The sequence below is a fragment of the Haematobacter sp. genome, assembly GCF_032102465.1.
Taxonomy (GTDB): Bacteria; Pseudomonadota; Alphaproteobacteria; order Rhodobacterales; family Rhodobacteraceae; genus Haematobacter.
On record NZ_DAMDHB010000008.1, the window covers coordinates 1 to 113,096 of the forward strand.

Sequence of the window (113,096 nt, forward strand, 5' to 3'; positions counted from 1 at the left end):
AATGGTGGCCGGCTTCAAATCGGAATGCCTGGCCGGATAACCTCGGAATCTGCACGCGACACCGCCCCGCAATGGAGAGGAAACGCGACTCATCACGGCGAAGGGGCCGCTTGCCGTTCTGGTTCACGACCTGCCCTCCACGGGGGATCGCCGGGTCTTGCTGCTGCCCATGGAGGAGCCTGCCTGCAACGCCAGCGGTTCTGCCGAGGATCTGCCGGTCGCGTTGCTGGAGCTCGCGCCTGACGGAAGGGTGCTCTCTGCCAACCGCGCCGCTCGGGAAATCCTCTGCCCACCGGAGGGGGAGGCCCTGCTGCACGACCTCGTGGAAGGGCTTGGCCGCCCTGTGAGCGACTGGATTGCCGATGCGATGGCAGGGCGGACACTCAACAAGCCGGAGATCCTGCGTGCCTCCCGGGCCGGTCGCGAGTTCTACGTACAGATCGTCCTGCGCCGCGTGCGGAACGGCGGCCGCATGCGGCTTATCGCCGTGCTGAACGACGCCACCGAGCATCAGAACCTCCAGTCGCAGTTCATCCAGAGCCAGAAGATGCAGGCGATAGGCCAGCTCGCCGGTGGTGTGGCGCATGATTTCAACAACCTGCTGACCGCGATTTCCGGCCATTGCGATCTCCTCCTGCTCCGTCACCGGCCCGGTGACCCGGAGTTCGCCGATCTGGAGCAGATCAGGCAGAATGCCGATCGTGCGGCGGGGCTCGTACGGCAGCTGCTCGCCTATTCGCGCAAGCAGACGCTTCAGGCCGAGGTGCTGGATCTGCGCGCCGTGCTGGCCGACGCCATGCATCTGCTGAACCGGCTGGTGGGGGAGCGGGTGCGGGTGATCTTCCGCAATGACGATGCGCTCCGCCTTGTGCGTGCCGACAGGCGGCAGCTTGAGCAGGTGATGATGAACCTCGTCGTCAATGCCCGTGACGCGATCGGTGGTTCCGGCAACATCTGGGTGGAAACGGAAGCACTGCGGTTGAACGCGCCGCTGTCGCGGGACCGGGCGAGCGTTCCGGCTGGCGATTATTCCGTGATCCGCGTGCGCGATGAGGGAAGCGGTATCCCGCCCGACATGCTCACCAAGATCTTCGAGCCATTCTTTACCACGAAGCGGCCCGGAGAGGGGACGGGTCTCGGCCTTTCCACCGTTTACGGCATCGTGAAACAGTCGGGCGCCTTCATCTTCGTGGATTCGGTTCTGGGCGAAGGCACGACATTCACCCTCTATTTTCCCGTTCATATCGCCGCTCTGCGCGCGGAGCCAAAGCCGGCGCCTCCGAAACTCCCCCCGACCCAGGCAGGCGGCGTGGTGCTGCTGGTGGAGGATGAGGCGCCCGTACGCGCCTTCGCCGCCCGTGCGCTTCGGCTGAAGGGGTTTACCGTGCTCGAGGCGGACAGCGGGGACGCCGCCCTTGCCCTGACGTCGGAGCCCGATTTGCGCATCGACGTGATTGTGAGCGATGTCATCATGCCCGGCATCGACGGGCCCACCTGGGTCGCCAGGGCCATGCATCAGCGACCCGACATGCGGGTGATCTTCGTCTCCGGCTATGCGGAGGAGTCGTTTGGCGAAATCCGCGCCCGGATGCCGAATTCTACTTTCCTGCCGAAGCCGTTCTCCCTCGCCCAGCTGACCGAAGCGGTGAGCGCGGAGGTCGGTCGCCGGCCCGTGACGGAGGCAGAACTGGAACCGGTGGCCTGAGAGCTTCCGGCAGTCCGACTTCCGAGCGCTGCGCCATATCGGTGGCCGGTTTGCATCGACGGTGAAATCCGGCTAACTGCGCGCGGCGCCGGAGGATATGATGGTCGAGATTTCACTGCACAACACGCTGACCCGGCGGCGCGAGGTTTTCGCGCCGCTCGATCCCGAAGATGTGCGGATGTATGTCTGCGGACCGACCGTCTATGACCGCGCCCATCTGGGCAATGGCCGCCCCGTCGTGGTGTTCGACACGCTCTTCCGGCTGCTGCGGCATGTTTATGGGCCGGACCACGTGACCTACGTCCGCAACTTCACCGATGTGGATGACAAGATCAACGCGCGTGCTCAGGCGGAAGGTGTCCCGATCGGGCGCATCACCGAAGAGACGATCGCCTGGTATCATGCCGACATGGACGCACTCGGCGCGCTCCGCCCGACGGCGGAGCCGCGCGCAACGGAGCATATCGGCTCCATGATCGCCATGATCGCCTCGCTCATCGCACGTGGACACGCCTATGAAGCGGAGGGCCATGTGCTGTTCGACGTGCGGAGCTTTGCCGATTATGGGCGGCTTTCGGGCCGGTCGGTGGATGACATGATCGCCGGGGCGCGCGTGGAAGTGGCGCCCTACAAACGCGATCCGATGGATTTCGTGCTCTGGAAGCCCTCGACGCCGGATCTGCCCGGTTGGGACAGCCCCTGGGGCCGGGGCCGTCCCGGATGGCACATCGAATGCTCCGCGATGAGCTTTGAGCTGCTGGGGCCGAGTTTCGACATTCATGGCGGCGGGATCGACCTGCAGTTTCCGCATCATGAGAACGAGATCGCGCAGAGCTGCTGCGCCCATCCGGAGGGCAGTTTCGCGCGCTACTGGCTGCATAACGAGATGCTTCAGGTGGAAGGGAAGAAGATGTCGAAATCCCTCGGCAACTTCTTCACCGTGCGCGACCTTCTGGAACAGGGTTGGCCGGGCGAGGTGATCCGTTTCGTCTATCTCGGAACCCATTACGGTAAACCGATGGACTGGACCGCGGAGAAGGCGGAGCAGGCGCGGGCGACGCTGGCGCGTTGGCGTGCGCTGACACGGGGGGTGTCCCCTGCGGCGGAGCCGGCGCCGGACCTTCTGGCCGCGCTTGGCGACGATCTGAACACGGCGGGTGCGATCGCGGTTCTCCACGGATTGGCGAATTCCGGGGATGCGGCGGGGCTGAAGGCTTCGGCCGCGCTGCTGGGTCTGCTCGACGATGAGCACGACTGGACGCAGCGGGAGGTCGCTCCACAGGTCGCGGCGCGGATTGATGCGCTGCTTCTGGAGCGGGCTGCGGCGCGGAAGGCGCGGGATTTCGCCCGCGCCGATGCGCTGCGCGACGGGTTTCAGCGGGCCGGGCTCATCGTTCGCGACACGCCGCAGGGCGCGGAATGGGAGGCGGGGCCGAATTTCGACCCAGCCGAGATACTGCGCCTGGAATGACCGCTCAGCCTGGCGGCGTCTGATCGCCCGACCCCAGCGCCCGCTGCATCAGCACGGAGTCGAGCCAGCGACCGTGCTTGAACCCGATGGAGCGAAAGGTCCCCGTGAGGGTAAAGCCGAATCGCCGGTGCAGCGCGATGGACCCTGCGTTGCCGCTGTCGCCGATGACCGCGATCATCTGCCGCCACGGGCCCTTTGCGCAATCCGCGATGAGGCGGGAAAGCAGGGCGCTGCCAACGCCCCGCCCCGCCAGATCCGGCGCGACATAGATCGAATCCTCAACCGTGTAGCGATAGGCGGGGCGGGGCCGGTAAGTTCCGGCATAGGCGTAGCCCAGCACACCGTCTGCCCCTTCCGCCACCAGATGCGGCAGGCCGAGCGTCAGGACGCTCTCCCGCCGCCGGGCCATCTCAGGCAGGTCCGGGGGTGTTTCCTCAAAGCTCGCGACGCCATGCAGGACATGGTGGGCATAGATGCGCTGGATCGCGCAAAGGTCGTCTTCCACCGACGGGCGGATAAGCAGATCGTCTGTCATCGTTGTCAGCCATTCCGGCGGAAGGACGCCGGGGATTTTCCTGTGCGCTGGTGAAAGGCGCGGGTGAAGTAGGCGGGGGAACTGAAGCCGAGCGCCCGCGCGACTTCTACGACCGGCAAATGCTGTTCGGCAAGCAATCGGCGCGCCTCCACGATCAGCCTGTCCTGCAGCAGCGTATGCGCGGATCGCCCCGCCGCCGCGTAGCAGGCCCGCGACAGATGACCCGGCGTCACGCCGAGATCATGCGCAAAATCCACCACGTCGCGCGGGGCATAAGGCATGCGGTCCAGAAGTTGCACGTAGCGCGCCACGAGCTGCTTCTCCGGGTCGTCGCCGCTCTCCCCCCGGCGGAGCGCCTGTCGCTCCATCCAGACGCAGATCAGGCCGAGCCAGCACTGCGCCGCCTGCTCCCGGCCGGGGCGCAGACCATCCAGTTCGCGGGCGAGGTGATCGATGAGCTGGTTCAGCTCAAGCTGTACGGGTGTTTCGCGTGCGCGGATATGCAGCGGCTCGAAGGGCAGCGGGAGGCCGTGGCTGCGTCCGAAGAAGACCGCGGAGCCGAAAACCTGGGGGTGCGCTTCAAAACCGTGCATGGTCTCCGCAGGCAAAAAGATCGCGTTATGAGGCCCGTAGCCGCGAATCTCTCCGCCTGCCGACAAACGCCCCTGACCGCGGGTGAACCAGTAGAGCACCGGCTCTCCCCATGACCGTCGCGCCTCCGTATGCCACTTGCCCGCCTGCACGATGCGGGAGATGGGGGCGACGCGGAGAGTGGGAAGCACGGGCAGACTGTTCATCGGCGCTCCTTCTGTGCCACCGATCTTACTGAGCCCGCGCATCTTACAAAGCGGCTTCGCGCGCTACTGTCGTCAAGGTTGTCCTGCGTTGCGCCGCCGCTACGGTTGCGGGAGGCGGTGCCACCCGCCCATTCGACGTCGGAACCAGGTCCGCTGCCGCTTCGCATATTGGCGGGTCGCGGCCTTGGCCAGTTCCATCGCCGCGTCGAGGGACATTTCTCCATTGAGATGGGCCAGCAGTTCGGGCGCGCCGATCGCGCGGGAGGAGGGGCGCGCCGGATCCCAATGCGGAAGCTCCGCCCGCACCTCCTCCAGCGCGCCTGCGTCGATCATGCGGTCGAAGCGCCTGTCGATCCGCTCGGCCAGCCAGTCCCGCTCCGCATCGAGATGGAGCAGAGTTGCCGCCCCGCGCGGAAGGAGAGGCGGGCCGGTTTCCGCCTGCCATGCGGCGATGCCGCGCCCCGTGGCGCGCAGAACCTCCCAGGCCCGCTGCACCCTGGCCCGATTGCGCAGGTCGATCTTCGCCGCGGTTTCCGGGTCTAGCTGCCCGATCAGCCGCTCCAGCGACAGGCCGTCTGCCTCCTCCCGAACCGCGCCGGGGGTCGGGGGAATTTCGGCGAGCCCTTCCGTCAGCGCGGTGAGATACAATCCGGTGCCGCCGACGATGATCGGGCGGGCACTGCCCCGCAGCAGAGGCGCCACATCCCGCAGCCAGTGACCCACCGAATAGTCCGCCTCGCGAGCGACATGGCCGTATAGAAGGTGGGGAATCCCGGCCTTCTCCGCCTCGCTCGGACGCGCCGTGAGGACACGCCAGTTGGCATAAACCTGCAAGGCATCGGCATTGACGATGACGCCGCCGAAGCGCTGTACCAACTCAATCGCCAGCGCTGACTTGCCCGAGGCCGTGCACCCGGCAATAAGGATCGGCCTGTCGTCAATTAGATCAGAGTATTGTAGGTAACTATTCATCCGATTTGTCAGAAATGAGGGGTTTTTGCCTGCCGATGCGCTTCTGCGTTGAACCTTCCGGGTTTTTGAGACATTTTCCCCACTCGGGGAATAGTAGAAGTCGAAAGGAACCGCCGCATGAGCGATGCGCCGAACCCGTCGTCACAGGTCAAGTACAAGCGCGTCCTGCTCAAGATCTCCGGCGAGGCCCTGATGGGCGATCAGGGATATGGGCTTCACCCTCCGACGGTCGCGCGGATCGCCGCAGAGGTGAAGACCGTCCATGATCTCGGTGTCGAGATATGCATGGTCATCGGCGGGGGCAATATCTTCCGCGGCCTCCAGGGTTCCGCCCAGGGCATGGAGCGGACGACGGCGGATTACATGGGTATGCTCGCCACGGTGATGAACGCGCTCGCCATGCAGGCCGCGCTGGAGGCGCTCCACATCCACACCCGTGTCATCTCCGCCATTCCGATGGATCAGGTCTGCGAGCCCTATATCCGCCGCCGCGCCGTCCGACATCTGGAGAAGAAGCGCGTCTGCATCTTCGCCGCAGGCACCGGCAACCCGTTCTTCACGACGGATACGGCAGGCGCTCTCCGCGCCGTGGAGATGAGCTGCGAGGCGATCTTCAAGGGAACGAAGGTGGACGGTATCTACGACAAGGATCCGAAGAAGTTTGATGATGCAAAGCGTTATGATACAATTACCTACGACGAAGCGCTCATCAAGAATCTGAAGGTCATGGATGCCTCTGCGCTTGCTCTTGCCCGCGACAATGACCTGCCGATCATCGTGTTCTCGCTGGACGAGCCGGGCGGTTTCGTCGGCATTCTCCGGGGCGAGGGGCGGTCCACGCTGGTACACGGCTGACGACGCCGCCGATGGTGTGGTGGCGCGGTATTCCCGCCGCGTCCGCCGCGGCAATCTTCTCCGCGATCTTCTCTGTGCAATTCGCCTCGTTATCGCTATACCGGGCCAAAATGGCTGCGTCTTGAGCGGCGCGGCACGGAACTGGAGACCAACTTATCATGGCGGATGACATCACCGAAATCGATCTTGCGGATCTGGAGCGGCGCATGGATGGCGCCATGGCCTCGCTGCGCACCGAATTCGCCTCTCTTCGCACCGGGCGGGCCTCGGCCACCATCGTGGAACCGATCCAGGTCGATGCCTACGGATCGATGACGCCGGTCAACCAGCTTGGCACCGTCAACGTGCCGGAGCCGCGCATGATCACGATCAACGTCTGGGACAAGGGTCTCGTCTCCAAGGTGGAGCGGGCGATCCGCGATTCCGGTCTGGGTATCAATCCGGTTGTGGACGGCACGATCATCCGGCTGCCGATCCCCGAACTGAACGAAGAGCGCCGCCGCGATCTGACCCGCGTCGCCGCGCAATATGCCGAACATGCGCGCGTCGCGATCCGCAACGTTCGCCGGGACGGCATGGACCAGATCAAGAAGGCCAAGGGCATGTCCGAGGACGACCAGAAGATGTGGTCGGACGAGGTGCAGGACCTGACCGACAAGTCCATTGCCGCGGTGGACAAGGCTCTGGAGAGCAAGCAGCAAGAGATCATGCAGGTCTGATCGATCTGAGAAGGCCAATGCCGAGCCATTCCGGGGACAGGATCGTGGCGGAAAGACCCAGCACAGACGCGCTTCACGTGGCGATCATCATGGATGGCAACGGCCGATGGGCCGTGCGCAAGGGCTGGCCCCGGCTTATGGGGCACCGCCGCGGCGCAGAGCGAGTGAAGGAGATCGTGGCAGCCTGTCCCGATCTCGGCATCCGTTACCTCACCGTCTATGCCTTCTCCACGGAGAACTGGAAACGATCCACGGAGGAGGTGCTGGGCCTTATGTCCATCTTCTCCCGCTATATCGAGAACGAGGCCGAGCGCATGAACGCGGGCGGTGTGCGCCTGCGGTTCATCGGCGACCGCTCGCGGCTGGACAGGCGGCTTCAGCGGCTCATGGCCCGGATCGAGGAACATACCTCGACCAATGACCGGCTCCACCTGACCGTCGCGATCAACTACGGCGGCCGCAACGAGCTGGCCCGTGCCACGCGGAAGGTGGCGGAGAAGGTCGCCCGCGGCGAAATCCGGGCGGAGGATGTCACGGAAGCCACCCTTGAGGGGGAGCTGGACACGGCTTTCCTTCCCGAGCCGGACCTTGTCATCCGCACCAGCGGGGAGACGCGGGTTTCCAATTTCCTGCTCTGGCAGGCGGCCTATGCCGAATACGAGTTCACCCCCACGCTCTGGCCCGACTTCACACCGCAGGAGCTGGGCTGCATCCTTGACCGCTATTCGCTGCGTGAGCGGCGGTTCGGCGCGCAGGCGGTCTGATGGCGGCGCAGTTCCAGGATCTCGCGCCCCGGTTCATCTCGGGTGCGGTTCTCGCCCTCATCGGGCTGATCGCCATGTGGGTCGGCGGCTGGGTGTTCCTGATACTCGTGACGGTGCTGATCGGCCTGATGGTCTGGGAGCTGCAGCGCATCTGCACGCTTCCCGAAACCACGCCGGTCGGCGTTCTGCTGGCCCTGCTCGCCGCGCTCGCGGTGTTCCTGTGGGGGGTGCTGCCGATCGGTTTCGTACTGCCCTTTGCGCTGCTTCCCGCGATGCTCGGCATCGGGAACCTGCCGCGGAACCGGACGATCTTCGCGGTCTATTCCTCCTTCATGATCGTCGCCGGTTTCGGGCTTCTGCATCTCCGGCAGGATTACGGCTTCGTCTGGATGTCATGGCTCGTGCTGGTGGTCGTGGGAACGGATGTCTTCGGCTACTTTGCCGGTCGCATCATCGGTGGGCCGAAGTTCTGGCCGAAGGTCAGCCCGAAAAAGACATGGTCCGGTACGCTCGCGGGCTGGGCCGCCGCTGCGGGAATAGGTGCGATCTACGTGCTGGCAACCGGCGCGCGGTGGGAGCTGGTTGGCGTTTCCATTGCGATCTCAATGGCCTCCCAGCTTGGCGATGTCGCGGAAAGCGCGGTCAAGCGGCGGATGGGGGTGAAGGATGCCTCCAACATCATCCCCGGCCACGGCGGGGTCATGGACCGGTTCGACGCCATGCTCGGCGCCTCGGTATTCCTCATGCTGGTGGAGCGGCTGGCGGACTTCAACCTGATCGTCTGGGGCCTCTGAATGCGGCGCGTCACGGTCTTTGGCTCGACCGGGTCGATCGGGGAGAGCACGCTCGATCTGCTGTCGCGGGAACAGGATGTGCAGGTGGTGGCCCTGACCGGCGGGCGGAACGTCGCACGGCTGGCCGAACAGGCCCGCGCCCTGCGCGCCGAGCTTGCGGTGACTGCCTTCGAGGAGTGCCTTCCCGATCTCCGGGCCGCGCTGGACGGCTCGGGCATTGAGGCTGCGGCGGGAAGCGCTGCGCTGCTGGAGGCGGCGGATCGCCCCGCAGACTGGGTGATGTCGGCCATTGTCGGAGCCGCGGGGCTGGCGCCGGGGATGCGTGCCCTCGGGCAGGGCAGGGTGCTGGCGCTGGCGAACAAGGAGAGCCTCGTTTCCGCCGGTCCGCTGTTGCTGGGCAAAGCAGCGCGGCACGGAGCGACTGTCCTGCCGGTGGACAGCGAGCATTCCGCGATCTTTCAGGCGCTCCGCGGTGAGGACCCCGCGACGGTGGAGCGGGTCGTCATCACCGCCTCTGGCGGGCCATTCCGAACCTGGAGCCATGAGGCGCTCGCCCGCGCCACCCCTGCGGAGGCCGGCCGCCATCCCAACTGGGACATGGGACAACGCATAACGATCGACAGCGCATCGCTTTTCAACAAGGCGATGGAAATCATTGAAACCCGCGAGTTCTTTGGATTTTCTCCCGCGCAGATCGAGGTTCTGGTTCACCCGCAATCCGCCGTGCACGCATTGGTCGGTTTCATCGACGGTGCGCTTATGGCGCATCTCGGCGCGCCCGACATGCGCCATGCCATCGGCCATGCGCTGCACTGGCCGGAGCGGCGACCGCTGCCGGTGGAGCGGCTCGATCTGGCACGGCTCGGGCGGCTGGACTTCGAGGCGCCGGATGAGGTCCGCTTCCCCGCGCTCCGTCTCGCACGCGAAGTGATGGGGGCGGGCGGCCTTGCGGGCGCGGTGTTCACGGCGGCCAAGGAAACCGCTCTCGATCATTTCATCGCGGGGCGGATCGGTTTTCTCGACATGGCGGGCGTGGTGGAGGAAAGTCTGACGCGCCTCGCCGCTCGGCCGGACTTCGGGCGGCCCGCCGACGATCTGGACGCCGTTCTGGCGATGGACGATCTCGCGCGCCGCACGGCGGGAGAGATCGCGGCGATGCGCGGCCTGACCACGACGGGAGCTTGAGGCTTGGAGACTATCGGACTGATCCCCTCCTTCGGGAGCTTCGCGGCGACGATCATCGCCTTCGTCGTGGCGCTGTCGATCATCGTCGCCGTGCATGAATACGGCCATTACATCGTCGGTCGCTGGACGGGGATCAAGGCGGACGTGTTTTCGCTGGGATTCGGTCCTGTGCTGTTTTCCCGCGTGGACAGGCACGGCACACGCTGGCAAGTCGCGGCGCTGCCGCTCGGCGGCTACGTGAAGTTTCGCGGTGATGCCGACGCCGCTTCCGCCGGGGTGGATCAAGCCGCTCTCGCCGGGTTGAGTTCTCAGGAACGCCGGGCCACGATGCATGGTGCCCCGCTCTGGGCACGGGCGATGACGGTCGCTGCCGGGCCGGTGTTCAACTTCGTGCTCTCCATCGCGATCTTCGCCGGGTTCTTCATGATCCAGGGCATCGCGGCGGAGCAGCCGGTCGTGGGCCAGCTGCGCAACCTGCCGGGGCCAAGCCAGCAGATCCGCGAGGGCGACGTTATCCTCTCGGTGGGGGGCGTTCGGACGCCGGATACCTCGGCCTTCGTGCTGGCCGCGGACTTGCTGCAACCTGCGGAACGGGTGGCCTACCTCGTCCGTCGCGGGGGCGAGGAGACGACGGTGCAGGGGCCGTTTCCCTTTCCGCCCGTGGTGGACGGGGTGCAGCCGCAATCCGCCGCCGATGCTGCAGGATTGCAGCCGGGCGACGTGATCGTTTCGGTGAACGGCATGCAGATCAATGCCTTCCGGCAGCTTCGTGAAGCGGCCGGCGCCTCCGAAGGAAAGCCGATGACGCTGGGGGTCTGGCGCAACGGCGAGGTGTCGGACGTCACGCTTGCCCCGCGCAGCGCCGATCTTCCTGCGGCGGGCGGCGGGTTCGAGACGCGGTGGATGATCGGCCTGACCGGCGGCCCGGGATTCCTGCCCGACATGCGCCACCCCGGCCCGTTCGAGGCGATGAGTCTTGGTGCACAACAGACATGGTCGGTGGTCTCCACCAGCCTCTCCGAGCTCTGGCACATGCTGACCGGCGCGATCAGCTCCTGCAACCTGCGCGGCCCCATCGGAATCGCCGAGACGTCCGGCGCGGCGGCGAGCCAGGGCCTCGCCAGCTTCATCTGGTTCATCGCCGTCCTCTCTACCGCTGTCGGCATGATGAACCTCTTTCCTGTCCCGGTGCTGGACGGCGGGCATCTGGTCTTTCATGCTTGGGAGGCGGTGACGGGCCGTCCGCCTTCGGATCGGGCGCTCAGAATGCTCATGTCGGTGGGCCTCGCGATGCTGCTGACGCTCATGGTTTTCGCGCTCACCAACGACATCTTCTGTCCCTGACGGCAGGCGCCACGATCCATGGGCCTTTTCTGCCACGCGTGGCCTGCATTGGCGCGCGAGTGTTTTGACACGGACGCGCTTTCGGGCTAGTCAAAGTCAAACACAAAAAAGGGCAGAGCGGGGGCTTGCACATGGCGGAACGGAACGGGGCCCTCGGGGTGCGCCGCGATCGCTTGGGCGACCGGGCGCGAAGCGCCGCGATTTCGCTGTTTCTAGGGACGGCTGCGGCCTCGGCGCTGATGGTGCCGGTGGTCTACGCGCAGAGCTACAGCTTCTCCACCATCCGCGTGGTCGGCAACCAGTATGTCGACACGGCGACGATCTCCACCTATGCGGGGATTTCGCAGGGGCGGACGGTTTCCGCCGGGCAGCTGAACGATGCCTATCAGCGGATCATGAACTCCGGGTTGTTCGAATCCGTCGATCTGGAGCCGCAGGGTTCCACGCTGGTCGTACGGGTCACGGAATACCCGATGATCAACCGGATCGCCTTTGAGGGGAACCAGCGGATCAAGGATGAGCAGATCGCCGAAGCCGTGCAGTCCAAGGCGCGGCATGTGTACTCGCCCAGCCAGGCGGAGCAGGATGCCGCCGCGATCACCGACCTCTACCGTAACGCCGGCCGCGTCGCCGCGATTGTCGAGCCGAAGATCATCCGGCGGAGCGACAACCGCGTCGATCTCGTGTTCGAGGTTCGCGAAGGCGGCGTGGTGGAGATCGAGCGGATCAGCTTCAGCGGAAACCGTTCGTTCTCCGAAGGGCGGCTCCGGCAGGTTCTGGCCACGAAACAGGCTGGTCTGCTGCGGCGGCTCATCTCGTCCGACAGCTATGTCGAAGACCGGGTGGAGTTCGACAAGCAGCTTCTGACCGACTTCTACCGCTCGCGGGGCTTTGCCGATTTTCAGGTTCTCTCCGCGACATCCGAATTCTCCCGCGACCGGAACGCCTTCTTCCTGAACTTCAACTTGCGTGAGGGGCCGCGCTACACCGTGGGCCGCGTCTCCGTAGGCACCGATCTCCCCGATATCTCCGTGCCGGAGTTTCAGGAAGCGCTGCGCATGTCGTCGGGCGGCTACTACAACCCGACGGAGATCGACGCGAACATCACCCGGCTGGAACGGCTCGCGCTGCAGAAGGGCATGAACTTCGTCCGGGTGGAGCCGCGGCTGACCCGCGATCCGCAGAACGGCATCCTGAATGTCGAGTTCTTCGTGAACCGCGGCCCGCGCGTGTTCGTCGAGCGGATCGACATCGAGGGCAACCAGACCACGCTCGACCGGGTGGTCCGGCGGCAGTTCCGGGTGGTGGAAGGCGATCCCTACAACCCGCGCGAGATCCGCCAGACGGCGGAGCGTATCCGGGCGCTCGGGTATTTCTCCGACGTGCAGGCGAACGCACGGCCGGGCAGCACGCCCGAGCAGGTTATCGTCGATGTGGACGTGGTTGAGCAACCGACCGGCTCCCTCTCCTTCGGCGTGAGCTATGGGGTGGATTCCGGGGCGGGCTTCTCCGTCGGGCTTTCGGAGTCGAACTTCCTCGGCCGCGGGCAGACGGTCGCGCTGAACCTCAGCTCCGGAACGGAGGATACCAATACCTCCTTCACCTTCATCGAGCCGTTCTTCCTCGACCGCGATCTGCGGCTGCGGTTCAATCTCTATTACAACCGCGGCTCCACCTCGAACCGGATCCACTACAACACCCAGCGTGCCGGTATCGTGCCGTCGATCGAGTTCCCGATCAGCGAGCAGGGCCGGCTGGAACTGCGCTACCGTCTCTCGCGCGACAAGCTGACCAACGTGCCTTACGGCGATCCGGCGGCGAACGGCGATCCGACGATCAACAACACCGGCTCCTCCATGATCCTCCATCGGGAGGAGGATGAGGGCGCGCTTATCACCAGCGCGGTCGGCTATACCTACAAGTTCGACAACCGCACCACCGGCCTGACGCCGAACCGCGGCGTCTATTTCCAGTTCGGGCAGGATTTCCTCGGCGTCGGCGGCGATGTGAAGGCGATCACGACCACGGCGCTGCTCGGTGCGGAAATGAAGGTGATGAACGAGGATGTCACGCTCCGCGCAGAGGTGGAGGGCGGCAACATCCACATGCTCAGCGGGCAGGACAGCCGGGTGACGGATCGTTTCTTCCTGCGCGGCAAGATGCGTGGCTTCGAATCCTCCGGCCTTGGCCCCCGCGACCTCAGCGTATCGAACGAGGACGCGCTTGGCGGGAACATCTTCGCCGTCGCCCGTCTGGAGGCGGAATTCCCGCTTGGCCTGCCGCAGGAATACGGCATCTCGGGCGGGCTTTTCTGGGATGTCGGCTCGGTCTGGAGCCTCGACGATACGCAGGGCGGCCCTTATTACGGCTCCTGCCCGATCGCGAGTTGCGAGGTGGACGACAGCCTGCACTGGCGGTCCGCTGTCGGCTTCTCCGTGTTCTGGACGAGCCCGCTTGGCCCGCTGCGGTTCAACTTCTCCAAGGCGCTGGTCAAGGAGGATTACGACCGGGAGCAGAACTTCGACTTCACGGTTTCCACCCGGTTCTGACAGCAGATGCGCGCGCGACCGATCGCCTGCCTGATTTCCGCCGCTCTCTGGGGCGGCGGCGCGGCGGGGCAGGAGGCCGTGCCCGCTCCGCCGGTTCCGAATGTCTGGCCCGTGCCACATCCGGCTGCCGCCGTCACCCCGCTTCTGACCGTCGATCAGGAGCGGCTGTTTGCCGAAAGCGCCTTCGGGAAGGCTGCGCAACGGGCGCTGGAGGATGAGTCCCGCGCGCTCGCCGCCGAGAATCGCCGGATCGAAACCGAATTGGTGGAGGAGGAGCGCGCCCTGACCGACCTCCGCAAGACGCTTCCGGCGGATGATTTTCGCAAACGCGCCCAGGCGTTTGACGAGAAGGTCGTCCGCATCCGGCAGGAGCAGGATGCGAAGTCGCGCGATCTTGGCCGCCGGACGGATGAGGACAGGAAGCGCCTTCTGCAGGCGGCAGTGCCGATCCTCGCGCAGCTTGTCGCGGAGCGCGGGGCGGTCGCGGTTCTGGATGTGCGGGCAGTCCTCATCGCTTCAAGCCAGATCGATATTACCGATGACGCGATCACCCGGCTGGACACGGTGCTGGGGGAGGATTCCGGCGCGGAGGAGAAGTCGATACCTCCCGTCGAAGGTGCGCCTGGAACGCCCTGAGCGCGGCTTGTCAGCGCCGGGGGGAGTTGCTAGTCAGGCACCGACAGCCCGAGGAGGTTTCCGATGCCCGACACCGAGGCCGCCGAGGCCAAAACACCCGCGCCGAAGACCCGCCCCACCATACTGGAGGGGCCTGCTCCCGATGCGGATATCCAACTGGTTCAGCGGCTGATCCCGCACCGCTATCCTTTCCTGCTCATCGACAAGGTCGTGCAGATCGAGCTCAACCGCCGCGCCGTAGGCGTGCGGAACGTGTCGATCAGCGAGCCCGTGTTTCAAGGGCATTTCCCGGGCGTCCCGGTGTTTCCCGGCGTGATGATCGTGGAGGCGCTGGCCCAGACGTCCTGCGTGCTGGTCAGCCTGACGATGGACCTGCTGGACAAGAATGCTCTGGTTTACTTCATGTCCGTCGAGCAGGCCAAATTCCGGCGCAAGGTCATCCCGGGCGATGTGATGGAACTGGAAGTCGTCGTGAAGCGCGGCGGCGGGAAGGTCTGGAAGTTCGACGGCACCGCGCGCGTCGATGGGGAAATCGCCGCGCAGGCTGAATTCACCGCGATGATCGACCTCAGCCGGGCGCCCGCATGAGTATTGCCGCCTCCGCCATCATTCATCCGAGCGCCTTTGTGGAAGAGGGCGCCGTCATCGGCCCCGATTGCCACATCGGCCCGTTCTGCACCGTGGGTGCGGAGGTGACCCTGGGCCGGGGCGTCGTGCTGAAAAGCCATGCCGTTCTCACCGGCTGGACGGAAATCGGCGACGAGACCGTCGTTTTTCCCTTCGCCTGCATCGGAGAAATTCCGCAGGATCTGAAGTTCCGCGGGGAGCGGACGCGGCTGATCGTCGGTCGGCGCAATCGCATTCGCGAAGGTGTGACGATGAACACCGGGACCACTGGCGGCGGCGGCGTGACGCGTGTCGGCGACGACAACCTGTTCATGACGGGCGCGCATATCGGCCACGATTGCGAGATCGGCCATCGCACCGTGATGGCGAATCAGGTGGCCATCGCAGGGCACTGCCATATCGGCGACGATGTCATCATCGGCGGGCTGTCCGGCGTGCATCAATGGGTTCGGGTCGGGCAGGGCGCCATCATCGGCGCGGTGACGATGGTGACAAATGACGTCATCCCCTACGGTCTGGTTCAGGGCCCGCGGGGGGAGCTTGACGGGCTGAACCTCGTCGGGTTGAAGCGGCGCGGCGTGGAGCGGGCGGAGATTTCCGCGCTCCGGTCCGCCTATCAGGTGCTTGCCTCCGGCGAAGGCGCGTTCGTGGACCGGGCGCGGAAGCTCGCCGCGGAAACGGAAAGCGATCATGTGCGGCAGGTGGTGGATTTCATCCTCGGCCAGACCGACCGCTCCTTCCTGACGCCGCGATGAGCAGGGTCGCCATCATTGCGGGCACCGGTCGCCTGCCCGCGCTCCTCGCCGATACGCTTGAGACGCGGGAGGCGGGGTTCGTCCTTGCCGCCCTGCCGGGTGTCAGCGTCGAGGGGCGGGTTGTGGAGCCGTTCCGGTTCGAGCGTCTCGTGCCCTTCATGGACCGGCTGCATGAGCTCGACGTGGACCGGCTGATCTTTGCGGGCGGGCTTCGCCGTCCGAAGCTGGAACCCGATCAGTTCGACAGCCGCACGATGCAGCTCATACCCCGCGTGGCTGCCGCCATGCAGGGGGGGGACGATGCCATCCTGCGCGAGGTTCTGGCGATCTTTGAGGAGGATGGGTTTCGCGTCGTCGGCGCGGATGAGATCGCGCCCGAACTCGTGCCCGAGGCGGGTATCCTGACAGCCGCGCAACCTTCGTCTGCCGATGAACGGGACGTTGCCCGCGCGGCGGAGATCGTCCGTGCTATCGGAGCGGCGGATGTGGGGCAGGGTGCCGTTGTGGCGCAGGGCCTGTGTCTCGCGGCGGAATCGCTTCCCGGAACCGATGCGATGCTCGACTGGGTTGCCGGGATGCAGGGCCTGCGGCCCGATCCGGGCGGCGCGCGGGGCGTGCTCTACAAGGCGCCGAAACCCGGACAGGAGCGGCGCATGGATCTGCCCGCCATCGGCCCGCGCACGGTGGAACGGGCGGTCGCGGCAGGGCTTGCCGGCGTGGCCTTCGAGGCCGGCGGCGTCCTTCTGATCGACCGGGAGGAGATGGTGTCCATCGCCGATACCGCCGGCCTGTTCCTCTGGGCGCGGCAGCCGTGAAAGCCTATCTCGTCGCCGGTGAGCCGTCGGGAGACAGGCTCGGCGCGGCTCTGATGGCGGGGCTGAAGGCCCTTGTGCCCGAGATCGAATTCGTTGGGGTCGGTGGTCCCGGCATGGAGGCGGAAGGGTTGGCGAGCCTCTTTCCCATGGAGGAACTCTCCGTCATGGGGCTGATGGAGGTTCTGCCGAAGTATCGCCACCTTCTTCGCCGCAAGGATCAGGTCGTGGCCGACGTTCTCCGCCATCGGCCGGACGTTCTCATTACCATCGATGCGCCTGATTTCTGCCTCCGTGTCGCTGCGGGGGTGAAGGAGGTTCGTCCCGAACTGCGCACGGTGCATTACGTGGCGCCCTCCGTCTGGGCGTGGCGTCCCGGGCGGGCGAGGCGGATGGCGCGGATGATCGATCATGTCCTCGCCATCCTGCCCTTCGAGCCGCCCTACATGGAAGCCGCAGGCATGAGCTGCGATTTCGTCGGGCATCCCGTCGTGGCCGAACCGCAGGCCACGCCGGAGGAGGCATTGCGCTTCCGCCTCGCCCACGGCATCGCGCCGGAGGAGCCACTGCTCCTTGTCCTCCCCGGTTCGCGGAGGGGGGAGGTGGAGCGACTTGCCCCGGTTTTCGGCGAGACGATCGCCGCGTTGCCGGACCGCCCGCGCGTGGTGCTGCCCACCGTCCGCGGAGTCGCCGATCTTGTGGCCGAGGTAACCGCGCGCTGGCCCGTCAGGCCGTTGATCGTGCCCCCTGACGCGCCGGAAATGAAGCGGGCGGCGTTTGGTGCGGCGGACGCGGCCCTCGCCGCCTCCGGCACAGTGTCGCTGGAACTGGCGGCAGCGGATGTGCCCATGGTCATCGCGTATCGGTTCAACGCCCTCACATGGATGATGATCCGTAGGCTGGTAAAGATAGACACCGCGACTCTGGTCAATCTGGTGAGCGATACGCGCGCCGTGCCGGAGTTCATCGGCGAGAACTGCCGCCCGGAAAAAATAGCACCTGCGCTTGCAGAACTGCTTTCCGGCGGGCCGCTCCGCGCGGTGGAGGCAGAGGCGATGGCCACAACGATGGAGCGTCTTGGCCGGGGCGGGGAGCCGCCCGGGCTGCGCGCCGCGCGATCCGTGCTCCGCGTGACGCCCGCGTTGCTGGCAGGGGCCAAGCTGGCAGGGGCCAAGCTGACGGGGGCCTAAGCTGGCAGAAAGCCTAAGCTGACGGGGGCCTAACGACCCCGCCAGATCCAGCCGCCGCCCAGTACACGGCTGCCTTCGGGCGCATAGAACACACAGGCCTGCCCGGGGGAGACACCCTCTTCGGCGTTCAGCAGCTCCACTTCCGCTTCTGTCGCCGAAAGCGGGCGCAGAATCGCCTCGCGCGGCGGGCGGGTGGAGCGGACCTTTACCGCCACATGCCATTCGGCCTGCGAGGTAAAGGGCGCGTCGCCCAGCCAGTTGATCTCGCGGAGCGGCACCCGACGGGTCGCCAAAGCGGCGCGCGGTCCGACAATCACGCGACGGTTGTCCGGATCGAGCCTGATGACGTAAAGCGGCTCACCCGTCCCGCCGATGCCGAGCCCGCGCCGCTGCCCGACGGTGTAATGGATGACACCACGGTGCTCAGCCAGCACATTGCCGTCAACATCCACCACCTCGCCCGGATCGGCGGCACCGGGCCGCAGCTTTTCGATCACCGCGGCATAGTTTCCGTCAGGCACGAAGCAGATGTCCTGACTGTCGGGCTTGTCGGCCACCGGCAGGCCATAGCGCGCCGCAAGTGCCCGGGTCTCCGCCTTGGACGCCAGGTGGCCCAGCGGAAAGCGCAGGTAGTCGAGCTGCTCCGCCGTCGTGGAGAACAGAAAATAGGACTGATCGCGATTCGGATCCGCCGCGCGATGCAGTTCCGCACCCTGAAGACCCACCTTGCGTTGGATATAATGGCCGGTGGCCATGCAATCCGCGTCGAGATCCTTCGCGGTTTGCAGCAAGTCCTTGAACTTCACCCGCTCATTGCAGCGGATGCAGGGGACCGGCGTCGCACCACCCAGATAGGCATCGGCGAATTCGTCGATGACGGCCTCCCGGAAGGTGTTCTCGTAATCCAGAACGTAATGGGGGAACCCCATTTCCTCCGCCACGCGGCGCGCATCGTGAATGTCGCGGCCCGCACAGCAGGCCCCTTTCTTCGCAAGCGCCGCACCGTGGTCGTATAGCTGGAGCGTCACGCCCACCACGTCATACCCCTCGGTCTTGAGCTGTGCGGCCACCACGGAACTGTCAACGCCACCGGACATGGCGACGACGACGCGCGTTTCGGAAGGCGGCTTCGCAAAGCCGAGCGAGTTGACGGCAGTGTCTCTGGGCATGGCTGACCTCTGGGATTGCGCAGCAATATAGGAAAATTCGACAGACTCACAACCCATCGCTTCACCTGTCCTTAAGACCCCTACTTCTAAATGGTCAGGCCGGCAGCGACGTCGGTGGAGAGGAAGTCGAGCATGTATCTTAAAAAAGTGGGCGGACGGCGTACCGTGACCCTTCCCGATGGCACCATTCTCTCGCGCGCGGACCTGCCGCCGACCGATACCCGGCGCTGGGTTGCGAGCAGGAAGGCCCTGGTAGTGCGCGCAGTTACCTATGGGCTGCTGTCTCGGGAGGAGGCCATGGAACGCTACGCGCTTTCGGAGGAGGAGCTGGAGCTGTGGTCGAATGCGGTCGCCACCCATGGCGAAAGTGGCCTGAAAGTCACGACGATCCAGAGGTATAGACAACCTATGGTTGAATAATATCTATATTCATCCACGGTAACGTGTAATTAACCCTTCTACCGCAGGGTGAAAGCGTTAAGCCAACCGGAGGGATGATAATGCGAATTCTGCTGGTGGAGGATGATCCGACCACTGCGCGCAGCATCGAGCTGATGCTGAATCACGCGAACCTCAATGTCTATTGCACGGATATGGGGGAGGAGGGCATCGATCTCGCGAAGCTGTATGACTATGATCTGATTCTGCTGGATCTGAACCTGCCGGACATGAACGGTCATGAAGTGCTTCGCCAGCTGCGGATGGCACGGATCTCCACGCCGATCCTGATTCTCTCCGGTTCTGATGACACGGATTCGAAGATCAAGGGCTTCGGGTTCGGCGCGGATGACTACATGACCAAGCCATTTCACCGGGATGAGCTTATCGCGCGTATCCATGCGATCGTCCGCCGGTCCAAGGGGCATTCGCAACCGGTCATTCCGACCGGCAAGCTCAGCGTGAATCTGGATGCCAAAACCGTGGAAGTGGCTGGCCGCCCGGTGCACCTCACCGGCAAGGAATACCAGATGCTCGAACTGCTAAGCCTGCGTAAGGGCACGACGCTGACCAAGGAGATGTTTCTCAATCACCTCTATGGCGGCCTGGATGAACCGGAGCTGAAGATCATCGATGTCTTCATCTGCAAGTTGCGCAAGAAGCTGTCGGAAGCGACAGGGGGGCAGAATTACATCGAAACGGTATGGGGGCGGGGCTACGTGCTGCGCGATCCGCTGGAAGAAGCAATGCCGGTGAACGCCAAAGCGGCGCTCAGCGCCTGAACCACGGTTCCATTCCTCCCTTTCTCGCCCCACATAGGGAGGGAAAGGGGAAGACCATGCAATATTCACTCCTCGACCTCGCGCCGATCTGCGAGGGGCAGAGCATCTCCCAAGCCTTTGCGAACAGTCGGGATCTTGCCCGGCATGCCGAGAAATGGGGATACCACCGGTTCTGGCTTGCCGAACACCACGGCATGCCGGGTATCGCCTCTGCGGCGACGGCCGTTGTCATCGGCAACGTTGCCGGAGCGACGGAACGCATCCGTGTGGGGGCAGGCGGCATCATGCTGCCCAACCACTCGCCGCTTGTGATCGCCGAGCAGTTCGGGACGCTGGCGGAACTCTATCCCGGGCGTATTGACCTCGGTCTTGGCCGGGCGCCCGGCACCGACATGGCGACCGCGCATGCCCTTCGGCGCAGTCACGACAATGGCGACGGCTTTCCGCAGGATGTCGTTGATCTCATGCGCTTCATGGGGGAGGCCGATCCGTCTGCCCGTATTCGTGCGGTGCCGGGCGAAGGAACGCATGTTCCGGTGTGGATTCTCGGCTCAAGCCTCTTCGGCGCTCAACTGGCGGCCTATTTGGGGCTGCCATATGCCTTTGCCTCGCATTTCGCCCCTGCGATGCTGGCGCAGGCTGCGGAGACCTATCGGAGCAGCTTTCGCCCCTCCCCACACCTGGAAAAGCCGCATTTCATGATGGCGATAGGCATATTTGCCGCCGATACGGACGTGGAGGCGGATTATCTGCGCAGTTCGATGATCTTGTCATTCGCGCGCCTGCGCACCGGCCAACCGGGTAAATTTCCCCCGCCGGTCAGGGATATCGAACGCCAGATACCCGCTTCCGTTCGTGCTTCGGTGGGAGAGGCGCTGTCCTGCTCCGCTACTGGATCACCCGAAACCATCCGTCGGGAGTTGAGCGGGCTGATAGACCGGTATCGCCCTGATGAAGTCATGCTGACCGGGCAGATCTATGACCATGCTGCACGTTTGCATTCCTTCGACCTTGCAGCAAAGGCCATGCGGGAAATAGGCGCCGCCGCGATGGTCTAGTACCAAATGAAAAAGGGCCGGTCGTGATGACCGGCCCCTTTGTCTCGATAGCGACGCGCTTATTCGCGGTTGCCCATGAACTGCAGCAGGAACATGAACATGTTCAGGAAGTTCAGGTAGAGGCTCAGCGCACCCATGATGGCGGATTTGCCCAGCCATTCGGAGTCGCCGCCGGCCGCCATCTGCACATAGGTGGTCTTGATGTTCTGGGTGTCATAAGCCGTCAGTCCGGCAAAGATCAGCACACCGATTACCGAAATCGCGAACATCACCGCCGGCGAGCCGAGGAAGATGTTTACGATGGATGCAACGATTAGCCCGATCAGGCCCATAACAAGGAAAGTGCCCATGCCCGACAGGTTGCGCTTCGTCGTATAGCCGTAAAGGCTCAGACCGGCGAAGGCGATGGCGGTGACAAGGAACGTCTGCGCGATCGAGATGCCGGTGTAAGCGGCAAAGATATAGCTTATCGACAGGCCCATAAGCGCGGCGAAGAGGAAGAACACCCCTTGCGCGGCGGATTGGCTAAGCCGGTTGATCATGGCGCTGAAACCGAAAACCACGGCCAGCGGCGCAAACATCACCACCCATTTCAGCGGCGAGCCGAAAATCTGGGCCAGCAGCGCCGGGTTGGAGCCGACGAACCAGGCCACAATCGCCGTCACGCCGAGACCGGCGGACATAAGTCCGTAGACCTTGTTCATGTGAGCGCGAAGACCCTCATCGATCTGCGCGGTTCGGACACCCGCCTGACCCATGCGGACCGAATTGTAGTCTGCCATCAATTCCTCCATATATTCAGGGATCTCCCCGGTTCCGAACGGAGACCGGGCGATCTCCTTCAATATCGGTATGACGGCAATATGTTTCAAGCCGGTTAAGCCCCCGACTAAGCCCCCGGCCGCGAAGGCCGGGAACAGCCGTCTCAGCGCTGGCCGGTCAGCGCCGCCAGTGCCGCGGCGCATCCCAGGCGGGCCGTTTCACTTCGCCTTCCGCTTCGTGTCGCGTGAGCCCGATATCAGCGAGGAGCCTGTCGTCCAGAGCGGAAAGGTGCAGCCGCTGACGACGGAGGGATTGCGCGTCAAGCACGCGATCCGTGAGTGATTTCCGGGTGTTGCGGGCCGCTTCAGCATTCCTTGCGAAACGGCTGAAGGGAGCTGTGAATACACCGAACATGATCCGACCTCTTCTTTTGACCGGGGCCTTCCAACCGGTCTCCTACGATTTCTGTTGTCAGATATGATGCTTGGCGTGGTATAATGAAAACGAATGTTTGTGCTGTATGCCATCAAGGTGTGTGATGATCAGAAACCTCGATCTTGTCGCCCTGCGCTCATTTGTCACGGTGGCTGAATCCGGCGGCGTCACGCGCGCCGCCGGTCTGCTCAACCTGACCCAATCGGCGGTTTCCATGCAGATCCGGCGATTGGAGGACGCACTCGATCTTCAGCTCTTCTGCCGCAGCGCGCGGCGGATGTCGTTGTCGGCCGAAGGGGAGCAACTCCTTACATATGCGCGGAGAATGCTGGACCTGAATGACGAGGCGCTCGCCCGGCTGACTGCGGATGTCTATGAAGGCGAGCTGCGTATCGGTGTGCCGCATGACATCGTTTATCCGCAGATTCCGATGATCCTCCAACGGTTCGCCGCCCTTTACCCGCGAATGAGGATCAATCTCGTCTCCTCGTTCACGACCACGCTGAAAGCTTCCTTCGGACGCGGAGAGCTGGATTTCATCCTGACGACGGAGGAAAATGTGGGCGAGGACGGCGAAGTGCTGGCTGAGCGGGAGCTGGTGTGGATCGGTGCGCCGGGCGGAATGGCGGCGCAGAAGCGGCCGCTGCGGCTGGCGTTCGAGGAGCGCTGCAGGTTCCGGCCTCTGGCGATCGCGGCGCTCGATCGGGCCGACATACCGTGGGAAATGGCGTTCGACGGGCAATCGGAACATGTGATGGAGGCGACTGCGGCGGCCGACCTGGCCGTCACGGTGCGGATCGGCGGTGGGCTTCCGCAAGGTTGCGCTCCCGTCCCGTCGGAGGCCAATTTGCCGGATCTTGGCTGGACGCAGATCTGCCTCTATCGGGCCGGCGGCGGCAACAAGGAGATTCGCGACGCGCTCGCCCAAGCCTTCCGTCAGGCCTATGGAGGGCAGGGGTTGCGCGAGCCTCTCCGCCTGCATGTTGCAGAATAGGAAATAAGCAGCGACATTTTCGCTTTCTGCAAATGAAATGTGGAAAATGCCCTTGGTTTTTCTTCTAAAATTTTCCAAAAACCAGAGCGAACCCGCACAAACCTGTTCCCCCCTGAGTTGATAAAAGTTATAAAAGTAATTGCCGAGACTTTTTCTGTCTCCGGCATTCTGGTTGGCACGAAATTTGCTTATTTAGGTTATGGGCGCCGTTCGGTTTCCCGGTTAGTGAGGAGTGAGTGATGAAGCACCCCGTCGATGTGCATGTCGGCAAGCGCGTCCGCCATCGTCGTTGGATGGTCGGCATGACGCAGCAGCAGCTTGCGGACAAAGTCGGCATCAAGTTCCAGCAGATCCAGAAATATGAGACAGGGATGAACCGCATCAGCGCATCCCGTCTGTGGGATATCGCCGAGGCGCTCGCGGTACCGGTCAGCTTCTTCTTCGAAGGGCTGGAATCGGAAGCACCGGACAGGGTTGCCGAGGGCGACATCCTTGCCGACAAGGAAGCGCTTGAACTCGTCCGCTCCTACTACGCGATCCCCGAAAACCAGCGCCGCCGGCTGTTCGAACTTGCCCGTGTTCTCAGCGACGCGGCCTGAAAGCCGCCGGTTTGAAGGCTCCCCCCCATGTCCGGCCCGCTTGACGGGCCGGACATGGATCGCTACCGGCAATTTAACTGCCGGAGCATATCATGACGATTGACGCAGAAACCCGCGCCGCCCTCATCACAACGGCGGATGCCTTGGCCGATGCGGCCCGCGCAGCGACGCTGCGACATTTTCGCAGCTTCGACCTGTCCGCGGAGAGCAAGGAAACCGCCCGGTTCGATCCTGTCACCGTGGCGGACCGGCTGGCGGAGCAGGAGATGCGCGCCATCCTCTCTCGACAGCGCCCGCAGGATGCCATCCTCGGAGAGGAATTCGGCCGCACGGCGGGCAGCAGTGGCCTGACCTGGGTGCTCGACCCGATCGACGGTACGCGCGGCTATCTTTCCGGCACGCCGACCTGGGGCGTGTTGATCTCCGTTGCCGATGCTGATGGCCCTGTGTTCGGGCTGATTGACCAGCCCTATATCGGCGAGCGTTTCCGGGGCGGTCTCGGCGTGGCGGAGATGGACGGCCCGCAAGGGCGGCGGGCCCTGCAGACACGTGCGCCCCGCCCGCTTTCGCAGGCCATCCTGTTCTCGACCTTTCCCGAAGTCGGCACCCCCGAGGAAGGGGAGGCTTTCCGGCGAGTATCGGAAGCCGCGCGCCTCACGCGCTACGGGATGGATTGCTACGCCTATGCGTTGGTTGCTGCCGGGCAAATCGACCTCGTGATCGAAGCGGGCCTGCAACCCTATGATGTGCAGGCCCCCATCGCGGTGATCGAAGCGGCGGGCGGCATGGTGACCGACTGGCGCGGAGGGCCCGCGCATGAGGGCGGGCGCATCCTTGCCGCCGCCAATGCGGAAATCCATGCCGAAGCACTGGCGTTGTTGAACGGCGGCTGATCGCAGGGGCGCGACGCGCCGGTCAGGCGATAGGCGTCCAGACAACCATATCGATCCGGGGAGCACCGGTCGCGAGCATCACCAGCCGGTCGAACCCCAGCGCGATACCGCTCGCGGGAGGCATCTGCGGCAGGGCTGCGAGAAAATCCTCGTCCAGAGGGTAGCGCTCGCCATAGACGCGCTGTTTTTCGTCCATTTCGGCAATGAAACGGCGCCGTTGTTCGATGGCATCCGTCAGTTCGCCGAATCCGTTGGCCAGTTCGACCCCGCAGGCGTAAAGCTCGAACCGCTCCGCCACCCGCATGTCATCGGGCGCCCTGCGGGCCAGCGCCGCCTCCACCGCCGGATAGCGGTCGAGAACGGTGGGCCGGCCCAGCCCCAGATGCGGCTCCACCCGTTCCACAAGAATGCGGGAGAGGATGTCTGACCAGGTGTCATCTTCCGCAACACGCGTGCCGATCATGCGCGCGGCGCTGGCCAGAGACTCGCGATCCGGCTGGCCGTCGGGAGACAACGTCGCCAGCAGGTCGATCCCGGCATGGCGGTCAAAGGCGTCGGCCACGCTCAACCGCTCCGGGGGTGCAGAGGGATCGCAGGTCCTGTCGCGAAAGCGGAACAGCGTCGCGCCCGTCGCCGTCGCCGTCGCCGTCGCGGCGAGGCGCATGATCTCCGCACAATCCGCCATCAGCTGCTCATAGGGCGCGCCCGCGCGATACCATTCCAGCATGGTGAATTCCGGGCTGTGCAGCGCGCCGCGTTCCCGGTTGCGCCAGACATGGGCAAAGGCGGCGATGCGCGGTTCTCCCGCTGCCAGCAGCTTCTTCATCGCGAATTCGGGGGAGGTGTGCAGATACATCGGACGCGCCTCGCCCGCATTGCCGATGGCCTGCGTGGCAAAGGCGTGGAGATGTGCCTCGTTCCCGGGAGAGACCTGTAGCGCCGCGGGGTCGACTTCGACGAAATCCTGTGCCGCGAACCAGCCGCGCAGTGCGGCCTGAATGCGGTTCCGGGCCAGAAGCAGGGGGCGGCGGTCGGCGTGGCGGTCGGGTGTCCACCAGGGCGTATCGGTCATGGGCGGAGTGTCCTGCGGCTTTCGGCTGGAATTTCCGGGCAGGATGCGCTAGGGCCTCCGGCCAAGTGGCGGGGGCTTACGCGGCCCGCTGCCAAAGCTCAAGGACAAGATCAAGGGAAAACCCGTGAAAGTCATCGCCTCCTCGCTCCGCAAGGGCAATGTCGTCGAACTGGAGGGTCGGCTCTATGTCGTCCTCAAGGCCGAGAACTTCCATCCCGGCAAAGGCACGCCGACCACCTCCGTGGACATGCGCCGCATCTCCGACGGGGTGAAGGTTGCCGAACGCTGGCGCACCACCGAGATGGTGGAGAAGGCTACGGTGGATGAGCGTGAATACGACTTCCTCTACGAGGACGGCGAAGGGTTCCACTTCATGAACCCGGACAACTACGAGCAGCTTACCGTCTCCGCCGATGTGGTAGGCGACGACAAGGTGTTCCTGACCGACGGGATCAAGGTTTATCTGCGGACGTTTGAAGGCGTCGCCATCGCCATGGAACTGCCGCAGAAGCTGGTCGTGGAGATCGCGGAAACCGAGCCGGTGGTGAAGGGGCAGACCGCCTCCTCCTCCTACAAGCCCGCGCTGGCCACGAACGGCGTGCGTGTCATGGTCCCGCCGCATATCGGGGCGGGCACGCGCATCGTCATCTCCACCGCCGACAACAGCTATGTGGAGCGTGCGAAAGACTGATCTTTCGAGCGGCTTGAAGATCAAAGGCTGCCGGGGAGAACCGGCAGCCTTTTTCATGCGCGAGAGCGAAAACCGCGGGATGGTTTTCGCAGACCGCAGACCGCAGACCGCAGACCGCAGACCGCCAAACTTCATACTCCAGCAGGCTGCTGAAAAAGTCCTGAAGTGTAATGCCTATGTGCCGGAAATCGGAAGATCGGCCCGGAAATGCCCGGAAGTCTATAGTTTTCCGGCTGGATTTGGTCAAATTGCGAAGGATTTCCGCTCCAACACAGGCCAAAAGTCTTTTTCAGCAGCCTGCCAGGGGCGGACAAGCGGCTTAGGCCTTTTACGGCGCTTCCGGGGTGTAGCCTGCATCGCGGATGACCTCAGCCGCCCGGGCGGCATCGCCTCTCACCGACACCAGATGACGGGGAAGATCGATCTCCACCTCCGCCTCCGGCATGGCCTGCGCGAATGCCTTTTGGATCGTCGCGACGCAATGTCCGCAACTCATGTCATTGACGATGAAGTTCTGCATGGACGCCTCCTGTCTCTCCCTCAGATATGGTCCTTCCAGTTGGGGGAAGGTCAAGAGGCGCCCTGATCAGCCCTGCAGCGCGCTGATCAGGGGCGCCGCCAGATCACGGAGCCAGCTTCGCGCGGCGTTCACATTCTCCACATAGGTGGTGATGTAGGGCGCGAGACCCGGCATATCCTCCGCCAGACCCGGGCCGACGATATAAAGCGCGACGAGACAAGCGACGAGCAGGAGGCCACAGGCAAATCCGATGTGGAAGCGCCGCCGGCCGCGCTCGCTTTCCTCCTCGTTGACAAAATCCTCCAACGCCTGGTTCACCGGCATGTCAACCGGGCCGGGAGCCGGTTCCCAGTTGCGGGGACGGGTAGGGGAGGCCACGGGTTGCGCAGATTTCGCCGGTGACGGCACGGCGGCTTCGCGAGGCGCGGTATCCTGCGGCTGCCCCCGCTCTTGCGGCCGTTCCATGCCCTGCGACTGGCCCACATCCTGCGGCTGGCTCACGTCTTGCGGTCGGCCCACATCCTGCGCTTCGCCAATGGCGGGAGCACTCGGAGGGGCGGCGGGCGTCGGTTTCGGGGGCTGGAGCGTCGCCTGCGGGGCGGGGGTCTCGGCTTCGCTTTGGTGATTCGCGCTGCGACGCGCCTCCGCCTCGCGGGCGGCCTCTTCCCGCAGGACGTTCAGCACGCCCTCGTCCACCGGCCTCCGGGGCAAGGGAGCGGGAGTTGCGGATGTCGCATCCTCCCGCGTCTGGAACCAACTGTGGCCGCATGCGGCGCATTGCACCTCCCGCCCCTGGGGGGGGATCGCCGTATCGGAAATCTCGTACTGCGCACCGCAGTTCGCGCAAATCAGCCGCATCTGCCCTCGACCCGCGTCTCGCGGTGGATCCTAACTTTGCGCTGTTGTAACAAGGCGCCGACGTCAATCCAACCCCGGCTCTACCGGTGGATGAAACGTCCAGTGCGGTCGCAGAAACCGCGCCGGCGCGGGGCCGGGCAGCATCGGAGAAGTCGTTGATCGAATTTCAGAACGTCGCCTACAGCTATGGCGGAGGGGAGTTGCTGGCCGACATGTCACTGCGCCTTGCTCCCGGATCGTTCCACTTCCTGACCGGGCCTTCCGGCGCGGGCAAGACCACGTTCCTCAAGCTGTGTTACGGGGAGCTTGTGCCGACCAGCGGCGCGCTGCGCATCTTCGGAGAGGATGTGACCGGCCTTCCGCGCGACGCCGTCGCCGACATGCGCCAGCGGATCGGTGTCGTGCATCAGGACTGCCAGTTCCTTGACCACCTGCCGCTGGCAGAGAATATCGAACTGCCGCTCACCGTCGCCGGACGGGGGGAGGAGGCGGAAGCCTATCTTCAGGAACTGCTGGCCTGGGTCGGCCTGTCCCGTCATGCGGAGGCGCTGCCGCCCGAACTCTCCGGCGGGGAGCGGCAGCGCGCGGCGCTGGCGCGGGCGATCATCACCTCTCCCGACGTGATTCTGGCCGACGAGCCGACGGGCAACGTGGACTGGGACATGGCACAGCGTCTGATATCGTTGCTCATCGAACTCAACCGGATGGGCAAGGCCGTGGTGATCGCCACCCATGACATGAACCTGATCCGCTGGGCCAAGGGGCGGGTAGCGGCGCGCGTGCTCCGCATCCGGGGCCGCCGGGTGCAACTTGCGGGGGTGGACCTGTGAACGCGTTGACCGCCTATCTTTCCTCCCTCCTCGCCCTTCTCCAGCCGGACGGCGCGTCCGACCGGGTGGTGCCGCCCTCCGGCAATGCGGCGAAGCTCACGCTGTTCACCGCTGCGGCCATGGCTTTCCTCGCCGTCTTTGCACTGGCGCTGTCCACTGCGGCGGGGCGCATCGCCGCGGACTGGTCCTCCGCGCTTGACGGGTCGATCACGCTCCGTATCTCCGCCCCGGAGGAGGAGATGGCCCGCCAGACGGAGACCGCGCTTTCCGTTCTTGCCTCCACTCCGGCCGTGTCTGGCGCGCGCGCGCTTTCGGCGGATGAGGCGCGTGCCCTGCTGGAGCCGTGGTTCGGTCCCGATCTCCCCGTGGAGGAGCTGCCGATCCCTCAGCTCATCGAGGCCCGCACCGTCAGCGGTTTCGACATCGATGCGCTTCGCCTCCGGTTGAGTGCCGAAGTGCCGGGCGCGGTGGTGGACGACCACAGCCGCTGGCGCGCACCGCTTGTTTCGGCCGCGAACCGGCTGCGTCTTCTGGGTGTCGCCTCCGTGCTGGTGATCGGCGCGACGACGGCGGCGATGATCGCGCTGGCCGTGGGCGCTGCGCTTTCGGCCAATGCGCAGACGATCCGCGTGCTCCGGCTGGTGGGCGCGCGGGACAGCTATATCGCGCAAGCTTTCGTGCGGCGCTTTACCTTTCGGGCGCTCGGCGGCGCGGCGGTGGGCACCGTGATTGCACTGCTCGCGCTGGCGCTGCTGCCCTCGGGGGAAGATGCGGTGCTGAAAGGGCTGGGCTTCCATGGCGCTGGGTGGCTCTGGCCGGTGCTCGTTCCGCTGGCCGCAGCCGCGGTTGCGCTTGCCGCGACCCGGACGGCGGCCTTGAGGACATTGCGCGGCTTCCAATGATGCGGCGGTTCCTGCCTCTCCAGTATCTCCTCTCGGTCGTGTTCATCGCGCAGATGTACGTGATGATGGCGGTGATCGCGGTGGTGTTCGCGCCCGCGGTCCTGCTGCGGCGGGAGGTCGCCTATACCGCCTGCCGGACCTATTGTCGCTGGGTCCGGTGGTCGGCGCGCTGGATCGTCGGGCTGTCCTCCGAAATCCGGGGCGATGTGCCGGAGGATGAGGTTCTCATCGCCTCCAAGCATCAGTCGTTCTTCGATATCATCCTGATCGTCTCCGCCGTGCCGCGGCCGAAGTTCGTGATGAAGAAGGAACTGCTCCGGGCCCCCATCGTCGGCTTCTATGCCAAGCGCATCGGCTGTGTTGCAGTTGATCGCGCCAAGCGGGGCAAGGCGCTGCGCCAGATGGTCGCCCAGGTGGCGGCGGGGCGGTCCATGCCGGGGCAGCTCATCATCTTCCCGCAGGGCACCCGCGTCGCTCCCGGCGCGACAGAGCGCTACAAGGGGGGCGCCGCCGCGCTCTATCTGGAACTGGGAGAGGATTGCGTTCCCGCGGCGACGAATGTCGGCGTGTTCTGGCCGCGGCATGGGGTGCTCAGGCGTCCGGGTCACGCTGTGCTGGAATTTCTGCCGCGCATCGCGCCCGGCCTTGAACATCACGCCTTTCTGGAAACACTGGAGCGGAGGGTCGAAACCGCTTCCGATGCGCTGATGCGGGAGGCAGGTTTCCCGGTGCGGGAGACGCTGACATGAAAACCATCACCGATATCACGGCGCTGGAAGCGCTCTACGGCATGCCTGCGCCCGCCGCCGCCCGCAAGGTCACGCCAGGCCTGACGCCGGAGTATCGCCGCTGGGTGGAGGCATCGCGTTTCTGCCTGGTGGCGACGGTCGGGCCGGAGGGCACGGACTGCTCTCCGCGCGGCGACGACGGGTCGGTGGTCAGGATCGCCGATGACTGGACGCTCTTCCTGCCGGACTGGAAGGGCAATGACCGGATCGACACGCTGCGGAACGTCGTGCGCGATCCGCGCCTCTCCCTGCTGTTCATGGTGCCGGGTTCCAACAACGTCCTTCGCGTGAACGGGCTTGGCGCTGTCACGGCGGACGACGATCTTCGCGAGAGTTTCGCGCGAAAGGGCGTGCTGCCGCGCAGCGTCCTGATCATCGAGACGCAGGAAGTCTACTTCCAGTGCGCGCGGGCGATCATGCGGTCCCGCCTGTGGACGGCGGGGGATGAGGCGGCTGGCCTGCCCACGCCGGGAGAGATGCTCGTCGCCGCGACCGCCGGGCAGGTGGGCGGGCCGGAATATGACCGGACATGGCCGGAGCGCGCGGCGAAAACGATGTGGTGACCGGAGATCGGGCATGTCCGCGCATATGGACGCGTCGAACATGCCTGTGCCGTGCTTTTCTTTTCGTTTCAGACTGCGCGCCTGAACCCGTTCCGTTCAGGCAGCGAGGCTCTTTGAGCCCATGTCGAGGAACTTCCGCCGCCGCTCCCGGATCAGATCCTCGCGACCCATGCCGTCAAGCTCGCCCAGCATCGCCGCGATGGCCTTGCCCACACCGTCGATCGCCGCTGCCGGGTCACGTTGTGCGCCGCCGAGCGGCTCCTTCACGATGCGGTCGATGACGCCGAGCTTGTGGAGATCCTGTGCGGTCAGCCGCAGGGCCTCCGCCGCCTCGCGCATCTTCTCCGCATCCTTCCACAGGATGGAGGCGCAGCCCTCCGGCGAGATCACCGAATAGACGGAGTGTTCCAGCATGGCGAGCCGGTTCGCCGTGGCAAAGGCCACAGCGCCGCCCGAGCCACCCTCGCCGATCACCACGCAGACCAGCGGCACGCCGATCTTGAGACACCTTTCCGTGGACCGCGCGATGGCCTCCGCCTGTCCGCGTTCCTCCGCCCCCTTGCCGGGATAGGCGCCGGGCGTATCCACCAGCGCCACCACCGGCAGCCGGAACCGGTCGGCCAGATCCATCAGCCGGATCGCCTTGCGATACCCTTCGGGCCGCGCCATGCCGAAGTTGCGGTCGATCCGGGTGGAGGTGTCATGCCCCTTTTCCTGACCGATCACGACCACCGGGCGATCGTTGAACCGCGCGAGCCCGCCCATCACCGCGTGATCGTCCGCGAAGCCGCGGTCACCGGCGAGCGGCATCCAGTCGCTGAACAGGGCCTCAATGTAGTCCTTGCAATGCGGCCGGTCCGGGTGGCGTGCGACGAGACATTTCTGCCAAGGCGTCAGCCCCTTGTAGAGATCGCGCAGCAGCGTCTCGGCCTTCTTGTCGAGGGCGGCGGCCTCCTTCTCGACATTCGTCTCCGGGTTGGCGCGCGCCATGTTCCGAAGTTCCTCCGCCTTGCCCTCGATCTCGGCCAGAGGCTTTTCGAATTCGAGATAGGTCATCCTGTGCTCCGCTTGGGTTTGACGGCTATATGGACCGAGGTCGGGCCGAATGCAACTTTCCGCCCCTTCTCCTACCGGGGGCGGGCGGCCTTCTCGGCGATGCCGGAGGTGCCTTCGCGCCGCTCCAGTTCTGCCATGACGGCGGAGAAAGGCACATCGCGCGCGGTCAGCATGACGAGCATGTGATAGAGCACGTCCGCCGCCTCCGACGCGAGGCGCTCCCGGTCACCCCGCACGGCCTCGATGATGGCCTCCACCGCTTCCTCGCCGAATTTCTCGGCGCATTTCTCCGGCCCGCGGGAAAGCAGCTTTGCCGTCCACGAGCTTTCGGGATCCGCGCCTTTGCGGGCCTCCACCGTGGCGGCCAGACGTTCGAGCGCGGTCATGCGAGCCTCATCGGAATACCGGCGGCGGCCATGTGCTCCTTGGCCTCGCGGATCGTGTAGGTGCCGAAATGGAAGATGGAGGCGGCGAGCACGGCAGAGGCATGGCCCTCCGTCACGCCTTCCACCAGATGGTCCAGCGTGCCGACGCCGCCGGAGGCGATTACGGGGATGGAGACCGCATCCGCCACGGCACGGGTGAGCGGGAGGTTGAAGCCTGCGCGCGTGCCGTCCCGGTCCATCGAGGTGAGAAGGATCTCGCCCGCCCCGCGCTCGGCCACCGTGCAGGCAAACTCCACGGCGTCGATCCCCGTGGACTTGCGGCCGCCATGGGTGAAAATCTCCCAGCGACCCGGCTCGACCGTCTTGGCGTCGATGGCAACCACGATGCACTGGCTGCCGAAATGGTCTGCCGCGCGGGCCACGACATCCGGGTCGGCCACTGCGGCGGAGTTGAAGGACACCTTGTCCGCGCCCGCCAGCAACAGCGCGCGCACATCCGCAGGCGTCCGCACGCCGCCACCCACCGTCAGCGGCATGAAGCAGCGCTCCGCCGTGCGGGTTACGAGGTCATACATCGTGCCGCGGTTCTCATGCGTCGCGTGGATGTCGAGAAAGCACAGCTCATCCGCCCCGGCGGCGTCGTAGGCTTCCGCCGCGGCGACGGGATCGCCTGCATCCACCAGATCGACGAAGTTGACGCCTTTCACCACGCGACCGTCGGCCACGTCCAGACAGGGGATAATGCGGGTCTTGAGCATGCTGAAAATCCTTCCCCGCGCGTCTTAGCGCAAAGCGGCGTCCGGGCCAATGGGCTGTGCCGGGGCATGACCGTCAACATCGATAGGGCCGGTTGCGGAGGGCCTCGGACCTTGCGATGCTGCCCGCCAAAGGGAGCAGATGATGCACTGGCTTTTGATCTATGATTACGTGAACGATTATCTGGAGCGCAGGGAGGCGCTGCGGGCAGATCATCTGGCCCATGCGCGCGCGGCCGTGGCGCGGGGAGAGCTGGCTCTGGGCGGCGCCTTTGCCGATGAACCGCCGGGTGCGGTCATCATCTTCCGCGCGCCCTCACGGGAGGTCGTCGAGAGGTTCGCGCGGGCCGACCCCTATGTGACCGGCGGTCTGGTGAGGGGCTGGACCGTCCGCCAATGGACGACCGTCGTGGGAGAAGGGGCGATGACGCCCCTCTGATCAGCCCTTGAGGACCGCCAGCGCCTCACCAAGATCAATGGCGCCGTCGTAAAGCGCCCGGCCGGAGATTGCGCCATTCAGCGGCGCCCCGGATCCTTTCAGGGCGACGAGATCCGCGATGGAGGAAACCCCGCCCGAAGCGATCACCGGGATCGACACCGCCAGCGCCAGCGCGGCGGTGGCGGCGACGTTCGGCCCCTGCATCGCCCCGTCGCGGTCGATATCGGTGTAGATGATCGCAGCCACGCCCGCATCCTCAAACGAGCGGGCGAGGTCGGTGGCCTGCACCTCCGTCTCCTCCGCCCAGCCACGGGTTGCAACCCGGCCGCCGCGCGCGTCGATCCCCACGGCAACCTTGCCCGGAAAGGCGCGCGCCGCCTCCCGCACAAGCTCCGGTTTCTCCACGGCCACCGTCCCGAGGATCACCCGCGCCAGCCCGCGATCCAGCCAGCGCTCGATGGTGGCCATGTCGCGGATGCCTCCCCCGAGCTGCGCGGGAACGTCAACCGCCGCCAGAATCGCCTCCACCGCCTCGGCGTTGACCGGATGGCCCGCAAAGGCGCCGTTCAGATCGACCAGATGCAGCCATTCGCACCCTGCGGCCACGAAGGCGCGCGCCTGTGCGGCCGGATCGTCGGAAAAGACCGTCGCCTGCTCCATCGCACCCTTGTAAAGGCGCACACATTGCCCGTCCTTGAGGTCGATCGCCGGATAAAGGATCATCTGCGCCCCTTTCGAGAAACTTCGCCCGCCTGATAGCCGGAAGCCACCCCGACGGGAAGGGGCGAAGGCCGCGGCCCGGAAACGACCTCGCTCCCCTTGACCCCACGTCCAGACTTGCGCGGCTGTGGCGTCATGGCAGCATCCGCCGGAGGAGAGGGAGGATCATCATGGAAAAATCGCGTTGGAGCCGGAGGTCGGGGAAAACGGCCGACAGGAGGGGGGAGCCGGAGGCATCACCGGCCGGCAAAGCTTGTCGGGCTGGCTGGCGGGCCGGCTGGCGCACCGGCCTTGCCGTCATCGGCTTGTCCGTGATGACAGGCGGGGCGATGACGGGCGGCGCGGCCTTCGCCGCGGATCCCGTGCAGGGGGCTTGGCTCACCCAGCCGGACGATAACGGCCATTATGGACGGGTGGAAATCGCGCCCTGCGGCGACCGGCTCTGCGGCACGCTGACCGCCGCGTTCGGGGCGGATGGTAAATCGGTGCCCTCCGACCGGATCGGAAAGCGGATCGTCTGGGACATGCAGCCGGCGGGCGGCGGCCGCTATGAAAACGGTCAGATCTTTGCCCCGGATCGTGGCAAGACCTATGCGTCCAAGATGAGCATGGCGGGAGACAAGCTGACCGTTTCGGGCTGCGTGCTCATCCTCTGCCGCAGCCAGGTCTGGTCGCGGGCGAAGTGAACAGCCGGAGAGGCTGACGTACGGGAAGCCCGGTCCCGCTTTGTCTGTGACACGCGTTCGTCAGCCATCCATGCTGCGGAGGGCCAGCTCCCCCGATGAAATCAGGTCGCGGATGCGTGTGACCACGGCATTCTGAGCCTTTTCGGTTTGTTTCAGCGCGCTCTCCGGCAAGAGCGCGATCTCTTCCGTCAGCCCTGAAGCAAGGCGCTGGGATATGTTCTTGAGAATGAAGGCGGAACTGGCGCTTTCCGGCCCACGCGTTCCCGCGAGGGCGAGGAGAAGGTCGGTCTGATCCACGCCCCGGACAATACGGGCGACATCGCGCGGTTCGATGCGCTCGGGAATGTCGGCATAGGTGAAGATCGCGCGCCTGACCCGGCCGGCCAGTTCCGCATCCTCCTCCTCCAGCCCTTTCAGCACATCTTCCCGTGTCTCGTTCGCGGAGGAGTTCAGGATGGCTCCGATCCGCTCCACCGGACCTTCGTCGAAGGCGGCGCGGGCTTGCGCTTCGATCGGGGCGGCGAGGGTGGCGCCGATGCGGGCAACCATCTCCGGCGCGATGCCCCCTGTCAGTGACATGGAATAGGCCAGCCGCCGCGCGCGATCACCCGGCAGCTTGCCGAGCAGGGTGGCGGCCCGCCCGGTGGGCAGCTTGGAGATGAGCACCGCGCCGACCTCCGCGCTTTCGCGCTCCAGCAGTGCGAGCAGCGGCTCGTCCGCCTGCGCGAGCACGAGATCCCAAGGGTCGTTTACCTCTCCCGTACGCGCAAGGCGGCGGAGGCGGGTGATAGCGGGCGTGCTGAGTTGATCGGAAAGCAGGTTCAGGGCCCCCTCCAGCCCACCCGGAAAGGCGAGTCCCACCGCCTCCAGCTCCGCCACGAATTCCTCGATCACCGAAACCAGCGTCTCCCTGTCCACAAGCCGGAGCCGCGCAAGCTCCCTTGTGAGGGATTCCTGCATCCCGACGGGCAGGCTGGAAAGGGGCACCTCCGCCCCCTCGGCCAGCAGGAGGCGCACCATGATCGCGGCTTTCTGTGGGCCGGACAGGATCTTGCGCGCGGGGGCGGGTTGGACGGGAGAAATGGCGAGGGCGGCGGCGGACATCGATTCTCCTACAGTCTGGAAAGTCCACTCTGCCACCCGCGGGTTAACGCCCGATTAGCGGGCCGCGCGGATCGTCACGGTCCGGCCGGAACAGGTTTGTTGCGCAGTTCCGCCGCCAGTTTCCGCTTGAGCCTGTCGATTCCCGGTGCAGTCCAGCCGGGCGGCTCCGTCAGCGCGACCCAGCCATCCACGTAATGTTCCGGCGCGAAGACATGCCCGTAACCCATTGGCGTTGTGGTGGCCGTCATCATGTCCAGCACGAGTTGCAGGAACGTGACTATCGGGTACCACCGAAGTTGCGGCGATACATCGGGCCCCCGATCCCCCAGCCATTCGGGGGAGGTATAGGCATAGGAGGGGCTGAAGAAAGTGATCGGATCGGACGCGTATTGCAGATAGATGATGCGAATCAGCCCCCATGGCGCCGTCGCCTCGTTCAGATGGTTCTTCTGGTTGGTGAACCGCACGAGCGAGCCGTCCCGTACCTCGGGCAGCCAGGCGGGACTGCCGGGGTTGCGGTCGTTGGTCATCTGCCGCCATGTCGGGGTCGGGAAGGGCGGACCGGTCCAGAACGCGCCCTGAAACGGATCGTCGATCACCGTGAGCAGGTTGGCCGACAGGTCGGAGTTCAGTGCGCCGAGGCTCAGCCCGTGGAGATACAGCCGCGGCCGGGCGTCGCGGGGCAGGCGGTGCCAGTAGTCGTAGATCAGGTCGAACACGGCGCGCGCGGTTTCGTCGCCGATATCCGGGTCCACAAGCAGCGCGAGCCAGCTCGGGAGGTGCGAATACTGCACGGTGACCGTCGCGACATCGCCGTTTTCGAGATACTCCAGCGCCCGCTGGCTAGCCGGGTCCAGCCAGCCGGTGCCCGTCGGCGTTGCGATGACCAGCACGGAGCGCGTGAAGCCGCCGACGCGGATCAGCTCCTCCAGGGCGAGCTGCGCCCGCTCCCGCACCGTCTCGGCTGAGGCGACACCGACATAGACGCGAAGCGGTTCGAGCGCCGGACGGCCCGTGAACGCCGCGATATCGCTTTGCACGGGCGGCGATGTGACGACCTCGCGCCCCGCACGGCCCAGTGTCTTCCACTCGATGAGAGAGGCGGGGCTCCCGGTCTTGCCCGGTTCTTCCGGCGCGCGGATCCCGTCTTCCACCAGCGTGTCGAACTGCCGGTAGGAGGCGTCCAGCGCGCCGACCGCCTGACTGACCAGCACGCCATTGCCGATCATCCAGAACATCGCGGAGACCAGCACCAGCGCCAGGATGTTGGACACCCGCCTCGGCACATGGCTGCTGAGGTAACCCGCCACCCAGCGGATCATCAGCGCGAAAAGCCGCGCGATGAGCACGAGGATGAGAAAGATCGCCAGCGCGATGCAGCCCACCGTGTAGGGCCGCGATGTCTCCACCGGTGACAGCCCCATGAGCACGCGGATGGAGTTCTGCCATTCGGAAGCGTTCCACAGGAAGAACAGCGCGATACCGCCGCAGGCGACGCTTGCCGCGATCTTCAGTGCGAGCACGTCCCAGCCGGTCCGGTTCGTCGGAAGCTCCAGATAATCCCAGAGCCAGCGGAGGAACACGCCGATCCCGTATCCGAGCGCTGCCGACATGCCTGTCAGCACCCCCTGAAAGACAGGATTGCGGGGAATGAGGCTGGGAGCGAAGGAGGCCGCAAGAAACAACGTACCCAGCAGCACACCGAGACCGGAGAAACTGAGGGCGAACTGAGAGATATGCCTGCGCATGGACGCCCGCTGAGTGCTGTTCTGCACAGTGTAGCGGGTCAGGGGCGCTTCGGGCAAGCGGCGGAAAAGGTGCTTTCGCCGAACGCCGAACGCCGAGGGGAACGAACGCGGCCGTCGCTGCGTTGGACCGGATCGTTTCCCGCCGGGAAGAGGCCGATGGCACCGCGCGCGCTTTGGAAGGGCTTTCTCAAGATAGATGAGCTGGTGTGTCCCGTGGCGCTCCATGCCGCGGCCTCCACTGCGGAGCGCGTGTCCTTCCACATCATCAACCGCAAGACCGGTGACCGGGTGCGCCGGGAAATGGTGGATGAGGAAACCGGCAAGCCCGTCCCGCGGGAGGATCAGGTCAAGGGATATCGCACGGAGGAGAACCGCTACATCCTCCTCGACCCCGAGGAGGTCGCGAGCGCGGTTCCGAAGTCGGACAAGACGCTCGATGTCTCCGGGTTTCTGGCCTGTGACGAGATAGAGACGGAGTATTTCGACAAGCCGTATTACCTCACGCCGGCCGATAGCGGGGCGCGCGCAGCCTATGCGCTTATCCATGCCGGCCTTGTGCGGGAGTCGGCGGCGGCGATTGCCGACGCGGTGCTGTTCCGCAAGGAGCGGACCCTGCTGATCCGGGCGCATGATGGAGGCCTTGTCGCGCATACGCTCAAGTTCGACTATGAGGTGAGAAGTGCCTCTGATGCTTTTGATAAAATTGGAAATTATGATATCGGTGGCGAGATGCTCGACCTTGCCAAACACATCATCGACACCAAGCGCGGTGACTTCCAGCCAGAGGAGTTCGAGGACCATTACGACGCCGCTCTCGCGGAGCTGGTGCAGGCAAAGATCGCAGGCCGCGCCCTGCCCAAGCCCAAACCCCGGAAGGAGGAGAAGGTGGTCAACCTGATGGAAGCGCTCCGGCTCAGCGCGGGCGGGAAACCCGGGCCGAAAGCTTCTGCCAGGAAGGCAGCAAAGAAGCCTTCGCAGAAAAAGAGTGCCTGACCCATGGCGCTGGAGACCTACAACGCCAAACGGGATTTCACCCGCACCGCCGAACCGCAGGGGAAGACCGCAGCGGGCGAGGGCGGGCTTTACGTCATCCAGAAACACGATGCGCGGCGGCTGCATTACGACCTGCGGCTGGAGCTGGACGGCGTGCTGAAAAGCTGGGCCGTGACGCGCGGGCCGAGCCTCGATCCTGCGGAGAAGCGGTTGGCTGTCGAGGTGGAGGACCATCCGCTCGATTACGCGACGTTCGAAGGTACGATCCCGAAAGGGCAATACGGCGGTGGCAGCGTCATCGTCTGGGACAAGGGGCGCTGGCGGCCGGATTTCGACCCGCACGCCGGTTTGAAGAAGGGCCATCTGGAGTTCGAGCTGGAGGGCGAGAAGCTGCATGGCCGCTGGCATCTGATCCGCATGAAACCGCGCCGGGGGGAGAAGCGGATCAACTGGCTGCTCATCAAGGCGGAGGATGGCGACGCGCGGGAGGCGGGCGACATCCTGAAAGAGGCGCCACGTTCCGTCGCGAGCGGTCGGACGGTGGAGGAGGTGGGCAAGGGTCTCGGCAGCGCCGCGAAGGCTTCCAAGGGGACAGTTCAGGAGCGCACCAAGGTTGGCAAAACCGCGCCGCTCGTGTCCCGCGCGGCGCAGACGCGACAGAGAAAGCCGGAAAGCACGACCGATCGTCCGGGGCTCACCGAACGTAAGGGCGGGGGCAGCCGGGCCGGAAAGAAGCCGGGCCGGAAGGAAAAGTTGCCGGATTTCATCGAGCCGATGCTCGCCACGCTTGTGGCGCATCCCCCCGCGGGCGGCGACTGGCTGCACGAGATCAAGTTCGACGGCTACCGCCTGCTGGCCCGTCTGGAGAAGGGCAAGGTGCGCCTTCTGACTCGGAGTGGGCTGGACTGGACGGAGCGGTTCTCGGGGCCGCTGACCGGGGCGTTGGAGGGGCTGGCCGCGACCGCTGCGATGATCGACGGGGAACTGGTGGTGGAGAAGGCCTCTGGCGCCTCCGATTTCGGTGCGTTGCAGGCCGATCTGTCCGGCGGGCGCGCGGACAGGTTCGTCTATTACGCCTTCGATCTTCTGCATCTGGATGGGTATGGTCTGCGCGCCCTGCCGCTGGTGGACAGGAAGGCGGCGCTGGAGCGGCTGGTCCCCCGGGAAGGCCCGGTTCGGTTCAGCGCGCATTTCGACAACGACGGTGCCGATGTGCTCGAGCATGCCTGCGGGCTGAGGCTGGAGGGCATCGTCTCCAAGCGCGCGGCCTCGCCCTATGTGTCCGGGCGGGGGCGGGACTGGGTGAAGGCCAAATGCGCCTCCCGGCAGGAGTTCGTGATCGGCGGGTTCACGCAATCCTCCGCCACGCCGCAGGCCATCGGGTCGCTGGCACTGGGCGTGCAGGAGGCGGGGGCGCTGCGCCATGTCGGGCGGGTCGGGACAGGGTTCACGGCGGAGGTGGCGCATGATCTGTGGGTGCGTCTGACGGCTTTGGAAACGGACGACAGCCCGTTCAGCGCGCGGCTGGATGCCACCGCGCGGCGCGGGCTTCACTACGTCCGTCCCGAGCTGGTCGCGGAAGTCGAGTTCCGGGCATGGACATCTGACGGGCGCCTGCGCCACGCGGCCTTTCGCGGGTTGCGCGAAGACAAACCTGTAGGCGACATCGTGCGGGAGGAGGAAGCCGTGGAGCGTCCGGCAAGCGTGGAACTCACCCATCCCGACCGCGTGTACTGGCCGGCGGAGGGTGTGACGAAGGCGGATCTGGCCGACTACTACACGCGGGTCTGGCCGCGGATCGCCCCCTTCGTTACCGGCCGCGCGCTGGCGCTGCTGCGGTGCCCGGAGGGCATAGAGGGGCCGAGTTTCTTTCAGAAACACGCATGGCGCGGCATCCCGGAGCAGGTCCATCAGGTCAAGGATCCGAAGAACCCGGAGGAACCCTTTGTCGCGATTGACGATCTCGATGGGCTGATCGCGCTCGTCCAGTCTGCCGTGCTCGAGATCCACCCCTGGGGCTCCACCCTGCAGAGCTGGGAAAAGCCCGACATGATCGTGATGGACCTCGACCCGGGCGAGGGCGTCGCCTGGCCGGATATCGTCAGCGCGGCGGGCAAGGTGCGGGAGCGGCTGGAAGAGGCGGGGCTTGCAGCCTTCGTCAAGACCTCGGGTGGCAAGGGGCTGCACGTGGTCGCGCCGCTCACCCCGAAGGCGACGTGGCCCAGCGTGAAGTCCTTCACCAAATCGCTCGCGGAAGCGATGGCCGCGGACGAGCCGGAGCATTTCGTGGCGACGATCAGCAAGGCCCGGCGCAAGGGCCGGATCCTGATCGATTACCTGCGCAATCAGCGCGGGATGACGGCGGTGGCCCCCTATTCCACCCGGGCGCGCCCCGGCGCTGCGGTTTCAATGCCGGTCCCTTGGGAGGCGCTGCCCGGGATCGGCCCGCAGGATTTCACCGTCCTGAACATCGCGGATCAGCTCGCCAGCGACCCGTGGGAGACGTTCCGGGCCTCCGCGAAACCACTTCCGACACGGCGGAAATAGGGCCGGGCCGCGGGAAATGATGCAGCGCGGCCACGGTCTTGAGAGAGTGGCTCACCCGCTTTCCATAACGAAACCGCCCTCCTATAGTCGCTTCGCGCCGGGGTGAGCGCGACAGGACGGGAAGCGGGCGTGGCGCATTTCATCATTGTCGGGAACGAAAAAGGCGGATCCGGCAAGTCCACGACCTGTATGCATGTCGCCACCGCGCTGACCCGGATGGGCCATCGCGTAGGCGCGCTCGACCTCGACCTCCGGCAGCGGAGCTTTGGACGGTATGTCGAAAATCGCACGGCTTTCGTGCGGCGTTCGGGCATTGATCTGCCGACACCGACCTACCGGATGCTCCCTTCTGGCCAACCGCCCGAGGGGCAGGACCATGCCGATTGGGCCATCTCCAGCGCTTTGTCGGAGCTTGAGCCGATATCGGATTTCATCCTCATCGACTGCCCCGGCTCCCATACGCGGCTGAGCCAGCTCGCCCATTCCATGGCAGACACGCTCATCACGCCGCTCAATGACAGTTTCGTCGATTTCGACCTGCTGGCGCGGACCGATCCCGATACGGGAAAGGTCACCGGGCCGTCGATCTATGCGGAAATGGTCTGGGCCGCGCGGCAGGCGCGTTCCGCCGCCAGGCTGCGGCCAATAGACTGGCTTGTGGTGCGCAACCGGCTGGGCGCCCAGCAGATGCACAACAAGAAGAAGGTGGGCGAGGCGCTGGACCAGCTTTCGCGCCGTATCGGCTTTCGCGTGGCACCCGGCTTTTCCGAACGTGTGGTCTTCCGCGAACTCTTCCCGCGCGGGTTGACCCTTCTGGACCTGAAGGACGTGGGGGTTGAGAGCCTCAACATGTCCAACATCGCCGCGCGGCAGGAGCTGCGCGATCTGATGAAGGAACTGAACCTTCCGGGCGTGACGGTCGACTTCTGAAATGCCGCGTTATCAGGCATTTCCGCTGAACTTTTCCTGTCATTGCACTGTCACTCAACCTGCTTATTGCGTTGCGCGGCCTTTGCGGCTTACCTGAACCCGCACCGGGATCCGGGGCCAAGAAGGGATTGGCGCGGAGATGCGCCCCGATAGGGAGTTTATTCATGTTCCGACACGCTCTGATCGCCGCCACGGCGGTTGCTGCGATTCTTGGCCCCGTTGCGGCTTCGGCACAGTCGCTCGACGCGCTCATCGAGGGGGCGAAGAAGGAGGGCATGCTGACCACCATCGCCCTGCCGCATGACTGGTGCGGCTATGGGGAGGTGATCGCCGGGTTCAAGGCCAAGTATCCCTTCCTGACGATCAACGAGCTGAACCCGGACGCGGGTTCCGCCGATGAGCTCGAGGGCATCCGCGCCAACAAGGAAAACAAGGGCCCGCAGGCCCCCGACGTGATCGACGTGGGCTTTTCCTTCGGTCCGCAGGCGAAGGAAGAGGGGCTGATCATGCCCTACAAGGTCTCCACCTGGGACACGATCCCGGAGGCCGCGAAGGATGCGGACGGCTACTGGTACGGCGACTATTACGGCGTGCTTTCCTTCATGGTGAACAAGGATCTGATCGACGAGGTGCCGAAGGACTGGTCGGACCTGCTCAAGCCCGCATACGCCAATTCCGTGGCGCTGGCAGGGGATCCGCGCGCGTCCAACCAGGCGATTCTGGCGGTGCTCGCGGCCGGCATGGCCAAGGGCGCCGAAGCCGGAGAGGCGGCGGGCAAGGCCGGGCTCGACTACTTCGCCGAGATGAACAAGGCCGGCAATTTCGTACCGGTGATTGGCAAGGCGGGAACGCTGGCCCAGGGGGCGACGCCCATCGTCATCTACTGGGATTACAACGCGCTCTCCGCCCGCGACACGCTGAACGGAAACCCCCCGGTGGAGGTGGTCGTGCCCGCTTCCGGCGTTCTGGCGGGCGTCTATGTGCAGGCGATCTCAGCCTATGCGCCGCATCCGAACGCGGCGAAGCTGTGGATGGAATATCTCTATTCCGACGAGGGTCAGCTCGGCTGGCTCAAGGGCTACTGCCACCCGATCCGGTTCAACGATCTCGCTTCCCGTGGCGTCATCCCGCAGGAGATGATGGATGCGCTCCCGCCCGCATCGGCCTATGAAAAGGCGGTGTTCCCGTCGCTGGAGGAGCAGGAGGCGAACAAGGCGGCCGTTACCGCCGGCTGGGACAGCGTCGTCGGCGCGAACGTCCAGTAACAGGGCAGGCGGGACCGGCCTGTCCGGTCCCGCTCCGCAGACCCATGGCCTCCGCTCCCGACAGCCCCGCTCTGCCCGCAGAACGCGCGCGTCCCGCCCTTCTCTGGGTCGGTGTCGTGCCGTTCTTCCTGTTCGCCCTGCTGTTTCTGCTGCTGCCGACACTGAACATCGTGCTCGGGGCGTTTCGCGACAGTAACGGCGCCTTCACGCTCGACAACCTGAAGAACCTCTCGCAGCCGTCGATCGTCGCCTCCTACTGGATTTCCATTCGCGTGAGCCTTGCCTCCGCGTTGCTGGGCTGTTTGATCGGCTTCGGCATCGCCGCGGCGTTGACGATGGGGAACCTGCCCGGCTGGCTTCGCGGGCCGGTCCTGACATTCTCCGGCGTTGCCTCCAACTTCGCGGGTGTGCCGCTGGCTTTTGCCTTTCTGGCGACGCTGGGGCGGCTGGGGCTGGTCACCGTGTTCCTGCGGGAATGGTTCGGCGTGAACCTCTATGCGCTCGGCTTCAACCTGCTGAGCTTCTGGGGCCTGACACTCACTTACCTGTTCTTTCAGATCCCGCTGATGATCCTCATCATCACGCCCGCGCTCGACGGGCTGAAGAAGGAATGGCGGGAGGCGGCCTCCATCCTCGGCGCGACGGGCTGGCAATACTGGCGCATCGTGGCACTGCCGATCCTGTGGCCCTCGCTGCTCGGCACGTTTGCGCTGCTGTTCGCCAATGCGTTCGGCGCGGTGGCCACGGCCTATGCGCTGACGGGCTCCTCGCTCTCCATCGTGCCGATCCTGCTGTTCGCGCAGATCAGGGGGGATGTGCTTCAGGATCCGCATCTGGGATATGCTCTGGCCTTCGGGATGATCGTGATCACCGGCATCGCCAATCTCATCTACATGGTGCTGCGTGTGCGGGCCGAGAGGTGGCAGAAATGACGCGGCTGTGGTCCTGGCTCGCGCTCATCGTCGGGCTGCTCTATTTCTTCGTGCCGCTGATCGCGACCGTCGAGTTCTCGCTCAGGATGGAACGGGGGCGCTATTCGCTCCGGGCCTACGAAGTCGTGCTCTCCGACCCGCGTTTTCAGCAGACGTTCCTCTACTCCACGGTAATGGCGTTCTGCACCATTCTGATGGGGGTGCTGATCGTCGTGCCCACTGCCTATTGGGTGCGGCTGAAGCTGCCGCGGCTGCGCCCGGTGGTGGAATTCGTGACGCTTCTGCCGCTGGTCATTCCGCCCATCGTCGTCGTGTTCGGCTATATCCGGCTTTACAATACCTCGTCGCTCCTGCCGCTGACGGGATCGCTGACGGGGACGAATTTCCTGCTGCTCATGGGCTATACGGTCCTGGCACTCCCCTATATGTATCGCGCGGTGGATACCGGCCTGCGGTCCATCGACGTTGCCACTCTGACGGAGGCTGCCCAGTCGCTCGGCGCGGGCTGGGTCACGATCCTGTGGCGGGTCATCCTTCCCAATGTGCTGGTGGCCGTGCTGTCCGGCGCGTTCCTGACCTTTGCCATCGTCATCGGCGAGTTCGTACTGGCGGCCCTGCTGAACCGCCCGGCCTTCGGGCCCTACATGCAGCTTCTGGGCGCCAACCGCGCCTATGAGCCCGCGGCGCTCGCCGTCATCGCCTTTGGCATCACCTGGGCGTGCATGGGGCTTATCCAGCTCGTCACCCGCCTTTCACGACATACCCGGATCAAACGCTGACATGGCCTTTCTTGACCTCGTCCATATCGAAAAAGCCTTCGGCGCGACCCGCGTGGTGAAGGATTTCAACCTGACCGTGGAGAAGGGGGAGTTCGTATCCTTCCTCGGCCCTTCCGGCTGCGGCAAGACCACGACGCTACGGATGATCGCGGGGTTCGAGACGCCGACATCCGGCTCCATCCGCATCGACGGGCGCGAGGTGACCGGGCTGAAACCCAATCAGCGCAACATCGGCATGGTGTTCCAGAGCTACGCGCTGTTTCCCAACCTCACCGTCGATCAGAACGTTGACTTCGGGATGCGTGTCGCCGGGGTGGACCGCGCGACCCGGCGGACGCGGGTGAAGGAGATGCTGGGGATCGTCGGCCTCGGCGATTTCGGGGCGCGTTATCCGTTTCAGCTGTCCGGCGGGCAGCAGCAGCGCGTGGCGCTGGCCCGTGCGCTGGCCGTGCAGCCGCAGGTGCTGCTGCTGGACGAGCCGCTCTCCGCGCTGGACGCAAAGATCCGCATCTCGCTGCGCGAGGAAATCCGCGCGATTCAGCGCAGGCTCGGCATCACCACGATCTACGTCACCCACGATCAGGAGGAGGCGCTCTCCATGTCCGACCGCGTGGTGGTCATGAATCAGGGCCGCGCGGAGCAGGTCGCGCAACCTTTCGAGATCTACAACCGGCCGGCGACCCGTTTCGTCGCCTCCTTCGTCGGGACGCTCAACACGTTCGAGGTGGAGGTGGAGGATCCGGCGACCGGCACCGTGCGGCTGGGAGAGGAGCAGGTCTCACTGGGCCGCACGCTTCCCGCGGGCCGGGTCACGCTGGCGCTCCGCCCGGAAATGCTGAAGCTCGGCGGGGGCGAGGGGCGCGTCACCCTCCCAGCCACGGTGCGGGAGGTGCATTTCCTCGGCTCCGTCATCCGCATGCGGGCCGATGTGGCGGGGACGCCGGTCGCCTTCGACACGTTCAATATGTCGGACGCACCGCCGCCGGAAATCGGCGCGGTGGTGCAGCTGGGCATCCGTCCGACGGACATTCTGGTGCTTGGCGACTAACAGGCTGCTGGAAAAGTCCTGAAGCGCCATGCCTATGCGCCGAAACTCGGAGAATCGGCCCGGAAACGCCCGGACGTATATAGATTTCCGGCTGGATTTCGCCAGATTGCGAAGGATTTCCGCTCAAACACAGGCCAAAAAGCCTCTTTCAGCAGCCTGCTAAAGCGGCAGCCGCACCGAGAAACTGGTCGTTCCGGCCCGGCTGTCCACGGCAATGTCGCTGCCATGCGCGCGGGCGATCTCGCGCGCGATGTGCAGGCCAAGCCCGAAACCCTCCCGGCTGGAATTCCGGTGGCGCCGGAAGAAGGGCTCGAAGATCTGCGCCATGAGGATGTCGGATATCGGGTCGCCGCCGTTCGTGACCGAAATCCTGTAGGCCTCGCTCTCCCGGCTCCCGATAAGACCGATGGGCGCTGCCATGTTGCCATGCAGAATGGCGTTGGCGAGAAGGTTTGACAGCAGCTGCCCCATGCGGCGGGCGTCGCAGGTGACCGTCGCCTCATCCACCGCGACATCGAAGCTGCGCTCGGGATGGGCGAGCCGCAACTCCTCCAACGTCTGCATCATAACGACATCGATCCGGACGGGCTGCGGGTCGAGGATCATCCCCTCGCCAAGGCGCGACCGGGTGAAGTCCGTCACATCGTCCAGCATTCGCGACATGCGGACGACGCTTCCCTCCATGAGAGCCATGAGATCCGCGGTCTTGTCCGCCGGAAGATTGCGCCGGAGCATCCGCATGCCCGCCGAAAGCGAGGCGAGCGGATTGCGGAGGTCATGGCCGAGAATGGCGATGAACTGCTCCCGGAATGCGTTGATTTCCTGTTGCTGGCGGAGGCTGTCTTCTGCTGTCGTGAGCTTGTCGCGCTCCGAGAGGTGAAAGGCGATGAGTTCGGTGAAAAGGGAGAAGGCGCCTTGAATGGCCGTGGTCCGCAGGGTGCGGGCCTGACGGTCCATGGCGCAGAGCGTTCCAAAGAACCGGCCATCGGGCAGGATGATCGGGTAGGAGATGTAGCTTTCCGCCCCGCAAAACTCCGGGCGGTGACGGGTCTCTCCCTGTTCCATCCGCTCCATGATGATGGGGCGGCGGACATCCTCTGCGTCGGAGGAGAGAGGGTCGAGGCGCAGTTCCATGCCGTCAGCAATGCCGAAATCCGCATCATCCCGCGCCCGGCAGACGATCCAGCGCTCGCCCGACACGTAGGTCACGGCGGCAAACCCCATGCCCGTCACCTGGCAGACGACATCGAGGATCAGCGGCAATGCGTCGATTCCCATGACGAATTGCGTGACGGTATCTGGACGGAATGGCAAGTGACGGACCTCCCCCGCCGATCAGGGCTCCGGATTTCAGGAGTACGAAAGGTCATCCAGGCGGGAAACGCAACCATCCGCAAATGGAAACGGCGCGCCCAGGGGGGACCGGGGCGCGCCGATAGTTCAGGCAGAGGGCTGGCCTCAGAAACCGAGACCGGCGTATTTGTTCTTGAATTTGGACACACGGCCGCCGGTGTCCATCAGCTTCGCGGAGCCACCGGTCCAGGCCGGGTGAGCGAGCGGGTCGATGTCCAGCGCCATCTGATCGCCTTCCTTGCCCCAGGTGGAACGGGTCTGGAAGACGGTACCATCGGTCATCTTGACGTCGATGAGGTGATATTCGGGGTGGATGCCCTTTTTCATCGCGACGATCCTCAGGCTTTGGGTTTGTAGTTGGTGACTTCCGCAATACGCGCGGATTTGCCGCGACGGTCACGGAGGTAGTAGAGTTTCGCCCGGCGGACACGGCCGCGGCGCACCACTTCGATCGACTCGATGTTGGTCGAGTAGAGCGGGAAGACGCGCTCGACACCTTCGCCGAAGGAAATCTTGCGGACGGTGAACGAGGCCGAGATGCCGCCGCCCTTGCGGGAGATGACGACGCCCTCGTAGTTCTGGACGCGCGAGCGCGTGCCTTCCGTCACCTTGAAGCCGACGCGCACGGTGTCGCCAGCCTTGAAATCCGGAATGGTCTTTCCGAGGCTCTCGATATGTTCGGCCTCGATCTGCGCGAGAAGATTCATCGCGTATCTCCTGGTTCCGCGGTTTTTCCGCGTTGGTGAGTGCCGCCCGAGAGCTCTCGGTCTTCCATCGGGTCCCCGCCCCCGGCTTCCGGCCTGTCAGCCGTCTGCGTGAGGTGAGCCCGCCAGAGATCGGGTCTGCGTTCCTTGGTCAGCCTTTCGGCCATGTCCCTGCGCCAGGCGGCGATCTTCGCGTGATTGCCCGACAGGAGAATGTCGGGTATCTCGCGGCCTTCCCAGACAGGGGGCTTCGTATACTGCGGATGTTCAAGAAGTCCATCCGAAAAGGATTCCTCTTCGGTGGACTGCTGATTCCCGAGCACGCGGGGTATAAGCCGGACCGTCGCGTCGATCAAGGCCTGAGCAGCGATCTCACCGCCCGTGAGGACGAAATCGCCGAGGCTGACCTCCTCCACCCCGTAATGTTCGAGCACACGCTCATCCACCCCTTCGAAACGGCCGCAGAGGAGGGTGATGCCGTCGGCCTCCGAAAACCGCCGCGCTGTGGCCTGATCAAAAGGGCGGCCGCGGGGCGAGAGATAGACGACGGGCCAACGCGCCCGGTCCCCCGGCGCGCCGATGGCGGCCTGATCCAGCGCTTTGGACACCACATCCGCCCGGAGCACCATACCCGCGCCGCCGCCTGCGGGCGTGTCGTCGACGTTGCGGTGACGACCCTCGCCGAAGGGGCGCAGATCGATGGTCTCCAGCGCCCAGAGACCCATGTCCAGCGCCTTTCCGGTGAGGGAAAGGCCCAGCGTGCCGGGAAAGGCATTGGGAAAGAGGGTGATGATCCGCGCCGTCCACGCGCCTTTCAGGCGGGGATTGTGGCTCATCAGCTCCCGCGGCTGTACGGAGGCGGAGATGGCGAGGCGGCCATGGGATTTCGGGGGAGCGTCGCTCATCCGGCATCCTCCGGCGGGTCCACGACGACCCGGCCTGCGGCAAGGTCCACCGTGGGGACGACAGCACGGGTGAAGGGCAGGAGCAGCAGACGCGGCCCCGCGACCTCGATGATGTCGCCCGCGCCGTGGTTGTAGATCGCGCGCACCCGGCCAAGCTCCGTGCCGCCGGTATCGACGACAGTGAGGCCGATCAGGTCGGTATGGTAAAACTCGTCATCCGGCAGAGAGGGGAGCCGGTCCCGGTCGGTGAACAGTTCCACCCCCTTCAACGCATCCGCCTCCTCCTTGGTGGAGATGCCGGAGAGGCGCGCGGCGAGGCCGTTCGGGATCGTGCGCGTGACCGTGACGGAGAAGCTTCGCTTTCCGTCTTCGGTCCAGAGGGGGGTATAAAGGGCGATGTCGGTCGGGTCGGAGGTATAGCTTTTCAGCCGCACCTCACCCCGGACGCCGAAGGCGCCGGCGATCGCACCCACGCAAATCCTGTCGCTCATGCGTTCATCCCGGCCTGCTAGGAATGCGGAGTGTGCGCCCTTGCGGGCACACACGAGAGATGATCCGGTTTTCCCCGACGGGAAAAACCGGCTGCCGAATTACTCGGCCGCGGCTTCGGCTTTCGCGGCACGCTCTTTCGCGCGCTCGGTGGCCTTCTTGCCGGGTTGAGCGGCTTTCGGGTTGTTGCGGACGGCCTTCTCGCGGTGGCCGGCAGCTTCGAGGAAGCGGGCGACGCGGTCGGTCGGCTGCGCGCCCTGACCCAGCCAGTAGGTGACGCGCTCCATGTCCATCTTCACGCGGTCTTCGGAGTCTTTCGGCAGCATCGGGTGATAGGTGCCGAGTTTCTCGATGAAGCGGCCGTCGCGCGGCATGCGGCTGTCGGAAGCGACAATCGCGTAATACGGACGTTTCTTGGAGCCCCCACGGGCGAGGCGGATCTTCATAGCCATGTCATGTCTCCTGTATCTGGCTGTTCGGCGGGTTGCCCCGCCATCCGGTGTCTGTGCCTTGTGCGCAGGGCGTCACTTGGCGGTTTGCAGCTTCTCGTGGTGACGGATCACTTCCGAGATGATGAAATTGAGGAAGGAGCGTGCGAACTCCGGGTCGAGATCGGCTTCGCCGGCGAGCCATTCGAGCCGCTCGATCTGCCGGGATTCCCGTACGGGGTCGGAGGGGGGCAGGGCGTGTTCCGCCTTCAGCCGCCCGACCGCCTGGGTATGCTTGAACCGCTCCGCCAGAGTATAGACCAGGATCGCGTCCAGCCGGTCGATGGAGTCGCGATGATTGCGGAGGAGTTCGGCCGCACGGGCCGTCGCGTCGGTCATTGCAGGCGCTCCGGTGCTGGGTGGCGATAGGCGATGCAGGGGTCTGCGTCGCGCAGGATGACGCTCGGATCGGGCCGCGCGCCCAGCCGTTCGGCAAGGCGGAGCGAGCGGGGATTTTCCGGGCTGATGTAGCTGACCGCCGTCGTCCAGCCGAGCGTGCGGTAGGCCCAGTCGCGCGTCGCCTCGACGGCTTCGCGGGCATAGCCCTTTCCCTCAAGCGCCGGGTCCCACAGCATCCAGCCGATCTCCGCTTCCGGCCAGCCCTCCGGGAACCACGGGCCTGCCATGCCGACGGCGGTATCCTCCGTCCCTTTCAGGGTGATCGCGAAGCTGCCGTAGCCGCGGAGCGTCCAGTGGCCGATGACCCGCGCCAGCACTTTCCAGGCATCCTCGGCATCGAGGGGGCCGCCGACGAAGCGGGAGCGGTCGCTGGCGAAGAAGGCGGAGAAATTCTCCACGTCCCGCGCGTCGAGGCCGCGCAGCACCAGCCGCTCCGTCCGCAGGACGGGTGGTATCGCCATGCCTCTGTGACGCGCGAAGAGCTTCATTTCTTCTTGCCGATCCCCGAAAGGCCGGCGGGCAGCGTCAGCCCCCTGGGCATGCCCGGCGCCGCGGGCATCTGGTTCTGGAGCGCTTTCAGTGCGGCCGGGTCCATGCCCTTCGCCAGCGCTTCCGGGTCGCCCTTGCCGAACATCTTCATGGCCTGCTTGAGCATGCCGCCTTTGCCCATCTTGCCCATTTTCTTCATCATGTCGGCAGTCTGGCGATGCATCTTGAGAAGTTTGTTGAGGTCGGACACATCCATTCCCGCCCCCGCCGCGATCCGCTTCTTGCGGCTGGCCTGCAACAGGTCGGGGTTGGCGCGTTCCCGCTTCGTCATGGACTGGATGAGCGCGATCTGACGGCGGATCATCCGGTCATCGACACCGGCTTCCTCCATCTGTTTTGACATCTTTCCCATGCCCGGCATCATGGACATCATGCCCTGCATGCCGCCCATCTTCAGCATCTGGTCAAGCTGCATGCGCAGGTCGTTCATGTTGAACTGACCCTTCTGGAAGCGCTTGAGCATCCGTTCGGCCTGTTCGGCCTCAAACGTTTCCTGCGCCTTTTCGACAAGCGCGACGATATCGCCCATGCCGAGGATGCGGCCCGCGACGCGATCCGCGTCGAAAGTCTCCAGCGCATCCATCTTCTCGCCAAGGCCGACGAAGCGGATGGGCTTGCCCGTGACTGCGCGCATGGAAAGCGCAGCGCCCCCGCGCCCGTCGCCGTCCATCCGGGTGAGCACGACGCCGGAAATGCCGACCTTGCCGTCGAACTCCGTCGCGACGTTCACCGCGTCCTGGCCGGTCAGGCCATCGACCACCAGCAGCGTTTCGCGGGGCTGGGCCACATCGCGGACGGCCTGGACCTCATCCATCAGCACTTCGTCGATGTGCAGCCGGCCGGCGGTGTCAAGGATATAGACATCGTAGCCGCCGAGCGAGGCCTGCGTCTTCGCCCGCTTCGCGATCTGGACAGCGTTCTCCCCCTTGACGATCGGGAGCGTGTCCACGCCGACCTGCTGGCCGAGGATCGCAAGCTGCTCCATCGCCGCGGGCCGGTTGGTGTCCAGCGAGGCGAGCAGGACGCGCTTGCCGTTCCTGTCCTTCAGCCGCTTGGCGATCTTGGCGGTGGTGGTGGTCTTGCCAGAGCCCTGCAGACCGACCATCAGGATCGGGGCGGGCGGGTTGTCGATCTTCAGCGAACCGGGATCGCCGTCACCCTTGAGCACATGGACAAGTTCGTCATGGACGATCTTGACGACCTGCTGCCCCGGCGTGACCGATTTCGTGACATGCTGCCCCGCGGCCTTCTGCTGGACGGCCTTGACGAAATCCCGCGCGACGGGAAGCGAAACGTCCGCCTCCAGCAGCGCGACGCGGACCTCGCGGAGCGCGGTCGCCACGTCCTCCTCGGTCAGCGCGCCCTGACGGGTGAGCCGCTCGAAGACGCCGCCAAGGCGTTCGGACAGGTTCTCGAACATGCGCGATCCTCCTCGGACCAGTTTTCCGGCCGTGACCGGGTATTCCAAAACGACAACGGCACCCGTGGGCGCAACGCGCTGACGGATGGCGATCCCCGGCCTTTGCAGGGGACCGGAAGACACAATGCTCCCGGAATTGCGCGACCGATACGCCTTGGAGGCGTCCCTGTCAACACAAAGCCGGCTCATCCGTGGATGGCCGGCTTTGCTCAGTCTATGTCGCGGCGATCAGCCGTTCGCGTAGTTCAGTCGTTCGCGTAGTCCGGCACTGCAATGGCGGTCGGGTTCTGCGCACCGCGCGTCACGCTGGCGTCATGGTTGAGGATGAGTTCCATGCGCTCGGTGTCATTGTGGCGTTTCGCGTTGTCGAGCTGGATCAGCTCATTGGTGCTGAACCGGGTGGGATCGACGCCGAGTTCGGCAGCAAGCTGGGCTTTGCCCGCGTTGACGCCCTGGGCCATGACGGGAGCGGCGAGGCCGAGGAGGGCGATGGTCATGATGGTCTTGGCAAACATGTCTCTATTCCTTTTCTTCGCTGCAAATGCAGCCTTGTCGGGGGAGGTTGGGGCGCACTGCCCCGGTTGACTCTTTAATGACGCGTATCGGCGTAACCCGGCACCATCAGCGCCGTGGGAGTGTTCGCGTTACGTGTCACGCCAACCTCCCTGTCCATGATGCGGTTCCAGAGCTGACTGTCGTGGTTACGTTTGGCAGTATCGAGTTGAATGAGTTCGATCAGCGTGAAATCCGAGGGATTCACGCCGAGTTCCGCCGCCATCTGCGCCTTGCCGGGGTTGACGCTCTGTGCAGCGACAGGAGCGGCAAGGCCGAGCAGGGCAACGGTCATGATGGTTTTGGCGAGCATTTCTAATATCCTTTCGACACGGAGCCGCGTTGTGGCTCCTAATCTCCCGGTCTTTCCTGTTCCGGTGAGGGTGATATGGGGTATGTCTTTCCGGGGGTGAAGGGCAGATTCTGCAAAAGTCTGTGCATTTATGCACAGGCTCTGTGAGCAGATGAGAGACTTGAAAACGGGAACTATTTCCGTGTTGGCGCTGCGCCGGATTGCGTGAGCGACCGTGATCGTCCGGCATCACCCCTGTCCGCGGCCCCATCAGGCATATTGAGAAACGAAATGCCGCGTGCAACTGTCCGTTGTCACGCGTTCAAAGAGCTTCCATGGCCACCGACAACTGGAGCGAGATCAGGACCGCGTATTTCGTCGCGCGTCTGGGCACCGTCAGCGCTGCGGCGGAGGCGTTGGGCGTCCATCATGCGACGGTGATCCGCCATATCGAAGCGCTGGAGAAGCGGCTCGGAACCCGGCTCTTTCACCGCCATGCCCGCGGCTACACCCCCACGGAGGCGGGGGAGGACCTCTTGCAGGTGGGACAGGCGACGGATGAGCAGCTTACCCATCTGCTCAACCGTATCCGCGGCAGGGGGGAGGAGGTCTCGGGCGACCTTCTGATCTCCAGCGTCCCCGGTCTGGCCGATCTCGTGGTGCCTGCCATCGGCCGGTTTCAGGCGCTGCATCCGGCGATACGGGTTCACTACGCCTCGGAGTTGCGGAAGGTCCGGCTGGAATACGGGGAGGCGCATGTGGCGCTGCGCGCGGGATCCGCCCCGGAAGAGCCGGACAACGTGGTCTCTCCCCTGATGGACTATCGTTTCGCGCTCTACGCGACGCGGGAATTCATCGACATGAACGGCTGCCCCGAGACGCCGGAGGATCTGGCCTCCTTCCGCATCGTCGGCGCGTCGGGTGAGGCGTTGCGCGCCCCCTACAACCGTTGGCTGGCCGATTACGTGCCGGAGGACAAGTTCTGCTTCATCTCCCCGGTCGGGCCCGCGCTCAAGGCGGCTGTTCTGGCGGGAATCGGCATCGGCTTCATGCGTGCGGGCTCGCACGAGACGCGGGAGCAGCTGGTGGAGATCTTTCCGGGGCTGGATGAGCCGCGCTGGAACTCCAAGGCTTACATCGTCACCCATGTGGATACGCACCGCACGGCCAAGGTGCAGCAGTTCGTGACCTTCCTGCGTCGCGACGCGCGCAACTGGACCTGACGGACCCCGCAGGAGCGGCGTGGACAATTCCGGCCCTCCGCCTATAACGGCCCGTGAACGAGGAGCGAAGCGATGCGCAAGGCCACCATCACGCGCCGGACGGCGGAAACCGACATCACCGTCAGCGTCGATCTCGACGGCAGCGGGAGCTACGACAACCAGACCGGGGTCGGGTTCTTCGACCACATGCTGGACCAGCTCGCGCGCCATGCGCTGATCGACATGACCGTGCGGGCGAAGGGCGATCTGCATATCGACGACCATCACACGGTGGAGGATACCGGTATCGCCATCGGGCAGGCGCTGGCGCAGGCGCTCGGCGACAAGCGGGGCATCCGCCGCTACGGCTCCTGCCACCTGCCGATGGATGACGCGCAGGTGCGGGCGGCGCTGGACCTTTCGGGGCGGCCCTATCTCGTGTGGAACGTCGATCTGCCGACGCAGAAGATCGGCACATTCGATACGGAACTGGTGCGGGAGTTCTTTCAGGCGCTCTCCACCCACGGCGGGATCACCCTGCACGTGGACCGGCTGCACGGGATCAACAGTCACCATATCGCGGAGGCGGCGTTCAAGGCCGTTGCGCGCGCGCTTCGCGAGGCGGTGGAGATCGACCGGCGGAAGGCGGACGCTATCCCGTCCACCAAGGGGGCGCTCTGATGCTGGTGGCGCTGGTCGATTACGATTCCGGCAACCTCCATTCGGCAGAGAAGGCGTTTCAGCGCATGGCGGCGGAGGTCGGGCGGACCACCGTCACCGTGACGTCTGACCCCGACGTGGTCGCGCGGGCGGACCGGATCGTCCTGCCGGGCGACGGGGCATTCCCCGCCTGCCGGGAGGCGCTGGAAGCGCATGACGGCCTTTTCGACGCGATCTCGGAGGCCGTTCGCGGCGGGGGGCGGCCGTTCCTCGGCATCTGCGTGGGGATGCAGATGCTGGCGTCCCGCGGGCTGGAATACCAGCCGACCGCCGGTTTCGACTGGATCCCCGGCGAGGTGCGGCGGATTGCCCCCGCCGATCCCGCGCTGAAGGTGCCGCATATGGGCTGGAACGAGCTTCGGCTGGAGCAGTCCCATCCGGTGCTGGACGGGATCGCGAGCGGCGAGCATGTCTATTTCGTCCACTCCTATCAGCTTCATGTCGCCGACGCGGCGGATCGGCTGGCCTCGGCGGATTACGGCGGGCCGGTCACGGCGATCGTGGGGCGCGGCAATGTGATCGGCACCCAGTTCCACCCGGAGAAAAGCCAGGAGACGGGGCTGAGGCTCATCCACAACTTCCTCGACTGGACACCCTGAGAATGCCGCAGCGGCTGGCGGATACGCTCCACCGGATCGGCGTCGAGATGGCGCAGGTGCAGGAGCGCGGTCGCGTCGCCGACTATATCCCGGAGCTTGGCTGCATCGACCCGAAGCGCTTCGGCATGGCGGTGGTGACGGCGGAGGGGCGCGAGGTGCAGACCGGCGACGCCGACACCAGCTTCTCCATTCAGTCCGTGTCAAAGGTCTTCACGCTGGCGCTCGCGCTCGGCAAGCTGGGGGATCAGCTCTGGCAGCGGGTCGGGCGTGAACCTTCCGGGCAGGCCTTCAACTCCATCCTGCAACTTGAGCTGGAAAAGGGGCGCCCGCGCAACCCGTTCATCAATGCGGGTGCGCTGGTGACGACCGATGCGGTGTTGACGGGCGCGACGCCGCGTGAAGCGCTGGGGTCCGTCCTGCGTTTCATGCGTGCGGCGGCGGAGGATGAGGATATTCATATCGACGCCGATGTCGCCCGGTCGGAGCAGAAGACCGGACACGGCAACTATGCTCTCGCCCATTACATCGCCTCGCATGACAACCTGCTTCACCCGCCGGAGCTGGTCTGCGGCACGTATTTCCACCAATGCGCCATCGCGATGACCTGCCGTCAGCTTGCCCGCGCCGGGCGGTTCCTGATGAGCGCCGGGCAGGGGCCGCGGCTGGTTTCGGCGGGCCGCGTCCGCCGGATCAACGCGCTGATGATGACCTGCGGCCAGTATGACGGATCGGGGGACTTCGCCTACCGCGTCGGCCTGCCGGGCAAGAGCGGGGTGGGCGGTGGCCTGCTGGTGATCGCGCCCGGGCGGGCGTCCATCGCGGTCTGGTCTCCGGGGCTGGATGAACAGGGAAACACCCTGATCGGCACGCTCGCCGTGGAGCGTCTGGCGCGCGCGATGGGCTGGTCGGTCTTTGGATGATCTCCGGCAGAAAGCCGCTGTGCAAGAATCCGGTGCCTTCCGTTTCCCAAGCGGCTCGTGAAAGCTATCCTTCCCCGCAGGATCGGCTGCGGAGAGATGAGCGAATTGAAGATATGAGCGAGTTGACCGGCCCGCCTACAGGTGGCCTGCGGCGCCCCGCATGGCGGCGGTGGGGGGTGCCGCTTGGCCTTGCGGGGGGTGCGGCGGTGCTTGTGGCGGCGGGCGGGCTTGCGCTTCGCGACAGGCCGCTTCATGCGCCCCGCTGGGTGGCCGACCGGGTGGAGGCGGCGGTCAACAATGCCTTGGAGGGTCATGGGCGGCTTGCGCTCGGCGCGGTCGATCTGGTGCTCGATCACGGCTGGCGGCCCCGGTTCCGCCTGTCCGACATCACGCTCTTCGATCAGGCGGACCAGCGGATCGGGACGCTGGCCGACCTGCGGTTCCGTTTGCGGCGGGACGATCTTCTGGCGCTGCGGCTCCGGCCCGATGTGGTGGAGATGGGGCGCGCGACGATGTATCTCCGCCGGTTGCCGGACGGAAGGCTCGACCTCGACGTGGGGCAGACGGGCGCTGCTTTCGGCGCGGTCGGCTCCATGGCGGAGATCATGGCCGCGATCGACGATTTCTTTGAGGAGCCGCTGCTGTCGGGCGTCATTCGGGCCTCCGCCCGGGAGGTTGGCATCCGGCTGGAGGATCAGCGGGTCGGACAGGTCTGGGAGGTGAGCGATGGCCGCCTCACCGTCCGCCGAGACGGGGCGGGCGTTCGCGTGGCGCTGGATTTCGACCTCGGCGCGGCGGGGGAGCGGCCTGCCGCGGCCAATCTGCTGTTTGAAACCCGGCGCGGCACGCCCGAGGCGAGCTTCAGTGCAAGGCTGACCGACGTCCCGGCCCGCGATGTGGCCTTGCAGGCCCCCGCGCTCGCCTGGCTCTCCGTGCTGGACGCACCGCTTTCAGGAGAGGTTTCCGCGCGGATCGACGGCACCGGGGCGCTGCTTCCCGTCCGGGGCAAGCTCTCCATCGGGCCGGGCGCGGTGCAGCCGGAACCGGGGACGCCCCCCGTGCGCTTCCGGTCCGCCGTTCTGGCGCTTGCCTACGATGCCGCGGCGGAGCGGGTGAGTTTTGAGCAGATCAACGTCCAGAGCCGCACGCTCCGCTTCTCCGCCACAGGTCAGGCTTTCCTGCGGGAGATGGAGGGCGGCTTCCCTGCTGTCGTGGAGGCCCAGATCGCCGTGTCGGATATGCGCGTCGACCCCGATGGCGTGTTCGAGGCGCCCGTCGGGTTCAGCGACGGGCAGGCCGATCTGCAGCTTCGGCTGGATCCGCTGACGCTCGCCATCGGACAGGCGACGTTGAGCGAGGGTTCCCAGCGGCTTCGCGCCTTCGGGCGGATAGCGGCGCGGCCCGATGGCTGGGAGGTGGCGCTCGACACGACGGTGAACGAGGTGGACCGGCAGCGGCTCATCGCGCTGTGGCCCGTTTCCGTGGCCGGCAAGACGCGGGAGTGGCTGAGCGAGAATGTCTTTACCGCGAACCTGTCCGACGTGAAGGCCGCCGTGCGCCTTCGTCCGGGGGAGGAACCGCGTCTTGGCCTGACCTATGAGTTCCGCGATGGCGAGGTGGGGTTCATGCCGACGCTGCCGCCGATCCGCCACGGCTCCGGCTATGCCGCCATCGACCGGGGACGCTATGCGATGCGGGTCAACGCAGGACAGGTGGACGCGCCGAAGGGCGGGACGCTGGATGTCGCGGGCTCCACCTTCGTCGTGCCGGATATCGAGGAGAAACCTGCCCGCGCAGAGATCGACCTTCAGGCCCGGGGGAGCATCACCGCCGCGCTCTCCGTGCTCGATGAGCCGCCCTTCCGCTTTCTCAGCAAGGCCGAAAAACCCGTCGATCTGGCCGAGGGGCGGGCCGATGTGCGGGCCAGGATCGCGCTCCCGCTCCTCAAGGACGTGAAGTTGCCGCAGGTTGAGTATCACGTCGCGGGCGTGTTGAGCCAGGTGCGCTCCGACCGGATCGTGCCGGGCAGGGCGCTGGAGGCCGCGCAGCTCGACCTGACGGCGGATCGCGACATGCTGCGGATATCCGGCGCCGGGCGGCTGTCCGGTGTGCCGTTTCAGGGCGCCTGGGAACAGCCGCTGGACAAGGCGAAAAGCGACCTGTCCCGCGTGACCGGCTGGGTGGAGCTTTCGCCCGCGGCGCTGGCGGCCTTTGCGCCGGGGCTGCCGGAAACGCTGGTTTCGGGGCGGGGACGGGCGGATGTGCAGGTTGATCTGGCCAAGGGCGCCCCGCCCGCGATCCGGTTGGAGAGCGATCTGGCGGGCCTTGGGCTGCGTCTGCCGGAGATCGGCTGGCAGCTTTCTCCCGCGCAGAAGGGCAGGCTCGCCCTCGCCCTCACCGCCGGGAAGCCTGCGGAGGTGCGAAGCCTTTCCCTCACCGCTCCGGGGCTGATGCTGGAGGGTGGCAGGGCGACGCTGAAGGCTGACGATACGCTGGGGACCGCCCGTTTCTCCCGCGTCCGGGCGGGTGACTGGCTCGACGCGCCGGTGGTGTTGACCGGGCAGGGCCGGGGCCGGCCGCCGGCGGTATCGCTGCCCGGCGGGCATGTGAACCTTGCCGCATTGCCCGATGGCGGCGGCGGCGCGCGGCCGGTGCGGAGCGCGGCGCCCTCGCGGGGGAGCAGCGTGCCGATTACCTTCACGCTCGACCGGGTGGACGTGGGCAAGGAGCTGTTCCTGACCAATGCCAGCGGTGCGCTGGAGACGGGCGGCGGGATTCACGGCACGTTTCGCGGTCTGGTGAACGGTGTCGCCGGTCTGACGGGGGAGGCGATCGCCACGGGCGGGCGACCTGCGCTTCGATTCAGCGCCAAGGATGCAGGCGCGCTGATCGCCGCCATGGGGATCACGCCCCGGGCAGCGGGCGGTGCGCTTTCCCTCTCCCTCACACCGCGGGCGCAGGCCGGAGAGTATGACGGACAGCTCGCCATCGAGGACATGCGGCTGAGGGAAGCACCCGTGCTGGCGCAGCTTCTGTCGGCGGTGAGCGTGGTCGGCCTTGTGGAGCAATTGGCGGGCGGCGGCATCCTTTTCAGCGACATCCGCTCAGACTTCCGCTTGACGCCGGGCGCGGTGGAGGTGAAGAGCGGCTCGGCCACCGGCCCCTCGCTCGGCATCTCCGCCGCCGGGGTCTATCTTCTGGGGAGCAGGCGTATCGAGATGCAGGGTGTCGTTTCCCCCCTCTATCTGCTGAACGGCATCGGCGCCGGCCTGACCCGGCGGGGCGAGGGGCTGATCGGCATCAACTACACCGTCTCCGGCACGGCGGATGATCCCCGGATCGGGGTGAACCCGCTCTCGATCTTCACCCCCGGCATGTTCAGGGAACTGTTCCGCAGCGATCCGCCGCGGCTGGCACAATGACACTCAGGCTTTCCGACTTCGACTTCGACCTGCCCGACGATCTGATCGCGACGCGGCCCGTCCGCCCGCGCAGCGCGGCGCGCCTTCTGGTGGCAGAGGGCGATCGCATCAGCGACCGGCGGGTAAGCGATCTGGTAACGCTTCTCCGCCCTGGCGACCGGCTGGTGCTGAACGATACCAAGGTGATCCCGGCCCGGCTCTCCGGCCTTCGCATCCGGGGGGAGGTCAGCGCACGGGTGGAGGTGACGCTGCTGGAGGCGACGGCCTCGGGCGGCTGGCGCGTGTTGGCCCGCCCCCTTCGCAAGCTGAAACCCGGCGACATCCTCATCTTCTCCGACCGGCTTTCGGCGGAAGTGCAGGAGCGGAACGAGGCCGACGCGGTGATCGCCTTCAACCTGACGGGCGGAGATTTCGATACCGCGCTGGCAGAGGCGGGCTCCATGCCGTTGCCGCCCTATATCGCCGCCAAGCGCCCTGCGGATGAACAGGACAAGGAAGACTACCAGACGGTGTTCGCCCGCCGCTCCGGCGCCGTGGCGGCCCCGACCGCCTCGCTGCATTTCGATGAGCCGCTCCTTGCCGCTCTGGCGGAGCGGGGGGTCGCGTTCTCGCATGTGACGCTGCATGTAGGCGCGGGCACCTTCCTGCCGGTGAAGGTGGAGGATGTGACGACCCACCGGATGCATGCCGAATGGGGCGAGGTCACCGCCCGCGCGGCGGAGGAGATCGCGGCCACGCGCGCGCAGGGAGGGCGGGTGATCCCCGTCGGGACTACCGCGCTCCGCCTCATCGAAAGCGCTTCCCGGGGTGGTGAGATCGCGCCGTGGGAGGGGGAGACCGACATCTTCATCTATCCGGGTTTCCGCTTCCATGCGACGGACGGACTCATCACCAACTTCCACCTGCCGAAATCGACGCTGCTGATGCTCGTCTCCGCGCTGATGGGGATGGACCGGATGCGCCGCGTCTATGCCCATGCGGTGACCGAGAGGTATCGTTTCTTCAGCTACGGCGATGCCTCGCTCCTGCTGCCGCAATAGGATGCGCGGCCCTCGCCTCTGTCGCGGCGACGGGGGCTGCAACCAGAGCGCTGCCGCTGGATCCGTTGCGGGGGCGTTTGCGAGAAATCCCGCGCCTTCCGCCGTCCGAGGGCGGCTCCGGTTCTCTTGCGGGTCGGCCCTTATCCCGCCGCGCGGATGGCGTCACACCGGGATGTGTTGAGGTTGCGTTGATGCGACGCAAGGTAATCCCCCTTGTTCCGGCCCTCAGGTGAGATAGGGAAGGCAGATCGGAGGCGCGTCATGCTCGAAGTTCTCAGCCGTTCCTGGCCCCTTCTGTTCGGGGTCTTCCTCATGCTTGTCGGCAACGGCATGCAGGGTACGCTGCTGGGTATTCGCGGCGGCATCGAAGGGTTCTCCACTTCGCAGATGTCGTGGATCATGTCCACGTATTTCCTTGGGTTTCTCGGGGGGTCGCTTCTGGCGCCCCGCCTGATCCAGCGGGTCGGCCATGTGCGCGTGTTCGCGGCGCTGGGGTCGCTGATCTCCGCGCTGCTCATCCTCTATCCGGTGCTGCCGGAGTGGGTGGCCTGGGCGACGTTCCGGCTGCTGATCGGCTTCGGCTTCTCCGGTGTCTATGTGACGGCGGAAAGCTGGCTCAACAATTCCTCGACCAACGAAACCCGCGGCAAGGCGCTGTCGCTCTACATGATCATGCAGAGCGGGGGGATCATCGTCGGGCAGGCGCTGCTGAATGTCGCGGATCCGGCAGGCTTCCTGCTGTTCGTGATTCCCTCGGTGCTGGTGTCGCTCTCCTTCACGCCGGTTCTGTTGTCCGTGGCACCCGCTCCGGCCTTTGAATCCACGCGGCCCATGAGCATCCTGAAACTCATGCGCATGTCGCCGCTCGGGTGCTTCGGCACCTTCGCGATGGGGGGCGTGTTTTCCGCGCTGTTCGGCATGGCCTCCGTCTGGGGCGGGCTGGAGGGGCTGACGGTTGCGCAGATCTCGGGCTTCGTCGCGGCGATCTATTTCGGCGGGCTTGTCGTCCAATACCCGATCGGTCAGCTTTCGGACCGGATGGACAGGCGGCAGCTCATCCTCGTTATCGCGCTCGTGGGTGCTTTTGTGATGATGATCGCGGCGGCGCTGGACCTTCCCTACGCCCTGCTGCTCGGCGTGGCCACCGTCATCGGCGGCGTGGCGAACCCGCTCTACTCGCTCTTCATCTCGCATACCAACGATTATCTGGATTCGAGCGAAATGGCGGCGGCTTCGGGCGGTCTGCTGTTCCTGAACGGCTGCGGAGCCTTCATCGGGCCGTTGATCACCGGCTGGGCAATGACACGGCTCGGGCCGAATGGGTTCTTTCTCTATATCGGCGTGCTGCTCGTTGCGATCACCTTCTACACGGCATGGCGCATGATGCGCCGCGAGGCGCCGGTGGCGACAGGTGCGATGGCCGTGGTGCCGCCCTCCGCCGGGGTCGTCGCCATGGAGGCGGCGATGGAGGTCGCCTCGGAGGCCGTTCCCCCGCCCGAGGAGGAGATACCCGGGGAGGAGATACCCGGGGAGGAGGCGCCCGAGACCTCCGGGACAGCGGAAGAGACGGAACCACAACGGGAATCCACGGGTTCCTGAGGCGTTGCGCCCGGGCGGCTGACCTGTCAGCTTCGCCCGGCAGATGCCGAAGGAGATCCCATGACCCCGCACGACGTTCTCGATTTCTGGACCCGCCAGCATGGCCCGGAGGACTGGTACAAGTCCGATCCCGCGCTTGACGAGGCGATCCGCAGCCGCTTCCTCTCCGCCTGGGAGCAGCTCGATGAGGGCGGTCTGACCGACTGGATCGACGGGCCGGAAGGGGCACTGGCCTACATCATTCTCGCCGACCAGTTTCCGCGCAACATGTTCCGCGACGACCCCCGCAGCTTCGCCACCGACCCGGCTGCGAGAGCCGCGGCAAGGCGCGCCATCGATGAGGGCTGGGATCTCGCCATACAGGAACCGACGCGCCAGTTCTTCTACCTGCCGTTCATGCATTCAGAGGATATGGGCGACCAGAAGTTCTGCATCGCGGCCGTGCAGGAGCGGATGCCCGAAACGGGGGAGAGCACGCTGCTCCACGCCCGCGCCCATGCGGAGGTGATCGACACCTATGGCCGCTTTCCGCACCGCAACGAAGCTCTGGGCCGGCGGACGACCTCGGACGAAAAGGACTATTTTGACGAGGGCGCCTATGGCGGCGTCGTCCGCAAGCTGCAGGAACGGGATGCGGATTGAACGGTGTTGAAAGATAGTTTAACGTCAAACTAATTTCCGAACGAGGATGAATGATGGCTTCCAGCTATGATGTGATCGTGATCGGCTCCGGCCCCGGCGGCTATGTCTGCGCCATACGCGCGGCCCAATTGGGGATGAATGTCGCCATTGTGGAGCGGGAACATCTGGGAGGCATCTGCCTCAACTGGGGCTGCATCCCCACCAAGGCGCTGCTCCGTTCGGCGGAAGTGCTCCACCTGATGCACCGGGCAAAGGATTTCGGCCTGAAAGCCGGTGACATCGGCTATGATCTCGATGCCGTCGTCCAGCGGTCGCGGGGTGTGGCCAAGCAGCTTTCCGGCGGCGTGGCGCATCTGATGAAGAAGAACAAGATCACCGTGGTCATGGGCACTGCCAAGATCGCCAAGGGCGGCAAGGTTGTGGTGACGACGGAGAAGGGCACCGAGGAGTTGACCGGCAAGGCCGTCGTGCTCGCCACCGGGGCACGCGCGCGGGAGCTGCCGGGGCTGGAGGCGGACGGCGATCTGGTCTGGACCTACAAGCATGCGCTGCTGCCCAAACGGATGCCGAAGAAGCTGCTGGTCATCGGCTCCGGCGCCATCGGCATCGAATTCGCCAGCTTCTACAACACGCTGGGCGCAGAGACGACCGTGGTCGAGGTGATGGACCGAATTCTGCCCGTGGAGGATGCGGAGATCTCCGCCTTCGCCAGGAAGCAGTTCGAGAAGCAGGGGATGAAGATCCTCGAAAAGACCACGGTAAAGAAGCTGGATCGTGCGAAGGGCAAGGTCACCGCGCATCTGGAAGCCGGGGGCAAGACCACGACGGCGGAGTTCGACACCGTGATCTCCGCCGTGGGGATCGTCGGCAATGTCGAGGATCTCGGGCTGGAAGATGCCGGTGTGAAGATCGACCGCACCCACGTGGTGACGGACGAATTCTGCCGCACCGGGGTCGATGGGGTCTATGCGATAGGCGATATCGCCGGGGCGCCCTGGCTCGCGCACAAGGCCAGCCATGAGGGTATCATGGTGGCGGAACTGCTCGCGGGTGGACATCCGCATCCGATGAAGCCGGGTTCCGTCGCGGGCTGCACCTATTGCCACCCCCAGATCGCCAGCGTCGGCATGACGGAGGCGAAGGCGAAGGAGGCTGGTCATGAGGTGAAGGTGGGCAAGTTCCCCTTCATCGGTAACGGCAAGGCCATCGCTCTGGGAGAGACGGAGGGCATGGTCAAGACCGTGTTCGATGCCAAGACCGGGGAGCTTCTGGGAGCGCACATGGTCGGTGCCGAAGTGACCGAGATGATCCAGGGCTACGTGATCGGCAGGACGCTGGAAACCACGGAGGCGGAGTTGATCGAGACGATCTTCCCGCACCCGACGATATCGGAATCGATGCACGAAGCGGTGCTGGCCGCCTACGGGCGCGCGATCCACATCTGACTGCGGGAACCTGAAGGTGGGAGCCTGAAGGCGGGGCATCGAACCCGGCCCTCAGGCGCTGCCGCCCTCCGTTGACACGGGTGGGTTAGGAGGGGGTACCTTTGCTCTTCATGGGGCGGGGCGAAGGGTCTTTGCACCCTGATGGCGGACCACTCTTCGACGACCGCCCAGCCCAACCGCAACGCGCCTTGGAGGCTTTTGAGCCGGGCTGTGCGGTTGCGGGAAAGTTTTGGGGTGTGGCCAGCCCGGATCACCGATTTTCTGACATTTCGACGCGGATTTGCCGGAACCGAGGCCGATAGCCACCTGCGGGGCCTTTGGCAGTTGGCAATGGCGGCTTGGACCGAACGCCCCGGATAGCCCAGCAGCAGAAACGGATTGCGCGTCGAGGGAAGGCCTGTCGGGGATTTGCCATCCCGGACGGCTGGGGCAACAGGCGCCGGTGCACTGTCCGGCCCGAGGAATGACTCGCACGAAAGCCTGCAATGGAGCGAAGCTGTTGCGGCGTTCACTCATTGTTCACATTTTGCGGTTGGAGACTCGGCCGTGAATGCCTATCTTCTGTCCCTGTCCTGTCCCGGAGCCTCCCATGGAACAGAAGTTCATCTCCGTCCGCGGCGCACGCGAGCATAATCTCAAGAATGTCGATGTGGATATTCCGCGCGACAAGCTGGTGGTGCTGACGGGCCTCTCCGGGTCGGGGAAGTCGTCACTGGCCTTTGACACGATCTATGCGGAGGGGCAGCGGCGCTATGTGGAGAGCCTGTCGGCCTATGCACGGCAGTTTCTGGACATGATGCAGAAGCCGGACGTGGATCACATCTCCGGTCTCTCGCCCGCCATCTCCATCGAGCAGAAGACCACGTCGAAGAACCCGCGCTCCACCGTGGGCACCGTGACAGAGATCTACGACTACCTCCGTCTGCTCTTCGCGCGGGTGGGGGTGCCCTACAGCCCCGTGACCGGCCTGCCGATCGAGGCGCAGCAGGTGCAGGACATGGTGGACCGGACGCTGGCCCTGCCTGAAGGCACGCGGGCCTATCTGCTGGCGCCCATCGTGCGCGAGCGGAAGGGCGAGTACCGGAAGGAAATGTTGGAGCTGCGCAAACAGGGCTTCCAGCGCGTCAAGGTTGACGGGCAGTTCTACGAGCTGGACGAACCGCCGACGCTGGACAAGAAATTCCGCCATGACATCGACGTGGTGGTGGATCGGATCGTCGTGCGGCCGGGGTCGGAGACGCGGCTGGCCGACAGCTTCCGCACCGCGCTCGACCTGGCCGACGGCATCGCGATAGTGGAGACCGCGCCGACGGACGGCGAGCCGCAACGCATCACCTTCTCCGAGAAGTTCGCCTGCCCGGAATCCGGCTTCACCATCCCGGAAATCGAACCGCGCCTGTTTTCCTTCAACGCGCCGATGGGGGCCTGTCCGGTCTGCGACGGGTTGGGGGTGGAGCTGTTCTTTGACGAACGGCTGGTGGTCCCGGACGTGACGCTGAAGGTCGCGGATGCCATCGCGCCCTGGGCCAAGTCCAAAAGCCCCTATTACCGCCAGACCATCGAGGCGCTCGCCGATCACTACGGCTTCGATCCGAATACGCGCTGGAAGGATCTGCCGGAGAAGGCGCGCGATGTCTTCGTCAACGGCTCGCGCGGCGAGGAGGTCACCTTCCGCTACGATGAGGGGGGCCGCGTCTATCAGGTGAAGCGCGCGTTCGAGGGTGTCATCCCGAACATGGAGCGCCGCTACCGCGAAACCGATTCCGCCTGGAGCCGCGAGGATCTGGAGCGTTACCAGAACAACCGCCCCTGCGCGGCCTGCCACGGCTACCGGCTGAAGCCTGAGGCACTCGCAGTCAAGATCGCTGGCCTGCATGTCGGGCAGGTGGTGGAGAAATCCATCCGCGAGGCGCATGACTGGGTGCTCTCCGTCCCCGAAACGCTGACCGAGCAGCGGAACGAGATTGCGCGCGCGATCCTGAAGGAGATCAGGGAGCGGCTGGGCTTTCTGGTCAATGTCGGGCTGGATTACCTCACGCTGTCCCGCTCCGCCGGCACGCTGTCAGGCGGGGAAAGCCAGCGCATCCGGCTGGCGAGCCAGATCGGATCGGGGCTGACGGGGGTGCTTTATGTGCTGGACGAGCCGTCCATCGGCCTGCACCAGCGCGACAATGACAGGCTGCTGGAGACGCTGAAGAACCTGCGGGATGCCGGGAATACCGTGCTTGTGGTGGAGCATGACGAGGATGCCATCCGCACCGCGGATTACGTGCTCGACGTCGGGCCCGGCGCGGGCGTGCATGGCGGAGAGATCGTGGCGCAGGGAACGCCCGAGCAACTGGCGGCGGATCCTGCCTCGCTCACCGGGAAATACCTCTCCGGCGAGCGGGAGATCGCGGTGCCCAAGGAGCGGCGCAAGGGCAACGGCAAGAAGGTGACGGTGGTCAATGCGACCGGCAACAACCTCCGGAACGTGACGGCCGATTTTCCGCTGGGCAAGTTCGTCTGCGTGACGGGCGTGTCCGGCGGCGGCAAGTCCACCCTGACCATAGAGACGCTGTTCAAGACGGCTTCCATGCGGCTCAACGGCGCGCATCAGACGCCGGCCCCCTGTGACACGGTGAAGGGGCTGGACCATCTGGACAAGGTGATCGACATCGACCAGCGCCCCATCGGGCGCACGCCGCGCTCAAACCCCGCCACCTATACCGGCGCTTTCGGGCCGATTCGAGACTGGTTTGCCGGTCTGCCCGAGGCGCAGGCGCGGGGCTACAAGCCGGGACGCTTCTCCTTCAACGTGAAGGGAGGGCGGTGCGAAGCCTGTCAGGGCGATGGTGTCATCAAGATCGAAATGCACTTCCTGCCGGATGTCTATGTCACCTGCGAAACCTGCAAGGGCGCGCGTTACAACCGGGAAACGCTGGAAATAAAGTTCAAGGGCAAGAGCATATCGGACGTTCTTGATATGACGGTTGAAGACGCGCAGAGCTTCTTCAGCGCGGTCCCCTCCATCCGGGAGAAGATGGACGCGCTTGTTCAGGTGGGGCTTGGCTACGTGAAGGTGGGTCAGCAGGCGACCACGCTTTCCGGCGGTGAGGCGCAGCGGGTAAAACTGTCGAAGGAACTCGCGCGCCGGTCCACAGGCCGCACACTCTATATCCTCGACGAGCCGACGACGGGGCTGCATTTCGAGGATGTGCGCAAGCTGCTGGAGGTACTGCACCAGCTTGTCGATCAGGGGAATACGGTGGTGGTGATCGAGCACAATCTCGATGTCGTCAAGACTGCCGACTGGATCATCGACATCGGCCCCGAGGGCGGGGACGGAGGGGGGCGCATCGTCGCCACGGGCACACCCGAGGCTGTGGCGAAGGTGTCCGACTCCTATACGGGGCACTACCTTGGCCCGCTGCTGAAACCGCGCCGGATGGCCGCGGAATGAGCGTGCAGGCCTGCCTCAACGGCGCCCGCCGCGCGGGATCGCATCCGACGCTGCCGGTCACACCTGCCGAACTCGCCCGTGACGCGGCCCTCTGCCGCGCCGCGGGGGCGGAGACCGTGCATCTGCATGTGCGCGATCACGGCGGGGCGGAATCGCTGCGCCCGGAGCATGTGGCCGAAACCCTGACCGCCGTTCGGGAAGCGGTGCCCGGCATGCCGGTAGGCATTTCTACCGGGGCGTGGATCCCGCCCTATGGCCAGCGGCTTGCAGCGATGGCGGAATGGTCGGTTCGCCCGGATTTCGTCTCCGTCAACCTCTCCGAAGCCGACGCGCCGGAGGTGATCGCTCTCATGCAGCGGCAGCGGATCGGGGTGGAGGCCGGGTTGAGCTCGCTTGAGGATGTCCGCCGCCTGTTGCCGCTGGAGCCCGGCAACTGCCTGCGTTTTCTCGTAGAGATGGAAACCGCCGATTTCGCGGCGCAACGCAAGGAGGCGGAGGAAATGATCCGCCGCCTCGCAGATGCCGCCCCGCATGTCCCGGTGCTGTTGCACGGGATGAATGCGACCGCGTGGCGTTTCGTCGATATGGCGGCGGAGCAGGGTCTGGCCACGCGGATCGGGCTGGAGGACGTGCTCACCCTGCCGGACGGTTCCCCCGCTGATAATCCGCGGCTGGTGGCCGAAGCGGTCAGGAGGTATCCCGCGATCTAGCCGGGGGGTTGCAGGTTTGGACCGGCATCGACACCGGGAACGATGATCGTTCGCCTTCGGATCTGATCCTGCAATTGCTGTCGCTGCCGGATCTGATCCTGCAGCGCATTGTTCCGCTGCTGGTCCATCTGCTGCCTTTGGTTGTCGATCTGCTGATTGCGGCGGCGCAGTGCATCGGCACTGTCGGGGGTCTGGGCACACCGCATGCCGGGCGGGCAGGTGGTTTGGGCGAGGGCTGGCCCCGACATGCACGACATGCTCAACGTGATCGTCAGGGCCAGTGCCGACAGGAGAGCGCGCTTCCGCATCATCCCCCCATCAGCCGGTCATAGGACAGCATGATCTGTGCCACGCGTTGGCTGCTATCGTCCACCATCACTACCCAGCCTTTCAGCACACGGTAATGATAGCCGCGCGGCGGCGTCGGCAGACGGCTGCGCGCCGCCTGCTGGAAGGGCGGAGCCGCGCGCGCGCTGTCTCCCAGCTCGGGCGCGTTTCTCGGCAGTTCGCTTCCATCCCACGCATAGCCATAGCGCGGCGTGTAAGACGGTTGCGATGGCCACGGGTTGAAGGGAATTGTCATCAGCCCCGCCAGCAACCCCGTCCAGATCGGACTGGAATCCGAATATCTTCTCGGCCGGCGGTCATAGCCGGGGGGCCAGCGCCCGTTGTTCCACCCGGGCGGCGGCCGATCGGGACGGGGGCGGCTCCCCCATCCCTGCGGAGGCCGGTCCGGCGGCCAGCGACCGTTCCAACCGGGAGGCGGCCGATCAGGCGGAGGGCGATTGCCCCAACCGGGCGGCGGCCTGTCGGGCGAAGGGCGATTGCCCCACCCCGGCGGCGGTCTGTCGGGCCGGGGCCTGTCAGGTGGCGGTCTGTCAGGTGGAGGGCGGTTGCCCTGTCCCGGCGGTATTACGGCGGGCGGACGGCGATCCCGATCCCGCCGTGAGGGCTCGGGCGTGCGCCCCTGCCGCTCGATCAGGGAATTGCCGGACTCGCGCGAACGGTCCCGGTCCCTGCCACGGTCCCCCCTGTCGGAGCCACCGCAGAGCGCAGGGTTGTCCGCACACTGGGCCTGTGCAAACGCAGGCGGAAGCGGCATCACCAACAGCGCCGACAGCGAAATGAGCGCGACACTTCGCCAGAGTGAACCGACAACCCGAGTCATCATCTCCTCCCAGAGATCCCTCCGCGCCCGATCTGCCGGCCGCGCCCTATGCCAAGGATCTGTGTCGTTTTTCGAACCTTGGCAACATCGCGGAGAAATCTTTTCCGCTTCCATCCTCCTCATCAACAAAAGTTGCATAGAGGCGGGCGGCCAGCTCCCCCATGGGAGTGTCGGCATCGGCCGATTCCGCCGCTTGCTGGCTGAGGCGGAGGTCCTTCAGCATCAGGTCGGAAGCAAATCCCGGCTTGTAGCCGTTGTCGGCAGGGGACTTCGGTCCCACTCCGGGCGCGGGGCAGTAGGCGTTCATCGACCAGCTGTAGCCGGAGGAGGTGGAGACCACGTCGAACATCTTCGCGCGGTCCAGGCCCAGTTTGTCGGCCAGCGCGAAAGCCTCGCATGTGGCGATCATGGTCACGCCGAGGATCATGTTGTTGCAGATCTTCGCAGCCTGGCCGGCGCCCGACTCGCCGCAGAGCACCGCCTTCTGACCCATGACGTCGAACAGCGGCTTCACCTTGTCGAACGCCACCTGGGATCCCCCGGCCATGAAGGTCAGCGTGCCGGCGTCGGCCCCGCCGCTACCGCCGGAGACCGGCGCGTCAACCGCCAGAAGCCCGGCCTTGCCTGCCTCCTCGGCGACAGCGCGGGCGCTTTCGACATCCACCGTCGAGCAATCCAGGAACACCGCGCCCTGCTGCATGGCGGGCAGGATCTCCGCCGCGACCGCGCGGAGGATCTTCCCGTTCGGCAGCATCGTGATGACCACATCGGCACCGCGCGCGGCCTCCTCAGCGGAAGCGGCCATGGAGACGCCCGCAGGCGCCGGGGCGACAAGGTCGAACCCGGTCACCGTATGGCCCGCCGTGGCGAGGTTCCGTGCCATCGGGCCACCCATGTTGCCAAGGCCGATGAAACCGATCTTCATTTAAGCTCCTCCTCCATGTTCAATTCGTCGGCCCCGAGGGGGGCCGTGATCTCTGCCACACGCGCGGCCATGTCGCCCGGGGCGATGTCCTGCCATTTCGGCTGACGGTCCTTGTCGATGATCTGGGCGCGCACGCCTTCCAGAAAATCGCCTTCCTCCAGCAGCCGCCAGGTGGCGCGGTACTCGTGCGTCAGCGCGGCGCGGACACTTTCCTTTGCCGCCGTGCCGCGGATCAGCGCCAGCGTCACCGCCATCGACAGCGGTGAGTTCCGCTGCATCGTCTTCAGCGTCGCGGCGGCAAATTCGCCCGGCTCATCCGCCAGCGCCTTCATGATCGCGGCTACGGAGTCGTGCCGGAAGAGCCGGTCCACCGAGGCCTCATGCTCCGCCAGCGGCGGGGCAGGCGGTTGCTCCGCATGGCGGGCGATTAGGTCCACGCCGCCCCCGGCCGCAAGCTCCGCCTTCAGCAGATCCCAATGGGACTGCGGCACGTAGTGATCGGCGAAATTCGCATAGATCGCGTCCCCCGGTCCCATCCGGTGCCCCGTGAGGCCGAGATACTCGCCCATCCGCCCCGCCGCATGGGCAAGGCGGTAGGTGCCGCCCACGTCGGGTATCAGCCCGATACCGCATTCCGGCATGGCCATCTGTGTCGTCTCGCAGACGATCCTGTCGGAGCCGAGACAGCCGATACCCACACCGCCACCCATGACGAAACCGTGCAGGAAGCTGATGATCGGCTTGCGGTATTCGGCGATCTTGGCGTTCAGCCGGTATTCCTCCCGCCAGAACTCCCGGCCAAGCGCATAGTCGCCCTCGCGCCCCGCATGGTAGATCTCGGCGATGTCGCCACCGGCGCAGAAGGCACGGTCGCCCTCCGCATCCAGCAGGATGAGCTTGACCTCCGGGTCATGCGCCCAGTCGTCCAGCGCCTTCTCCATCGCCAGCGCCATCGGGTGGGTGAGGGCGTTCAGCGCCTTGGGCCGGGTCAGGGTGATGTGGCCCGCCTGGCCAATCTTGCGGGTAAGAATGTCGGACATCAGGCACGCTCCGTTAGCAGGCTGCGCGAGGTTATCAGGCGCATGATCTCGTTGGTTCCCTCGAGAATCTCGTGCACACGCAGGTCGCGCACGATCTTCTCGATGCCGTAGTCGGCCAGATAACCGTAGCCCCCGTGAAGCTGGAGGCAATCGTTCGCGGTCCGGGACGCGGCCTCCGTCACGAAAGCCTTTGCCATCGCACAGAATTTCGTGGCGTCGGATGCGCCGGTATCCAGCTTCCATGCCGCTTGCCGCAGGAATGTCCGGGCGGCCTGAAGAGCGATCTCGCAATCCGCGAGCCGGAATTGCAGCGCCTGGAAGCTGTCCAGCGTTTTGCCGAAGGCCTTGCGCTCCCCGATGTAGGTCAGCGTGCGGTCCAGCGCGGCCTGTGCCCCGCCGAGCGCGCAGGCGGAGATGTTGAGACGCCCGCCGTCCAGCCCGACCATGGCGTAGGTGAAGCCGCGGCCTTCTTCCCCCATGATGTTGTCGAGCGGGGTGAGGCAATCGTCGAACTGCACCTGCCGCGTCGGCTGTGCGCGCCAGCCCATCTTGTCCTCCAGCTTGCCGAAGGAGAGACCCGGCGCATCGCTTTCCACGACGACGGTGGAAATGCCCTTCGGCCCCTCTCCGCCCGTGCGGACCATGACGACGTAGGCATCCGAATAGCCGCCGCCGGAGATGAACGCCTTGGTGCCGTTGAGCTTCCAGCCCTCGTTCGTGCGTTCCGCGCGGGTGCGGAGCGCCGCCGCGTCGGAGCCGGAGCCGGGTTCGGTCAGACAGTAGGAGAGCACCTTCTCCATCGTCACCGCGGGCCGCAGGATGCGCTCCTTGACGTCGTCCGAGGCGAACTTCGCCAGCATTCCGCAGCACATGTTGTGGATGGAGAGAAACGCGGCGACGGAGGGGCAGGCGGTGGAGAGCGCCTCGAACACCAGCGTCGCATCCAGCCGCGACAGACCGGAGCCGCCCCAGTCTTCCCCGACATACAGCCCGCCGAAGCCCAGTTCCGCAAGTTTCGTCCACAGATCTCGCGGGATCGTGCCCTGCTGCTCCCACTCATGGGCAAAGGGCGCAATATGCTCGGCGGCGAATTCGCGGGCGATGTCGTAGATCGCCTGCTGCTCTTCCGTCAATGCGAAGTCCATGGTTCCTCCTCCGGTCTTCGGGTTCACAGAACCCCGCGCCGCGGGGGACTGCAAGTGGCTTCACAAGGGGGTGATTCGCTTTCAACGCGAAAAGGCACCCGGGTATTCCTCTTGAAATTTATTTAACCGTTGCGGAAGGGGACACAAAACCTCCGGTTGTTCAGGCATCATTCACCAGATACATACTAATATTAGTATTAATAAATAGTTTCCGGGAGGAAGATCAAAAAGTTTTTGATTTTAAACAATTTACGTCCTACCCGTTCTTCAGGGCCAAGGCGAACGGCCCGCTGCCATACAACCTTTAGAAGTTTGTCTTGTAACAGGTGTGAACATGACCGCATTTTTCAAAGCCGCTACTGTCGCCGCCTCTTTGCTGATCCCGTTTGCCGGGGCCGAGGCCGCGACCTTCGATTTTTCCGGGCCGACCGGCTCCGCCTCTTCCTACAGCTACAATGTGGACGGGATCGGCCTCACCATCACCGCGCAATCCTACCTTGTGGAGGCGCCGCTTACCGTCACCCGCGCGAGCGGTGGGCATGGCGTGAATTCCGGCCGTTTCGACAACAACGAACTGGACGGGTTCGGCGTCAATGAAGTGCTCATCTTCACTTTCGATCAGGAAGTGACGCTGGGCAATGTCGCCTTCTCGAACGTCGGCTGGCTCGACACTTTCTCCTTCTTCTCCGGCCCAAATACGCCTTGGGATTTCTCGGGCGCGGCCCTCGCCTCCAACTTCGACCTGTCGGGTTACACCGGGACCGTGTTCGGCATCGGGACGATCAACCCGCTGTCGTCCTTCCGCATCGCCTCGCTGGAGGCAACGGCGACCGACGCTCCGGCTCCGGTTCCGCTGCCGGCGGCAGCCTTTGTGCTGCTGGGCGGCGTCGCGGCACTGGCCGCCGTGCGCCGCCGCAAGTCCTGATCTCGCGGAAGGGGGAGGGTCTGCCTCCCCCTTTTTGCGTTCAGGTGGTCGGGAAGTTCAGCACGGCGCCTTCCTTGATACCGCTCGGCCAGCGTGCCGTCACGGTCTTGGTCCGCGTGTAGAAGCGGAACGCATCCGGCCCGTGCTGGTTCAGGTCGCCGAAACCGGATTTCTTCCAGCCGCCGAAGGTGAAATATCCCAGCGGCACCGGGATCGGCACGTTGACACCCACCATACCCACGTTCACGCGGCTGGCGAAGTCGCGTGCGGTATCGCCATCGCGGGTGAAGATCGCGGTGCCGTTGCCGTATTTGTTGTCCATGGTGAGCTTCAGCGCCTCCTCATAGGTTTCGCTGCGCACGGTGGACAGGACAGGCCCGAAGATCTCCTGCTTGTAGATCTCCATGTCGGGCGTCACGCGGTCGAACAGGGTCGGACCGACGTAGAAGCCGTTCTCATAGCCTTGCAGATTGAAGCCGCGCCCGTCCACGACCAGTTCCGCGCCCTGCTTCACGCCCGAGTCGATGAGGCCGAAGATCCGCTCCTGCGCAGCCTTCGTCACCACCGGGCCGTAGTCGATGTCGTTGCCCGCCGTATAGGGGCCGACCTTCAGCTTCTCGATACGCGGAACCAGCTTTTCCACCAGCCGGTCAGCGGTTTCCTCGCCCACGGGGATGGCGACGGAAATCGCCATGCAGCGTTCGCCCGCCGCGCCGAAACCGGCGCCGACCAGCGCATCCGCCGCCTGATCCAGATCGGCATCGGGCATGATGATCATGTGGTTCTTCGCGCCGCCGAAGCACTGCACGCGTTTGCCGTTCGCGCAGCCGCGGGAATAGATGTATTCCGCGATCGGGGTCGATCCGACAAAGCCGATGGCCTGGATCGTCGGGTTGTCGAGGATGCCATCAACCGCATCCTTGTCACCGTTGACGACCTGCAACACGCCCGGGGGAAGCCCCGCTTCGGTCAGGAGTTCGGCCAGCATCAGCGGCACGGAGGGGTCGCGCTCGGAAGGTTTCAGGATCATCGCGTTGCCGCAGGCGAGGGCGGGCGCGATCTTCCACAGCGGGATCATCGCGGGGAAGTTGAACGGCGTGATTCCGGCCACGACACCCAGCGGCTGGCGCATGGAGTAGAGGTCGATCCCCGTGCCCGCGCTGTCCATATACTCGCCCTTCAGCAGGTGCGGGGCGCCGATGGAGAATTCCACCACGTCCACGCCGCGCTGAATGTCGCCGCGCGCATCCGGCAGCGTCTTGCCATGTTCGGACGACAGGGCGGTGGCGAGCTTGTCCATGTCGCGGTTGATGAGACGCACGAATTCCATCAGCACGCGGGCGCGGCGCTGCGGGTTGGTCGCGGCCCAGCCCGGCTGGGCCTTGGCGGCGGCTGCGATGGCTTCGTCAAGCTCGGCCTTGGAGGCAAGCGCGACCTTCGCCTGCACCTCACCCGTTGCGGGGTTGTAAACGTCGGCGGTGCGGCCCGAAGTGCCGGGCACATACTTGCCGTTGATCCAGTGACCGAGTTCCTTCACGGTATTCTCCCTCTCCTCAGAGACCGCCGTCACCTTAGTCTTGCAATTTTATCGGCGGAAGGGGCAGTTTCCCAAAAGCGTTTTGCAGGGATGCCGGTATGGAAGTCGCTGATTGGGATGATCTTCGCATCTTCCTCGCCGTTGCGCGGGGGGAGAGCCTTTCGGCCGCCGGGCGCATCCTGCGGCTTGATCCCGCGACGGTGGGGCGGCGCGTCGCGCGGCTGGAGGAGGGGCTGGGTGCCACGCTCTTCGCCAAGTCACCCCAGGGTTACGCGCTGACGGAGGCGGGGCAGGGCCTCCTTGCCCATGCCATCCGGGCGGAGCAGGCGGTGAGCGGCGCGATGGAGGAGGCGCGCGGAACGCCGGGCAAGCTGGTGGGGGCCATCCGCATCGGCGCGCCCGATGGCTGTGCGAACTATCTTCTGCCGCAAGTGACCGCCGCGATCTGTGCCGAGCACCCGGATCTGGAGGTACAGATCGTGGCCCTACCGCGGGTGTTCAACCTCTCCAAGCGCGAGGCCGACCTTGCCGTGGGCGTCAGCCGGCCGGAGGCGGGCCGGCTCTCGGTGCAACGGATCGCGGATTACCAGCTCCACCTCGCCGCGTCGCGCGATTATCTGGACAATGCGCCGCCGATCCACACCCTTGCCGATCTGAAGGGCCATCGGATCATCGGTTATATCCCGGACATGATCTTCGACAAGGAGATCGACTATCTTGCGGAGATCGGGGCGGAGACCGTCTCCTTCGGCTCCAACTCCGTGGCGGTGCAGTTCAACTGGGTCCGGCAGGGGGCGGGGATCGGCGTGGTGCATGACTTCGCCATTCCTTCCGCGCCGAATGTGGTGCGGGTTCTGCCGGAGGCTTTCGGCCTCACCCGCAGCTTCTGGCTCATCCGTCATGCCGATGACCGGCGGGTGGAGCGTCTCAATCGTTTTGCCGACTTGCTTGCGACAGGACTTCGGAGGGAACTTTCAAGATTGGAGGCGATCGCTTGACAGACGGTCGGGACATCTCAGGCTGTTGAGGGGAGCGCCGTGACAGAGGAGGAATGTCCATGCTTGTGCGACAGGTTCTTTCAGCAAAGGGTTCGGGCAACGTCGCGACGATTGACCCGGACATGACGGTGGCGGAGGCCGCGCGGCAGTTGTCGTCGCGCAAGATCGGCTGCCTCGTGGTATCGGCGGATGGCAGGACGCTGGACGGCATCCTGTCGGAACGCGACATCGTGCGGGAGATCGGCCGTCAGGGCCCCGGTTGTCTTGAGGCGCCCGTCCGCTCGATGATGACGACGAAGGTCGTCATCTGTGCGCCGGGCGATGAGGGTGTCGTCATCCTCTCCCGCATGACGGAGGGCCGCTTCCGCCACATGCCGGTGCTGGAGGATGGCGCAATGGTCGGCCTCATCTCCATCGGCGACATGGTGAAGGCGCGGCTTTCGGAGCTGTCGATGGAGAAAGAGGCGCTCGAAGGCATGATCATGGGCTACTAGGCTGCGGTCTGGGCAGAAAACTTCGGCAAACTTTCGGCGTCCCTCTTGCGTCCGGGCCTGTGATATTGTTGCTTCTGCCCCGAAAGCGGAGGGGACAGCATGCGCATCGGCCTGTATCCGGGGACGTTCGACCCCGTCACCCATGGACATCTGGATATCATAAAGCGCGCGACCGCCCTTGTGGACAGGCTGGTGATCGGCGTTGCGATCAACCGAAACAAGGGGCCGCTCTTCACGTTGGAGGAGCGGGTGGAGATGATCGAATCCCAATGCGCCGACCTGTCGGAGCTGCATGGGGCCGAAATCGTCGTGCATCCTTTCGAAAACCTGCTGATCGACTGCGCGAGGGATGTGGGCGCTTCCATCATCGTGCGGGGTCTCCGTGCCGTTTCCGACTTCGAGTATGAATTCCAGATGGTCGGGATGAACCGGGTGCTCGATCCGTCGGTCGAAACGGTTTTCCTGATGGCGGAGGCGCGTCACCAGTCGATCGCCTCCAAACTGGTGAAAGAGATCGCAAAGCTCGGCGGCGACGTTTCCCGTTTCGTCCCGCCCGCTGTGTCGGACGCGCTGAAGCAACGTTTCGTCTGACAGGACTACATCTGGCGGGGAAGCCGTGTTGCAGCCTCAGGTGTTGCGCTGACTGCGCAGTTCTGCCGCATGGCTTCCCGCAAATGCCGCAGGATCACCTCCGGCCGTCATGGTGACCGCGAAGCGCCGCGAGAGTGGTGCCAGCCATCCCCCTCCTGTCAGGCTGGAGTATGAATATCGCATCCCCGGCTCCTGCCGGGATGCGGCGCTGACACACCGCATCATCCTGTCGCCTGCGCAAACAAGACGCCTTAGCTGGATGCTATAGGGCAGCGTCTCCTGCGTAACGGCTCACAGTTAAGCCGAGCGCGACATGGGGGGAGGCAGGATATCTGTTCCTAACCGCATAGAGACTTTCGCCGACATCCTGCCCTGCGCAGGCGGTTTCCGCCACGCCCTGACAGGGTGGGCGAAGACTTCAGCGACCTTCCCGGCAAAGATGTTATACAGAAAATCTGGCCTCCATACGTATCGCGCAACAGGTGCAAAAGGCGGGCGGTATCGCGGGCGATCAGTGATGGCCTCCGGTCCATATGTAGAACGGAGACAGAGCGTAATGGCGAAACGGCCAGATTGCAGCCCGTCGTCTCTGGAAAATATGAGGGTAAATCAATGGTGCCCAGAGCCGGAATCGAACCAGCGACACGCGGATTTTCAATCCGCTGCTCTACCAACTGAGCTATCTGGGCACCGTCCGGTGGGCTCGCCCGCCGGTGGAGCGGTGTTTAAGTGAGCCCGGGGAGACTGTCCAGAGGCAAATGCCGGTCAATGACGGATTTCTTTTGGTTCCGCCATCGACCGTGTTTCGAGGTCATCCTCGTCCGGCGCGTCCTCTTCTGCCGCCGGAATCGCATAGGCGCCGGTCAGCCATTTTCCAAGGTCGATGTCGGCGCAGCGGCGCGAACAGAAGGGGCGGTACTTCTCCACCGCCGGTTTTCCGCAGATCGGGCAGGGCATGGCAGCCTCCTCAGGCGAGGCCGGAAACCAGGGGCAGGCGCTCGCGTTTGCGTTGCAGTTCGAAATTGCCCAGCGGCGTCCATCCGGCAAGGCTGGTCTCTCCGCCCTCCGCCCGGAAGGCGGCGCGCAGAACCTGTTCGAGGGCGCTCCGGTCCTTCTTCGGCATGGGCGCGAAATCGACGATGATCTGCCCGCCAAGCCCCTTGAGCCGGAGCAGGCGCGGCAATTCCCGGGCGGCAGCGATATTGGCCTTCAGGCCCGCGGCGGGGCTGGTGTCGCCCCCGGTATTCACGTCCACGGCGACGAGGGCGCGCGTCGGCTCCACATGCAGGCTGCCGCTTCCCGAAAGAACGGCGGTCGGCAACAGAACGTCTTCGATCTGCTCCTCCACCCCGAAGCGGACAAAGGCACCGACCGCATCGTCCACCTCATCGGCGGGCGGGTCGGACCAGTCGCGCCACGCGATGTCCCAGGCGCCTGCGCCTTCCACCAGAAGCTCGGGGCCGCCGGTGGTATCGGCGATCACAGCTTCGGCGAGGCTACGCATCGCGGCGATATCCTCGACGATCTCCGTCTCCTCCGCGCGGGCGGCGGCGGTGCGGAGCACGAGACCGAAATCCTCCGGCGCTCCGCCCATTGCCGTTTCCGCCATGGCGGTCAGCGCCTCGCGCACATCGGCATCATGGATGGCACGGGAGACGTTGAGGCCCGGCGCGCCAGGAGTGACGATGGCAAGGCGGCTCTTGAACAGCAGGCGGGTGCCGACCGGCACGGCCTTGCCCGGCTCTGCCCAGCCGGTGACCTGAACGATCAGGCTCTGACCGGGGGAGAGACCGCCCGCCTGACGGAGAAAGCCCTTCTGCCCATCGGGCAGGCGCAGGAAGACACCACCCTGACCCTTCATCTGGCGATCGACGATACCACGGCAGATCGCGCCCGGTTGCAGGCCTGCATCTTCCGGTGGATCGACGAGGAAATCCTCAAGCCGTCCGTCGATGAGCAGGGCGGCGGCGGGCCGGCCCTGCCAGTGGTCGAGCAGGATCACGCGTCCCTTCATGCCGCCTCCCGTAGCGAACAGCCCGCGGCGGTCAGAAGCTGCGCCGTTTCCGCCACGGGAAGGCCGACGACGCCGGTAAAGGAACCCTGAATCCAGGGGATGAACGCGCCTGCACGGCCCTGGATCGCATAGGCTCCCGCCTTGCCCTCCCACTCGCCGCTGGCGAGGTAGCCGTTCAGTTCGATGTCCGAGAGCCGCTTCATCTGCACGGTCGTTTCCACGACCCGCTCCCACAGCCGTTCGCCACGACGGACGGCGACAGCGGTGATGACCTTGTGCCTGCGTCCGGCGAGGGCGACCAGAAAGGCCGCGGCCTCCGCAGCATCGGCCGGCTTGCCGAGAATCCGCCGCCCCAGCGCCACGGTGGTATCGGCGCAGAGCACGACATCCTCCGGCGCGGCGGTCACGGCAGCGGCCTTTTCCCGCGCCATCCGGGCGCAGTAGGGCCGCGGCAGTTCGCGGGCACGAGGGGTTTCGTCGATGTCGGGGGGCAGGATCGCATCGGGGCAAAGCCCGAGTTGCGCCAGAAGTTCCTTCCGGCGCGGGCTGGCCGATCCGAGGATCAGGCGCATTACTTGAAGCGGTAGTTGATCCGGCCCTTGGACAGATCGTAGGGCGTCATCTCAACCTGAACGCGGTCGCCGGCAAGGACGCGGATCCGGTTCTTGCGCATCTTACCTGCCGTATGAGCGATGATTTCATGGCCGTTTTCCAGCTCGACCCGAAACGTCGCATTCGGCAGGAGTTCCTTCACGACGCCGGGAAATTCGAGCAGTTCTTCCTTGGCCATGTTCACTCCAATGGGGATCGCCCGCACAAATCGCGGGCAGGGGATAGATGCGCCCATTCGCGACGGATTTCAAGCCGGGAGTTGCGGCAAGGCGAAAAGAAACCGGCTTCCTACGGAAGCGGTGCATTTCGGGGCAGGATGCCGGGAGGATGCCTGCCGGTCAACAGCCCCGTGGCGGCGCAGTGTCGCTTTCCCGCCGAGAAGCGTCGGGCCGACGGCATCGGCCCGCGCGGCGGCATCGCATGGTGCCAGCATCTTCCCGCACAGGACGCGCATCATGAAGACCCATGTCAGAGCCCTTGTCGTCGGTGGCGGCGCCGTCGGCACAGCCATTGCCTATCACCTCGCCCGTGCGGGATGGGACACCATGTTGCTGGAACGGGATGAGCTGACCTCCGGCTCCACCTGGCACGCGGCGGGGCTTCTGCCGCTTTTCAACATGGGCTACGCGACCAGCCATATCCACGACTACTCCGTCCGCTTCTACAAGACGCTGGAGGCGGAGACGGGCCTGAACCCCGGCTTCGCCATCGTCGGCAACCTCCGCATGGCGCAGACTGAGGCGCGGATGGATGAGTACCGGCTCTATTCCGCCACGGCGGAGGCGGTCGGCATCGAACACGTGTTCCTGACCCCGCAGCAGATTACGGAGCGCTGGCCGCTGGTCCGCGCGGAGGATCTGAAGGGCGCGCTCTTTCATCCGACGGACGGTTACATCAACCCTGCCGATGTCACGCAGGCCATGGCGCGGGGCGCGCGGCTGCACGGCGCGACGATCGAGCGGCGCTGGCAGGTGGACGGCTACCGCTGGACGGGGCGCGAATGGGTGGTCACCGCCACGAAGATGGTGGAGCGTGGCGGGAACCTCGTCCCCTCGGAGGAGCGGGTGGAGATCACCGCCGAACATGTGGTGACGGCGACCGGCAACCATGCGCAGCGGACGGCGCGGCTCCTCGGCATCAAGATCCCCGCGATTCCGGTTGAGCATCAGTATATCGTGACGGAGCCTGACCGTGCGCTGGTGGAGTGGCGGAAGGCGGGCAACCCGGAGCATCCCGTCCTGCGCGACGCGGATGCGAAATGGTATGTGCGGGAGGAACGCGGCGGCTGGATCCTCGGCCCCTATGAGCGGGGTGCGCCCGCGCGGTTCGCCTACGGTGTGCCGGAGAGCTTCCGGGCAGACCTGTTCCCGCTCGCCCTCGACCGGATCGAGGAGGAATACGCCGCCATGCTCCACCGGATTCCCTCGTCCGAGGCGGTGGGGCTGAAGGACGACTTCAACGGGCCCATCTGCTACACGCCCGACGGCAACCCGCTGGTCGGTCCCGCGCCGGGCCTGCGCAACATGTGGCTGGCGGAGGGCTTCTCCTTCGGGATCACGGCGGCGGGCGGCACGGGCCATTACCTCGCCCAGATGATGACGGCGGGGGAGGCGGAGATCGACATGGCGAGCCTTGATCCCCGGCGCTACGGCGACTGGATGACCACCGAATATGCCGTCCGCAAGAACGAGGAATGCTATGAGCATGTCTTCGTCCTCCATCATCCCGATGAGGAACGGGAGGCCGCCCGTCCGCTGCGCACCGCCCCGGCCTATGACCGGCAGAAGGCGGCGGGCGCGCAGTTCGGCCAGATCAACGGCTGGGAGCGGCCGAACTACTACGCGCCCCCCGGTTTCGACGATCACGCCGCGCGCAGTTTCCGCCGCGGCGGCTGGTGGCGCTATGCAAGGGCGGAGGCGGAGGCGATCCGCTCCGCCGCCGGGCTGATCGACGCCAGCGCCTTCGCCAAGCATCTCGTGCGCGGTCCCGGAGCGACGGCGTTTCTCGACTGGTTCACCACCAACCGACTGCCGAAGGTGGGGCGGATCGGGCTGACCTACGCGCTCACCCCCACGGGCACCGTCCGGTCGGAATACACCATCGTGCGGCTGGCGGAGGATGCCTATTACCTCGTCTCGGCCGGGGCATGGGCGGCGTATGACGGCGACTGGCTGCGCAAATGCGCCGAGGACAGGCGGGCGGAGTTCGGCTGGATCGACATTCACGACGTCACGACGCAGTGGGGTGTCTTCGCGCTGGCGGGGCCTGCGTCGCGCGACATTCTCAAGACGCTGATCCGCGATGCAGAGCCGGAAACCGCGCTGTCCAACAAAAGGTTCCCGTGGCTTTCCATGCGGGAGGTGGAGCTGGGCATGTGCCCCGTCCGCGCGATCCGGGTGGCCTATACCGGAGAGCTTGGCTGGGAGCTTCACCACCCGATCGAGATGCAGACCTACCTCTGGGACAGGCTGATCGAGGCGGGCGAGCCGCACGGGATGAAGCTGGTCGGCGCGCGGGCCCAGAACTGGCTCCGGCAGGAGAAGTCCTACCGCGCCTTCGGGACGGAACTCGGGCGCGACGCGACACCGCTGGAGGCGGGGGTGGAGCGTTTCGTCGATCTTTCCAAGCAGTTTCAGGGCAGGGAGGCGATGGAGGCAGCCCCTCTCCGCGCCACTTGTGTCACCCTCCTGATCGACGGACCGGAGGATGCGGACCCCTGGGGGCGCGAGGCGCTTTCGCTGGACGGCAGGGTCGTCGGGCGGCTCACCTCCGGCGGGTGGTCGGCGGCCTTCGGGAAATCCATCGGCATGGGCTATGTGGAGCCGGGTCTCGCCACGCCTGGCACGCGGCTGGAGGTACGGATGGGCGGCAGGCTCTGGCCCGCCGAAGTGACGCAGGACAGCCCCTACGACCCGACGAACGCCCGCATCCGGGCTGACGGCTGACGGTATGAGGCATCCCCGCTGGAGGTGACGGTTGCCGCCGGGAAGCGGGTGCACGACACCCGCTGGAGAGGGCGTGAAACCTGAAGGGCGGGCGGATCATGCCCGTCCCCGTGATCCCCGGGGGCCGATGCCCTTTTCCCTTGGAAACGGCACCGGGTGGTCACATTCCGCGCAAACGCGCCGCAATCGCCATGCTGGCATTTGCTTGTCCCTCCGCCCGCGCATAGAAGCCTGAGGAATCGGCCTTGGCCGAATGGGTGGGGCAATTCGGGGACAGGCATGCCGTCGCGCCTTCCGGTCATGGTAATCTGCGTGACCATCCTGATCGACGCGATCGGGATCGGCCTGATCCTTCCCGTCACCCCTGCGCTTCTGCGCGAGGTGACGCATGAGGGGCTTGCCAATGCCGCGATCTGGGGGGGTGTGCTTGCCGCGCTCTTTGCGGTGATGCAGTTCCTGTTCGGCCCGGTGCTCGGCTCCCTGTCGGATCGCTACGGGCGGCGGCCGGTGCTGCTCGTCTCGCTGCTGGTGGTGTCGCTCGATTACATGCTGATGGCGCTGGCCCATACGCTGACGCTGCTCATCATCGGGCGGGCGATCGGCGGGCTGGCTTCCGCCACCCATGCGACGGCGGCGGCCTATATGGCCGATGTCTCCGCGCCGGAGAACAAGGCCCGGAACTTCGGCCTCATCAACGCGGCCTTCGGTCTGGGTTTCGTGCTCGGCCCGCTGGCCGGAGCAGGGCTGGCGGAGTTCGGCACACGCGCGCCCTTCTGGGCCGCGGCGGGGCTTGCGGCGCTCAATGCGGTAATCGGATACTTCGTGCTGCCGGAGACGGTGACGGACCGCATCCGCCGCCCCTTCGACATCCGCCGCGCCAACCCGTTCGGGGCGTTCCGGGCCATCGGGCGGCTGCCGGGCCTGCCGCGTTTCCTGATCGTCTATCTGCTCTACTGCATCGCGCTCTTTTCCTATCCCGCCGTCTGGCCCTTCTTCGGCGAGGCGCAGTTCGGCTGGAACAGCCGGATGGTCGGCATCTCGCTCGCGGTCTTCGGTATCGGCATGGCGGTGGTGCAGGGCTTTCTGATCGCGCCGATGATCCGCCGTTTCGGGGACGGGCGGACCGTCGTCATCGGCATGTGCATCGACGTGATCTCCTTCGTGGCGCTCGGTTTCATCACCAGCGGCACGCTGGCGCTGGCGCTGACGCCGCTGACCGCGCTCGGCGGGGTGGTGGGACCGGCGCTGACCGCGGTGATGTCCCGCCGGGCGCGCGACGATCAGCAGGGGGAGCTTCAGGGCGTTCTGGCCAGTCTCAACGCGCTCAACATGGTGATTTCACCGCTGGTGATGACGCAGGTCTTTGCGCATTTCACCTCCGGGCGGACATCCATCCACCTGCCGGGCGCGCCCTTCCTGCTGGCGGCGGCATTGATGGTGGTATGCATCCTGTTGTTCGTCACGCGGACGCGCCTGTTGCCGTCCGGGGATCGGGCCCGGCACGGCGGGAGCGCTTCCTAGCCCCGCGCCGGACAGCGACGATCGCGCCGCAAACGGGTGCCGGTCCTCCGTCAGCCTTGCCTCAGCCGGCATCGGGACATGTCCCACCTTCCCGCGCCGATCCCTCCGGTCACTTGGAAGCCCGCCGGTTCGCGCGAGGGCCCCGGCAGCAAAAAGCCCCGCCGAGGCGGGGCTTTCCTGTCACTCGCTCCGCGACTGGCGCTTGCGCTCATGCGGGTCGAGATAGCGTTTCCGCAGGCGGATGATCTTCGGCGTGACCTCCACCAGCTCGTCATCGTCGATATAGGCGATGGACTGCTCAAGGCTCATGGTGACCGGCGTGGTCAGACGCACCGCCTCATCCGTGCCGGAGGCGCGGACGTTGGTGAGCTTCTTGCCCTTCAGCGGGTTGACTTCAAGGTCATTGTCCCGGCTGTGCTCGCCGATGATCATGCCCTCGTAAACCGCTTCCTGCGCGCCGATGAACAGCTTGCCGCGCTCCTCCAGGTTCCAGAGCGCATAGGCGACGGAGGTGCCGTTCTCCATGGAGATCAGCACGCCCTGACGGCGGCCCTGGATCGCACCCTTGTAGGGGGCCCAGCTGTGGAAGATGCGGTTGAGCACGCCCGTGCCGCGCGTGTCGGTCAGGAATTCGCCCTGATAGCCGATCAACCCGCGCGACGGCACATGGGCCACAATCCGCGTCTTGCCGGCCCCTGCGGGACGCATCTCCACCAGATCGCCCTTGCGGGTGCCGGTCAGCTTGTCGATCACCGCGCCGGTGTAGTCGTCATCCACGTCGATGATGACTTCCTCGATCGGCTCCAGCCGCTCGCCGCCTTCATCGCGCAGGATGACGCGGGGGCGGGAGATGGAAAGCTCGAAGCCCTCGCGGCGCATGTTCTCGATGAGCACGCCCATCTGAAGCTCGCCCCGGCCGGACACCACGAAGCTCTCGCCGCCCGGTGTGTCCTCGACCTTGATCGCGACGTTCTGCTCCGCTTCCTTCATCAGCCGCTCGCGGATGACGCGGGACTGCACCTTGCTGCCGTCGCGGCCCGCGAGCGGGCTGTCGTTGATGCCGAAGGTGACGGAGATCGTCGGCGGGTCGATGGGCTGGGCGGGGAGGGCGGTGTCCACCTCCGGCGCGCAGAGCGTGTCGGCCACCGTGGCCTTGGACATGCCCGCGATGGTGACGATGTCACCCGCTTCCGCAAGGTCGATCGGCTGTTGCGACAGGCCCCGGAAGGCGAGGATCTTGGAAACGCGGAACTGCTCGATCCGCTCGTTCGTGCGGGAGAGCGCCTTGATCGTGTCGCCCGCCTTCAGCGTGCCGGACTCGACCCGGCCCGTCAGGATGCGCCCGATGAACGGGTCGGAGCCCAGCGTGGTGGCGAGCATGGAGAAGGGCTCGTCCCGCCGCGCGACCTGTGCGGGCGCGGGCACATGTGCCACGATCAGGTCGAATAGCGCGGACAGATCCTTGCGCGGCCCGTTCAGCCCCATGTCCGCCCAGCCCGCGCGGCCGGAGGCATACATGGTGGGGAAGTCGAGCTGTTCATCGGTCGCGTCCAGCGCGGCGAAAAGGTCGAACACCTCGTTATGCGCCCGGTCGGGTTCGGCGTCGGGCTTGTCCACCTTGTTCAGCACGACGATGGGTTTCAGCCCCAGCGCCAGCGCCTTGGAGGTGACGAATTTCGTCTGCGGCATCGGCCCTTCGGCCGCGTCCACCAGCAGAACGACACCGTCCACCATGTTCAGGATCCGCTCCACCTCGCCGCCGAAGTCGGCGTGGCCGGGCGTGTCCACGATGTTGATGCGGATGCCTTTCCATTCGACGCTCGTCGCCTTGGCGAGAATGGTGATCCCCCGCTCGCGTTCGATGTCGTTCGAGTCCATCGCCCGTTCTGCGACGGCCTGGTTCTCTCGGAAGGCCCCGGATTGTTTGAGAAGCTCGTCCACCAGCGTCGTCTTGCCGTGGTCAACGTGCGCGATGATCGCGATGTTGCGAAGGTCCATGTACATTTCCCGGAAATATCGCGGCGGCATTACCGCTTCCCTGCGGAAAACGCCAGCGCAAAGGACAGTCGCGCGAAATAACGTTGCGCGGCGTAACGCTCAGGTCCGGGCGGATGGCGGAGGAGAATGGGAGTCGAACCCACCCGGGACAGGCTCGCTGCCCCAACCGGAGTTGAAGTCCGGCCGCCCCACCGGGGACGATGCTCCTCCGCGTTCCGGCGCCTGCGGCGGCGTGTCCGGCAGTCCGTCCGTAACTCTGTCGCTGACCCTGTCCGGCACTCTGTCGGGCAGGGGCCCGAAAAGATCGAGCCTGTGCGGATTGATACGTCGCAGATCTCCGCGCCGCAAGGTGACGCCGTGCCGGTCGAGGAAATCGAGGATCTGGATTGCGACCTTTCGGCCATTGTCCATCCGGTCGCGGAAGGCGGCGGCGGTGAAGCCTTCGGGCGACGCGGCGCCCACATCCCGCGCGATGGCGACCATTTCGGCCACCGTCTCCCGCGTGAAGAAATGATCATGCGCCACCTGATCGACACGGCCGGTCTTCTGGCCGAGCTTCAGGACGCGCCGCACCTCCCGCTCATCCAGTCCGAACTGCGCGGCGAGGTCACGGACGCGGGGCGGGCGGAAGCGGGCAGGCCCGGACAGTTCCGGCAGACACCGCTCCAGCAGGTCCGCATCCGCGGGGTCAAGCCGGATCTCATGGCCGGGAAGCCGCAGGAAAGCGCCGTCCTGCACGATGCGCCCTGCCTCCGCCTCCGCCCGCAGGAAGGCAAGGAACGGCTCCTTCGGCAGACGGACGGGCAGGGCGAGGCGCAGCCGTTCGCGCCCCAGGCCCTGTGCCTCCGGGTTATCTTCGTGCCATGCGTCGAGCGTCGCGATCAGCCCGGCAGCAAGCGCCTCCCGCCGCTCGGGGCGCATCAGGACGCGCGTCTCGCCGCTGCCGATGGTCACGGCCTCCGTCTCCGCCGGCAGCAGGGCACGGTCGCGAAAGAACGCCTCCGCCGCGACGAACCCCGGCTCGGTCAGCAGCATAGCCGCTAGCGGATCCGCCGCTTCTGCCGCCCGGATCAACGCCAGCCGCTCCGCCGTGCTCCGCCGCCGTTGCGGCGCGCGCAGGTCGAGAAGCCTGCCGCCGCCGATCGTGCGCCGCGCGGACACGTCGCGCAGGATGAAACTGTCGCCCACCGTCGCCGCCACCGGCCGGTCGAGCACGATCTGGCACAGGCCGGACTCTCCGGGCCGCAGCGGGCCATCGAGCGGGACGATACGCGCATCCGCCTCCGCCGCGCCGGAATGGAAGCGGGCGGGGAACCATGTGCCGAGCGGTTTCGGCTCCTCCCCCAGCACGTGGAGCCGGGCGTCGATCCGCTGGGTCGGCGCGTGCAGGGCGGGGGCGAGCAGCATGTCCCCCCGGTGGATCGCCTCGCGGGAGATGCCGTCGCCCGCGATGTTCACTGCGCACCGCTGGCCCGCGCGCCCCTCCGCCGCCGCGCGGTTCTGGGCATGGACGCCCCGCACCCGCCCGGACAGGCCGGCGGGGCTGATCGTGACGGTATCGCCCGGCGCCACGCGGCCCGACAGGACGGTTCCCGTCACCACCGTTCCCGCGCCGGTCAGGGTGAAACTCCGGTCCACCGTCATGCGGAACCGCCCCTCCGCCGCGCGCATCTGCGTTTCCGCTTCGGCAAGGATGAGCGCGTGGCGCAACTCCTCCAGCCCGCTGCCGGTCAGGGCGGAAACGGCGATTGTTTGCGCGCCCGCCAGCCCGGTAGGCGCGAGCAAGGCGGTGATCTCCTCCCGCCGCGCGGCAAGCAGCGGCTCCTCCGCCATATCGCATTTGCTGAGCGCCACGATGCCGCGCCGGATGCCCAGCAGGTCGAGGATCGCCAAATGCTCCCGCGTCTGCGGCATGATCCCGTCATCCGCCGCAATGACGAGCAGGGCCATGTCGATGCCCCCGGCGCCCGCCACCATCGTATGAACGAACCGCTCATGTCCTGGCACATCGACGAACCCCGTGACGCCCGCGCCCAGATCGGCATAGGCGAAACCGAGGTCGATGGTGATGCCTCGGGCCTTTTCCTCCTTCAGCCGGTCGGTATCGACGCCGGTCAGGGCGCGGACGAGCGCGGTTTTGCCATGGTCGATATGACCCGCGGTGCCGACGATCATCGCAGACCCGCCATGGCGCCGGTCAGCGCACCGTCCTCCTCCAGACAGCGCAGATCGAGGATCAGCGCCCCGTCCGCGATCCGCCCCAGCACGGGCCGGTCCTGCGCGCGGAGCGCCGTGGCCAGCCGTTCCGGCGCCTTGCCGTCCGGCCCGGTGAGCCGCAACCCGGCAGAGGCCAGCGTCTCGACGGGCAGGGCGCCGGAGCCGATCTGGCTCTCGCATCCCGTCACCGCCGCCTGAAACCCCTCGGGCAGAAGGGCGGCGACCTGCGGGCACAGCCGCTCTGCCTGCGCCCGGATCTCCGCCTCGCCCCGCCGCAGAAGGCGCAGGGTCGGCAACCGCTCCACCGCGCGCGCGCCGTCGCCATAAAGCCGGAGCGTCGCCGCCAGCGCAGCAATGCGTATCTTGTCAAGCCGGAGCGCGCGTTTCAGCGGGTTGCGATTGATCCGCGCGATCAGGTCTGCCCGCCCGACGATGAACCCCGCCTGCGGCCCGCCCAGCAGCTTGTCGCCCGAGAAGGTGACGATATCCGCGCCCTCCGCCACCGCCTCCCGCACCGTCGGTTCCGGCGGCAGGCCGAGCCGCGCCATGTCGATCAACGTGCCCGAGCCAAGGTCATTGACCAGCGGCACGCCCGACCGCAGGGCCAGCGGCGCAAGCTCTGCCGCGGTGACGGAGGCGGTGAACCCCTCGATCCGGTAGTTCGACGGATGCACCTTCAGCACCATGCCCGTCGCCTCGGTGAGAGCGCGCTCGTAATCCCGCAGATGCGTGCGGTTTGTCGTGCCCACCTCGCGCAGCCGGACGCCCGCGCTTTCCATGATGTCCGGCATGCGGAAGGCGCCACCGATCTCGATCAGCTCCCCGCGCGACACGATCGCCTCCCGCCCCGCGCCCAGCGTGTTGAGTGTGATGAGCACGGCGGCGGCATTGTTGTTGACGACGGTCGCATCCTCCGCCCCGGTCAGGTCGCAGAGCATCTGCCGCAGATGGGCGTCCCGCTCCCCCCGCCTGCCGGTGGACAGGTCGAGTTCCAGCGCGGCGGGCGCGCGCATCGCCTCTGCCGCCGCCTGAACCGCCTCCTCCGCCAGCAGGGCGCGGCCGAGATTGGTGTGCAGCACCGTCCCCGTCAGGTTCAGCACCGGGCGGAGCGCGCTCCGCCCCGCCGCATGGAGCCGGTCGGCAAGCGTGTTCAGCAGCGCTTCCGCCGCAGGCACCTCGGCCCCGCGCAGGGCGGCTTCCCGCGCCTCGCCCAGCAGGGCGCGCAGCGCATCCGTCACCGGCTGGCGCCCGTGCGCCTCCTGCAACGCGCGGCCGGTGTCGGTGGCCAGCAGACGATCGACGGAGGGCAGGGCCCGCAGCCCGCGCATCTCCATGGCTCAGAACCCGGACAGCAGCGGGTTGAACGCACCCCGCCGCCATTCGCTGTCCTGAAGGGCGATGTCGAGGCCAAGGCTCGCCACATCATCCGCCACCGGGTCGAGCGTCGGGTTCAGCGTCTGATAGAGGATCTTCACCCAACGGTGGCATTCGTCGCAGACCTCTGCCCGGACGGATGCCTTCTCCGCCTTGCCGCCCTCATCCAGCGTGCGGTAGCCGATGCCCTTGGTGGACCCGCAGCACAGGCACTTCACCCGCACCTCGTTCCACGCCGTCGCACAGCTTGCGCAGTGGGCATAGCGCGTGTTCTCTGCCCCCGGCGTGCCGACCACGGTGGAGATGTTGGGCCGTCCGCCGCAGGCAGGGCACACGCCTGTGCGGATGGGCACCAGCGCCGCACCGTCCAGCGTCGCGGCAAGCCTCGCCAGATGCACCTGCACCCCTATGGCCACCAGCAGAAGGGGCGCCGCCGCTTCCTCCGGTATCGTCTCCGCCATCACATTCGCGATGAGCCAGCGCCGCGCATCCGCATCGCCCTCGATCACTGCCTCCAGCGCCACGCGGGCCTGCTCGGGCATCTCCACCTCGCGGAGCGCGGTGAGCGTCGCCTCCAGCGTCTCCGCCAGATCCCGGCTGTCGATGAGGGCGAGCCGGTCGATCGGCGGCATCGCCGCCTGCCGGGCGCGGGCGACATCTTCGGCGGGCAGCGGTTCCGGCGCGGGCAGACGCCCGGCCACCTCCGCCTGAACACCCGTCAGACCGGCAAGGAAATCGAGAAACGGCCCCAGATCGCTGGTCTGTGCAAGGAAGGCAAAACGCTCCGCCCGCTTGCGGAACTCCGCCACCGGATCCAGCGGGCGGACGAACGGGGCGACGCTGATCCCGCCGATGACGGAGGGGTCGGGTTTCAGGCTGGAGTCGTGCTTCAGGCTGGGGTCGGACATTCTACCTCCCGGGCCGGACCGGCCACGGCTTCAAGATGGGGTTACTCTGCCGGATCGCTCTGCCTGCGTCGAGCCAGTTCCTTCAGCCATTTGCGGTGGTGCTTCCAGCTCCACCCGCCCGTCACCGTGCCCCGCGTCATGGCGGAGAGCGTGCCGCGCGTCCAGAAGCCCGCATAGACGTGCAGGATGAAGACGCAGATGATGAGAACGGCCGCCAGTGCATGAACCAGCGTCGCGATCCGCCGCACGGGGATGGAGACGAGATGCGCGGTATATTGCTCCCACATCATCAGGCCGGTGACGATCAGCACCACGATCAGGCCCGACATCGCCCAGAAGATGAATTTCTGCCCGGCATTGTATTTGCCAAGCTCCGGCAGCTTCTCCTCCTTGTCCTTCAGCAGGTCGTTGATATGGCTGACCCAGACCACGTCCTCCCGCCGGGGCAGGTTCAGCCGGACGAGCCGGAAGAACAGGATGAAGAAGCTCACGAACAGGATGATGCCGATGATCGGATGGATCCAGCGCGTCGTCTGCCCGCCGCCGAACAGCCCGGTCAGGAAGAACAGCGACGGGTGGAACAGCGCCAGCCCCGAAAGCAGCAGCAGGATCAGCGACAGCGCGGTGACCCAGTGGTTCGCGCGGGTGACGGGGCCATAACGGCGGACCTCCACCGGGGGGCCGACCTCCTCGATCCGGTCGCCGGATTGCGAATAGACGCGCCTTGACCTCCTCATCGCCGACCCTCCCCGGCCAACTGTTCCGAACCGTCCGCGATCTTGCCCGGGATGGGGTGGCGCGGCGCGGTCATCCCCGCTCCTCCGGTGCGGCGGGCGGGCTGCCGGTTCTCACCAGCCGTTCTGCCTCCGCCTCATCCTCGGGGTGGACCTTGTTCGCCTTGCCGAACAGGCCATGCAGCGCCGCACCCGCCGCCGCCAGCCCCATGACGGCCAGGCCCGCCGTCTTGGCCGGGCCCTTCCAGCCGCTCACCACCGGAGAGATCTGCGGATCCGCGGGCAGGTTGGAGTAGATGGAGGGCTGATCGGCATGGTGGAGCACATACATCACATGCGTTCCGCCCACGCCCTGCGGATCGTAGAGACCCGCATTGTCGTAGCCGCGGGATTTCAGATCCTCGATCCGCTCCTCCGCATGGGCGACCATGTCCTCCTTGGTGCCGAAGACGATGGCCTGCGTCGGGCAGGCCTTGGCGCAGGCCGGACCCTGTCCCACCGCCACCCGGTCCGAACACAGCGTGCATTTGTAGGAGCGGTGGTCGGTCTTGGAGATCCGGGGGATGTTGAACGGGCACCCGGTGACGCAGTAGCCGCAGCCGATGCAGTTGTCGTGGATGAAGTCCACGATACCGTTGGAATACTGCACGATCGCGCCGGGGGCCGGGCAGGCCTTCAGGCAGCCGGGGTCGGCGCAATGCATGCAGCCATCCTTGCGGATCAGCCATTCCAGCTCGTTCGTCGCGGGGTTCTCCCACTCCGTGAAGCGCATGAGCGTGAACATCTCGGGCGTCAGGTCATGCGGGTTTTCGTAGTGGCCGGTGTTCTCCTCGATCTCCGGTTGTGTATCGTTCCACTCCGCGCAGGCGGACTGGCAGGCCTTGCAGCCGATGCATTTCGACACGTCGATGAGCTTGGCCACCGGCGTAAGCTGGCGCGTCGGCGGTGGCAGGTCGGAGGCGCGCGTGGCCGAGCGGCGGATCACGTCGCCCGGGCCGAGGTTCGCTTCCATCGGTTGCACCGGCGGGTTGGAGACGGCGGTTCTCGGACTGTCGGTCATGCCACGGGTCTCCCATCCACCGGAGCGGTCGAGGGTTCGATATTGACGAGGAACGCCTTGAACTCCGGCGTCTCGACATTCGCATCCCCCACGAAGGGCGTCAGCGAGTTCGGGCCGAAGCCCTTGCGCGCCGCGCCGGTAAAGCCCCAGTGCAGTGGTATGCCGACCACATGCACCGTCTTGCCATCACAGATCAGGGGCTTGATCCGCTTGGTCACCAGCGCCTTGGCTTTCACCTCACCCCGCTTGGACCAGACCCGCACCCAGCCGCCCGCGCGGATCCCGCGTTCGTCGGCAAGCTGCTGGGAAATCTCCACGAAGAACTCGGGCTGCAACGCGGCGTTGATCCGGTTGTGCTTCGTCCAGTAGTGGAAATGCTCCGTCAGCCGGTAGGAGGTTGCGACGAAGGGGAACTCGTCCGACGTGCCGAAGCTCGCCACGTCGTTCTGGAACACCCGCGCCACCGGATTGCCCCGCATCCGCGCGTTGAACACGTTGGGGATCGGGGATTCGAACGGCTCCATATGCGTAGGGAAGGGTCCGTCCCGCATCATCCCGCGGGTAAACAGCCGCGCCGATCCCTCCGGGTTCATGATGAACGGCCCCACAACGGACGGATCGGCGGTGAGGCCGATATCCGGCACGTCATATCCCGACCATTTCGCCCCGTCCCATTCGATGATCTTGCGAGTGGGATCCCAGGGCTTGCCCTGCATGTCGGCTGAGGCGCGGTTGTAGAGCGTCCGGCGGTTCAGCGGCCAGGCAAAGGACCAGTTCAGATAGGTGCCCGTCGCATCCGGGTCGGAGTTGTCGCGCCGGGCCATGTTGTTGCCCTGCTCGTTCCAGCAGCCGGAATAGATCCAGCAGGCCGATGAGGTGGACCCGTCATCGCGAAGCTGGCTGAAGTTCAGCACCTGTTGCCCCGCCCGGACGAGAACCTTGCTCGGATCCGCCGGATCGGCGAGATCCGACAGCGCCCGCCCGTTCAGCTCCCGCGCCAGTTCCTCCGCCGTGGGTTCCCCCGGATCGGCATAGCGCCAGTCGAGGTTCAGGATCGGCTCCGGCAGGACGCCACCCTCCGCCCGGTACAGCTCACGGATGCGGGTGTAGAGCTGTGCCAGAATCCACGTATCGTGCTTGGCCTGTCCGGGCGGTTGCTGCGCCGGCCAGTGCCATTGCAGCCAGCGCCCGGAATTGGTGAGCGAGCCTTCATCCTCCGCAAAGCAGGAGGTCGGAAGCTGGATCACCTCCGTCTGGATCGCCGCGGTATCCACATCGTTGAAATCGCCGTGGTTTTCCCAGAACCGCGCGGTCTCCGTCTCCAGCGGATCCATGGTCACGAGCAGCTTGAGCTTCGAGAGCGCCGATGTCGTCTTGCCCCGGTTGGGGAAGGCGAGGATCGGGTTGAACCCTTGGCAGAAGTAGAGGTTCACCCGCCCGTCGTTCATCAGCTCGAACATCCGCAGTATGTCGTAGGAGGGCACGTCGAGCTTCGGCAGCCACTGATAACCCCATTCGTTCTCCGCCGTCGCCGCATCGCCATACATGGCTTTCATGAGACTGACGAAGAACTTCCGGTAGTTCTGCCAATAGCTGGTCTGTCCGGGGCGGAGCGGTTTGAAGCCCCGCGTGGACATGTAGGTGGTAAGGTCGGTCTCCTTCTCCGTCGGCATGTTGAGATAGCCCGGCAGCAGGTGGGACATCAGCCCCACATCCGTCAGGCCCTGGATGTTGGAATGCCCGCGCAACGCGTTCATCCCGCCACCGCGCACCCCGATATTGCCGAGCACCAGTTGCAGCATGGCCATGCCGCGGATGTTCTGCGACCCCTTGGCATGTTGCGTCCAGCCAAGCGCATACATCGATGTCATCGTCCGGGTGGGAGAGGAGCACTCGCCGATCATTTCTGCGATGTGAAGGAACCGCTCCTTCGGCGTGCCGCAGATCCGCTCCACCATTTCCGGGGTGTAAGGCTCCACATGCACCTTGAGCAGCTGCCAGACGGAGCGCGGATGCTGAAGCGTCGGATCGGTCAGCGCGAAGCCGTCCTCCCCGATCTGGTAATCCCAGCTCGCCCGGTCGTAATCCCGTTTCTCCTCGTCATAGCCGGTGAACAGACCGTCGGACCAGCCGAACTCCTCCTTCACCAGATAGGCGGAGTTGGTGAAGTTGCGGACATATTCCCACTGCACCTTGTCGTTCGCGATGCACCAGCGGATCAGCCCCATCAAGAAGGCAATGTCGCTGCCCGGCCGGATAGGCGCGTAATAGTCCGACACGGAGGCCGTGCGGGTATAGCGCGGATCGACGACGATCAGCTTGGCGCCGCGATGCGCCTTGGCTTCGGTGACCCATTTGAAGCCGCAGGGATGCGCTTCGGCGGCGTTGCCGCCCATGACGATCACGAGGTCGGTATTGCGGATGTCCGTCCAGGAGTTGGTCATCGCGCCACGGCCGAATGTTGGGCCCAAACTGGACACCGTGGGGCCGTGTCAGACGCGTGCCTGGTTGTCGAATCCTGCAATACCCAAGCCCTTGACGACCTTCAGCGTCGCCCAGGCGGTTTCGTTCGTGGTGGCGGAGGCTGCGAGGAAGCCGGTCGTCGTCCAGCGGTTGACCGGGGTGCCCACGTCATTGGTCAGGACCATGTTTGCGTCCCGGTCGTCCTTCATCGCGCGGGCGATGCGGTCGAGCGCCTCGTTCCAGCTGATCGGTTCGAACCGGTCGGAGCCGGGGCGGCGGATCTTCGGCTCGGTCAGGCGGGTCGGCGCCTTCACGATGTCCTTGAGCGCCGCGCCCTTCGGGCAGAGTGTGCCGCGATTGGTGGGATGGTCGGCGTCGCCCTCGATATGGATGACTTCCGATGCCTCGCCCTTGCGGACGTCGCCCTTCACATAGATCAGGATGCCGCAGGCCACCGAGCAATAGGTGCAGGTATTTCGCACCTCCGTCAGCGTGGCGAGCTTGAAGGGCCGCACATGCGCCCTTACCGCCGCCTCCGCTTCTCCGAAGCCCAATGCTCCGAGAGAGGTCGCCGCCACACCCGCGCCTGCCAGCTTGAGAAAGCCCCGGCGCGAGAGGTCGAGGTTCATGAGGTCCTCCTCCTCCGCCTGTCCGTAAAGATGGGTGAGGGGAGGATGGAGCGGCCCATGGGGGCTGTCAAGGAAAAGCCCGAAAGAGCGAGGGTTTGTGATGCGACACTGCGGCGCAGCCGCGAAGGCGCCGTTCGCCGGATCGCGCGCACAACGCGCCGGAGCGCGGCTGCAACGTGCCTTGACGGGAGGCTGAAGGCCCCGATCGAAAGGCCATGATCGCTGGCATCCGCTGTCGGAACCCGGGAAATCGGCCTCGAAACGCCGAAAGTTCCCCGAGCCGGGAACGGACGCGCGCCCTGTGAGGAACATGCTGCGCCGCGACGGCTGCCGAAACCTCTTCGCTGCCTTTCAGCCAAAGGCACACGCCTGCCCTGGCGTGGCCATCCCGGTCGTGAGCTCCACAGCCCGCGTCGCTCGCATGGCATCCCTGTGTGAGACTGCCTCTCGTGGCCCGTGCCCAAGCAGCCTGACAGTGCCGAAAGTGCATTGTCCCGCTTGAGGCGGCTCTCCGCTGGCGGGCAAGTTCTGGTCGAGCGGAAGAGTTCCGTCCGGCCCGCCACAGGGCCCCCAGCAGGCTGGCGTAGTTCGCGTGACGCCGACGATGTGGTGCAGGAAAGCGCCAGTTTCCCCGCAGGCGAAGGTAGTCCTGTCTTAAGGATATTGGTGTGACTGACGGACCGGCAGGTGGGAAGGCAAGCTGGGGGACCGGGTAACAGGGAGGGGGGAACCCGGACCGCCCGGCAGGGAGCATGCCTCCACGGCGCGGGCGACCCCGCGTGGAGGCGGGGAAACCATAACCAGCGTGCTGCCATGCAGGGCGTCGCCAGCGGTTCCGCGCGCAGGCGGGAAGCCCGAACTATGCCAAGCGGGCAGACGCAGCATGGGGAGGTCCGCACAAGGGGAAAGCCACGTGGAGCTTGGCTTGCCGGCCCGCTTCCGGCAGCAACTCCTTCTCCTCAGCCGTAGACCGGCACGCCCCTGTGCTGCGCTTCGGAATAGCGCGGGCCATGCGCGAAACCGGGCGGCATCAGCCGGGCGATCTCGCGCCGGTCCTCCTCGGTGAACGCGATTGCGGCGGCCCCGGCAAGCTCCCTAAGATGCGTGGCCGAGCGCGTGCCGGGGATGGAAAGCACATGCGGCGCGCGGTCCAGCGTCCAGGCCACTGCCGCCGCGGGAACAGACCAGCCGCGCGCGTGGCAAAAGCTGCGGAAGCCCTCCACCCAGCCGAGGTTCGCGCTCCAGTTCGGCTCCTGAAAGCGGGGGTTGCCGCGCCGGAAATCCGTTTCCGCAAAGCGGGCGGGGTCGGGGGGTGTTTCGGCGAATATGCCCCGCCCGAGCGGGGAGAAGGCGACGAAGGCCACGCCCAGTTCCTCCGTCGCCTGCACCATCCCGAGCTCCGGTTGCCGCGTCCAGAGCGAGTATTCGTTCTGGATCGCCGTCACCGGATGGGCGGCGTGGGCGCGGCGGAGCGTGGCGGGCGCGATCTCGGAAAAGCCGATCCCGCCGATCTTGCCCTCTTCCACGAAGCGGGAGAGGGTTCCCGCGACCTCCTCCACCGGCACCTCCGCATCGTGGCGATGCGCGTAGTATAGGGCGATCCGCTCCACCCCGAGACGTTTCAGCGATTTCTCAAGAGCATCGCGGAAGTAGCTGGGAGAATTATTGAAATGGCGCGTCGGCTTGGGAATGATCCCGCCCTTGGTGGCGATCTGGAAGGTGGCCTTGCGGTCCGCCATATAGGCGCCGATCACCTCTTCCGACAGGCCCATCCCGTAAAGCTCTGCCGTGTCGAGAAAGTCGATCCCCAGATCGCGTGCCGCGTCCAGACAGCGGAAGCTCTCCTCCCGGTCGGTGGCGCCATAGAAGCCCGCGAAGCTCATGCAGCCAAGCCCGATGGCGGAAACCTCTGGCCCGTTCCGGCCCAGTCTGCGGCGGATCATCGTGCGTCCTCCCCGGCGAAAGCGGCTGTGAGGGCGACCTCCACCATCTCGCCGAAGCTCTTCTCCCGGTCGGCGGCGGGCAGCGCCTCTTTGCGGAGGAGGTGGTCGGATATGGTCAGGATGGCCAGCGCCCGCACACCGTAGCGCGCGGCGAGAGTGTAGAGCTCCGCCGCCTCCATCTCCACGCAGAGGATGCCGTGACGGGTCATCTGCTCGTTGAGGTCGGGGCGTTCGTCATAGAACACATCCGCCGAATAGATGCCGCCCGCATGGGTGGGCAGCCCGCGCGCGCTTGCCGCCTGCCATGCCGCATGGAGAAGACCCCAGTCCGGCGTTGGCGCGTAGTTCAGCTCCCGGAAGATGCCGCGCGACGGAGTGGACAGGCTGGAGGCTGACAGGGCCAGCACCAGATCCCGCAGATTGACCCGCTCCTGCATCGAACCTGCAGAGCCGATGCGGATCAGCGTCCGCGCGCCATAGTCCCGGATCAGCTCGTTGGCATAGATGGAGAGCGAGGGCATCCCCATGCCCGATCCCTGAATGGTCACCGGATGCCCACGCCATGTGCCGGTGTAGCCCAGCATGCCGCGAACGTCGTTGACGAGCCGGGGGCTCTCCAGGAAGGTTTCGGCGGCCCAGCGGGCCCGGTAGGGGTCGCCGGGAAGCAGCACGGTTTCGGCGATGTCTCCGGGTGCGGCACCGATGTGGATGGTCATGTGGATTTCCGTTCGGGGGAGGCTGTCGTCCCTGTCTAGCATGGCAAAGGGGCCTCTCCGCAACCCGGTTGCTGCAACCGGCGGATGCGGCTCTGCGGAAGCCGGGTCTTGGGGGCACTGGTTTGGGGGCACCGGTCTTGGGTGCGCAGGTTTGCCGGTGCCGGGCCTTGTAGGTGCCGGGTCTGTAGAGGTGCCGGGTCTGCTGCAACGGTGCCGCCGGGGGTCGCGGGGGCGTCCCCCGCGCTGCCGGAGGCAGCCTAGGACAGTGCCATCCAGTCCGCGATGGCCGCTGCCGTGGCCTCCATCACCACGCGGCCCAGAACCTCGCCCACAGGCGTGTGCAGCCCCGCATGCCGTGCCTCGCCGGGATCGGCGGCGAGCGCGATGCAATCCGTCCCGGTCCCGGTGGCCGTTCCGGTGACGAGGGTCAGGCCCGCCTCAAGCACCGCGGCGGTCCTGGCTTCCGCCACGATGGAGAGCGCCTCCACCATCGCGCCGTCGCTCAGCCCCTCCGACACCGCGACGGCGATGTTGATCGTGCCATAACCGCCTGCCGCGACGCCGGATGCCGTGACACCCGCTGCCAAGATGCGCGCTGCCGTGACACCGCCCGCCACCCCGCCCGCCGCGACCGGTCGCCTGCGGCCCACGCGTTCCGCGTTGGAGAGGCCGGCGGTCACCACCGCCTATGCGCGGACCCCCTCTACCTCCGCCGCCGCCCCGCGCCAGGTGCCGACATCGCGGGAGGTGAGCAGGCCCACCGCCTCCGCGTCTCCGCACCGGGCGAGTTCCCCGGCGAACCAGCGCCCGGTATCCAGATCTTCTGTCAGGTCCGCGTCCCGCACTTCCCGCCACAGGATATGCCGCGCGCTGACGAAGCCCGGCCGGTTGAGCGACCAGCTCAGCACCCGGCGCGTCCGGCCAAGGTCGCAGCGCAGCCACGGCCGGTCGAGGGTCACGGTCATCAGCCGCGGGACCGAGTCGGGGCCGGGAAAGGGGCCAGGAAGGGGGCCGGGAAGGGGGATGGACATGGGAAACCCGCGAGGGAGGATGCTGGAGCCGGGGATAGCGGGGCCGCCGCCGCTGTCAAGCAGGCGCACAGGATGCTTGCGCCGCCGCGGCATCGACGCCACCTTCGGGCGGAACCGGCAGCGCAGGGGGCGGGATGTTCGCGGAATATGAGGATCACGACGCGGTTGGGCTGGCGGGCCTTGTCGCGCAGAAAGCCGTTTCGGCGGAGGAACTGCTGGACGCGGCGCTCGCGCGGGTGGGGGCGCTGAACCCGCTCCTGAACGCGGTGACGCTCGTGCAGGAGGAAACGGCGCGGCGGTCGATCCGCGCGGGCCTGCCTTCCGGGCCTTTCGCCGGCGTGCCGTTCCTGCTGAAGGATCTCGGGGCGGAGGCCGTGGATTTCCCGACCCATCTCGGCTCCCGGCTGCATCGCGACACACGCTACGACTACGATTCGGAGATTTACCTGCGTCTGAGGGACAGCGGCCTCGTCACCTTCGGACGGACGACCGTGCCGGAGGGGGCGATCGGGGCCGCGACCGAGGCGGTGGTCTATGGTGGGCCGACGCGGAACCCGTGGAGCCTCGACCATACGCCGGGGGGTTCCTCGGGCGGCGCGGCGGCGGCTGTCGCGGCGGGGATCGTGCCTGCCGCGCATGGCTCTGACGGCGGCGGCTCGGTGCGTATCCCCGCCTCCTCTTGCGGGCTGTTCGGCTTCAAGGCGACGCGGGCGCGGCTGCCGGATGGCCCGGCCTCCGGCGAGGCGTGGGGCGGCATGGCCATCGACGGTTTCCTGACGCGGAGCGTGCGGGACACGGCTGTCCTGCTCGACGCCTGCGAAGGGCCGGACCTCGGCGCACCCTATTTCCCGCCGCCGCTCGGGGCGGGGTATCGTGACGCCATCTCCCGCCCGCCCGATCGGCTCCGCATCGCGCTTTGCGATACCACGCTGACAGGCGCGCCCCTCCACCCGGAGGCCCGCGCCGCCGTGCAGGACGCCGCAAGGCTGCTCGCGGATCTCGGGCATCATGTCGAACCCGCGCTGCCGCGCGCCGATACGCCCGCGATGATGGAGGCCTGGACCCGCATCGTGGCCTGCGGCACCGCGCTCTCCATCCGCCAGACCGTCGCCGCGCGGGGCCATGCGCTGGAGCCGGAGGAGGTGGAGGGCGTGAGCAGGGGCGCAATGGCCTTCGCCGCCACCCTCACGGGGGAGGATTATCTGGAGGCGCTGGAAACCGTCCACGCCTATGGGCGGCAAATGGCGGGGTTTTTCCTCGACTGGGACATCCTGCTCACCCCCACGCTGGCGGAGCCGCCCGCGCGGATCGGGCGCTTCTCCCATGCGACGGAGGATTACGTGGACTACCGCACCGGGCCGGACGGGATCTTTGCCTATTCGCCCTTCACCGTCTCCTTCAACGCCTCCGGCCAGCCCGCGGCCTCCGTCCCGCTCTACTGGACGCCGGAGGGGCTTCCGGTCGGGGTGCAGCTCGCGGCGGCCTTCGGGGAGGATGAGCGGCTCATCTCCCTCTGCGCAGAACTGGAAACCGCGCGCCCGTGGTTCAACCGCCGCCCGCCCGTCACGCTCGCCGGGATCGCAAGGAGATGACCGCCGGGGCCGGGCGCCCCGCCAGCGAAATGCGCCGGTAAAGCGGGAGAGGCCCCCCCCGCTCTCGTGCCCTGCGCTCCCACGCTATCCCTACGGGTGCAGAATGTCGGGCCATGAGACCCGATCTTGCCGCTGAGCACCGAAGGCGAAAGCGGCTCGGGCTACTTCGAAAGCCCTTCCGGCCCCCATGCCGCGTCCCGTCCTGCCCGACGCGGAGGGAGGTCGAATGCGTAATCACGCCGCTCCTCGGAAACATGTCCGGCCCGGTCGGGCGCGCGGGGAGCATGGCATCGCGCATGGCGGTTCGGAGGGACGGGACGGCCAGCCCCCCTCGGGCGGGACGGAGTACACCTTGTGGTTGTTCCGGGGCATCGACCTGCGGCCAGCCCCGCGCGCGGGACGGAGGGTAGGCGGCCCATTCCAGCACGGAAAGCCCGCAGCCAGCCCCCGCGCGCGGATGGAGGCCAAAAAGCCCGGCACCGGGCCAATCCGGCGCGGATGGAGGCCCGGGCATGTTGGGTTACCCCGTGAGGCCAGCCCCCTTCGCGCGCGGACGGAGGCGCAGGGGGCGGCGTCCATCTTTTTCCATTGCCCGCCCCCTCTCGCGCGGACGGAGGTTGATCATGCCGAGCCCGCCCGCGCAGAGCGCGGCCAGCCCCCCTCGCGCGCGGATGGAGGCAAGCGGAGCTGACGCTTGTCGCCCCCGTCCGGGTTGGCAGAGCCCTTCGCGCGCGCGGAAGCAGGAGGCAGGCGGTGCCCGTGCCGGAGACAGCCGTGGCCTCCGGCCCCCCTCGTGCGGGGACGGAGGCCCGAACCAGCGCCGCGCCCTCCGCCTGGTCAGCCCAGCCCTCCTCTGGCGCGCGGACGGAGGCGGTGGTCACGGGTGGTCTCGCAGTCGGGCAGGGCCCGTTTCCCGGCGCGCCGGCGGCGGGTGATCGAGGTGATCTGCACGGGCGACGTTCCCCGAGCCAGCGCCCGGAACGCGGACTGAAGCCGGAACGCGCCGGATTTGGCCCGGTGCCGTGCGGCCAGCCCTCCTGGCGCGCGGACGGAGGCTATGGCGACGATCTCGACGTGGACGCTATCTAGCCAGTCCCCCCGCGCCGCGCGGACACAGAGATTCCGCCCGCAAAAAATGCGGGACACTTACGCCAACTAGCCAGTCCCCCGCGCGCGGGGACAGAGGTGACGGCCCAGAAAACCGCCTCCTACACCTTCGGCCAGTCCCCCGCGCCCCCGCGCGCGCGGACGGAGGTAGTCCACGCGCATGATCGTGGTGCAGCGGCAGCCCGCGCCCCCGCGCGCGCGGACGGAGGAATTCGGAACTCCATTCCTTCCCGCTGGCCTGGGCCAGTCTCCCGCGCGCGAACAGAGGCGTCGCGCGGTTGTGGATGCCGCCCTTGACAGTGCCAGTCCTCCGCTCGCGCGGACGAAGGGGTTCGGGGGGCGAGTCGCGGCATCCAGACTTAACAGTCTCTCGCGCGGACCGAGAGGCTGCACACCTCGATGCAGCCGTGCGGCCAGCCCTCTGGGGCGAGGACGGAGGCTTTTGCCAGGCCATGGACACTCCCGAAAAGCGCGGCCAACCCCGGATGGAGTATAGTTGGAAGATGCAGCGGCCCGGACGCGGGGACCTCAACCCCTGCGGGAAGGAGGGTCGTGGGCTGTCTCCACCTTCCCAGACCATTCCTCAGGAGGAAGGCGAACGCTCTGCGCATCCGATGGCCGATACCTTGGTGCTACCCATCCCCCACGCGGGGAGGGAGGGCCGGGCACCTGTGCCCGTCAGCGGCTTCCAGAGGCGCCATCCCCCACGCGCCGAGGAAGGGCCGCCCCTCGGAGCTTGGACTTGGGGCGCCTGCTCTGGGGCATTTGACGCCGGGCCGACGGTTTTTGAGGCAACCTGCCTTGGGCCGCCTGAATTGGGCCGCCTGAATTGGGCCGCCTGACTTGGGGCGGGCGAGTTTGGGACCGACGGTCTTGGGATCAACGATTTTGGACCTGACGGTTCTGGAGCCGGCGGGCGTCCCCGGTCCCGGTCACGAGCCGGGACTGTTCAAGCCGCTCCCTTGCCGCTGCCCTTCAAGTCATGCCGCAGTTTGGGGCAGGACGAAGGGCACGCCCGGCGCGGGCGTCTCTCCCACCCGGAGGCGGCAGCCATAGGCTGCGGAGAGCGTCTCGCTGGTCAGCACGTCCCGCGGTGTGTCCGCCGCGACGATCCGCCCCTCGTGCAGCAGGACGACCTTGTCGGCGAAAAGCGCGGTGAGGTTCAGATCGTGCATCACCGCCACCACGCCGCCGCCACGGCGCGCGTAATCGCGCGCGAGCCGCATGACGGTCAGCTGATGGCCGATGTCGAGGCTCGCCACCGGCTCATCGAGGAACAGCCAGCGGGGCCGCCCGTTCAGCACCGGTTCCCACACCTGCGCCAGAACGCGGGCAAGCTGCACCCGCTGCTGCTCCCCGCCCGACAGCTCCTGATAGAACCGCCCCTCGAACCCCGGCAGGCCGACGGAGGCAAGCGCCGTCTCCACCGAAGGCGGTCGGGTCAGGGCGGCGTCGCAGCCCAGCCGCACCACCTCGCGCACCGTGAAGGGGAAGGACAGCAGGCTCGCCTGCGGCAGCACCCCCCGCAACCCCGCCAGCACGGCAGGCGAAAGGCCCGCGATGTCCTGCCCGTCAAGCGTCACCCGCCCGTCATGACGGACCTCTCCCGTCAGCGCGCGGATGAGCGTGGTCTTGCCGGAGCCGTTCGGACCGACGATGGCCGTCAGCGCGCCTGCGGGGGCGGAAAGGCTCACCCGGTCGAGTATGACGCGCCGCCCGGCGCGGAGCGTGATATCGGTCGCAGTCAGGGTTGCTGTCACGGTCACAGGTCTATCACTCCCCGCTGGCGGAGCAGGATCCACAGGAAGAACGGCGCGCCCATCGCGGCGGTAACGATGCCGATGGGCAGTTCCGCGGGCGCGATGACCGTCCGGCTCACCACGTCGGCCAGCACCAGCAGCGCCGCGCCCAGAAGGGCGGAGCAGGGCAGGAGCCAGCGGTGATCCGGCCCGATGGCCAGCCGGAGGAGATGCGGCACCACGATGCCGACGAAACCGATCCCGCCCGACACCGCCACCGATGCGCCGGTCGCCGCCGCGACAGACAGGATCGCCGCCCGCTTCACCCGCTGCACCGGCGTCCCCATGTGCAGCGCCGCCGCCTCGCCCAGCGTCAGCCGGTTCAGCCCGCGCGCCAGAAACGGCGCCGCGGCGAGCGCGAGGAGGATGATCGGCCCCGCCGCCAGCACCTTGGACCATGTCGCCCCGGACAGGGAGCCGAGACCCCAGAACGTCAGGTCACGAAGCTGCTGGTCGTTCGCGCGAAACACGATCAGCCCCGAGACCGCGCCCGCCATCGCACCAAGGGCGATCCCGGCAAGCAGCATGGTGGCAACCGATGTCCGCCCTTGCCGCGTGGCGATGGCATAGAGCGCGACGGTCATCGCCCAGCCGCCGCAGAAGGCCGCGAGCGGCACGAGATAGAAGCCCAGCACCGCCGGCAGGGCAATCCCCAGCGCGCCCGGCAGCACGATGGCCGCGATCGCGCCAAGCCCCGCGCCGGAGGAGACGCCGACCAGCCCCGGATCGGCCAGCGGATTGCGGAACAGCCCCTGCATCACCGCGCCGGACACGGCGAGCGAGGCCCCCACCAGCATCCCCAGCATCAGGCGCGGCAGGCGGATGTCGCGCAGGATCGTCATGTCGCGGAGCGGCGCGGCCTCTCCCCCCAGCCAGTCGCGCAGCACGGCGGGCAGCGAGGCCTCCGTCGCGCCCTGCGTCAGCCCCAGCGTTGCCGCCGCGGCGAGCGCCAGAAGGAGCAGCAGGAACACCCGCCGCGCCCGCAGGCCCCGGTCCCCCTCGGCGCGCATCGGGCGCGTCTCGCTCACCACGACCACCTCAGCCGTCCGTCGCTGCGTGAAGCGCGCGGGACAATTCCTCCACCGCCGCGCCGGTCCGTGGACCGAAGCCCAGCAGATAGAGCCCGTCCATCCGCACCAGCGCCCGCGTCTTGCCGGCGGGGGTCAGCGCCATGGCGGGCAGGGCGAAGAGCGTCTCCGCCGTTGCGCCGTGGTCGCCCCCCCGGTCCATCATCACGATGACATCGGGGGCGGCGGCGATCACCGCCTCGTCGGTCAGCGGCTTGTAGCCCGGAAATTCCGTAACGGCATTCTCCGCTCCCGCCAGCGCCAGAATCCCCGCCGCCTGCGTCCCGGTGCCGGAGGCCATGATGCGCCCGCCCTGCGTGGACAGAACGAACAGCGCGCGGGGCTTCGGACCGGGGCGGGCGGCGGCGGCGTCCGATGCGGCGGCAATCTGCCGCGTGACATCGGCAGCCAGCGTCTCCGCCCGGCTCTCCAGACCCAGCGCCGCCCCCACGGCCCGGATCTTCGCCCCCACGGCTTCGGCCGTCCAGCCGTTCGGAACGGTGACGAAGGGCACGGCGGCGGCCTTCAGCTGGGCGACGGTCTCCGGCGGGCCGGCCCCTTCCTCGGCAAGGATCAGGTCGGGGTTCACGGCCAGCAGCCCTTCGGGCGACAGGGAGCGGACATAGCCCACATCGGGCAGGTCCGTCACCTCCGGCGGGAAGGTGGAGGTCGAATCGCGCGCGATCACCCGGTCCTGCGCACCGAGCGCGTAGATCACCTCCGTCACCGAACCGCCGACGGAAACGATACGCTGCGCCGTCTCCGCCGCGCTCGCCGGAGGCGCCGTCACCACCGTGAGCGCCAGAGGCGCCGCCACCATCATGAGAGCCAGAACCGCGATCCGCCGTAGGGCTGCGGGCCGCGGGGTCAAGGCTCCCGACTGCTGGGCGGCGGGCGGGGCGCCCCGGTTCAACCCTCCGGGCCGCACCGGGATTGCGCCTCGGCGGAGCAGGATGTCCCGCTCCGGGCTGCCGCGCCCGGTGGGCGGGTCCAAAGACCACACCGGCGTATTGCCCGCCCCCGCGCGGTCATCTCCCCGGGCAGGATGGGGATCAGTCACCCAGGCAGTTCCCCCGCCAGTCGTCGGGTCTGTCGCCCCGCCAGCCACCGGGCCAGCCACCCCGCCAGTCACGGGGTCCGTCACGGGGTCAGTCACGGGGTCCGTCACCCGGCCAGCCACGGGGCCTGTCACTCGGACAGTCACGGGGTCCGTCACCCGGCCAGTCGTGGATCCGGTCACGGGGCCGGTCGTGGGGTCAATCACCCGGTCAATCACCCAGTCAATCGTGGATCCAGTTACCGGGCCAATCGCTGGGTTAGTTACCGGTCCAGTTACTTGACCAATCACGGCTCCAGTCACGGTTCCAATCGCGGGGCCAGACGCGCCCCGCGGTGCCGGAGGACACGTCGTGCCTTCGGAACCGCGCGCATATCTGTTTCCGTCCGAATGGAAAGGCGCGCGGGGCGGGGTCAGGGACGCGGCCTGACTGCGATCCCGGGCCTGCTTCCGATCCCGCGCCTCCGGCCGGTTTCGCCCTTTGCTCATGCTGTCACCGTTTCGGCGCGCGGCAGGGAGGTGACCAGCATCTCCCAAGCGCGGGCGTTCTCCTCTCCCCTCCGTCCGAAGATCTGGAGGATCAGGTAGCCCTCCCTGTCGAACGCCTCGACGGAAACCGCCTTGCCGTGGCGGGTGGGCTTCTCCACCAGCCAGACCTCGGCCACGTGGTCGGTGCGCAGGTGGAGGTCGAACAGCGGGTCCAGCACGTTGATCCACGGCCCCATGGCGACGATATTGTCCACCGGCCCGGAGTGGATCTGGATGCAGCCCTCATTGCCGACGAACACCATCACGCCCGTCTTGCTGGCCGAGGCCGCCTTTAGCGTGACCGTGACCGCATCATCGGCCAGCCGCACCGCCTGAGGCGCGCCCACGGTGCGATAGGCGCCGAGCCGGTTCATCTTGAGCTTCCGCGTCAGCGACAGGAACTGATGCGTGTCGGTCATGCGCAGCCATTCCTCCCGCAGCCGGTCCGCCTTGGAGGGGTCGGTCTTCGGCCCCTCCACCGGGGGGCGGGGCGTGACGGAGAGCGTGTCGGCCTGCTCCTCCTCCCGCAGTTCGGCAACCAGCCGGTCGAAGGCCGCGACATCGGAAGCGGGCCGCAGGTGAACCTTGTGCACCGCGTCACCATGGGCATCGAACACCTGAACGGAGCGGCGGATCCCCTCCGCGGTCGGCTTTTCTACCGCGAATCCATGCACCCAGCGGGAGGGGAAGATGCGCAGGTCGATATCCGGCCCGGTGAGCATCGCCGCATGCGGCCCGTCGGTGAAGTCGGTGTAACGGCCCACGCGCTCATGCACCGCGCTTTCGTTCCGGGTCAGGGCGAGAACCTCTCCCAGTGAGTCGACCAGCGGGATCAGCCGCCCGGGCACCGGGGATATCCGGGTGACGCCATGGCCCACATGCGCGGCGACCAGCGCGGCCTCGCTGATGCCAAGGGAGGCTGCGAGATCACGCTCCCGCATCTTGGGATTGTCTGCGCGTGCCGTGCGGATGGTTTCGGCGGAGGGAAGGGTCATGGCAACCTCTTGTGCTGTCGTCATTTCTGCTGGGGCATCACAGCGTCGTGAATACTTGACAGAAATTGTTCGTCTCTCTAGAGGCAACATGCCTGACCGATCAAGTCAAGAATTGCCGAATGCGAGCCGCCAGCAGAAGCCAGCCTTTCGCCCGATCTCCGAGAGGACAAAGATGCGAGTTCTGCCCCGGCGCCTGAGGCGCGACCTGATGATGAGCGTGGCCGCCGCCGCGCTTCTGGCGCTGCCCGCCGCCGCGCAGGATGCGGCGGAAGTGACCCGGACGGGAGAGCCGGCAACCGTGCTCAACCGAATCGTTCTCGGCGCAGGTCAGCCCAGAGTGGCGACAGACACGCCGCAGGCCGTCACCGTCATCGACCAGCAGGATCTGGACAGCGAGCAGGCCAGCTCCATCGACCAAATCTTTGCCAATGTGCCGGGCGTTCAGGGCGCGGGGGCGGACAACCCGCTGGGCTTCGCCTTCAACATCCGCGGGATCGGCGGCACCGAAACGACGGCCAGCGAATCGCGAATCATCGTCAATGTGGACGGTGTGCCGAAGTTCTACGAACAGTACCGCATGGGATCGTTCTTCTCGGACGTGGAGCTTTACAAGCAGGTGGAAGTCCTGCGCGGCCCGGCAAGCTCCACGCTCTACGGCTCCGGCGCGATCGGCGGGGTGGTGAACTTCACCACCAAGGATGCGTCCGACTTCCTGACGGATGGCAACACCCATGCGCTGCGGTTCAAGGGATCCTACGATTCGAACGGCTCGGGCTGGCTTGGCTCGGTCATCTACGCGCAGAAATACGATGAGCGGTTCGAGGTGATCGGCAACCTCAACTACCGCACGATGGATGAATACAAGGACGGCAACGGCGACAGGGTGAAGGGCTCGGACGCCGAGGCATGGTCGGGGCTGGTGAAGGGCACCTATCACTTCGGCCAGGATCTGGACCAGTCCGTCCGCCTCTCCTACCAGCGGACGCAGAGCGACATGAACGAATCGCCCCTGGTGCGCACCGGCGGCGGGGCACCGATCATCGACACCTTCGGCTATATCAACCGCGACGTGACCGACGACACGATCGTGGCCGAATATGCCAACCCCTTCGTGGACAATGCCTGGCTCGACCTCAGGGTGCAGCTTTCCTATTCCAAGACGCAGGTGAAGCAGTCCGACCACGTCGATACGTCCGGCGGCTTCGTGATGTGCATGCCCGGCACGCTGGCCGTGGTCTGCGACAGCGAATACGCCTATGAAACGACGCTGGCGAAGGTGGAGAACGTCAGCGAATTCGCCTTTGGCGACTGGCAGAACTACCTGACGACCGGGCTTCAGTTCACCCATCAGAACCGCGTGGCGACCAGCGCGGTCGGGGCGCTGAACTTCCACCCGGAGGGCACGGACGACAAGATCGGCGTCTATGCACAGGCGGAGTTCAACTGGCGGGAGCGTCTGTCCATCATTCCGGGGATCCGCGTCGATTTCGGCGAGCGTTCGCCCGGTTCCGGCATTCCGGGGGCGGAAGATGTCTCCGACACCGCCGTCTCGCCGAAGATCGCCGCGCTCTACAAGCTGACGGACGCCTGGGGGATCTTCGCCTCCTACGCGCGCACGGAGCGGATGCCGACGCTGGACGAGCTTTACGCCCATGACGCGCGCCGGGTGCCGAGCCTCGACCTTGCGAAGGAAAAGGCCGACACGGTGGAGGTGGGCGTGAGCTATTCTGCCCACGGCCTGCTGGATGCGGATGACAGCCTCGCGCTCAAGGGCACGCTCTTCCACAACGATATCGAGAACCTCATCGCTTCAAATACCGGTTACCAGCCCGTGAACGGCGCGGTTCCCCGGTATCTCAACATCGACAACGCGGAAATCTGGGGCGGAGAGCTGGAAGGCGCCTATTCCGCGGACCGGTGGTTCGGAAGGCTGGCCTATTCGCAGGTCAAGGGCGTGAACAAGGACACGCGGGAGACGCTCTCCACCGTTCCGGCGGAGCAGGTGTCGCTCACGCTCGGCGGGCGGCTGCCGGAGCGCAATCTTGAATACGGCTGGCGCGCGACCTACGTCGATTCCATCAGGACGACCCTGGGGCATTTCTCCGCCTACGATGTCCACCGCCTCTTCGTGAGCTGGAAGCCGGATACCGGCGCGCTCGCCGGATTCACCGTCGATTTCGCCGTGGATAACGTCTTTGACGAGGATTATCGAAACAATCTCTACCAGGACAACGGGCGCGGGCGGACATTCAAGCTGTCCATGACCAAGCAGTTCGACTGGTAGGCACGAACCCGGCCGCCGGTGAGGTGCCTGGCGGACAGGCGGAAGGCCCCGGGGTTCCCTCGCCGGGGCCTTTCGAATTACTCGCAGCCGCGTCATTCGCAGTGCGGCCCTTGCGGGGGTCCGAACGCATGACTAAGACTCTAGAAAGAGATCCGTGATCTATTACTCCTCCAGACCAAGGCAGGGCGGAAAATGAGAGACCCCATCGACACGTGGACCAACTTCATCATCCCGACCGTGGAGGAAACCAACTCCCGCGGGTCCATCCGCTACGACATCTTCTCCCGTCTGCTGAAGGAGCGGATCATCTTCGTCGCCGGTCCTGTGCAGGATGACATGGCGACGGTGATCGTGGCGCAGCTTCTGTTCCTTGAGGCGGACAACCCGAACAAGGAAATCTCGATGTATATCAACAGCCCCGGCGGTGTCGTGACCTCCGGTCTGTCGATCTACGACACGATGCAGTACATCAAGCCGAAAGTATCCACCGTCTGCATCGGGCAGGCGGCCTCCATGGGGTCGCTCCTGCTCGCGGCCGGGGAGCACGGGATGCGTTTCAGCCTGCCGAACAGCCGCATCATGGTTCACCAGCCCTCCGGCGGGTTCCAGGGTCAGGCGACGGACATCATGATCCACGCCCAGGAAACCCAGAAGTTGAAGGAGCGGCTGAACGGCATCTACGTCAGGCATACCGGGCGCAGCCTCAAGGAAGTGGAGGATGCGCTGGAGCGTGACCGCTTCATGTCGGCCGAAGACGCGAAGGAATGGGGCCTGATCGACGAGATCGTGGCGGATCGCGGCAAGATGGAAAGCGCCAAGTGAGGCGAAGCGGCGCGCATTGCTGCACCGCAGCCATTTTGGCGTTGTGAAGAAAACAGGGCTGTCCTAGACTTTTGGGGCAACCCTCGTCCAGCCGGGACGTTACTCCGGGTCTTGGCATAGGAGCCGCAGAGGTATCACATGGCGAACAACTCCTCCAGCGACAGCAAGAACACGCTCTACTGCTCCTTCTGCGGAAAGAGCCAGCATGAGGTGCGCAAGCTGATCGCCGGCCCGACCGTGTTCATCTGCGATGAATGCGTCGAGTTGTGCATGGACATCATCCGGGAGGAGACGAAAACCTCCGGCCTGAAATCCGCCGACGGCGTGCCGACCCCGCGCGAGATCTGCAAGGTTCTTGACGATTACGTCATCGGCCAGATCCACGCGAAGCGCGTTTTGTCGGTGGCCGTGCACAACCACTACAAACGGCTCAACCACGGCGCCAAGTCGTCCGAGATCGAGCTGTCGAAGTCGAACATCCTGCTGATCGGCCCCACGGGGACGGGCAAGACCCTGCTTGCGCAGACGCTGGCCCGCATTCTCGACGTGCCGTTCACCATGGCGGACGCGACCACGCTGACCGAAGCGGGCTATGTCGGGGAGGATGTGGAAAACATCATCCTCAAGCTCCTTCAGGCGTCGGAATACAACGTGGAACGGGCGCAGCGCGGCATCGTCTATATCGACGAGGTCGACAAGATCACCCGGAAATCGGACAATCCCTCCATCACCCGCGACGTGAGCGGGGAGGGGGTGCAGCAGGCGCTGCTGAAGATCATGGAGGGCACCGTCGCCTCCGTGCCGCCGCAGGGCGGGCGCAAGCATCCGCAGCAGGAATTCCTGCAGGTGGACACGACGAACATCCTGTTCATCTGCGGCGGCGCCTTCGCCGGGCTGGACCGGATCATCGCCCACCGGAACAAGGGGTCCGGCATCGGCTTCGGCGCCGAGGTCAAGGCGAGGGACGAACGGGGCGTGGGAGAGCTGTTCCGCGAGCTGGAGCCGGAAGACCTGCTGAAATTCGGTCTGATCCCGGAATTCGTCGGACGTCTTCCGGTGATCGCCACGCTGTCCGACCTTGATGAGGAAGCGCTGGTCACCATCCTGACGGAGCCGAAGAACGCGCTCGTCAAGCAGTACCAACGGCTTTTCGACATCGAAGGGGTGAAACTCACCTTCACCGAAGACGCTCTGAAAGCCATCGCCTCGCGCGCGATCAAGCGCAAGACAGGCGCGCGCGGTCTCCGCTCGATCATGGAGGATATCCTGCTCGACACCATGTTCGAACTTCCGGGCATGAATGGCGTGGAGGAGGTCGTGGTGAATGAAGAGGCCGTGACCGCGGGCGCGAAACCGCTGCTCATCTATACCGAGGCGAAGAAGGAACCGGCCACCGCCGGGTGATTTTCGCAAGGAATGGAAAAAAAGGGCGGGTCCAATGATCCGCCCTTTTTGATTCCCGGAGTGGGTATCGTGTTGCAAAATCTCCGCGAACCGGGCCTTGCTCGCGATA

The 113,096-nt window shown here is 66.0% G+C and carries 107 protein-coding genes, 2 tRNA genes and 1 pseudogene; 57 read left to right on the forward strand and 53 right to left on the reverse strand.

From position 1 onward, the window contains the following. Positions 1-169: 169 nt before the first annotated feature. Both RT513_RS07290 and cysS read left to right on the forward strand, forming a co-directional pair. Positions 170-1,705 carry an ATP-binding protein gene (locus RT513_RS07290; protein WP_409518404.1) on the forward strand — a complete coding sequence of 512 codons (1,536 nt, stop codon included), beginning with the start codon at positions 170-172 and terminating at the stop codon, positions 1,703-1,705. 100 nt (positions 1,706-1,805) lie between these two features. Then, positions 1,806-3,176, forward strand: coding sequence for a cysteine--tRNA ligase (cysS, locus tag RT513_RS07295; protein WP_290691131.1), 1,371 nt, complete (start codon positions 1,806-1,808; stop codon positions 3,174-3,176). A gap of 4 nt (positions 3,177-3,180) precedes the next feature. Here the strand turns inward: cysS and RT513_RS07300 are convergent, their stop codons facing one another. The 3 genes from RT513_RS07300 to miaA all read right to left on the reverse strand — a co-directional run bounded on the left by RT513_RS07300 (position 3,181) and on the right by miaA (position 5,480). Next, positions 3,181-3,711, reverse strand: coding sequence for a GNAT family N-acetyltransferase (locus RT513_RS07300; RefSeq protein ID WP_290691128.1), 531 nt, complete (start codon positions 3,709-3,711; stop codon positions 3,181-3,183). A 5-nt stretch (positions 3,712-3,716) separates the two neighbouring features. Beyond that, complete coding sequence (locus tag RT513_RS07305) at positions 3,717-4,508, reverse strand: helix-turn-helix transcriptional regulator (RefSeq protein ID WP_290691125.1); 792 nt, start codon at positions 4,506-4,508, stop codon at positions 3,717-3,719. Positions 4,509-4,607: 99 nt separating this feature from the next. Further along, positions 4,608-5,480 carry a tRNA (adenosine(37)-N6)-dimethylallyltransferase MiaA gene (gene miaA / locus RT513_RS07310; protein WP_290691123.1) on the reverse strand — a complete coding sequence of 291 codons (873 nt, stop codon included), beginning with the start codon at positions 5,478-5,480 and terminating at the stop codon, positions 4,608-4,610. A gap of 117 nt (positions 5,481-5,597) precedes the next feature. Between miaA and pyrH the strand changes: the two genes are divergently transcribed. The 12 genes from pyrH to lpxB all read left to right on the forward strand — a co-directional run bounded on the left by pyrH (position 5,598) and on the right by lpxB (position 17,710). Then, the gene (gene pyrH / locus RT513_RS07315) at positions 5,598-6,335 is read left to right on the forward strand and encodes a UMP kinase (protein WP_088214845.1); all 738 of its coding nucleotides are present in this window, start codon (positions 5,598-5,600) and stop codon (positions 6,333-6,335) included. A gap of 158 nt (positions 6,336-6,493) precedes the next feature. Then, positions 6,494-7,054, forward strand: coding sequence for a ribosome recycling factor (gene frr, locus RT513_RS07320; RefSeq protein ID WP_035712864.1), 561 nt, complete (start codon positions 6,494-6,496; stop codon positions 7,052-7,054). Between the two features lie 17 nt (positions 7,055-7,071). Continuing rightward, entirely contained in the window at positions 7,072-7,818 is a 747-nt protein-coding gene (uppS, locus tag RT513_RS07325; RefSeq protein ID WP_088214846.1) for a polyprenyl diphosphate synthase, read from the forward strand. Beyond that, positions 7,818-8,612 (forward strand): phosphatidate cytidylyltransferase, encoded by a 795-nt coding sequence (locus tag RT513_RS07330; RefSeq protein ID WP_290691118.1) that lies wholly within the window; start codon positions 7,818-7,820, stop codon positions 8,610-8,612. The genes uppS and RT513_RS07330 overlap by 1 nt, the downstream gene beginning before the upstream one ends. Further along, the gene (gene dxr, locus RT513_RS07335; protein ID WP_290691115.1) at positions 8,613-9,797 is read left to right on the forward strand and encodes a 1-deoxy-D-xylulose-5-phosphate reductoisomerase; all 1,185 of its coding nucleotides are present in this window, start codon (positions 8,613-8,615) and stop codon (positions 9,795-9,797) included. Positions 9,798-9,800: 3 nt separating this feature from the next. After that, the gene (gene rseP, locus RT513_RS07340; protein WP_290691113.1) at positions 9,801-11,141 is read left to right on the forward strand and encodes an RIP metalloprotease RseP; all 1,341 of its coding nucleotides are present in this window, start codon (positions 9,801-9,803) and stop codon (positions 11,139-11,141) included. A gap of 131 nt (positions 11,142-11,272) precedes the next feature. Then, the gene (gene bamA / locus RT513_RS07345) at positions 11,273-13,690 is read left to right on the forward strand and encodes an outer membrane protein assembly factor BamA (protein WP_290691110.1); all 2,418 of its coding nucleotides are present in this window, start codon (positions 11,273-11,275) and stop codon (positions 13,688-13,690) included. A gap of 6 nt (positions 13,691-13,696) precedes the next feature. Further along, positions 13,697-14,326 carry an OmpH family outer membrane protein gene (locus RT513_RS07350; RefSeq protein ID WP_290691107.1) on the forward strand — a complete coding sequence of 210 codons (630 nt, stop codon included), beginning with the start codon at positions 13,697-13,699 and terminating at the stop codon, positions 14,324-14,326. A gap of 63 nt (positions 14,327-14,389) precedes the next feature. Then, entirely contained in the window at positions 14,390-14,914 is a 525-nt protein-coding gene (fabZ, locus tag RT513_RS07355) for a 3-hydroxyacyl-ACP dehydratase FabZ (protein ID WP_084695201.1), read from the forward strand. After that, complete coding sequence (lpxA, locus tag RT513_RS07360) at positions 14,911-15,708, forward strand: acyl-ACP--UDP-N-acetylglucosamine O-acyltransferase (RefSeq protein WP_088214852.1); 798 nt, start codon at positions 14,911-14,913, stop codon at positions 15,706-15,708. The genes fabZ and lpxA overlap by 4 nt, the downstream gene beginning before the upstream one ends. After that, positions 15,705-16,523, forward strand: coding sequence for an LpxI family protein (locus tag RT513_RS07365; protein ID WP_290691098.1), 819 nt, complete (start codon positions 15,705-15,707; stop codon positions 16,521-16,523). The genes lpxA and RT513_RS07365 overlap by 4 nt, the downstream gene beginning before the upstream one ends. Continuing rightward, positions 16,520-17,710, forward strand: coding sequence for a lipid-A-disaccharide synthase (lpxB, locus tag RT513_RS07370; protein WP_290691096.1), 1,191 nt, complete (start codon positions 16,520-16,522; stop codon positions 17,708-17,710). The genes RT513_RS07365 and lpxB overlap by 4 nt, the downstream gene beginning before the upstream one ends. Positions 17,711-17,739: 29 nt before the next feature. Here lpxB and mnmA read toward each other — a convergent pair whose 3' ends face one another. After that, positions 17,740-18,879, reverse strand: coding sequence for a tRNA 2-thiouridine(34) synthase MnmA (mnmA, locus tag RT513_RS07375; RefSeq protein ID WP_290691094.1), 1,140 nt, complete (start codon positions 18,877-18,879; stop codon positions 17,740-17,742). A gap of 132 nt (positions 18,880-19,011) precedes the next feature. On the opposite strand from mnmA, the gene RT513_RS07380 reads away from it, so the two are divergent. The 3 genes from RT513_RS07380 (at position 19,012) to RT513_RS07390 (ending at position 21,157) form a co-directional block, all read left to right on the forward strand. Continuing rightward, positions 19,012-19,299 (forward strand): DUF1153 domain-containing protein, encoded by a 288-nt coding sequence (locus RT513_RS07380; protein WP_088214856.1) that lies wholly within the window; start codon positions 19,012-19,014, stop codon positions 19,297-19,299. Between the two features lie 80 nt (positions 19,300-19,379). Continuing rightward, positions 19,380-20,099: a response regulator transcription factor CtrA gene (gene ctrA, locus RT513_RS07385; protein WP_290691090.1), complete on the forward strand. Its 720-nt coding sequence runs from the start codon at positions 19,380-19,382 to the stop codon at positions 20,097-20,099. A 56-nt stretch (positions 20,100-20,155) separates the two neighbouring features. Beyond that, positions 20,156-21,157 (forward strand): LLM class flavin-dependent oxidoreductase, encoded by a 1,002-nt coding sequence (locus RT513_RS07390; RefSeq protein WP_290691088.1) that lies wholly within the window; start codon positions 20,156-20,158, stop codon positions 21,155-21,157. 59 nt (positions 21,158-21,216) lie between these two features. Here RT513_RS07390 and RT513_RS07395 read toward each other — a convergent pair whose 3' ends face one another. Both RT513_RS07395 and RT513_RS07400 read right to left on the reverse strand, forming a co-directional pair. Continuing rightward, positions 21,217-21,939: a Bax inhibitor-1/YccA family protein gene (locus tag RT513_RS07395; protein WP_088215032.1), complete on the reverse strand. Its 723-nt coding sequence runs from the start codon at positions 21,937-21,939 to the stop codon at positions 21,217-21,219. Between the two features lie 157 nt (positions 21,940-22,096). Then, on the reverse strand, positions 22,097-22,333 hold the full coding sequence (locus RT513_RS07400; protein ID WP_088214859.1) for a DUF1127 domain-containing protein: 237 nt from the start codon (positions 22,331-22,333) through the stop codon (positions 22,097-22,099). Positions 22,334-22,457: 124 nt separating this feature from the next. Between RT513_RS07400 and RT513_RS07405 the strand changes: the two genes are divergently transcribed. The 4 genes from RT513_RS07405 to hisN all read left to right on the forward strand — a co-directional run bounded on the left by RT513_RS07405 (position 22,458) and on the right by hisN (position 24,840). Then, positions 22,458-23,348: a LysR family transcriptional regulator gene (locus tag RT513_RS07405; protein WP_290691087.1), complete on the forward strand. Its 891-nt coding sequence runs from the start codon at positions 22,458-22,460 to the stop codon at positions 23,346-23,348. 39 nt (positions 23,349-23,387) lie between these two features. Next, a complete protein-coding gene (locus RT513_RS07410) occupies positions 23,388-23,588 on the forward strand; it encodes a hypothetical protein (protein WP_313533834.1) in 201 nt (66 codons plus the stop codon). Beyond that, on the forward strand, positions 23,588-23,947 hold the full coding sequence (locus RT513_RS07415; protein ID WP_088214861.1) for a helix-turn-helix domain-containing protein: 360 nt from the start codon (positions 23,588-23,590) through the stop codon (positions 23,945-23,947). Before RT513_RS07410 ends, RT513_RS07415 begins: the two co-directional genes overlap by 1 nt. A 92-nt stretch (positions 23,948-24,039) precedes the next feature. Then, positions 24,040-24,840 carry a histidinol-phosphatase gene (gene hisN / locus RT513_RS07420; protein ID WP_290691082.1) on the forward strand — a complete coding sequence of 267 codons (801 nt, stop codon included), beginning with the start codon at positions 24,040-24,042 and terminating at the stop codon, positions 24,838-24,840. A gap of 22 nt (positions 24,841-24,862) precedes the next feature. Here the strand turns inward: hisN and epmA are convergent, their stop codons facing one another. Continuing rightward, positions 24,863-25,912 (reverse strand): EF-P lysine aminoacylase EpmA, encoded by a 1,050-nt coding sequence (gene epmA, locus RT513_RS07425; protein WP_290691079.1) that lies wholly within the window; start codon positions 25,910-25,912, stop codon positions 24,863-24,865. Positions 25,913-26,036: 124 nt separating this feature from the next. Between epmA and efp the strand changes: the two genes are divergently transcribed. Then, on the forward strand, positions 26,037-26,603 hold the full coding sequence (efp, locus tag RT513_RS07430; RefSeq protein ID WP_088214864.1) for an elongation factor P: 567 nt from the start codon (positions 26,037-26,039) through the stop codon (positions 26,601-26,603). Positions 26,604-26,931: 328 nt separating this feature from the next. Here efp and RT513_RS07435 read toward each other — a convergent pair whose 3' ends face one another. Then, the gene (locus RT513_RS07435) at positions 26,932-27,123 is read right to left on the reverse strand and encodes a heavy-metal-associated domain-containing protein (protein WP_290691075.1); all 192 of its coding nucleotides are present in this window, start codon (positions 27,121-27,123) and stop codon (positions 26,932-26,934) included. Positions 27,124-27,189: 66 nt separating this feature from the next. After that, positions 27,190-27,981 (reverse strand): zinc-ribbon domain-containing protein, encoded by a 792-nt coding sequence (locus RT513_RS07440; protein WP_290691073.1) that lies wholly within the window; start codon positions 27,979-27,981, stop codon positions 27,190-27,192. Between the two features lie 155 nt (positions 27,982-28,136). Here RT513_RS07440 and RT513_RS07445 point away from each other — a divergent pair, with 155 nt between their 5' ends. Genes RT513_RS07445 through RT513_RS07460 form a run of 4 tightly spaced genes read left to right on the forward strand, consistent with a single transcriptional unit; the run spans position 28,137 to position 31,064 of the window. Next, complete coding sequence (locus RT513_RS07445) at positions 28,137-28,811, forward strand: cell division ATP-binding protein FtsE (protein WP_035746035.1); 675 nt, start codon at positions 28,137-28,139, stop codon at positions 28,809-28,811. Between the two features lie 5 nt (positions 28,812-28,816). Next, a complete protein-coding gene (locus tag RT513_RS07450; protein WP_088215033.1) occupies positions 28,817-29,713 on the forward strand; it encodes a cell division protein FtsX in 897 nt (298 codons plus the stop codon). Then, complete coding sequence (locus RT513_RS07455) at positions 29,710-30,462, forward strand: lysophospholipid acyltransferase family protein (RefSeq protein ID WP_290691068.1); 753 nt, start codon at positions 29,710-29,712, stop codon at positions 30,460-30,462. The genes RT513_RS07450 and RT513_RS07455 overlap by 4 nt, the downstream gene beginning before the upstream one ends. Then, positions 30,459-31,064, forward strand: coding sequence for a pyridoxamine 5'-phosphate oxidase family protein (locus RT513_RS07460; RefSeq protein WP_290691066.1), 606 nt, complete (start codon positions 30,459-30,461; stop codon positions 31,062-31,064). Before RT513_RS07455 ends, RT513_RS07460 begins: the two co-directional genes overlap by 4 nt. A 96-nt stretch (positions 31,065-31,160) precedes the next feature. Here RT513_RS07460 and RT513_RS07465 read toward each other — a convergent pair whose 3' ends face one another. The 3 genes from RT513_RS07465 to hisF form a co-directional block, all read right to left on the reverse strand. Continuing rightward, the gene (locus RT513_RS07465; RefSeq protein WP_088214868.1) at positions 31,161-32,120 is read right to left on the reverse strand and encodes an acetyl-CoA carboxylase carboxyltransferase subunit alpha; all 960 of its coding nucleotides are present in this window, start codon (positions 32,118-32,120) and stop codon (positions 31,161-31,163) included. A gap of 71 nt (positions 32,121-32,191) precedes the next feature. Then, positions 32,192-32,506 (reverse strand): phosphoribosyl-ATP diphosphatase, encoded by a 315-nt coding sequence (locus tag RT513_RS07470; RefSeq protein WP_290691061.1) that lies wholly within the window; start codon positions 32,504-32,506, stop codon positions 32,192-32,194. Continuing rightward, positions 32,503-33,264 carry an imidazole glycerol phosphate synthase subunit HisF gene (hisF, locus tag RT513_RS07475; protein ID WP_088214869.1) on the reverse strand — a complete coding sequence of 254 codons (762 nt, stop codon included), beginning with the start codon at positions 33,262-33,264 and terminating at the stop codon, positions 32,503-32,505. Before hisF ends, RT513_RS07470 begins: the two co-directional genes overlap by 4 nt. 142 nt (positions 33,265-33,406) lie before the next feature. On the opposite strand from hisF, the gene RT513_RS07480 reads away from it, so the two are divergent. Further along, positions 33,407-33,700 carry a YciI-like protein gene (locus RT513_RS07480; protein ID WP_088215035.1) on the forward strand — a complete coding sequence of 98 codons (294 nt, stop codon included), beginning with the start codon at positions 33,407-33,409 and terminating at the stop codon, positions 33,698-33,700. Here RT513_RS07480 and hisA read toward each other — a convergent pair whose 3' ends face one another. Continuing rightward, positions 33,701-34,423: a 1-(5-phosphoribosyl)-5-[(5-phosphoribosylamino)methylideneamino]imidazole-4-carboxamide isomerase gene (gene hisA, locus RT513_RS07485; protein ID WP_290691058.1), complete on the reverse strand. Its 723-nt coding sequence runs from the start codon at positions 34,421-34,423 to the stop codon at positions 33,701-33,703. A 311-nt stretch (positions 34,424-34,734) separates the two neighbouring features. Here hisA and RT513_RS07490 point away from each other — a divergent pair, with 311 nt between their 5' ends. Further along, positions 34,735-35,106: a DUF2147 domain-containing protein gene (locus RT513_RS07490; protein WP_290691146.1), complete on the forward strand. Its 372-nt coding sequence runs from the start codon at positions 34,735-34,737 to the stop codon at positions 35,104-35,106. A 60-nt stretch (positions 35,107-35,166) separates the two neighbouring features. Here the strand turns inward: RT513_RS07490 and RT513_RS07495 are convergent, their stop codons facing one another. Together RT513_RS07495 and RT513_RS07500 are read right to left on the reverse strand one after the other, a co-directional pair. After that, positions 35,167-36,210 carry a FliG C-terminal domain-containing protein gene (locus RT513_RS07495; RefSeq protein WP_088214871.1) on the reverse strand — a complete coding sequence of 348 codons (1,044 nt, stop codon included), beginning with the start codon at positions 36,208-36,210 and terminating at the stop codon, positions 35,167-35,169. Positions 36,211-36,284: 74 nt separating this feature from the next. Beyond that, on the reverse strand, positions 36,285-37,958 hold the full coding sequence (locus RT513_RS07500) for an alpha/beta hydrolase (RefSeq protein ID WP_290691054.1): 1,674 nt from the start codon (positions 37,956-37,958) through the stop codon (positions 36,285-36,287). A gap of 156 nt (positions 37,959-38,114) precedes the next feature. On the opposite strand from RT513_RS07500, the gene RT513_RS07505 reads away from it, so the two are divergent. From RT513_RS07505 to RT513_RS07535, 7 genes are all read left to right on the forward strand, one after another. Then, positions 38,115-38,951 carry a Ku protein gene (locus RT513_RS07505; protein ID WP_290691052.1) on the forward strand — a complete coding sequence of 279 codons (837 nt, stop codon included), beginning with the start codon at positions 38,115-38,117 and terminating at the stop codon, positions 38,949-38,951. Between the two features lie 3 nt (positions 38,952-38,954). Further along, on the forward strand, positions 38,955-41,498 hold the full coding sequence (gene ligD / locus RT513_RS07510) for a DNA ligase D (protein WP_290691049.1): 2,544 nt from the start codon (positions 38,955-38,957) through the stop codon (positions 41,496-41,498). A 129-nt stretch (positions 41,499-41,627) separates the two neighbouring features. Then, the gene (locus RT513_RS07515; protein WP_088214875.1) at positions 41,628-42,428 is read left to right on the forward strand and encodes a division plane positioning ATPase MipZ; all 801 of its coding nucleotides are present in this window, start codon (positions 41,628-41,630) and stop codon (positions 42,426-42,428) included. 164 nt (positions 42,429-42,592) lie between these two features. Further along, the gene (locus RT513_RS07520) at positions 42,593-43,693 is read left to right on the forward strand and encodes an ABC transporter substrate-binding protein (RefSeq protein ID WP_290691045.1); all 1,101 of its coding nucleotides are present in this window, start codon (positions 42,593-42,595) and stop codon (positions 43,691-43,693) included. Between the two features lie 44 nt (positions 43,694-43,737). Then, positions 43,738-44,625 (forward strand): ABC transporter permease, encoded by an 888-nt coding sequence (locus RT513_RS07525; RefSeq protein ID WP_088214877.1) that lies wholly within the window; start codon positions 43,738-43,740, stop codon positions 44,623-44,625. Continuing rightward, on the forward strand, positions 44,622-45,404 hold the full coding sequence (locus tag RT513_RS07530) for an ABC transporter permease (protein ID WP_088214878.1): 783 nt from the start codon (positions 44,622-44,624) through the stop codon (positions 45,402-45,404). The genes RT513_RS07525 and RT513_RS07530 overlap by 4 nt, the downstream gene beginning before the upstream one ends. Before the next feature lies 1 nt (position 45,405). Then, a complete protein-coding gene (locus RT513_RS07535; RefSeq protein WP_290691042.1) occupies positions 45,406-46,452 on the forward strand; it encodes an ABC transporter ATP-binding protein in 1,047 nt (348 codons plus the stop codon). A gap of 159 nt (positions 46,453-46,611) precedes the next feature. Here RT513_RS07535 and RT513_RS07540 read toward each other — a convergent pair whose 3' ends face one another. From RT513_RS07540 to RT513_RS07590, 11 genes are all read right to left on the reverse strand, one after another. After that, positions 46,612-47,766, reverse strand: coding sequence for a sensor histidine kinase (locus RT513_RS07540; RefSeq protein WP_290691039.1), 1,155 nt, complete (start codon positions 47,764-47,766; stop codon positions 46,612-46,614). A 144-nt stretch (positions 47,767-47,910) separates the two neighbouring features. Beyond that, entirely contained in the window at positions 47,911-48,132 is a 222-nt protein-coding gene (gene rpmE, locus RT513_RS07545; protein WP_035712819.1) for a 50S ribosomal protein L31, read from the reverse strand. An 11-nt stretch (positions 48,133-48,143) separates the two neighbouring features. Then, on the reverse strand, positions 48,144-48,512 hold the full coding sequence (rplS, locus tag RT513_RS07550) for a 50S ribosomal protein L19 (protein ID WP_088214881.1): 369 nt from the start codon (positions 48,510-48,512) through the stop codon (positions 48,144-48,146). Further along, positions 48,509-49,414, reverse strand: a complete 906-nt coding sequence (gene trmD / locus RT513_RS07555; RefSeq protein WP_290691033.1) for a tRNA (guanosine(37)-N1)-methyltransferase TrmD — start codon at positions 49,412-49,414, stop codon at positions 48,509-48,511. Before trmD ends, rplS begins: the two co-directional genes overlap by 4 nt. Then, positions 49,411-49,905, reverse strand: a complete 495-nt coding sequence (gene rimM, locus RT513_RS07560; RefSeq protein ID WP_290691030.1) for a ribosome maturation factor RimM — start codon at positions 49,903-49,905, stop codon at positions 49,411-49,413. Before rimM ends, trmD begins: the two co-directional genes overlap by 4 nt. 99 nt (positions 49,906-50,004) lie before the next feature. Further along, positions 50,005-50,355: a 30S ribosomal protein S16 gene (rpsP, locus tag RT513_RS07565; protein ID WP_088214884.1), complete on the reverse strand. Its 351-nt coding sequence runs from the start codon at positions 50,353-50,355 to the stop codon at positions 50,005-50,007. A gap of 72 nt (positions 50,356-50,427) precedes the next feature. Continuing rightward, positions 50,428-50,730, reverse strand: coding sequence for a chorismate mutase (locus RT513_RS07570; protein WP_035712810.1), 303 nt, complete (start codon positions 50,728-50,730; stop codon positions 50,428-50,430). Continuing rightward, positions 50,727-51,278, reverse strand: a complete 552-nt coding sequence (locus RT513_RS07575; protein ID WP_290691027.1) for a GNAT family N-acetyltransferase — start codon at positions 51,276-51,278, stop codon at positions 50,727-50,729. Before RT513_RS07575 ends, RT513_RS07570 begins: the two co-directional genes overlap by 4 nt. Continuing rightward, positions 51,275-52,759 (reverse strand): signal recognition particle protein, encoded by a 1,485-nt coding sequence (gene ffh / locus RT513_RS07580; protein WP_088214886.1) that lies wholly within the window; start codon positions 52,757-52,759, stop codon positions 51,275-51,277. The genes RT513_RS07575 and ffh overlap by 4 nt, the downstream gene beginning before the upstream one ends. 245 nt (positions 52,760-53,004) lie before the next feature. After that, positions 53,005-53,274 carry a hypothetical protein gene (locus tag RT513_RS07585; RefSeq protein ID WP_290691023.1) on the reverse strand — a complete coding sequence of 90 codons (270 nt, stop codon included), beginning with the start codon at positions 53,272-53,274 and terminating at the stop codon, positions 53,005-53,007. A gap of 74 nt (positions 53,275-53,348) precedes the next feature. After that, a complete protein-coding gene (locus RT513_RS07590; protein WP_290691021.1) occupies positions 53,349-53,624 on the reverse strand; it encodes a hypothetical protein in 276 nt (91 codons plus the stop codon). 314 nt (positions 53,625-53,938) lie between these two features. Here RT513_RS07590 and RT513_RS07595 point away from each other — a divergent pair, with 314 nt between their 5' ends. The 11 genes from RT513_RS07595 (at position 53,939) to RT513_RS07645 (ending at position 69,344) form a co-directional block, all read left to right on the forward strand. Further along, entirely contained in the window at positions 53,939-54,826 is an 888-nt protein-coding gene (locus RT513_RS07595; protein WP_088214889.1) for a LysR family transcriptional regulator, read from the forward strand. Positions 54,827-54,898: 72 nt separating this feature from the next. Next, positions 54,899-55,486 carry an imidazoleglycerol-phosphate dehydratase HisB gene (hisB, locus tag RT513_RS07600; RefSeq protein ID WP_290691017.1) on the forward strand — a complete coding sequence of 196 codons (588 nt, stop codon included), beginning with the start codon at positions 54,899-54,901 and terminating at the stop codon, positions 55,484-55,486. Continuing rightward, positions 55,486-56,124 (forward strand): imidazole glycerol phosphate synthase subunit HisH, encoded by a 639-nt coding sequence (gene hisH / locus RT513_RS07605; RefSeq protein WP_088214891.1) that lies wholly within the window; start codon positions 55,486-55,488, stop codon positions 56,122-56,124. Before hisB ends, hisH begins: the two co-directional genes overlap by 1 nt. A 2-nt stretch (positions 56,125-56,126) precedes the next feature. Continuing rightward, a complete protein-coding gene (locus RT513_RS07610) occupies positions 56,127-57,044 on the forward strand; it encodes a glutaminase (RefSeq protein ID WP_290691013.1) in 918 nt (305 codons plus the stop codon). Positions 57,045-57,157: 113 nt separating this feature from the next. Next, positions 57,158-60,466 (forward strand): AsmA-like C-terminal region-containing protein, encoded by a 3,309-nt coding sequence (locus RT513_RS07615; RefSeq protein WP_290691011.1) that lies wholly within the window; start codon positions 57,158-57,160, stop codon positions 60,464-60,466. After that, entirely contained in the window at positions 60,463-61,506 is a 1,044-nt protein-coding gene (gene queA, locus RT513_RS07620) for a tRNA preQ1(34) S-adenosylmethionine ribosyltransferase-isomerase QueA (protein ID WP_290691008.1), read from the forward strand. The genes RT513_RS07615 and queA overlap by 4 nt, the downstream gene beginning before the upstream one ends. Before the next feature lie 261 nt (positions 61,507-61,767). Next, positions 61,768-63,105 carry an MFS transporter gene (locus tag RT513_RS07625; RefSeq protein ID WP_290691006.1) on the forward strand — a complete coding sequence of 446 codons (1,338 nt, stop codon included), beginning with the start codon at positions 61,768-61,770 and terminating at the stop codon, positions 63,103-63,105. A gap of 60 nt (positions 63,106-63,165) precedes the next feature. After that, positions 63,166-63,747 (forward strand): DUF924 family protein, encoded by a 582-nt coding sequence (locus RT513_RS07630; protein ID WP_088214896.1) that lies wholly within the window; start codon positions 63,166-63,168, stop codon positions 63,745-63,747. 50 nt (positions 63,748-63,797) lie between these two features. Next, positions 63,798-65,192 carry a dihydrolipoyl dehydrogenase gene (gene lpdA, locus RT513_RS07635; protein ID WP_290691002.1) on the forward strand — a complete coding sequence of 465 codons (1,395 nt, stop codon included), beginning with the start codon at positions 63,798-63,800 and terminating at the stop codon, positions 65,190-65,192. Positions 65,193-65,781: 589 nt separating this feature from the next. Next, positions 65,782-68,634 (forward strand): excinuclease ABC subunit UvrA, encoded by a 2,853-nt coding sequence (uvrA, locus tag RT513_RS07640; protein ID WP_290690999.1) that lies wholly within the window; start codon positions 65,782-65,784, stop codon positions 68,632-68,634. Then, positions 68,631-69,344 (forward strand): 3-keto-5-aminohexanoate cleavage protein, encoded by a 714-nt coding sequence (locus tag RT513_RS07645; RefSeq protein WP_290690997.1) that lies wholly within the window; start codon positions 68,631-68,633, stop codon positions 69,342-69,344. Before uvrA ends, RT513_RS07645 begins: the two co-directional genes overlap by 4 nt. Here the strand turns inward: RT513_RS07645 and RT513_RS07650 are convergent. From RT513_RS07650 to RT513_RS07670, 5 genes are all read right to left on the reverse strand, one after another. Further along, positions 69,341-69,652: a hypothetical protein gene (locus tag RT513_RS07650; protein WP_313533838.1), complete on the reverse strand. Its 312-nt coding sequence runs from the start codon at positions 69,650-69,652 to the stop codon at positions 69,341-69,343. The genes RT513_RS07645 and RT513_RS07650 overlap by 4 nt on opposite strands. After that, a complete protein-coding gene (locus RT513_RS07655) occupies positions 69,652-69,927 on the reverse strand; it encodes a hypothetical protein (protein ID WP_143413134.1) in 276 nt (91 codons plus the stop codon). The genes RT513_RS07650 and RT513_RS07655 overlap by 1 nt, the downstream gene beginning before the upstream one ends. A gap of 631 nt (positions 69,928-70,558) precedes the next feature. After that, positions 70,559-71,437, reverse strand: coding sequence for a 3-hydroxyisobutyrate dehydrogenase (gene mmsB, locus RT513_RS07660; RefSeq protein ID WP_290690992.1), 879 nt, complete (start codon positions 71,435-71,437; stop codon positions 70,559-70,561). Then, a complete protein-coding gene (locus tag RT513_RS07665; RefSeq protein WP_290690990.1) occupies positions 71,434-72,477 on the reverse strand; it encodes an enoyl-CoA hydratase/isomerase family protein in 1,044 nt (347 codons plus the stop codon). Before RT513_RS07665 ends, mmsB begins: the two co-directional genes overlap by 4 nt. Then, on the reverse strand, positions 72,477-73,622 hold the full coding sequence (locus RT513_RS07670; protein WP_290690988.1) for an acyl-CoA dehydrogenase family protein: 1,146 nt from the start codon (positions 73,620-73,622) through the stop codon (positions 72,477-72,479). Before RT513_RS07670 ends, RT513_RS07665 begins: the two co-directional genes overlap by 1 nt. 334 nt (positions 73,623-73,956) lie before the next feature. On the opposite strand from RT513_RS07670, the gene RT513_RS07675 reads away from it, so the two are divergent. Then, positions 73,957-74,547, forward strand: coding sequence for a VPLPA-CTERM sorting domain-containing protein (locus tag RT513_RS07675; RefSeq protein WP_290690986.1), 591 nt, complete (start codon positions 73,957-73,959; stop codon positions 74,545-74,547). A gap of 40 nt (positions 74,548-74,587) precedes the next feature. On the opposite strand, the gene RT513_RS07680 is transcribed toward RT513_RS07675, so the two are convergent. Then, on the reverse strand, positions 74,588-76,084 hold the full coding sequence (locus RT513_RS07680; RefSeq protein ID WP_290690984.1) for a CoA-acylating methylmalonate-semialdehyde dehydrogenase: 1,497 nt from the start codon (positions 76,082-76,084) through the stop codon (positions 74,588-74,590). 98 nt (positions 76,085-76,182) lie between these two features. Between RT513_RS07680 and RT513_RS07685 the strand changes: the two genes are divergently transcribed. From RT513_RS07685 to coaD, 3 genes are all read left to right on the forward strand, one after another. Then, positions 76,183-77,082, forward strand: coding sequence for a LysR family transcriptional regulator (locus RT513_RS07685; protein WP_088214906.1), 900 nt, complete (start codon positions 76,183-76,185; stop codon positions 77,080-77,082). A gap of 59 nt (positions 77,083-77,141) precedes the next feature. After that, on the forward strand, positions 77,142-77,576 hold the full coding sequence (locus tag RT513_RS07690) for a CBS domain-containing protein (protein ID WP_290690981.1): 435 nt from the start codon (positions 77,142-77,144) through the stop codon (positions 77,574-77,576). A 99-nt stretch (positions 77,577-77,675) separates the two neighbouring features. Then, the gene (gene coaD / locus RT513_RS07695) at positions 77,676-78,167 is read left to right on the forward strand and encodes a pantetheine-phosphate adenylyltransferase (protein WP_088214908.1); all 492 of its coding nucleotides are present in this window, start codon (positions 77,676-77,678) and stop codon (positions 78,165-78,167) included. A gap of 613 nt (positions 78,168-78,780) precedes the next feature. Here the strand turns inward: coaD and RT513_RS07700 are convergent. The 5 genes from RT513_RS07700 to infA form a co-directional block, all read right to left on the reverse strand. Continuing rightward, a tRNA-Phe gene (locus tag RT513_RS07700) sits at positions 78,781-78,856 on the reverse strand. 76 nt (positions 78,857-78,932) lie between these two features. Further along, entirely contained in the window at positions 78,933-79,124 is a 192-nt protein-coding gene (locus tag RT513_RS07705) for a DNA gyrase inhibitor YacG (RefSeq protein WP_290690978.1), read from the reverse strand. A gap of 10 nt (positions 79,125-79,134) precedes the next feature. Continuing rightward, on the reverse strand, positions 79,135-80,181 hold the full coding sequence (locus RT513_RS07710) for a ribonuclease E/G (protein WP_290690976.1): 1,047 nt from the start codon (positions 80,179-80,181) through the stop codon (positions 79,135-79,137). Continuing rightward, the gene (locus tag RT513_RS07715) at positions 80,178-80,753 is read right to left on the reverse strand and encodes a Maf family protein (RefSeq protein ID WP_088214911.1); all 576 of its coding nucleotides are present in this window, start codon (positions 80,751-80,753) and stop codon (positions 80,178-80,180) included. The genes RT513_RS07710 and RT513_RS07715 overlap by 4 nt, the downstream gene beginning before the upstream one ends. Further along, positions 80,753-80,971, reverse strand: a complete 219-nt coding sequence (gene infA / locus RT513_RS07720) for a translation initiation factor IF-1 (RefSeq protein WP_035712727.1) — start codon at positions 80,969-80,971, stop codon at positions 80,753-80,755. Before infA ends, RT513_RS07715 begins: the two co-directional genes overlap by 1 nt. Before the next feature lie 277 nt (positions 80,972-81,248). Between infA and RT513_RS07725 the strand changes: the two genes are divergently transcribed. After that, positions 81,249-83,738: an FAD-dependent oxidoreductase gene (locus RT513_RS07725; protein WP_290690971.1), complete on the forward strand. Its 2,490-nt coding sequence runs from the start codon at positions 81,249-81,251 to the stop codon at positions 83,736-83,738. Between the two features lie 279 nt (positions 83,739-84,017). Beyond that, a complete protein-coding gene (locus RT513_RS07730; protein ID WP_290690968.1) occupies positions 84,018-85,259 on the forward strand; it encodes a TCR/Tet family MFS transporter in 1,242 nt (413 codons plus the stop codon). Positions 85,260-85,439: 180 nt separating this feature from the next. On the opposite strand, the gene typA is transcribed toward RT513_RS07730, so the two are convergent. The 12 genes and pseudogenes from typA to RT513_RS07790 all read right to left on the reverse strand — a co-directional run bounded on the left by typA (position 85,440) and on the right by RT513_RS07790 (position 100,266). Next, positions 85,440-87,257, reverse strand: coding sequence for a translational GTPase TypA (gene typA, locus RT513_RS07735; protein WP_290690965.1), 1,818 nt, complete (start codon positions 87,255-87,257; stop codon positions 85,440-85,442). A gap of 114 nt (positions 87,258-87,371) precedes the next feature. Then, positions 87,372-87,467, reverse strand: a tRNA-Sec gene (locus RT513_RS07740). Positions 87,468-87,638: 171 nt separating this feature from the next. Next, positions 87,639-89,432, reverse strand: a pseudogene (gene selB / locus RT513_RS07745) (selenocysteine-specific translation elongation factor); the annotation flags it as partial. Beyond that, the gene (gene selA, locus RT513_RS07750) at positions 89,429-90,802 is read right to left on the reverse strand and encodes an L-seryl-tRNA(Sec) selenium transferase (RefSeq protein WP_290690962.1); all 1,374 of its coding nucleotides are present in this window, start codon (positions 90,800-90,802) and stop codon (positions 89,429-89,431) included. The pseudogene selB and the gene selA, both read right to left, overlap by 4 nt. Before the next feature lie 9 nt (positions 90,803-90,811). Further along, positions 90,812-91,756, reverse strand: a complete 945-nt coding sequence (fdhE, locus tag RT513_RS07755) for a formate dehydrogenase accessory protein FdhE (RefSeq protein ID WP_290690960.1) — start codon at positions 91,754-91,756, stop codon at positions 90,812-90,814. Positions 91,757-91,797: 41 nt separating this feature from the next. Next, positions 91,798-92,493: a formate dehydrogenase subunit gamma gene (locus RT513_RS07760; RefSeq protein ID WP_290690957.1), complete on the reverse strand. Its 696-nt coding sequence runs from the start codon at positions 92,491-92,493 to the stop codon at positions 91,798-91,800. A 70-nt stretch (positions 92,494-92,563) separates the two neighbouring features. Further along, positions 92,564-93,550, reverse strand: a complete 987-nt coding sequence (fdxH, locus tag RT513_RS07765; protein WP_088214916.1) for a formate dehydrogenase subunit beta — start codon at positions 93,548-93,550, stop codon at positions 92,564-92,566. Then, entirely contained in the window at positions 93,547-96,642 is a 3,096-nt protein-coding gene (fdnG, locus tag RT513_RS07770; protein WP_290690952.1) for a formate dehydrogenase-N subunit alpha, read from the reverse strand. The genes fdxH and fdnG overlap by 4 nt, the downstream gene beginning before the upstream one ends. A 959-nt stretch (positions 96,643-97,601) precedes the next feature. Next, on the reverse strand, positions 97,602-98,585 hold the full coding sequence (locus RT513_RS07775; RefSeq protein WP_290690950.1) for an aldo/keto reductase: 984 nt from the start codon (positions 98,583-98,585) through the stop codon (positions 97,602-97,604). Next, entirely contained in the window at positions 98,582-99,301 is a 720-nt protein-coding gene (gene deoD / locus RT513_RS07780) for a purine-nucleoside phosphorylase (protein WP_290690947.1), read from the reverse strand. Before deoD ends, RT513_RS07775 begins: the two co-directional genes overlap by 4 nt. A gap of 257 nt (positions 99,302-99,558) precedes the next feature. Beyond that, the gene (locus RT513_RS07785) at positions 99,559-99,981 is read right to left on the reverse strand and encodes an adenosylcobinamide amidohydrolase (RefSeq protein WP_313533839.1); all 423 of its coding nucleotides are present in this window, start codon (positions 99,979-99,981) and stop codon (positions 99,559-99,561) included. Positions 99,982-99,987: 6 nt separating this feature from the next. Next, entirely contained in the window at positions 99,988-100,266 is a 279-nt protein-coding gene (locus RT513_RS07790; protein ID WP_313533840.1) for an adenosylcobinamide amidohydrolase, read from the reverse strand. A 200-nt stretch (positions 100,267-100,466) separates the two neighbouring features. Between RT513_RS07790 and RT513_RS07795 the strand changes: the two genes are divergently transcribed. Together RT513_RS07795 and RT513_RS07800 are read left to right on the forward strand one after the other, a co-directional pair. Beyond that, entirely contained in the window at positions 100,467-101,924 is a 1,458-nt protein-coding gene (locus tag RT513_RS07795; RefSeq protein ID WP_290690945.1) for an amidase, read from the forward strand. Between the two features lie 753 nt (positions 101,925-102,677). Further along, positions 102,678-103,013, forward strand: coding sequence for a hypothetical protein (locus tag RT513_RS07800; protein ID WP_290690942.1), 336 nt, complete (start codon positions 102,678-102,680; stop codon positions 103,011-103,013). Between the two features lie 998 nt (positions 103,014-104,011). On the opposite strand, the gene RT513_RS07805 is transcribed toward RT513_RS07800, so the two are convergent. The 4 genes from RT513_RS07805 to RT513_RS07820 all read right to left on the reverse strand — a co-directional run bounded on the left by RT513_RS07805 (position 104,012) and on the right by RT513_RS07820 (position 108,477). Beyond that, a complete protein-coding gene (locus RT513_RS07805) occupies positions 104,012-104,797 on the reverse strand; it encodes a heme ABC transporter ATP-binding protein (RefSeq protein WP_409518403.1) in 786 nt (261 codons plus the stop codon). After that, positions 104,794-105,840, reverse strand: coding sequence for a FecCD family ABC transporter permease (locus RT513_RS07810; RefSeq protein ID WP_290691142.1), 1,047 nt, complete (start codon positions 105,838-105,840; stop codon positions 104,794-104,796). Before RT513_RS07810 ends, RT513_RS07805 begins: the two co-directional genes overlap by 4 nt. A gap of 28 nt (positions 105,841-105,868) precedes the next feature. After that, positions 105,869-107,053: an ABC transporter substrate-binding protein gene (locus RT513_RS07815; RefSeq protein WP_313533841.1), complete on the reverse strand. Its 1,185-nt coding sequence runs from the start codon at positions 107,051-107,053 to the stop codon at positions 105,869-105,871. Positions 107,054-107,439: 386 nt separating this feature from the next. Next, entirely contained in the window at positions 107,440-108,477 is a 1,038-nt protein-coding gene (locus RT513_RS07820; RefSeq protein WP_290690939.1) for a hemin-degrading factor, read from the reverse strand. Positions 108,478-108,649: 172 nt separating this feature from the next. On the opposite strand from RT513_RS07820, the gene RT513_RS07825 reads away from it, so the two are divergent. From RT513_RS07825 to clpX, 3 genes are all read left to right on the forward strand, one after another. Next, complete coding sequence (locus RT513_RS07825) at positions 108,650-110,761, forward strand: TonB-dependent receptor domain-containing protein (protein WP_290690937.1); 2,112 nt, start codon at positions 108,650-108,652, stop codon at positions 110,759-110,761. Between the two features lie 192 nt (positions 110,762-110,953). Beyond that, positions 110,954-111,583 (forward strand): ATP-dependent Clp protease proteolytic subunit, encoded by a 630-nt coding sequence (locus RT513_RS07830; RefSeq protein ID WP_088214922.1) that lies wholly within the window; start codon positions 110,954-110,956, stop codon positions 111,581-111,583. 138 nt (positions 111,584-111,721) lie between these two features. Further along, the gene (gene clpX, locus RT513_RS07835; protein ID WP_088214923.1) at positions 111,722-112,987 is read left to right on the forward strand and encodes an ATP-dependent Clp protease ATP-binding subunit ClpX; all 1,266 of its coding nucleotides are present in this window, start codon (positions 111,722-111,724) and stop codon (positions 112,985-112,987) included. Positions 112,988-113,096: the final 109 nt, after the last annotated feature.

Bases quoted from the DNA above. Each gene is read 5' to 3' on its own strand.
- RT513_RS07290 (WP_409518404.1), top strand. From the start codon at position 170: ATGGAGGAGCCTGCCTGCAACGCCAGCGGTTCTGCCGAGGATCTGCCG.
- cysS (WP_290691131.1), top strand. From the start codon at position 1,806: ATGGTCGAGATTTCACTGCACAACACGCTGACCCGGCGGCGCGAGGTT.
- RT513_RS07300 (WP_290691128.1), bottom strand. From the start codon at position 3,711: ATGACAGACGATCTGCTTATCCGCCCGTCGGTGGAAGACGACCTTTGC.
- RT513_RS07305 (WP_290691125.1), bottom strand. From the start codon at position 4,508: ATGAACAGTCTGCCCGTGCTTCCCACTCTCCGCGTCGCCCCCATCTCC.
- miaA (WP_290691123.1), bottom strand. From the start codon at position 5,480: ATGAATAGTTACCTACAATACTCTGATCTAATTGACGACAGGCCGATC.
- pyrH (WP_088214845.1), top strand. From the start codon at position 5,598: ATGAGCGATGCGCCGAACCCGTCGTCACAGGTCAAGTACAAGCGCGTC.
- frr (WP_035712864.1), top strand. From the start codon at position 6,494: ATGGCGGATGACATCACCGAAATCGATCTTGCGGATCTGGAGCGGCGC.
- uppS (WP_088214846.1), top strand. From the start codon at position 7,072: ATGCCGAGCCATTCCGGGGACAGGATCGTGGCGGAAAGACCCAGCACA.
- RT513_RS07330 (WP_290691118.1), top strand. From the start codon at position 7,818: ATGGCGGCGCAGTTCCAGGATCTCGCGCCCCGGTTCATCTCGGGTGCG.
- dxr (WP_290691115.1), top strand. From the start codon at position 8,613: ATGCGGCGCGTCACGGTCTTTGGCTCGACCGGGTCGATCGGGGAGAGC.
- bamA (WP_290691110.1), top strand. From the start codon at position 11,273: ATGGCGGAACGGAACGGGGCCCTCGGGGTGCGCCGCGATCGCTTGGGC.
- RT513_RS07350 (WP_290691107.1), top strand. From the start codon at position 13,697: ATGCGCGCGCGACCGATCGCCTGCCTGATTTCCGCCGCTCTCTGGGGC.
- fabZ (WP_084695201.1), top strand. From the start codon at position 14,390: ATGCCCGACACCGAGGCCGCCGAGGCCAAAACACCCGCGCCGAAGACC.
- lpxA (WP_088214852.1), top strand. From the start codon at position 14,911: ATGAGTATTGCCGCCTCCGCCATCATTCATCCGAGCGCCTTTGTGGAA.
- RT513_RS07365 (WP_290691098.1), top strand. From the start codon at position 15,705: ATGAGCAGGGTCGCCATCATTGCGGGCACCGGTCGCCTGCCCGCGCTC.
- mnmA (WP_290691094.1), bottom strand. From the start codon at position 18,879: ATGCCCAGAGACACTGCCGTCAACTCGCTCGGCTTTGCGAAGCCGCCT.
- RT513_RS07380 (WP_088214856.1), top strand. From the start codon at position 19,012: ATGTATCTTAAAAAAGTGGGCGGACGGCGTACCGTGACCCTTCCCGAT.
- ctrA (WP_290691090.1), top strand. From the start codon at position 19,380: ATGCGAATTCTGCTGGTGGAGGATGATCCGACCACTGCGCGCAGCATC.
- RT513_RS07390 (WP_290691088.1), top strand. From the start codon at position 20,156: ATGCAATATTCACTCCTCGACCTCGCGCCGATCTGCGAGGGGCAGAGC.
- RT513_RS07395 (WP_088215032.1), bottom strand. From the start codon at position 21,939: ATGGCAGACTACAATTCGGTCCGCATGGGTCAGGCGGGTGTCCGAACC.
- RT513_RS07400 (WP_088214859.1), bottom strand. From the start codon at position 22,333: ATGTTCGGTGTATTCACAGCTCCCTTCAGCCGTTTCGCAAGGAATGCT.
- RT513_RS07405 (WP_290691087.1), top strand. From the start codon at position 22,458: ATGATCAGAAACCTCGATCTTGTCGCCCTGCGCTCATTTGTCACGGTG.
- RT513_RS07415 (WP_088214861.1), top strand. From the start codon at position 23,588: ATGAAGCACCCCGTCGATGTGCATGTCGGCAAGCGCGTCCGCCATCGT.
- hisN (WP_290691082.1), top strand. From the start codon at position 24,040: ATGACGATTGACGCAGAAACCCGCGCCGCCCTCATCACAACGGCGGAT.
- epmA (WP_290691079.1), bottom strand. From the start codon at position 25,912: ATGACCGATACGCCCTGGTGGACACCCGACCGCCACGCCGACCGCCGC.
- RT513_RS07435 (WP_290691075.1), bottom strand. From the start codon at position 27,123: ATGCAGAACTTCATCGTCAATGACATGAGTTGCGGACATTGCGTCGCG.
- RT513_RS07440 (WP_290691073.1), bottom strand. From the start codon at position 27,981: ATGCGGCTGATTTGCGCGAACTGCGGTGCGCAGTACGAGATTTCCGAT.
- RT513_RS07455 (WP_290691068.1), top strand. From the start codon at position 29,710: ATGATGCGGCGGTTCCTGCCTCTCCAGTATCTCCTCTCGGTCGTGTTC.
- RT513_RS07460 (WP_290691066.1), top strand. From the start codon at position 30,459: ATGAAAACCATCACCGATATCACGGCGCTGGAAGCGCTCTACGGCATG.
- RT513_RS07465 (WP_088214868.1), bottom strand. From the start codon at position 32,120: ATGACCTATCTCGAATTCGAAAAGCCTCTGGCCGAGATCGAGGGCAAG.
- RT513_RS07470 (WP_290691061.1), bottom strand. From the start codon at position 32,506: ATGACCGCGCTCGAACGTCTGGCCGCCACGGTGGAGGCCCGCAAAGGC.
- hisF (WP_088214869.1), bottom strand. From the start codon at position 33,264: ATGCTCAAGACCCGCATTATCCCCTGTCTGGACGTGGCCGACGGTCGC.
- RT513_RS07480 (WP_088215035.1), top strand. From the start codon at position 33,407: ATGCACTGGCTTTTGATCTATGATTACGTGAACGATTATCTGGAGCGC.
- hisA (WP_290691058.1), bottom strand. From the start codon at position 34,423: ATGATCCTTTATCCGGCGATCGACCTCAAGGACGGGCAATGTGTGCGC.
- RT513_RS07490 (WP_290691146.1), top strand. From the start codon at position 34,735: ATGACAGGCGGGGCGATGACGGGCGGCGCGGCCTTCGCCGCGGATCCC.
- RT513_RS07495 (WP_088214871.1), bottom strand. From the start codon at position 36,210: ATGTCCGCCGCCGCCCTCGCCATTTCTCCCGTCCAACCCGCCCCCGCG.
- RT513_RS07500 (WP_290691054.1), bottom strand. From the start codon at position 37,958: ATGCGCAGGCATATCTCTCAGTTCGCCCTCAGTTTCTCCGGTCTCGGT.
- RT513_RS07505 (WP_290691052.1), top strand. From the start codon at position 38,115: ATGGCACCGCGCGCGCTTTGGAAGGGCTTTCTCAAGATAGATGAGCTG.
- ligD (WP_290691049.1), top strand. From the start codon at position 38,955: ATGGCGCTGGAGACCTACAACGCCAAACGGGATTTCACCCGCACCGCC.
- RT513_RS07520 (WP_290691045.1), top strand. From the start codon at position 42,593: ATGTTCCGACACGCTCTGATCGCCGCCACGGCGGTTGCTGCGATTCTT.
- RT513_RS07525 (WP_088214877.1), top strand. From the start codon at position 43,738: ATGGCCTCCGCTCCCGACAGCCCCGCTCTGCCCGCAGAACGCGCGCGT.
- RT513_RS07530 (WP_088214878.1), top strand. From the start codon at position 44,622: ATGACGCGGCTGTGGTCCTGGCTCGCGCTCATCGTCGGGCTGCTCTAT.
- RT513_RS07535 (WP_290691042.1), top strand. From the start codon at position 45,406: ATGGCCTTTCTTGACCTCGTCCATATCGAAAAAGCCTTCGGCGCGACC.
- rpmE (WP_035712819.1), bottom strand. From the start codon at position 48,132: ATGAAAAAGGGCATCCACCCCGAATATCACCTCATCGACGTCAAGATG.
- rplS (WP_088214881.1), bottom strand. From the start codon at position 48,512: ATGAATCTTCTCGCGCAGATCGAGGCCGAACATATCGAGAGCCTCGGA.
- trmD (WP_290691033.1), bottom strand. From the start codon at position 49,414: ATGAGCGACGCTCCCCCGAAATCCCATGGCCGCCTCGCCATCTCCGCC.
- rimM (WP_290691030.1), bottom strand. From the start codon at position 49,905: ATGAGCGACAGGATTTGCGTGGGTGCGATCGCCGGCGCCTTCGGCGTC.
- rpsP (WP_088214884.1), bottom strand. From the start codon at position 50,355: ATGGCTATGAAGATCCGCCTCGCCCGTGGGGGCTCCAAGAAACGTCCG.
- RT513_RS07570 (WP_035712810.1), bottom strand. From the start codon at position 50,730: ATGACCGACGCGACGGCCCGTGCGGCCGAACTCCTCCGCAATCATCGC.
- RT513_RS07575 (WP_290691027.1), bottom strand. From the start codon at position 51,278: ATGAAGCTCTTCGCGCGTCACAGAGGCATGGCGATACCACCCGTCCTG.
- ffh (WP_088214886.1), bottom strand. From the start codon at position 52,759: ATGTTCGAGAACCTGTCCGAACGCCTTGGCGGCGTCTTCGAGCGGCTC.
- RT513_RS07585 (WP_290691023.1), bottom strand. From the start codon at position 53,274: ATGTTTGCCAAGACCATCATGACCATCGCCCTCCTCGGCCTCGCCGCT.
- RT513_RS07590 (WP_290691021.1), bottom strand. From the start codon at position 53,624: ATGCTCGCCAAAACCATCATGACCGTTGCCCTGCTCGGCCTTGCCGCT.
- RT513_RS07595 (WP_088214889.1), top strand. From the start codon at position 53,939: ATGGCCACCGACAACTGGAGCGAGATCAGGACCGCGTATTTCGTCGCG.
- hisB (WP_290691017.1), top strand. From the start codon at position 54,899: ATGCGCAAGGCCACCATCACGCGCCGGACGGCGGAAACCGACATCACC.
- hisH (WP_088214891.1), top strand. From the start codon at position 55,486: ATGCTGGTGGCGCTGGTCGATTACGATTCCGGCAACCTCCATTCGGCA.
- RT513_RS07610 (WP_290691013.1), top strand. From the start codon at position 56,127: ATGCCGCAGCGGCTGGCGGATACGCTCCACCGGATCGGCGTCGAGATG.
- RT513_RS07615 (WP_290691011.1), top strand. From the start codon at position 57,158: ATGAGCGAGTTGACCGGCCCGCCTACAGGTGGCCTGCGGCGCCCCGCA.
- queA (WP_290691008.1), top strand. From the start codon at position 60,463: ATGACACTCAGGCTTTCCGACTTCGACTTCGACCTGCCCGACGATCTG.
- RT513_RS07625 (WP_290691006.1), top strand. From the start codon at position 61,768: ATGCTCGAAGTTCTCAGCCGTTCCTGGCCCCTTCTGTTCGGGGTCTTC.
- RT513_RS07630 (WP_088214896.1), top strand. From the start codon at position 63,166: ATGACCCCGCACGACGTTCTCGATTTCTGGACCCGCCAGCATGGCCCG.
- lpdA (WP_290691002.1), top strand. From the start codon at position 63,798: ATGATGGCTTCCAGCTATGATGTGATCGTGATCGGCTCCGGCCCCGGC.
- uvrA (WP_290690999.1), top strand. From the start codon at position 65,782: ATGGAACAGAAGTTCATCTCCGTCCGCGGCGCACGCGAGCATAATCTC.
- RT513_RS07645 (WP_290690997.1), top strand. From the start codon at position 68,631: ATGAGCGTGCAGGCCTGCCTCAACGGCGCCCGCCGCGCGGGATCGCAT.
- RT513_RS07650 (WP_313533838.1), bottom strand. From the start codon at position 69,652: ATGCGGAAGCGCGCTCTCCTGTCGGCACTGGCCCTGACGATCACGTTG.
- RT513_RS07655 (WP_143413134.1), bottom strand. From the start codon at position 69,927: ATGACAATTCCCTTCAACCCGTGGCCATCGCAACCGTCTTACACGCCG.
- mmsB (WP_290690992.1), bottom strand. From the start codon at position 71,437: ATGAAGATCGGTTTCATCGGCCTTGGCAACATGGGTGGCCCGATGGCA.
- RT513_RS07665 (WP_290690990.1), bottom strand. From the start codon at position 72,477: ATGTCCGACATTCTTACCCGCAAGATTGGCCAGGCGGGCCACATCACC.
- RT513_RS07670 (WP_290690988.1), bottom strand. From the start codon at position 73,622: ATGGACTTCGCATTGACGGAAGAGCAGCAGGCGATCTACGACATCGCC.
- RT513_RS07675 (WP_290690986.1), top strand. From the start codon at position 73,957: ATGACCGCATTTTTCAAAGCCGCTACTGTCGCCGCCTCTTTGCTGATC.
- RT513_RS07685 (WP_088214906.1), top strand. From the start codon at position 76,183: ATGGAAGTCGCTGATTGGGATGATCTTCGCATCTTCCTCGCCGTTGCG.
- RT513_RS07690 (WP_290690981.1), top strand. From the start codon at position 77,142: ATGCTTGTGCGACAGGTTCTTTCAGCAAAGGGTTCGGGCAACGTCGCG.
- coaD (WP_088214908.1), top strand. From the start codon at position 77,676: ATGCGCATCGGCCTGTATCCGGGGACGTTCGACCCCGTCACCCATGGA.
- RT513_RS07705 (WP_290690978.1), bottom strand. From the start codon at position 79,124: ATGCCCTGCCCGATCTGCGGAAAACCGGCGGTGGAGAAGTACCGCCCC.
- RT513_RS07710 (WP_290690976.1), bottom strand. From the start codon at position 80,181: ATGAAGGGACGCGTGATCCTGCTCGACCACTGGCAGGGCCGGCCCGCC.
- RT513_RS07715 (WP_088214911.1), bottom strand. From the start codon at position 80,753: ATGCGCCTGATCCTCGGATCGGCCAGCCCGCGCCGGAAGGAACTTCTG.
- infA (WP_035712727.1), bottom strand. From the start codon at position 80,971: ATGGCCAAGGAAGAACTGCTCGAATTTCCCGGCGTCGTGAAGGAACTC.
- RT513_RS07725 (WP_290690971.1), top strand. From the start codon at position 81,249: ATGAAGACCCATGTCAGAGCCCTTGTCGTCGGTGGCGGCGCCGTCGGC.
- RT513_RS07730 (WP_290690968.1), top strand. From the start codon at position 84,018: ATGCCGTCGCGCCTTCCGGTCATGGTAATCTGCGTGACCATCCTGATC.
- typA (WP_290690965.1), bottom strand. From the start codon at position 87,257: ATGGACCTTCGCAACATCGCGATCATCGCGCACGTTGACCACGGCAAG.
- selA (WP_290690962.1), bottom strand. From the start codon at position 90,802: ATGCGCGGGCTGCGGGCCCTGCCCTCCGTCGATCGTCTGCTGGCCACC.
- fdhE (WP_290690960.1), bottom strand. From the start codon at position 91,756: ATGTCCGACCCCAGCCTGAAGCACGACTCCAGCCTGAAACCCGACCCC.
- RT513_RS07760 (WP_290690957.1), bottom strand. From the start codon at position 92,493: ATGAGGAGGTCAAGGCGCGTCTATTCGCAATCCGGCGACCGGATCGAG.
- fdxH (WP_088214916.1), bottom strand. From the start codon at position 93,550: ATGACCGACAGTCCGAGAACCGCCGTCTCCAACCCGCCGGTGCAACCG.
- RT513_RS07775 (WP_290690950.1), bottom strand. From the start codon at position 98,585: ATGATCCGCCGCAGACTGGGCCGGAACGGGCCAGAGGTTTCCGCCATC.
- deoD (WP_290690947.1), bottom strand. From the start codon at position 99,301: ATGACCATCCACATCGGTGCCGCACCCGGAGACATCGCCGAAACCGTG.
- RT513_RS07790 (WP_313533840.1), bottom strand. From the start codon at position 100,266: ATGACCGTGACCCTCGACCGGCCGTGGCTGCGCTGCGACCTTGGCCGG.
- RT513_RS07795 (WP_290690945.1), top strand. From the start codon at position 100,467: ATGTTCGCGGAATATGAGGATCACGACGCGGTTGGGCTGGCGGGCCTT.
- RT513_RS07810 (WP_290691142.1), bottom strand. From the start codon at position 105,840: ATGCGCGCCGAGGGGGACCGGGGCCTGCGGGCGCGGCGGGTGTTCCTG.
- RT513_RS07820 (WP_290690939.1), bottom strand. From the start codon at position 108,477: ATGACCCTTCCCTCCGCCGAAACCATCCGCACGGCACGCGCAGACAAT.
- RT513_RS07825 (WP_290690937.1), top strand. From the start codon at position 108,650: ATGCGAGTTCTGCCCCGGCGCCTGAGGCGCGACCTGATGATGAGCGTG.
- RT513_RS07830 (WP_088214922.1), top strand. From the start codon at position 110,954: ATGAGAGACCCCATCGACACGTGGACCAACTTCATCATCCCGACCGTG.
- clpX (WP_088214923.1), top strand. From the start codon at position 111,722: ATGGCGAACAACTCCTCCAGCGACAGCAAGAACACGCTCTACTGCTCC.